Source organism: Asticcacaulis sp., from assembly GCF_051954415.1.
Classification (GTDB): Bacteria; Pseudomonadota; Alphaproteobacteria; order Caulobacterales; family Caulobacteraceae; genus Asticcacaulis.
In genome coordinates, this window is sequence record NZ_JBQCHT010000020.1 from 1 (window position 1) to 100,154 (window position 100,154).

The window sequence follows — 100,154 nt, forward strand, 5'->3', positions numbered from 1 at the left end:
TGGTCGAACGCTTCTTCAATAAACTCAAGCAATTCAGAGGTATTGCCACTCGCTACGACAAAAACCCTCTGAATTTTCTGGCAGCCGTAAAGATCGTCGCCACCAGAATCTGGATCAAAGCGTTATGAGTCTACGGCCTAAGGCAGTCCCTTCCAGAAAATCGAGCGGCGCGCATAGCTGCTTGCCAGTTTTTTCCGCCAGATGTCATGCGGCTCGTGGCGGCCGAAGTCGTCGATATGCCGCGCCAGGCTTTCGGCTTCCAGAAAAGGCAGGACGGCGGCTTCGTGCGCCGCTTCACTGAAGGACGCCAGCCGCGCCTCGACGATCTGGCGCTGGAGCAGCAGGGCCGCCAGCGGATAGCGCGACGACAGGCGGTCGGCGGCATAGGTCAGGCGTTCGGCCTCGTTGCCGTCCATCTCGCGCACCCGGTCGATGACCAGGTGCGCCGCCCTATCAAACGACGGCCAGCCGATGAGCAGCGCAAGCGCCACATTGGCGTCGGGCCACCCCATGACCCGATCCAGTTCCGCATCTTCGGCCTCGATATCGTCGAAATCGGGCAGGCGCTTGAGGTAAGCGCGCAGATAATCCGCCTGTAAAGTGCGGCGGAAGCGCTCAAGACGCACATCCTGCGCCTCATCCTTGCGGTCCAGAGCCTCCAGCGCCTCAATCCGGGCATTGATCCACTCGGCCGGCATTTCGAAACGCGGGTTTTGCCGGGCGGCGTCCAGTGCCTTCAGCGCATCGGCCGCGCGACCCGCCTTGAGCAGGCGATGTGCGATCTGCGCGGCAGTGGCCGGCAGGTAGGAGTCGGCCATCAGGGCGATGAAGGCGTCGACATCGCCAAGGGCATCGGCAATCGCCAGCAGGGCGGCCCGCGTACTTTCGGCCCGCGTGCGTTTGCGCAGGGCTTCGGAAGTGGCCAGCACCCGCTTGCGCCACCGCTTCACCGGCCGCGGTCGTGTGGCCGGTGAAACCACCGGCTCCCTGGCGGCGGCCAGTATCGCGGTCCGCAGTTTAATCAAGCCCTCTTCACCGAGAAAAGGCGCCAGCAACGGGATAAGCGCGTCGTTCTGGCCATAGTTGTTGGCTATCTGCGCGGCGGTGATCCGCGTCACCAGATCGTCCACGGCGGGTCTGGCCACGGCTGTAATCGCCGCCGCATCCTGGCAGGCGCTGGCCATGATCTCGCGCACGCCGCCCGAGGCATCGCTGGTGCGTTCGATAACCGCGTCTCCCAGGGCAATGAACTGCCAGATTAGCTCGTAGGCATCCTGCGGCGCGGCGGTCGTCACCTGTTCGGCAATCAGCCGGCGCTGGGTATTCAGGTCGGCGCGGAAGCCCTTCAGTGTCCGCCAGCCGACATTGGTCGTCGCCGAACCTATGGCGGTCAGGCGTTTGCGGATTTCGTTACCGAGCTTCGACGGGCTTTCGCTGCCGGCCAGTTCGAGGCGCAGCCGGCGTTTGGCGTTGGCATTGCCCTCGCTGATCTCGATCAGCAGCCGGGCCAGATGCGCGGCGCCCAGGCTTTCCAGGTTCTGGGCATTGAGGGTTGTCTTGGAGGCCATGCCGCCAAGTTAGGCGCAGAGGCGCAGCTATACAAGCCGCGGCGGACTTCCGGCACATATCGTTACAATTTCCTTACGATTTTCGCGGTCGTTATCACTCTATTAAGGACGTTCTGGCTTTTATAGGCGCTTACCAGCCGGGCGGGAGTGTTGACGAAGCGTGCGTGATCGAGCGCGCGGCGGACACGCTCTTTTTCCGGACAGACTGTGGCCAGAGAACCCTTGGCCATGATGAATTGGAGAGTGCCCATGCCCGCTGTCGTCCGAGGTGGCAGACGTCAAGCCAGCCCCGCCGACACGAAACCGGCGGCGAAGCCTGCGGGACGCGCCGGGGCGAAGCCGCGCGCGGCAGGCCGGTCTTCCGGGCGCAAGGGCGCGCCGGCGGGCAAGGCGAGCGTCATCGGCACCGTCCATATGCCCAACGAACTGACGGCTTGGCTGGCGGTTCTGGTGATCGCCGGCCTGCTTTCCGTCGTGCTTCTGACCGGCCATCGCGCCGAAGCCCTGGGCAGCGCCATCACCAATTTTGCCGATGCGCGACTGGCCTCCATCGGTCTGAAACTGCAAAAAATCCAGCTTGTCAATGTCAGCCCCGAAGCCTCGCCCGATGTGCGCCAGGCGCTCAAGTTCGAGAAGGACCAGCCCTTCGCCCTGATGAATCTCGCCGATGTCCAGAAGGCCGTCGAGAATGTCGGCTGGGTGAAATCCGCCACCGTGCGCCGCCAGTTTCCCGGCGTGCTGATCATAGAGGTGGTCGAGCGGCCGCGCCTGGCCGTCTGGCAGTATAATGGCAAGAATACCGTCATCGATGACGAGGGTAATATTATCCCCGAAGCCGTATCGACGCGCTTTGCCGACCTGCCGTTCGTGGTGGGGGAGGGCGCCAATGAAGCCGCGCCCGCCATTATCGAGCTGATGCGCCAGCGCCCGGCCCTGCTGGAACAGACCTACGCCCTGCAGCGCGTCAATACGCGCCGCTGGAATATCCTGCTGAAGAACGGCGCGGTCATCAAGCTGCCGGCGCTTAACCAGGAACAGGCCATGGCCCGTCTCGATGTCCTGATCGCGCAGCAGCGCGTGCTGGATCAGGGCTTTGCCTCCATCGACCTGCTCGATCCCGATTCCCTCGTCGTGGTGCCGCTTGAAGCGCACCCCGCCTCCCCCCCCGCCGCCGTTGTCCTCCCCTAAGTCTGACAAAGTAGAAACTCATGTCCAGATTTGAAGATCGCCAAAACGCTAAAGCCGCCGCCCTTAATCCCGAGGCGGCAAAAGCCCGTCTCGCGCCCGCCGCGGGCGGAGACACCGCCGGTCGCCCGCCCGCATCGCAGGGGCTGATTGCCTCGCTCGATCTCGGCGCCTCGAAGATCGGCTGCTTCATCATGCGGCCCGAAGGCGCGCGCCAGTCCGACCAGTCGATCCGCGTCGCAGGTGTTGGTTACGTCCAGTCAAAGGGCATCCGCGCCGGTTCGGTCATCGACATGGAGGCGGCCTCGCAGGCCATCGCCCAGGCCGTGGAACGCGCCGAGGCCATGGCCAATGTGTCGATCCAGGGCGTGCGCGTCACGATTCCTGGCGCGCAGACGGCCTCGCACAAGGTCTCTGCCCAGGTGTCGCTGGGCCTCAAGCCGATCTCCGACCAGGATCTCAACCGCGCCATCGCCTCGGCCCTGGCGCAGGTGCGCTTCCCCAACCGCCGCGCCATCCACCTGCTGCCGGTGTCGTGGAGCGTCGACGACCAGTATGGCGTGCGCGATCCGCGCGGCCTGAACGGGCGCAATCTCGGCCTCGAACTGCTGGTCGTGACCATCGACGAAAGCGTCTTCAACAATATCAATACCTGCGTCGGCCTGGCGCACCTGGAAGTCCAGGCCATTGTCTGCGCGCCGCTGGCCGCCGCCGTGGCCGCGCTTGAAGAAGACGAGAAGGAGCTGGGCTGCATCTGCATCGATATGGGCGCCAGCAGCACGACCGCGGCCATCTTCGCCAATGGCACCCTGGTGCATGTCGATTGCCTGAATGTTGGCGGCAGCCATGTCACGGCCGATATCGCCCGTGGGCTTTCCACCACCCTGGCCGGCGCGGAACGCATCAAGACCCTGCATGGCTCGGCCATCGCCTCGGCCCACGAAGACCGCGAAACGGTCGAGGCCCCGCCACGCGGCGATGACCGGGGCGGCGCACCGATCACCGTGCCGCGTTCGATCCTCAAGGGCATTATCGCCCCCCGCGTGGAGGAAACCTTCGAGCTGCTGCGCGAGAAGATCAAGGCGTCCGGCGTCCAGATCGAGCCCGGTGCCGGCATCGTCCTGACCGGCGGTGCTTCGCAACTGGCCGGCGTCCGCGAACTGGCCATCCGCGTCTTCGACCGGCCGTGCCGCCTGGGCCGCCCCATGCGCGTCCCGCACCTGGGTGACGCCGCCGCCGGTCCGTCCTTCGCCGCCACCGCCGGGGTGATCCTGCGCACGCTCTACGGGCCGCGCGACGTCGTGCCGGTCAAAAAGATCATGGCCGCCAAGATCGGTCCGAAGGATGCGCCCAGCGGCGGCAGCGGCAATATCATTGCCCGCGTCATCGACTGGCTGAAAAGCAATCTTTAGGCTTCGTCATTCGCGCAAATCAGTTCACTAGAATGAGCCCTCTGCCGGAAACGGGAGAGGGTTTGTCGTGTCCGTCCTTGCGCTTCCCGGGCGCTGGCAAATCACTAAGCGCTTACCGCCCCTCAAAGCGATGCGTTAACCCTCTGGAAAGGGACGCTCACGCTCCGCGCGAAAAACGCAACCCGCGTGACTCCTTTCTGACTCAATGCCTGTGTAAAAAGTCATACTTCGGTAACTTTGGTTAAAAAATCTTACCAAAACAGGTTCCTTTTTAGCCGACTCAAGTTATCGGGTAACTATTCGTTAAGCATAGTTGTAGTCTCATAAGACCCTGGCATCGGGGATCGGAAAACTCATTCGTTCATCCCGGACGGAGAACCGAATGGGAGAGATCATGAAAGGTTCACTGGATAACATGGCAATTCATCTTTCTGCGCCGCGCGCAACAGAATTGAAGCCGCGTATCGTCGTGTTTGGAGTGGGCGGAGCCGGGGGCAACGCCGTAAACAACATGATCGAAGCCGGCCTCGAGGGTGTGGAGTTCGTCGTCGCCAATACCGACGCGCAGCAGCTTCAGTTTTCGCGCACCGAAGCGCGCATCCAGCTCGGTGTCGGCATCACGCAAGGCTTGGGCGCGGGTGCGCATCCCGAAGTCGGCATGACCGCCGCTGAAGAATCGTCCGACATGATCACCGAGCACCTCGAAGGGGCGCACATGGTGTTCATCACCGCCGGAATGGGCGGCGGCACCGGCACCGGTGCGGCGCCGATCATCGCCAAGTGCGCCCGCGAGCGCGGCATCCTGACGGTCGGCGTGGTTACCAAGCCTTTCACCTTTGAAGGCCGTCACCGGATGCGCCTGGCTGATGCCGGCATCTCCGAGCTGCAACGCTATGTCGATACCCTGATCGTCATCCCGAACCAGAACCTTTTCCGCATCGCCAATGAGCGCACCACCTTTGCCGAAGCCTTCGGCATGGCCGACCAGGTGCTGCACGCCGGCGTCCGCTCTATCACCGATCTCATGGTCCTGCCGGGCCTGATCAACCTCGACTTCGCCGACGTGCGCTCGGTCATGTCCGATATGGGCAAGGCCATGATGGGCACCGGCGAAGCCTCCGGCGAAGACCGCGCGCTCTTGGCCGCTCAAAACGCCATCCAGAACCCGCTGCTCGACGAAACCTCGCTCAAGGGCGCCAAGGCCGTGCTGGTGAACGTCACCGGCGGTCTCGACATGACCCTGCATGAGGTTGATGAAGCGGCCAATGCCATTTCTTCGGAAGTCGATCCGGAAGCCAATATCATTTTCGGCGCCGCTTTCGATCCGAATCTGGAAGGTAAGCTGCGTGTATCCGTCGTTGCCACCGGCATGGACGGTGTGGCCCTGCAAACACCGCTGACCAACGCCCATTCGACGCCGAAAACCACCACGCCGGCCCCGACCTTCGGCCTCGGCTATGGTTCGCGCACCGAAACACCGGCTGCCGCTCCGGTTCCAGCACCCGTTCCGGCCCCTGTGGCGGAAGCCCGTCCCGCACCCGTTGCTTCGGCACCGGTAACGCCTGTCGCTGCCCAGCCCGCAGCCCGTTCCAGCCTGTTTGAAGAGCGCCCGGCCCAGCCGGCCATCACGCCGGCGGCTGCGCCTGTCCAAACCCCGGTTCAGCCCTCTGTCCAGGCGCAGGAACCGCGCGTCATCAGCCGGATCGTCGACCCGATGGTCGAAGACGAGGAAACGCCCGCCGCATCAGCACCGGCCCCCGCGCCGCGTCCTGCCGTTGCCCCGCAGATCCAGCGCCCCAATCCCTACGCCCATACCGCAGCGCCTCGCCCCAGCCAGCCGGCGCCCGCGCCGCGCCTGAATACCGAGGAAGAAGGTCGTGAATCCTTCTGGCGCGGCCTTTTCCCGCAGCGCCAGAGCGCCCCGGCCGCACCTGTGGCCCAATCCGCCCCGATCCAGGACGAGGCCGATCGCTATGTGCCCGGCCAGGCTTCGGCCGCTCAGCCTAAGTCCAGCCTGAACCCGGCCACGCGCTCGGAAGTCCAGCCGTCAATGGATACGGAGGACGATCTGGAAATCCCTTCTTTCTTAAGGCGCCTCGCTAATTAAAAGCTTGTTAAGCAAGGCGTTACAAACGGAAATAGAAGTTCGTTTGTGAACGGGCGCCAAAAATGAGATATCGAATGCGGGCCAGAAATGCGCCCGCATTTTTTTTGCGCCGGATTTATGTACGCGGGGGCGGCAAGAAGGTGAGCGTCATGTTACCTGATCAGAACGAACAGACCCTGGCCCATGCGGCCATCATCGCCGGTATCGGCGTGCATACGGGCGTGCCTGTGCGTATGGTCGTGCGTTCGGCGCCCGCTGGCGCCGGTGTCGTGTTCGTGCGCTCCGATATCACCGACCGCGATAACCGCGTGCCGGCCCTGGCCCATAATGTCACCAAGACGACCCTGGGCACCGTCATCACCAATGCCGCCGGTGTGTCCGTCTCGACCATCGAACACGTCATGGCCGCTTTCGCCGCCCTGAGCATCGATAACGTCATTGTCGAACTGGATGGCCCGGAAGTGCCGATCATGGATGGCTCGGCCCTGCCGTTCGTGCAACTGCTCGATCAGGCCGGTTTCCGCCGCCAGGCCGTGCCGCAGCAGGTCATTGAGATCCTTGCGCCGGTGGAAGTCATCGAAGGCGACAAGCGCGCCGCTTTGCTGCCGGCCGACCAGTTTGAAGTCCGTTTTGAAATTGACTTTCCGGGCACCCCGATCGGCCATCAGGTGGTCGATCTCGCCATTACCGAGCAGTCCTTCCGCGACGAACTGTCGGCGGCGCGCACCTTCGGCTTCCTGGAAGGCGTCGAAGCCCTGCGCAAGGCCGGCCTGGCCCGCGGCGGTTCGCTGGATAATGCCATCGTCATCGATGGCGATGTGATCCTCAATGAAGGCGGCCTGCGCTTCGCCGACGAATTCGTCCGCCACAAGGCGCTCGATGCCATCGGCGACCTGTATGTGCTGGGTATGCCCATTCTTGGCAGGTTTGAAGGAATCCGTGCCGGCCACGGCCTTAATAATGCCTTGGTCCGTGCCCTATTGTCGCGTCCGGATGCCTACCGCATCGTCACCCGCGGCGCGGCTCTGGCGGATGTCGGCTGACTGGTTAATTACGGTTGGCGCGCGCGCTGCGCTCGTGTAGATGTATCCTCGAACAAAGATTTTACGGCCGGTCTAACGGCTGTCATCAAGAGGATGAATAGGTTGAGCGTTGTGGGGCTTCTCAAGAAATCGGCCATAGTTATCCTGCTGGCCAGTGTCTCCGTAGCCGGTCTGACCGCCTGCGCCGGCAAGGGACCGAAAGAGCATCTGGTCTATGAGGAGCGTCCGGTGGAACTGCTCTACCAGACCGGTATGCAGAAGCTGGACGAAAAGAGCTGGTCCGACGCCGTCACCTATTTCGAGGAAGTCCAGCGCCAGCATCCCTATTCCGAATGGTCGCGCCGCGCCATCGTGATGACGATCTACGCCAACTACCAGGCCGATAAATATGTCGAGGCGACCGCCGCCGCCGACCAGTTCATCAAGCTCTATCCGGGCAGCGAACTGACCCCTTATGCCTATTACATGAAGGCGATCTGCGCCTTTGAACAGATCGTCGATGTCGGCCGCGACCAGGGCTATACCGACAGCGCCAAGGCCCTGCTGACCGATGTGGTGCGCCGTTATCCTGACAGCGAATACGCCAAGGACGCACGCATCAAGCTCGACATGGTGCAGGATCAGCTTGCCGGCAAGGAAATGGATGTCGGCCGCTGGTATCTCAACGACAACCAGCCGCTGGCCGCCATTGGCCGCTTCAAGACCGTGGCCAGCGATTACCAGACCACCAGCCACACGCCGGAAGCGCTTTACCGTCTGGTTGAAGCCAATGAAATGATGGGCCTGCACGACGAAGCGACGCGTGACGCCGCTGTGCTGGGCTATAACTATCCGGGCGACCGCTGGTATTCGGCCGCCTACAAGCTCCTGAAGGAAAAGGGCGCCACGCCGGCCGTTGCTCCCGATCCGAAGGGCAAGAAGGGACCGGAAGCGCCGGACCTGAAAAATAAGAAAAGCTGGTTGAGCTTCTGGAAGTTCAATTAATAGAATCTCCTCCCCATTTTGATGGGGAGGGGGACCGCGAAGCGGTGGAGGGGCGCCCCTCCGTCATTTGCTTCGCAAATGCCACCTCCCCACTTCGTAGGGAGGAGATTTCGAGTTCTTGAATTGTTCTCATTTGTGTGATTGTATGGGGCGGCTGCCGGTGAATCGGCAGTCGCCTTCTTGATTCGGTGCCCGATGCTGACACGTTTGACGATTGCCGATGTGGTCCTGGTTGACCGGCTGGAACTGGATATCCGCCAGGGTCTCAGCGTGCTGACCGGAGAGACCGGTGCGGGCAAGTCGATTCTGCTAGACAGCCTGGGCCTTGCCACGGGAGCGCGCGCCGATACCGGCCTGATTCGCGCTGGTGCGCCGCAGGCGTCGGTGACGGCCGAATTCGAGATCGTGGCGACGCATCCGCTGTATGAGTTTCTTGAAGACAAGGGCCTGGCACTCGAACCCGGCGAGGCCCTGCTGCTGCGTCGCGTGGTCGGCCGCGATGGCCGCTCCAAGGCATTCGTCAATGATCAGCCGGTCAGCGTAGCCGTGCTCAAGGCGTTGGGTGACAGCCTGCTGGAGGTCCACGGCCAGCACGAAACGGTGGGCCTGCTCGATGCCCGCTCGCATCTGGGGATGCTGGATAGTTATGGCGCCTGCGGCCCGGAACTGGCGAAGGTTTCCGAAAGCTGGAAGGCGCTGAAGGCGATCCGCGACGAACACCGCGACCTGATGAAGCGGGCCAGTGCCGACAAGGCCGAACTGGAAACCCTGACCCTGCGTTTGCAGGAACTGGACCGGCTTAATCCGCAGCCCGATGAAGAGGCGACACTGGCCTCGGAGCGCGCCCTGCTGGGGGCCGGTGAGCGTGCGCTGGAGGATATCAGCGAGGCGCGTTCAGCCGTCGGTGGCGAGCAGTTGTCGCAGCGCCTGGTCAAGGCGTTCCGCGCGCTCGATCATGCCCGCACACGCGCCATGCAGGCCGGGGCCACCTCGGAAGATCCGGTGCTGGCGCGGCTGACGGCGGCGGCCGATGCGCTCGATCGCACCCTGATCGCCGCCGATGAGGCCCTGGCCCTGATGGATCAGGCGGCCGATAGCCTTGATGTCGAGCCTGGGCAACTGGACCGCGTCGAGGAGCGCCTGTTCGCCCTGCGCGCCATGGCCCGTAAGCTCGGCGTACTGGTCGAAGACCTGCCGAAGGAGCGCACCCGTATCGCCGCCAGTCTGAATCAGATCGAAGACCTGGATGCGCACTTAAGCCGCCTGACCATCGCCATGCACGCGGCGCAGAAGGATTTCCACGCCGCCGTCGAGGCCCTGCGCGCCAGACGCGGGCGGGCCGGCGAAGCACTGGCCGCGGCGGTGATGAGCGAACTGGTGCCGCTCAAGCTCGACAAGGCGCGTTTCCGCGTCGCCCTGCGGCCGCTGGAGCCGGAACGCTATGGCCAGACCGGCGGGGATATCGTCGAATTTGAGGTCAAGACCAATCCGGGCGCAGAGTGGGGGGGCTTGGGCGCCATCGCTTCCGGCGGCGAACTGGCGCGTTTCGCTCTGGCCTTGAAGGCGGCGCTGGCGTCTCGTGGCGGTGAGAATACAACTGGCCCCGTTATGATTTTCGATGAGGTCGACCAGGGCGTCGGCGGCGCGGTGGCCGATGCCGTGGGCCTGCGGCTCAAGCGCCTGGCGCAGAACCAGCAGGTGATCGTGGTTACGCACTCGCCGCAGGTGGCGGCGCGCGGCGATCAGCACCTCAAGGTCTCCAAGGCCGAGCATAATGACAGCGTGCGCTCGACCGTGACCGTTCTGGAACCCGATGCCGCGCTGGAAGAACTGGCGCGGATGCTTTCCGGCGCCGAGATCACGCCGGAGGCCCGCGCGGCCGCCATTCGACTTAAGGCCCCGGAAGGCGTATAATAGCCGAGCTCTTTTGACAGAGCGCCAGGAGGCGGCCATGCTCAGGTTTATCCGCGAGATTATCCTGCTTGTCGTTCATTTTGCCTACAGCGCCTTGCTGACTGTGGGCATCTGCGTTGGCGTCACCCTGCATACCTATGGACTGCAATACCGCTACACGCCGGAATTTGCCGGCAAACTGCACAGCTATATCAATTTCGGCCTGGTGGTTGGGGCGCTCTATTGCCTGATCATCCTCTGCTATCTGCTGACGCGCCGCAGCTTGGAAACACGCGGGGATGAACCGTGGAACAATACTGACAATCTGGGGTGAGTGTGGCAGTAGAAAGGGCGAAACGACCAGAGGCCCTTCATGACTATCGATGACGCCCGCGCCCGCCATACCGAGCTTGCCACACAGATCCGCTATCACCGCGACCTGTATTATAACCAGGAAACGCCGGAGCTGACCGATGCGGACTATGACGCGCTGGAAGCCGAACTGCGGGCGCTGGAAGCCGAATTCCCAGACCTGAAAACGCCGGACAGCCCGACCCAGACCGTTGGGGGCGTGGCCTCGGCCAAGTTCTCGCCGGTTCAGCACGGCGTGCCTATGCTGTCGCTGGATAATGCCTTCGCCGCGGAAGATGTGACCGATTTCGAGGATCGTATTCGCCGCTTCCTGCGCCTGCCGGAAGAGGAGGTGGTTGCCTTCGCCGCCGAGCCAAAGATCGACGGCGTGTCGTGCAGCCTGCTCTATGTGAAGGGCGAACTGGTGCGCGCCGCCACGCGCGGCGATGGCCGCACCGGCGAGGACATCACCGAGAACGCCAAGACGATCAGGGACGTGCCGCACCGTCTGAATGGCGCCGACTTTCCGGACCGCATCGAAATCCGCGGCGAGGTCTATATGCCGCTCAAGGAATTCGCCGAGATGAATGCGAAGGCAGAGGCTGAGGGCACCAAGACCTTCGCCAATCCGCGCAATTCGGCCTCCGGCGCCCTGCGGCAGCTTGATGCCAGCATTACGGCCTCGCGGCCTCTGCGCTTTTTCGCCTATGCCTGGGGTGAGGTCAGTGACGAAAACTTTGTCACCACTCAGTCCGAGGCGCTGGAAAAATTCCGCCAGTGGGGCTTCCAGGTCAATCCGAACTCGCAACGCGTCGAGGGCGCGAAAGGGCTGCTGGAGGTTTATGATCATATAGGTTTGATGCGCTCCGGCCTCGGCTATGATATCGATGGGGTGGTCTATAAGGTCGATCGCCTCGACTGGCAGCGCCGGCTGGGCTTCGTGTCGCGTTCGCCGCGCTGGGCCATCGCCCACAAGTTTCCGGCGCAGCAGGCCCTGACCCGCCTTCAGGCCGTCGATATCCAGGTTGGCCGCATGGGCACGCTGACGCCGGTGGCGCGGCTGGAGCCGATCAATGTCGGCGGGGTGGTGGTCACCAATGTCACCCTGCATAATGCCGACGAGATCGAGCGCAAGGACATCCATATCGGCGACATGGTCCGCGTCCAGCGCGCCGGCGATGTCATTCCGCAGATCGTCGGTGTGGAACTCAGCGAACGGCCGACCGGTGCGCCGAAATATGAGTTTCCGACTGTATGCCCCTGTCCGCTCAAGACAGAGGTTGTGCGCGAAATCAATGCCAAGGGCGAGGAGGGCGTGGCGCGCAAGTGTTCAGGTGATCAGGCCTGCCCGCACCAGCGCATCGAATACCTGAAATATGTCGTCAGCCGCCGCGTGCTCGATATCGAGGGCCTCGGCGAAAGCAATATCGAGATATTCCACCGCGCCGGAATCCTCAGCGAACCCGCCGATATCTTCCGCCTGCATGAGCGCGCCGATCAGGTTCGCGCTGCCGTGCTGGAGGAACGCAAGCGGCAATCGGCCCTGCGCCAGGAGAAGAAGGGCGAGGCCGCCGCCAGGGCCCTGTCCGATTCCGAACGCGCCTTTGCCGGTATCGACAAGCTGTTCGACGCCATCGAGACGCGCCGCGAATTGCCGCTCGATCGCTTTATCGCCGCGCTCGGCATCAAGCATATCGGCGAAACCACCGCTCGCCTGCTGGCGCGCGCCTATGGCAGCGAACGCCATTTCCATGAAGTGATGGTGGCTGCGGCTGAGGGCGATGAAGCGGCGCGCGAGGGTATTTCGCACCAGGACCAGATCGGCCCTGTGGTGGCTGGTGCCCTGGTCAGCTATTTTGCGCATCCTTATCAGCGTGAAATTTACGAGCGCTTTCTGGAGCAGGTGCGGGTGCAGGATGCCGAGGCGGTGGCCGGCGATCACGCCGTCAGCGGCAAAACGGTGGTCTTTACCGGTTCGCTGGAACGCTTCACGCGCGACGAGGCCAAGGCGCAGGCCGAACGGCTGGGCGCCAAGGTGGCCGGTTCGGTTTCGGCCAAGACGGACTATCTGGTCGCCGGTCCTGGCGCCGGTTCCAAGCTGAAAAAGGCCGCCGAACTGGGGGTGACGGTGTTAACCGAAGACGAATGGCTGGCGATGATCTGGATCTGACATGCGCATTCTGGTGGTCGAGGACGATGATCTGCTGGGGACCGCGCTGAAGGCCGGTTTGGCTCAGGCCGGGCACATACCGGACTGGGTGCGAGATGGCGAAAGTGCCCTGGCGGCGGTTCGCACGGATGGCTTCGATGCCATCCTTCTCGATATAAACCTGCCGGGTCTGTCGGGGCTTGATGTCCTGCGCGCGGTCCGGGTGAAGGCAGACCTGCCCGTGATCATCATGACCGCGCGCGACGCCCTGGATGCGCGCATCGAAGGACTCGATCTGGGTGCCGATGATTATATCGTCAAGCCGTTTGCCCTGGCCGAACTCATGGCGCGGCTGCGCGCCGTCGGCCGCCGCAGTCACGGACGGGCAAGACCGACCCTGCGGCGTGGCGATATCGAGATCGACACCGCCGCGCGTTCGGTCCGAAAGTCAGACGATCTGGTCCGGTTGACGGCGCGAGAATACCAGGTGCTGGTCCTGCTGATGGAACGGGCGGGCCGCGTAGTGGGCCGCGCCGATATCGAAGCCGGCATCTATGGCTGGGAGGCCGGCGCCGAAAGCAACACCATCGAGGCCGCCATCTATACCCTGCGGCGCAAGCTGGGCGCCGGGCTTATCGAGACCGTTAGAGGCGTCGGCTATACGGTGCGGTCATGACCCGGCGGCCGCTGCACGTCGAACTGCTGATCGGTATTGGCGCGCCACTGGCCCTTGTGATCGCTTTGATCGGCGTCATCGCCTTTGTTTCGGCCAGGGATGAAATCAACGAGGTCTACGATTCACAACTGATTACCTCGGCCAGCGAACTGTGGCTGCTTAGCCAGTCAGCCGATAATAAAGTTACCGTGACGGGGCAGGGACTTGCTGCCGCCGATCGCGCCGCCTTTGACGATTACGCGCGTTGGCGCAGCTTCCGCGTCTGGCGTGACGGACGCCTGGCCTTGGCGTCCGATAATGCGGCCCTGAGCGTGCCCCTGTCGGAAGGGTTTCATACGGTCATGATGGAGGGCGGCGCCTGGCGCGTCTATACGCGCGTGCTGCCTGAAGGGCGCGGCGTGGTCGAGGTGCGCGAAAAGCTGCGTGCCCGCGATGAAGTGGTAAGGCGCGTCCTGTATGGCCTGCTGCTGCCCTTGTTCCTGGCCCTGCCGGTATCGGCGCTCGTCATCTGGCGCGGCAGCCGCTGGGGCTTGCGCGGCCTTGAGCATTTCGCCAGTGACGTGGCGCAGAGATCACCCGGTGACCTGTCGCCGGTTTCGGCCAGCGGCTTGCCGCACGACCTGATGCCGCTGGCGGACGCGCTCAATGCCCTGTTGGCGAAACTAAACCTCGCCGCGAAGCAGGAGCGCCTCTTTACCGACAATGCGGCTCACGAACTGCGTACCCCGCTGGCGGCGCTGAGCCTCCAGGCCGAGGTGATCGCCGGTGCGCGCACCGCCGCCGAGCGCAAGCAGGCCGTGGATGCTCTGGGGAAGGGCATAAACCGGGTATCGCGTCTGCTGGACCAGTTACTGACCCTGGCGCGAGTCCGGCAGGCGACTGATCAGGATGAAACCTGCGACGTGGACAGGGTTTTAACGGATGTCATCACCGATGTGGCATCCCTGGCCGCCGGGAAGGGCATGACGATTGAGGTGGAGGGCAGTGGTGCCGGCATGATTAAATGTCAGCCTGTGCTGCTATTCCTTATGCTGCGTAACCTGCTCGACAACGCCATCAAATACGCGCCGCCAGACAGTGAGATCCGTATAGAGACTGCTCCCGCCCTTATTACGCTTATCGATCAGGGGCCAGGCATTCCACCGCAGGGGCGTGCGGATGCGTTCCGGCCCTTCCATCGCCTGGATGCGGCCAAGCCGGGCAGCGGGCTTGGCCTGGCAATTGTGCGCACTATCGCGGACAGTCTGGCTGCCGAGGTCGAGCTGTTCACTCCGTCAGGCAGTATTGGCCTTGGCGTACATATTCGGCTGCCTTGATTTCGCCTTAATTCGCTCATCCTGGCTTCAGCTTGCCGCTTTAACGAGGTGTCATGAAATACCATTCCCTGCTCGTTGCGCTGTTGTTCATGCCGGCCACCGCTTTTGCCGGTCCGCCGTTTATTACCGACGATCCGGTGCCGGTCGACCTGCATCATTTCGAGACCTTCTATTTCACGGCGGGTTCGACGACGCGCGATGGCTTCGGCGGTGCATCGGGCATCGATTTCAACTATGGCCTGGCGCACGACCTGCATATCAATATCGCCGTGCCGTATGAATATGAGCATCAGAGCGGCGGCGGGTCTGTTGGTGGCATCGGCAATATCGAACTGGCGGCGAAGTACCGTTTCCTGCATCAGGAAAGCTTTGGCTGGGATGTGGCCGTCTATCCGCGGGTCATCCTGAAAAGCGCCAGCGACAGGGTCGGCGATGATCATTCCGCCTTCTTCCTGCCGGTGTGGATCGGCCGCAGCGGCGACGGCTGGTCGACCTTTGGTGGCGGCGGCTGCCTCTATAATCACGGCGGGGATGCCCGAAACTTCTGCCAGGCCGGCTGGGTGGTGACGCGAGATCTGACGCCCCGCCTGCATGTCGGCGCCGAGATCGTTCACGAAACGGCGGATGCGAAGGGCGGCCGGGCCTCCACCGCGTTAGGTGGCGGCCTGACCTATGACCTGAACGACCACTATCACCTGCTGGCCTATGCCGGCCCAAACCTTCAGAACACGGGCGAAACCGCGCGCTACAACTGGTACGCCGCCCTTCAGACCACCTTTTGATCAGGAGTGAACAGATGCGCCGCGATGAGGTTTTGAGCAAGGTGCCGGCGGTGACGCTTGGCTTCTGGATCATCAAGATACTGGCCACCACGCTGGGCGAAACCGGCGGCGATACCGTCACCATGACGATGAACCTCGGTTATCTCACCGGAACCTTCATCTTCCTGGGGCTGCTGGTCGTGCTGGTCATCGCGCAGATTGTGGCGAAAAAATTCCATCCCTGGCTTTACTGGGCGACGATCATCGCCTCGACAACGGCCGGCACCACCATGGCCGATTTCTTTGATCGGTCGCTGGGCATCGGCTATACCGGCGGCTCGGCCGTGCTTCTGGCCTGCGTGGTGGCCGTTCTGGCCATCTGGTATGCCGTGGAAAAATCGATCTCGGTCGATACGGTCAATACGCCGCGGGTCGAAGCCTTTTACTGGCTGGCCATCACCTTTTCGCAAACCCTGGGGACGGCCCTGGGCGACTGGATGGCCGATGACACCGGCCTTGGCTTCCTGGGCGGCGCGGCTGTTTTTGCCGCGGCCCTGGCCGTGGTGGCTATCCTCTATTTCCGCACGCAGGTGTCACAGGTGCTGCTGTTCTGGGCAGCCTTTATCCTGACGCGTCCGCTCGGCGCCACGGTCGGCGATTTTCTGGATAAGCCGCTGAATCACGGCGGGCTCAACCTCAGCCGGCCGATTGCCTCAGCGGTGTTGGGTCTTGCCATTATTGCGCTGATAGCCTTTTTGCCGCAACGCGCGGGTCGTCATCCCGGCAAGGAAAGCTCAACAGTCTGAAGGACAGCCGTTATGAGTAATGAGATATCTCAGATTTTTAGCACCGGAATAGCGCTCATAGGCGGTCTGGGTTTAGGCTCATTGCTGACAACCTATCTGAAGGATAGATTTGATCGTAAGCATTTCAAATATAGGGAAAAGTTGAGCGTCTATGCCGGATATCTGGAGGCGTTACAGAATAGCGTCATCAATACCAATGAGGAGGCCAAGCAGAAGGTTGTCTATTGGCAATTGAGAATGAGGCTGATTTCTCCAAGGAAAATTGATGAAATTGCCTACGAATTTTATAAAAAGGATCGTGTGCAGGATTTCACGTCATTGCGTGACGAGATAGTGCATGAAATGAAGCGTGATCTGGATCGTTCAATCTAAAATTTGCGCTACAGCCCCCTCTCCCTGCGAAAGCGGAGAGAGTACGGGAGCCGAGCGAAGCGAAGGCGATCGGGTGAGGGGCATAGGGCTGTCAGAAGCAGGCCCCTCACCCGACATTCTACGGCTAAGGCTTGCGCCTTCGCCTTGCCTGTTGTCCTCTCCCCGCTACGCAGGGAGAGGGGATAATATTACAGCGGGGCGCAGACCTGCATCAGCCAGCCACGCACTTCGTCGGAGATCAGCGGGCTGAGCAGCTCCACGCAGCGCGCATGGTAGCGGTCCATATAGGAGCGTTCAGCCGGGGTGAGGAGGGACACGTCGATCAGATTGCGGTCGATGGGCGCCCAGGTCAGGTTTTCGAAGCGGTGCATAAGGCGCTCGCCGCCGGCGGGGATTTCCGCTTCGGTGACATATTGCAGGTTCTCGATGCGGATGCCGTATTCACCGGCCTTATAAAATCCCGGCTCGTTGGAAACGATCATGCCGGTTTGCAGGGCGTAGCGGTTGAGGGCCTTGGCGATGCGTTGCGGGCCTTCGTGGACGCCGAGATAGACGCCGACGCCGTGACCGGTGCCGTGATCGTAGTCGAAGCCCTCGGCCCACAGGAACTGTCGTGCCAGGGCATCGAGATGCGTGCCGGTGGTGCCAGCGGGGAATTTCACGGTGGCCAGGGCAATATGGCCCTTGAGCACCAGGGTGAACATGCGCCTGTGTTCGGCCGTTGGCTCGCCCATGGCCACGGTGCGGGTGACATCGGTGGTGCCGTCAAGGAACTGGGCGCCGGAATCGACCAGCAGCAGATTGCCCTTCGCCGTCTTCAGATCGCTCGACACATTGACCTTGTAATGCGGCAGGGCGCCATGCGGGCCGAAGCCTGAAATGGTGTCGAATGACAGGTCGCGGATATCGCTTCCGGATTTACGGATGCTCTCCAGTTTCCTCGCCACCTCGATCTCGGTCGGCAGGGTTTCCTGCGCTTCCGTGGCCAGCCAGTGCAGGAAGGTGGTCAGGAGCGCGCCGTCGCGGATATGGGCGGCGGTGGTGCCGGCCAGTTCGACATCGTTCTTGCAGGCGCGCGGCAGAAGGCAGGGATCATCGGCGGTCAGTGGCGTGGCACCGGCGGCCTTTATAGCCTCCAGCCAGTAGGCCGAGGACAGATTGGCGTCGATCAGAACGCTTTGACCGGTGAAGGCTTTCAGCGCCGGGACAACAGCGCCGGGGCCGGCCACGGTGACCTCATTGCCCAGCCATTCCAGCAGGCCGTCGCTGATCTTGGCCGGTTCGATGAACAGGTCTGCCGAGCCGTCGCTTTTCAGGATCGCCTGGCCGAGCGGCAGGGGCGAACGGATCACGTCGCCGCCACGGATATTGAACAGCCAGGCCAGCGAAGACGGCGCGGTGATCAGGGCGGCGGCGATGTTGTTCGCCTTCAGCGTGGCGGCCAGGTGCGCGCGCTTGTCGGCCGAGGCGACGCCGGCATATTCCAGCGGTTGCGGCACGATCAGGGCCATAGGCTGGGCCGGACGTGCGTTACCCCAGGCGAGGTCGAGCGGATTGGGCGAGACGGATTTCAGCGTCACGCCCGCGCTATCAGCGGCGGTCAGCAAGGCATTCAGGCCGAACGGGCTGATCAGGGCGGCGTCATAGCCGATCACCGATCCGCGTGGCGCTTTCGCCACCGTATCGGCCAGCGAACTGGCGTTGAAATCCTCGACCGAAAAGACCGACGGATCGGTCTGTTCGCGCGATTGCAGGGTGTAGCGGCCATCGGCGAAAAGGATGGCGCGGTCCATGAAGATGATCGCCGCCCCGGCCGAACCGGTAAAACCGGACACCCAGGCCAGGCGCTCATTGGCATCCGGCAGGTATTCGTTCTGGTGCTCGTCTTCGTGCGGAACGATAAAGCCATCCAGCCCCAGTTTCTTCATTTCAGCGCGCAGGGCAGCCACATTGGTCACGCCCTGCGACGGCTGGGTGGTGACATCGAAATGCTGGAAGTGTGCGCTGTCGGCAGTCATGGGAAGCCTCTTGATTGATGTTCCTTTATAGACCGCCGACCGCTCGTTTCAAATCAAACTTGATATTTCGAAATTAGAGCTAGTACCCAATGGCGCTGTATTCGTAACGTTGATTCCATTGATATTGTCCTTCAGGTCCAATTCCATGGCGCAGTAAAAGTCTAGCTTCAGCGCCTGCTGGGTCTGTTGTTCTCATAACCCTATAATAGATGTTGTGCCTTGAAGAGAGGAGCTTCTCTATCAAGAAGCGGTTGTGGCATTTCTCTATACTAAGATAGCTACCAAGGCGTCGATGAAGACAATTTGTTTGTGTGACAGCCCTTCCTATATATTTAGGAACGAAATACCCTGATCTGTAGGTGCCTAACTCATAGACGCCTGTATAACCTTTCAAATAATCATAATCATAAGAAAGCTCAGTGAGCTTTAAAGGGGCAGACCATCTTGGCATATTAACCTCCCAGCAATAATTTCCATTTGGGAAGCTATTTCGGGATTTCAAGAACTGGCCTACTCGAGCTGAATCTTGGTGATGTAGTAGGGCTTGTAGGCATCGGCGCCGCCCTGGATGAAGATATCCTCGATCATCTTGTCGTCGGCGCCGATATCCTTCAACGGCACCTCGGCGACTTCCCAGGTCTTGACCTTGGGCGCGATGGCATAGTTGGACTCGATCGCCACACCGCCGGGGGCTTTCACCTTGACCATCAGTTGCTGGCCGCCGTCGGTGCCGCCGTTGATATAGAAGGTCAGCTTAGTATAGCCCTTGGTAGATATCGCCGAATGGTGCAGGTCAAGCGCCGACCACGGCGTCCCTTCGACCTTGATCGGCTTGACCTGACCGGCCGGCACGGACATTTGCAAGGTGACGCCCCAGCTCCAGTTCTGCCAGTCGTTTTTCAGTTCATCGTCATAGATGACCATGGGCGCCGGCTTTGCCTCCTGCGCCAGGGCGGGGACAACCGCCAGCAGGGCGGCGGACGCAAGTGTGGCGGTGATGATTTTTTGCATGAACATTGGCGCTCTCCCGGTGAAACCCATTTGGCGGGTTTCTTTTATTTGATTTATTTATTTTGCCGGAAAATCATACAATTTCAAGCGTGGTAGGAAACGGCGGTCTAAATTATCCGTGGGCTGTGGTTTTTTGGCAATTGATGCTCTCCTGTTAGCGGAGGAGAGGGGGCGCCTAAGGCTGTTACGGAGAAACTTGAGCGATCGGTTTGCCCCCTCCGTCAGCGACACCAGCCCTAAAGGGCTTCGCGCTGCCACCTCCCCCGCTGCGCAGGGGAGGAGAAGGGCTGTTCTCCAAAAGGCGGCCAGCCTTTTGGCAAGGGCGACCATCCGTCGCGCACGTTTGCGCGTCTCCGCTAAGAAAAATGGAAAAAGTCCTTTAGACCTTTTCCATCACCAGTGTGCACCAGGCATCACGGTGGATGCGGCGGACAGTGCGGAAGCCCTTGCTGTGATAGGCCGCCTTCACGAAGCGCTCCTGGGTGCGCAGCAGGCCGGAGAGGATCACCAGGCCCTTCGGTTTAAGCGCGCCGCGGATCGACATGGACAGGCCGACCAGCGGACGCGCCAGAATGTTGGCGAACACCAGGTCATAGGGGGCATCCTGACGCACCAGGCGGTGATCGAGGCCATTGGCATAGACAAAGCGCGCATGGCACTTATTGAGCTTGGCGTTCTCGTTGGAGATGCGCACGCTTACCGGATCGATATCGGTGCCGACGGCGACCCGTGTGCCGGTCTTGGCGGCGGCGATGGCCAGAACGCCGGTGCCGGCGCCGACATCGAGCACGCGATTAAAGCGCTTCGATTTCAGCAGGTCGTTATAGGCGATCAGGCAGCCAACCGTGGTGCCGTGGTGGCCGGTGCCGAAGGCCGCACCCGCCTCGATGCGCAGGTTGACGGTGTTATCCGGTGCGCGGCCGCGATCATGGATGCCGTAGACAAAGAAACGCCCGGCGCGTACCGGCGGCAGGCCCGAAAGCGCCATGGCCAGCCAGTCGGCATCGGCCAGTTGATCGGCGGTGACAGTCAGTTCTGGAAAACCGCCGAGGATTTCCTGAAGCCGCGTATCTTCTTCCTCGGTCGTCGGGAAGGCGTCTATGCGCCAGATATTCTTGTCTTCGTCCTCTTCCAGGATCGAATAGGTGGCGCCTTCCAGCAAAAAGTCGCCATCAATGGCTTCGGCGGCGCTTTCCGAGACTAGACGGGGGCCACGGGCGATGATTTGCTGCGGATTGTAGGTCATATTGCTCTGCGATAAGATTAAGAATAGGCTCTATTTGATTTGATCGGCCGATTCGGGTAACTTCACTTCAATGCGCGGTGGTTGCGCACTCCTGAACGGGGCATTTAAGGACAGACGATGGCGAGAGCTACCACAAAATCAACGACTGGTGAAAATAAAGACATCCCGGCCGATGCCGGTGTGAAAAAGACCCTGGCGCGCAAGGCGCCGGTCGAAAAGGCTGTAGCTGCTGCGAAGCCGGCCGCCAAGAAGGCCGTTAGCGCCGCGAAAGCCGCGCCGGCCAAGGCCGCGGCCGCCACCAAGAGCGCGGCGACCAAAACCGCCGCCGCCGTCAAGGCCGCGCCGAAGAAGGCCGCTGCCGCCAGCAAGTCGATGGTTGCCGATATCAAGAAGCCCGTCGTTGCCGAATCCAAGAAGGTCGAGAAGAAGGCTGAAGCCGCCGTCAAGGCCGTGAAGACCGCTGCCGCCGCCACCAAGGCCAAGGCCACCAAGGCGGTTGCCGCGCCTGCCGCCAAGGCCGCTGCGGCGAAGAAGCCGGCTGCCAAAAAGGCCGTGACCGAAGCCAAGGCCAAGGTGACCAAGGCTGTTGAAACCGTGAAGGCCGCTGCCGCCGAAGCCAAGGCCGATGTGGCTGAAAAGGTCGCCGATCTCAAGGCGGCCGCCGAACCGGCCGTCAAGGACGCGGCCGCCAAGGTCGAAGCTGCTGTCGATGCCGCCAAGGACAAGATCGATGATGCTGTTGAAGCCGCAAAGCCGGTGATCGACGATCTCGCCAAGAAGGCCGATGACGTCACCGCCAGCGTCACGCAAAAGGCCAGCGATTTTGCCAGCAGCACGGCGACCGCCGCCAAGAAGAAGCCCGGCTTCTGGGCCCGCCTCTTCGGCGCAAAGTAAGGTTCGCAGGGACAAGTCCCTGCACCCGCAAGTTTGAAGTTGCCCCGTCGGTGTATCATCGGCGGGGTTTCTTTTTGCCTGAGGTAAGCGCATATGCAGGGCATGTCCCTGATCAATGCCCTCTACAGCCGCTTCGAGCGGATGATCGATCCGTTCGGTCCGCATGAAGACGGCCCGCCGCCCGATAAGCTGCTGCCCTTCTTCTGGCAGTTTCTCAAACAGGCCTGGCCGCTCTTTCTGGCCATCCTGATCGCCGGGTTTCTCTATACCATCACCGAGGTGGCCGTGTTCCGCTTCATGGCGGATATTGTCGATTACCTGACCCACACGAAGCCCGCCGATCTCTGGCGCGCGCATGGCCATGATTTCATCCGCATGGCGGTGATCATCGGCATCGCCTGGCCGCTGATCGGCTTTATCCATTCTTTGTTCCTGCGCCAGGCCATCACCAGCAACTTCCCCAACCTGATCCGCTGGCAATCGCACCGCCATGTCGTGCGGCAATCGATCGGTTTCTTCACCAATGACTATGCCGGCCGCGTGGCCTCGAAGGTGGTCGAAACGGCCTCGGCCGTGCGCAACACCCTGACCACCCTGTGCGACACTCTGCTGTATGTCGTCATCTATTTCGGCAGCGCCATCGTGCTGTTCTTCCAGGCCGACTGGCGACTGGTGATCCCGCTGGTGGTCTGGAGTATCGTCTACGGCCTGGTCTGCGCGTTTTTCGTGCCGAAGCTGGGCGTCGCGGCCAGCGAAGGCGCGGAGGCGCGTTCGGCGCTGGTCGGGCGCATTGTCGATACCTACACCAATATCCAGACGGTCAAGCTCTTCGCCGGCACGCGTCATGAGGACGACTATGTGCGCGAAGGTCTGCTGATCAACAGCCGCAAGTGGCAGGTGCAGGAACGCCTGATCACCGGGCTGGACAACAGCACCGCGGTCATCAATGCCCTGCTGCTGATCATCATGGCGGCGCTGGCCATCTGGCTGTGGAGCCAGGGGCTGATCACGGTCGGCGCCATCGCCCTGATCGGCGCCCTGACGCAGCGGCTGATCAGCATGTCGAACTGGGTGATGTTCCAGGTGACCAGCCTGTTCGAGAATATCGGCTCGGTGCAGAACGGGATCGAGACCATTTCGCGTCCGCATACGGTGGTGGATGTGGCCGAGGCGCCGGCGCTGGAAGTGCGGCGTGGCGAAATCCGCTTCGATCATGTCGGCTTTTCTTACGGCGACCTGCCGGCGATTGCGGATTTTAGCCTGACCATTGCGCCGGGGGAAAAGATCGGTCTGGTCGGGCCTTCCGGCGCCGGCAAGTCGACGCTCGTCAACCTGTTCCTGCGGCTGTACGATCTGAAAAGCGGGCATATCCGCATCGATGGCCAGGATATCGCCCATGTTGGCCAGGAATCGCTGCGCGCCCATATCGGCATGGTGACGCAGGATACCTCGCTGCTGCATCGCTCGATCCGCGACAATATCGCCTATGGTTCGCCGGGCGCGTCTCAGGCCGAGATCGACCGGGCGGCGGCGCGCGCCCATGCGGCGGGCTTTATCCCGGACCTTAATGACGGCCAAGGGCGCACTGGCTATGACGCCCATGTCGGCGAACGTGGCGTCAAGCTTTCCGGCGGCCAGCGCCAGCGCATCGCTATCGCCCGCGTGCTGCTAAAGAACGCGCCGATACTGGTGCTGGATGAAGCCACCTCGGCGCTCGATTCCGAGGTCGAGGCGGCGATCCAGGAAAGCCTGCTGGAGCTGATGCAGGGCAAGACGGTCATCGCCATCGCGCACCGGCTCTCGACCATCGCCCGCATGGACCGGCTGGTGGTGATCGACGGCGGCCGCATTATCGAGACCGGCACGCATGAGGAACTGATCCGTTCCGGCGGGCTCTATGCGCGGCTATGGGCACGGCAGACGGGTGGCTTCCTGGCGGAGAGGGTGGGGTGACGTCAGGTTCGAGACCAGCTATCGTTTAGACTTTAAAAGGGGGAAAAGATGTTCATAGCTATTATGATGGCCGCAGCGCTTTCGGGAAATGAGATGGTACCTGAGCCGCTACCTGCGGATACTCCAGCGAATGCTGTCTTCTATAGCCAGGAAGAGGCGCGGAAAATGCGCATGAGGATAAATTACTACCCACCAAAAGATTCCAAGGCGCATGTCGATGGCTCGGCGGTAATAAATTGCCAGGTTCAGGCGGACGGTACGCTCAGCCGTTGTGCGGTTCTTGAAGAAACGCCGCCTGACATGGAGTTCGGCAAGGCCACAGCCATCTTATTTCTCAAGAACGCCAAGGTTAAGCCTGAAGAGCTGAATAGTCAGTTACCCGAAGGTAAATGGAAGAAGTTCAAGTATATTTGGGTATATAAGCCTTTGGTTGACCGGTAACATTCTCTTGTACCTCCCCGGCTGTGCCGGGGAGGGGGACCGCGCTTCTCTTGAGGCGTGGTGGTGGGGTATCTTGCCTTCTTGGTGGGTTTATCAGGAAGGCTATAGTTTAAGTAAGAAACCCCACCACCATTTCGCTTCGCTCATGGTCCCCCTCCCCACCAGAGGTGGGGAGGTATAAGTATAAATTCTCGTCGCGTCCGGCATAAATTCATTGCGCTTTGACCCTTGCGGACCTAACGGATAGGCGCACGTTTTTTGCCGGTTATGGAGGGCGTTATGGCGTTGTTAGACTGGTTGTCCGGTTCGAAGAAAAAGCGACGGATCACCGCCACCAGTTTCACACCGGAGTTGGAAACCACCTCCGCCATTCAAGCCGGCCCATCCGATCCGATACCTCCCACGGAGACTCCCAAGATGACTAAAAATACCCGCACCGAAACCGATACCTTTGGCCCGATCGAGGTCGATAACTCGAAGTATTGGGGCGCCCAGGCCCAGCGTTCGCTCGGCAATTTCAAGATCGGCTGGGAAAAGCAGCCCCTGCCGGTGGTCCGGGCGCTCGGCATCGTCAAGCGCGCCGCCGCCGAAACCAATATGGCACTCGGCAAGCTGGATCCGGCTATCGGCGCCGCCATCATCCAGGCCGCCAATGAGGTCATGGAAGGCAAGCTCGACGAACACTTCCCGCTGGTCGTCTGGCAAACCGGTTCCGGCACCCAGTCGAATATGAACGCCAACGAGGTCATTTCCAACCGCGCCATCGAGATCCTGGGCGGTGAGATGGGCACCAAGAAGCCGGTCCACCCCAATGACCACGTCAACATGTCGCAGTCGTCGAACGACACCTACCCGACCGCCATGCACGTGGCCTGCGCCGAGGAGATCGTCCACCGCCTGCTGCCGGCGCTGCAAACCCTGCGCAACGCCCTGAACGACAAGGCCGAGGCGTGGAAGGACATCATCAAGATCGGCCGCACCCATACGCAGGACGCGACTCCGCTGACGCTCGGCCAGGAATTCGGCGGCTATACCCAGCAACTGACCAACGGCATCGAGCGCATCCAGCAGACCCTCCCCAAACTGATGCAACTGGCGCAGGGCGGCACCGCGGTTGGCACCGGCCTCAATGCCCCCATTGGCTTTGCGGAAGGCGTGGCCGAGAAGATCGCCGCGATCACCGGCCTGGGCTTCACCACGGCGCCGAACAAGTTCGAGGCCCTGGCCGCCCATGATGCCATGGTGTTCAGCCACGGCGCCATCAATACGGTGGCCGCCTCGCTGTTCAAGATCGCCAACGATATCCGTTTCTTAGGCTCCGGCCCGCGGTCTGGCCTGGGTGAACTGGCCCTGCCGGAAAACGAGCCGGGCTCATCGATCATGCCGGGCAAGGTCAATCCGACCCAGTGTGAGGCGATGACGCAGGTCTGCGTGCAGATCTTCGGCAACAATGCCGCGCTTACTTTTGCCGGTTCACAAGGCCATTTCGAGCTGAACGTCTTCAATCCGGTCATGGCCTATAACTTCCTGCAGAGCGTGCGCCTGCTGGCCGATGCGGCGGTCTCGTTTACCGATAACTGCGTGGTCGGTATCGAGCCGCGCCTCGACAATATCAAGCGCGGCCTGGAAAACTCACTGATGCTGGTGACGGCGCTCAACGGCCGCCTGGGCTATGACGCCTGCGCCAAGATCGCCAAGACCGCCCACAAGAACGGCACGACCCTGCGTGAGGAGGCCGTTGGTGGCGGTTACCTGACCAATGAGGAGTTCGACCAGTTTGTCCGTCCGGAAAACATGGTCCATCCGGGCTGATTAAAGCTCTGATACAGATATGAAAAAGCCCCGTTCAATGCTGAACGGGGCTTTTTCATTAAGCCCGCAAGGCTTGTGTGCGAGGACTTGCTTCAAAGCCGGTCACCATCGGCAGGGCCTCGACCTGCGGTTTGGCGAAATGGTAGCCCTGGAACAGCGACACGCCGGCGGCGCGCAGGGTGGTTAGTTCGGCTTCGGATTCGATACCCTCGGCGATGACCTGGATATCCAGGGCGCGGGCGATCGACATAATCCCGGCCACAATCGCCTGACGCACGCGGTCCGTGTTGATATCGCGGATCAGGTCCATATCGATCTTGATCAGGTCGGTCTGGAGATTGGCGAGCAGATTCAGACCGGCATAGCCGGAGCCAAAATCATCGAGCGCCGTCATGAAGCCCTGGCGCTTGTATTCCGCGACGATCTTCGAGATGTGGGCCGTATCGGTGACATGCTCCTGCTCGGTAAATTCGAACATCAGGCGTTTGGGATTGAGGCCGACGCGGGCCGCGGCGCCCAGCGAAGCCCGGATGCAGGCGGAGGGCTCATAGACGGCATTGGGCATGAAATTGATCGACAGGCGCGTGTCATCCTGGGGGGACAGGCGGCCAAACAGCTCTATGGCGCGCACCCGGCAGGCCTGGTCGAATTTGTACATGATCTCTGGCGTGACCTGGCTCAGCACCGTGCCGGCGCCCTGGCCCTCCGGTCCGCGCACCAAGGCCTCATAGCCCCACACGCGCCCCTGCGATACATCGAGAATAGGCTGGAAGGCCATGGTGAAGGCAAAGGGGAGTTCGGCGCCATCACGGCAGCCTTGACAGGTTACTCTGGTATTCATCAGCACATGCTCCGGCGGGTTCGCTTCGGAGCCTAGCTTAAAAAGCTCAAGGCGGCGTTAAGCCAAAGAAATAGGCGCGGGAGCGTTCCAGGATTTCTGGGCTCTCCGCGCCTTATTTACGCTTACGCGAGGTTGGGGACTGATTGGCCTAGATGTGGCCGAGGCTCAAAAGGGCGGCCAGCATGAAAAGGGTAAAGGCGGCCAGGCCGGAGACGGCGGGGATGGAGAGGGACATGATCTGTTTCCTTTTCTGAGGGAGGGGACTTACAGGCCGACCGTGGCCAGGGCGATCACCATGAACAGGGTGAAGGCGGCGAGGGCGGAAACGGCGGCGACGGGCATGTAGGTGTTGGTCATGGGAGTGATCCTTTCGGGGGAGGGTTAGAACTGGCCGATGGTGAGCAGGGCGGCGATCATGAAGAGCGTGCCGGCGGCAAGGGCGGTGGCGGTGTAGAGTTGGGCAGTCATCGCTAAAATCTCCTGTGTGTTTGCTGCGATGACCCTCATATGCGCCTTCAACGTGCATAGTTCAAATTAATACCATGTCATGAATGAGATGTAATAATCGAACAAATTCAATAAGTTAAAATTACAAAACGTTAATATTTGAAATTCTTTGTGCGCCGCAACAAGAGTTATGCGTGTGGTTGCGCGGGTTGGGAAAATTTCCGAAAATCGAGCGGTAATTTCGGATGAAATGTGTGCGGCAGGCTGTCGCACCTGGTTGCATTTATGAGTGTGGTCGGGGCTGATTTTCTTTGGCCGGGGGCGCAACATATGACGGACGTATCCTTTGGAACGCATTTTCGCAGGCAGACGCTCATGCCCTCACCCGGTCGCCTTCACTTCGTTCGGCTCCCGTCTTCTCCCCATCGCCATGGGGAGGGGGAAAGGAACCGGTTTCGCCGCGGATAAGGGGGCATCCGTGCGGACGTGGCGCTCCTGCGCGGCCTGCAGCCGTCGCTGGTGGCGGTTTAGCGGTGGTGGGGTGGCTATGTCAGGCGTGGGGTTGTCATCCCGCACGGTTGGCGCCACGTCCACGGGGGCGGCCATTGGCGGTCGTCCGGATTTGGCGGTTGGCGTCGCCCATAGCTGGCTGAGCAGGCGGTCAATCACCATCAGGGTGCGGGCGGCGCGCATGATGTCAGACAGAGTCTGCGGCGCGGGCGTGGCGTCAAGCGCGGCGATCAGGCGTTCGGCGCGGCGGCGCAGGTCGGGGCGGTGAGGGTGCATCTGTGTCATGGGCATAGCCTATCCCGTGGTGGGGCTGTGGGGATAAGTTGCCTGAGTGTGGGGCTTGCGGCCTAAGGAAGAAGTGAGGCCACAGATTGCACAGATGAACACAGATGAAGACAGGAAGGCGATTGGTTTGTGCCAGGTTTTCCGGATGTGCCAGGGCCGGCCTGTTTTGAGCGCTTTGTGCTCTCTAAGCGGCTGAGCATAAGCACGGACTTCGGGGAAAATTCCGGCTTCCTTAATCTGTGTTCATCTATGCAATCTGTGGCTTCCCCGTCTTAAATAAACCTTGCCACAGACTGCCAATCGCCGGCCGGGGATAAATTCAATGCCCTATGTGCATTTCGCCGGAGCCGACCACCTTGGTGACGACCGCGCCGGTGGCCTTCATGATGCTGACATCGCCTGAGCCGTTGGTATCGACATTGACGGTGTTGGTGATGCCGCCATAGCTGACATCGCCGGAGCCCGAGCCGCGCAGCACAAAGGCCGGTATCTGTCCGCCAGCGATCGAGACATCGCCCGAGCCGGAAATATCGAGATTGACCGGGCCGCCGACGCGCTGGACGGCGATGTCGCTGGAGCCGTTATTGACGACGCTCAAGCCGCCCATGATGTCACCGAGGGTCAGATCGCCAGAGCCGTTGAGCTGGACCTTCAGAGCGCCGCTGCGCTTGATGCTGACATCGCCGGCGCCCTGGTTTTGCAGGGCGGTCGTGCTGCTCTGCTCGACATTGAAATTGCCGGACCCGGTCAGGACGGCCTGGAGATTGCGCACCGTGCCGAGATTGATGTCGCCGGAGCCCATATTGTCGACAATGCTGTCACCGGCGCTGGCGACCGAGATCCGGCCGGGGCCGCTGTTGATGATGTTGAGCGGGCCGGCCACGGGCTCGATGGCCCATTCGCCACCGCCGTTCATGATGAAGTCCAGGCTCTTGCTGGGCGAGACGCGGCCGAAGGTATAGGCGGAGTCCTTGACCACCGCATTGGCCGGCACGCGGACATAGACCAGCGGCAGGTCGGAGACATTGACCAGGCCGATGCCGGCGATATGGACCTTGCCGTTGCGGCTCGATACCTGATCATCGTCATTGACATTGATGCGGAAGCTGAAATTCGGCTGGCGACCTGAGCTTAAGTGGCCATTCAGCACGGTGGTGGAACCGCGCTGCGAAACCATCAGGGTCGGCACCTTCACGCTGCCGTAACGGACGCGGATATCGATATCGCTGCGGTCTTCCGGCGTGACGACGACGCGGGCGACCATGTCGCGCAGTTCGATCTGCGGGCCGTCGCTCAGCATACGCAACTGGGCAGCGGCGCCGGTGGCGACCAGCAGGGCCATGAGACTGGCCGCGCCAATGGCCGGATAAATGATTTGGGTACGCATACTATAACCTCCAAAGGCTGCGGCATTTGTCCTGCTCACTGTCGCGGTTACGGGAAACGCGCCGGAGCAGGGGAGTGTGTTGAGCCGAAGCCGGAAAACATCGATCTGTAGCGATCGAACTTGACGCTAAAGTGAAGGAAGCCCCCCCTGAAATCAAATTAAAAGGGGTTCATGAATGAGATGTAACCGTCGAAGCGACATTTTTGCGTGCGCTCAGGCGCCGCGCGGGCTTACGCGCAAACGTGCGCGGCGGGCAGTCGCCCTTGCCAAATTTCAGAAGAAATTTGGAACAAAAAATGCTGAAGCGCCGCGCGGGCTTGCCTCGCATCAGCTCGGGCGCGCAGTCCCGCTTGCCAAATTTCTTGAAGAAATTTGGAGGTTCCTGTCAGGAGAGCCTGTGTTAAATGCCCTGTATCCGCCGGTAAATCGTGCTGCGATGGATGCCGAGGTGGCGGGCGGCGGCGCTGACATTACCGCCGTGGGCTTCCAGCGCCTGACGGATGCTGGAAAGCTCGATATCTTCCAGGCTCTGCTGCGGGGCCGTGCTTAAGATGGGGCCGATGCTTTCGCCTTCGAACTGGGCGAAGAACTCGCGGCCATCCTGCCCTTTCAGCCGGCCGGAAGCCAGATGCGCGGCGCGGGTGTCGAAAATCTCCTCGACATGAAGCTGGTCCAGGCCCTCCCAGGTGCGGCCCACCAGAGACAGACCGCGCCGGTTGGCGGCCACCACTATGCCGTCCTTCAGCACCAGTATGCCCTCGCGGGCGGCGCCGAGCAGGTTGGGGTCGGTCTGGAAGCGCAGGGTGCGGCAGCCGTCGAAGCCGTTGCGGAAAAGCCGGTGCTCGATCTGCTCAACCGCCATGCGCACCATGCCGAGCACATGGCCGCTTGGCTGGCTGGCCGGCACCGAGATATCGAGCACGCCGATCGTGGCGCCGCGCGGATCGATGATCGGCGTGGCCGAACACGTCAGGACCTGGTGGCTCTGAAAATAGTGCTCGCCGCCATTGACCACGACCGAGCGGCGTTCGGCCAGGGCGGTGCCGATGGCATTGGTGCCGGTGCCGTCTTCGCTCCATAATATGCCCGGACGCAGGGCCACCTGGGCGGCCTTGTCGGCGAAGCCGGGATCGCCGACGGCATCCAGAATCTCTCCCTTGGCATTGGTCAGGATGACGATGCCGGAGATTTCGCGCGCCTCGGAATAGAGGGCGTCCAGTTCCGGGCGCGAAATGCGGCGCAGGGCCTCGTGCTTTTCATGCAGCAGGCGGATTTCGGAGGCGGTCGGCGCATCGATGGCAGGCATGGCGCGTTCGTCCAGTCCCATATCGGCGCAGCGTATCCACGAGCGCAGGATGGAGTGGCCGATCTGGTCGACAGGCAGGCCCTTACGCGCGAAGAAGACCTCGCGGGCTTTCTGGATTTGCGATGGATCGGCAGCGCTCAACTCTACTCCCTGTCTTTAGGGAAAGAGAAAACCCTTAACCGTTCCGATGCAAGTGTAAACGATGTTTTCACGCCCGTTTTGATCCGAAACGCGCCGGCGGTGTCGCAATCTGCGACAGACGGCAAAATCCTGTCGTGCGGCGCGACAGGCGGACGGAAAAGCGCCTCAAAACGCGGCCTATGCGGGTGCTGAGGGGGCGATGGCGCTTGTTGCTGCACCGCACAGACGCGCAGCCTTGTCTCAACCAATCCAACAGGCAAGGAGACGAACATGACCAAATTCGAACGCATTATCGAGGCCGGCGCGCCTTTCAAGACCCGCTACGGCAACTATATCGGCGGCCAGTGGATCGAGCCGGTCAAGGGCCGCTACATGGATAATACCTCGCCGGTCAATGGCCGCAAGATCTGCGAAGTGCCGCGCTCTTCGGCGGAGGACATCGAACTGGCGCTCGATGCCGCGCATCGCGCCCGCGAAGGCTGGGGCCGCACCTCGGTGACCGAACGCTCCAATATCCTGCTGCAGATCGCCCAGCGCATCGAGGACAACCTGGCCCTGATTGCCGAGGCCGAAACCTGGGACAATGGCAAGCCGCTGCGCGAAACCACGGCGGCCGATATCCCGCTGGCCATCGACCATTTCCGTTATTTTGCCGGCTGCATCCGGGCTCAGGAAGGCTCGATCGGCGAACTGGACAACGACACCGTCGCCTACCATTTCCATGAGCCGTTGGGCGTGGTCGGCCAGATCATCCCGTGGAACTTCCCGATCCTGATGGCCGCCTGGAAGCTGGCGCCCGCGCTTGCCGCCGGCAACTGCGTGGTGCTCAAGCCCGCCGAACAGACCCCGGCCTCGATCCTCGTCGTTGCCGAATTGATCCACGACCTGCTGCCGCCGGGCGTACTCAATATCGTCTCCGGCACCGGCATAGAGGCCGGGGCGCCGCTGGCGCGCAGCCCGCGCATCGCCAAGATCGCCTTTACCGGCTCGACCGCCGTTGGCAAGGAGATCATGCGTTATGCCGCCGATAACGTCACCAACATCACGCTGGAGCTGGGCGGCAAGTCACCGAACATCTTCTTCGCCGACGTCATGGCGGAGGATGACGCCTTCCTCGACAAGGCCATGGAGGGCTTCGCCTTCTTCGCGCTGAACCAGGGCGAGGTCTGTACCTGTCCGTCGCGGGCGCTGGTGCAGGAATCGATCTATGACCGCTTCATGGAGCGCGCCATCAAGCGGGTCGAGGCCATTGCCCAGGGTGACCCGCTCGATACCGGCACCATGATCGGCGCGCAGGCTTCGCAGGAACAATATGACAAGATACTGAAATATCTGGAGATCGGTCGCAACGAAGGCGCGAAGGTGCTGACCGGTGGCGAGGCCAGCCGTCTGGGTGGCGATCTCGATAACGGCTTCTATATCAAGCCGACCGTCTTCGAAGGCCACAACAAGATGCGCGTCTTCCAGGAGGAAATCTTCGGGCCGGTGGTTTCGGTCACCACCTTCAAGACGGTGGAAGAAGCCATCGAGATCGCCAATGACACGGTCTATGGCCTGGGCGCCGGTGTCTGGTCGCGTGACATGAACACGGCCTATCGCGCCGGCCGCGGCATTCAAGCCGGTCGAGTCTGGACCAACTGCTACCATGCCTATCCGGCGGGGGCGGCCTTTGGCGGCTACAAGCAATCCGGCATCGGCCGCGAAACCCACAAGATGATGCTGGACCACTATCAGCAGACCAAGAACCTGCTGGTCTCCTACGCACCGGGCAAGCTTGGTTTCTTCTGATCAGACGGTGAGCCAAACGAAAACGCCTGCCTCTGATACCGGAGGCAGGCGTTTTTTGCTGCAAACATTGCCGGTTACGGCAGTTTGGCACTGTCCATAATGGCGGTCACGCTGGCCAGGCTGGCGGCATAATAGTGCTCTTCCGGCGCCAGATAGACGATGTAGTAGCTCTTGCCGTCCTTCGCCGCCGCCTGGGCCAGTCCGTGCATGTGCAGGCCCTCGGGCGTGCTGGCGGTCAGTTCAAAGCGCACCCCCTTGACGCTGCCGACAGTCACCGGCTGAGGATTGCGGGTCTCGACCTTGTGGTAATCGAGCGCCGCCACGGATTGGGAAACAAATTCCATCTGTTCGGAGAGCGACATGTCGCTCTTGCCGCGCAGGGTAGGCGTCGTCTTGGTATCGGGGCGCGCCGGATTGGCGATCAGCGGATCGTCGGGCGTCAGGCCCTCGGATATGTATAGGCGGTTTAGTTGCAGGCCGTCGATGCTCAGCAGGCGGACCTTGGGGGCCGTGCTGCTCTTGAAGAGGGTCGCCTGCGAGAGGTCGGACCAGTTGCGGTCCAGCTTGACCGAATAGCTGGGCGCCACCGTATAGGCGCCGGTGGGCGCCAGGACCGGTGCGGTGGTGCAGGCGGTCAGGCTCAGGGTGGCGATGATGCCGGCCAGGGCCGGTCTGATCAGTGGGTTGATGGTCATGTGGTGGCTCCCCCGTTGGATGGTGCGGCTTCGGGCGCGGGTGTTGCGCCAGATGCCGATGCTGGCGTTTCGGCCGGCGTGGTCTTGGCTATGGTGTCGATTTCGTCCTGGATCATCCAGGCGTCGCTGGCCGTGGGCGCGGCGGCCAGATAGGCCCTGTAGGCATCCTGCGCCTCAGCCGTCTGGCCGGCATGGCGGTAAACATCGCCCAACTGGCGCCAGGTCTCGACCGGTGCGTCCGGGCTCTTGAGCGCCGCTTTGTAGGCAGCCAGCGCCTGGGGCAGGTCGTCGGTATGGCCGCGCAGGCGCAGGGCCTCGCCGCGATAGAAGTTCAGCAGGCCGGCATCTTCGCCATCAGCGCTCAGATGGTCGATCAGGTACAAGGTCTGGCCGTAATCCTGGCGGCGCAGGTCGTCCTTCAGCCAGCGGCCGAGATAGGGGCGGACATGGGCGCGGTAGGCGGCGCGCGCCGCTTTCGCTTCCGCCGCGTCGCGGGTGGCCAGGGCGCCGCCGTGAAGCTGCCGGTCGAGCGCGTTCAACAGGGTGATGCGATCGCTTTCCAGCGGATGGCTGCCGAAGACATTGGTGCGGGTGGGCAGCCGGCGCACCTTTTCATAGTCCGACGCCTGGGTTTCCTCGATCATCCGGGTCCACAGAGCGGCGCCGGAACCGGTGAAATAGCCGGCCTTATTTTCATAGATCAGGCCATAGGCATCGGCCTGGGCTTCGGTATCACGCGAATAGCCCATCAGCACGGCGATGGTGCCGAGATAGGTGAGGTCGATCAGGGTGCCTGAGTAGCCGCCTACCGGCCGATAGGTTGTGCCGGCAGGCGCGGAGGCCGCGGCAGAGGCGGCCGCCGCGACGCCGATCACCAGCATGGCCACCATGGCGGTGTTTGAGCCGGCCTTGACCTCCTGATAGCGTTTCAGGCCGTGCGAATGGCGAAAGTGCCCGGTTTCATGGCCGAGGACAAAGGCCAGTTCGTCCTCGGTTTCGCAGCGCAGCAGCAGGCCCGACCATACTTCGCCATAGCCATTGGGGCTGACGCTGGCATTGAAGAAAGGCCGGTCCATGACATACATGCGGATATCACCGGCGAAGGGGCCGGCGACCTTTGCTTCGACGCCGGAGACATAGGCTTCCAGCGCCGGATCGGTGTCGCGCTCACCGGAGGTTCTGGCCTGGCGCTCGGCCTTGGCGGCATCGGCCCAGATGCCGCCTTCAAGCGACTTCGGATCGGGTTGTGCGCCGGGAATGCGTTCGGGCATGTCCCGATCGAGATTGGCGGCCTGCGCCTCCTGCGCCCTAGCCGGCAGGCTGAGCGCCGGTATGGCGGCGGCGGCCAGCAGGCTGGCCTGCACCAGGGCGATGGCGGCCCGGTGCCCCCAGGGGCGCCGGCGGGATGGAGTCATGAGCATGGGCGCACGCTTACAGCGGCAGGGACTTGAACAGGGTATCGACCGCCGTGGCGGCGCCTTCCGGCGTGCGGATATCGGTGCCCATGCCGACCATGTTGAACTGATACCACACCACCTGGCCGGTTTTCAGGTCCACCAGGGTGGCGGTGATGAACTGGCCGCCCATGGGGATGGCCGCGCCGAACGCGGCGGCGGCGAGGAAGGCGGCGCCTCGGCCGCCGGAAGACCAGCTTCCCTTGCAGCGCACAAAGAGGGCATAGGCCGGCGGCGTGGTCGAATCCGCCGGCACCAGTCCGGTGGCGCCGTCGCCCAGGGTCCAGTCGAAGCTGGTCTTGGTCGGCAGGGCCATGAGGCCGATATTCTGTGCAATCGAGTCGGTCACGGCGTCGTTGAGCTTCAGCATCTGCTGATCCTGCGAGTCCTCGTAGGCCGCCAGGTCGGTCGAGGCCGTCGCGTATTTTTTGCCCTGCAACGCCTTGGCCAGGTTGTCATTCAGGTACTTGCGCGTATTTTGCGACCACTCTTCCTTCGGCTCGACCGTGCCGCCAGCCGTCAGCATTCCCAGCGAGACCTCAGGCATGACGATCAGGATCGGCGTCCCTTCGGCCGGCCTGGTGATTTCCACGCGGTTGGCATAAACGGCCGCCTGGGCCAGGTGCGGCGCAGCGCTCATGGCGAGGCCGAGCGACAGGAGTGCCGCGGTCATCAAACGACGCATATCAGGATTTCCCCCTCAAAGATCAGGCACCGCCCCCGGCGCCATATGAGGTCAGACTAGATCGGTTCCGAGCTCGCCGCAAGATAAATTTCAAGGATGAAACATTTGAAAGTCGTAACAAATCAAACGGTTTTTCAGATATGCTGACGTAACAAGGCCCGCCTTTCGAACGGGGGCGGGCCTGTTATCTCTGTTCCTTGTGAGCAACTATTCCTTGAAGGCGTCGATCTTGTCCTTGTGCGCCTGGAGAGTCGGCAGGGTGTTGGTGGCGAAGGTCTGCAGGGCGGCGTCCTTGCCGTTCTTCGCATAGTCATCGAACAGGTTGACCGCTTCAGAATGGGCGCTCTGCTGGATATCGACATAGGCCTTGTCGAAGTCGGTGCCGGTCTTGGTGGCCAGGTCGTCCAGCTTCTTCTGGTGATCATCATCGAGCGCGGCCGGCGGGGTCAGGCCGGAGGTGGCGGCGACGGCGGTCTTGAACTTGTCGCCGGCGGCGGTGTGGTCCTTGATCATCATTTTGGCAAAGGCCAGGACATCGGCGTTCTTGGAGGTCTTGACCGCCAGTTCGCTGGTCTTGATCTCGAACATATTGGCGATGGCCGCCTTGGTAACGAAATCCTGCGTCTTGTTGGCGTCCATATCGGCGCCGATGCTGCTGACAGCCGCCGAGGCATCGGACACAACACTGGTCGTGGTTTCCTCGACCTTGTCGGTGGTGGTCTTGCTGCAGGCGGCCAGACCGCTTATGGACAGGACGAAGATGGCGCCACAGGCGGCGGCGGCACGAAGATGGCTAGAACGGGACATGATGGAGTTCCTCAGCTTGGGTTTGGATGTCCGGAAGCTAGGGCAGGGCGCATAAATTTGCCCCGCGACTTCACGGGTCTGTGACAAAAATTCGATAAGGATGATTTTGTTCGCTTATCTCTTCCCCTGAGCGTCCGGTGCGCCTATATTGAAGCCGTCGGGTTTCGGCCCGACTATGGGGATAAACGCCCACGTAATAAGCGAACTGGACCCGGGTGCGATTCCCGGCGGCTCCACCATTGATCTCAGGCTTAGAGATTATGGGGCCGATCAGCATCGACAGGCGTGTAAAGGTGAAGCTTTCCCTCAGTGTGAGGCTCTGTGATCGCCTCATTTTATAACTGCGAACGATAACTTCGCTTCGGATCAAGCTCTTGCTGCGTAATGCGGCGGATCTAATCCACCTAAACTCCTAGGAACTAAGCCTCCTGGGCGGGGCCCGCTGGCCGCCTTGCAACAGAAGGCCAGCACTCTTCTTTGAAAAATAAAAAATACGCGCAAATGTGCGCGGCGCGCCGCCCCCGCGGAGGCGCCTCGCGCCGTGAGCGATATCAAGACGCCCGCAGGGTGATGAAGAACTGCTCGGCGTGGCGGGTCAGTTCGCCGGACTGCGCCGCCAGGGACTGAGCGGATTCATCCACTGATTCCGTTGCCATCTGAGTCTGTTTTACGGCGCTGTTCAGGCTAACAATGTGCTCTGACAGGCTGGACGAGGCGTCCGACACATGCTGGATGCTGGTGGCGATCTCGTTGGTGGCGGTGCTCTGTTCCTCGACGGCGGCGGCGATCGAGGTATTCGACGCTTCGACCTCGGTGATCGCATTGACAATATCGCCGATCGAAGCGACGGCGCGGTCCGTCGAGCCTCTGATCTCCTTGATATGCTGAGAGATTTCGGTGGTGGCGCGGGCGGTCTGGTCGGCCAGGGCCTTGACCTCGGTGGCGACCACGGCAAAGCCCTTGCCGGCATCACCGGCGCGGGCGGCCTCGATGGTGGCGTTAAGCGCCAGCAGATTGGTCTGGGCGGCAATGCCCTGGATCATGCCCAGGATATCGCCGATCTTGTCGACCGCGCCGGAAAGCTGGCTGACCTCGGCGCTGGAGGTTTCGGCCATTGAGACGACCGAGCGGATGCCGGTCGAGGCGCCGCTGATCTGGCTGCTGATTTCCTGGATCGACTTGGTCAGTTCCTCGGCAGCGGCGGCCACGGACTGGGAATCCATCGAGGCGCGGTTGGCGACATCGGCCACGGTCTCGGAGGTCGATTGAGCGCTGTCGGCCACCTGGCCCAGGTCGCGCGAAGTCGATTGCAGACTGGCTGACCGCTCGGAGACCTGACCGACAATGGTTTCGAATTCACCACGGAACTGATCGATCGCGGTTTCCGTTTTGCGCGCCTTTTCTATGATGGCGCCTTCGCTGGCCGCCTGGTAGGTGGAGATGGCAATATCGAGATCGAGAAACACCGCCTTGTTGACGGCGATGAGCGCTCTGGTCAGGGTTTTCGGCTTGAAACGGTAGGCGGCGGTCAGGGTCGCCGTCAGTTCATCGAGCACGAACTGGTAGCCGGCAATGTACCATTTGGGCTCCAGACCGATGCGGTGATGCGTCTGGCCGATGCGCAGGGCGTTGTCGAAATAATCCTGGCTGAAACCGCTGGTGAACAGCATGTTCCAGTGGCGGCTCTGCGCGCCCTGCAGGCGGCTTTCGTGGGCGCCGATCATGGCGGCCAGGTGCGGTTCGCGCGTAATGTGGGCATAGAAGGCGGTCAGGATACGGGGCAGGGCAGGCGCGATGCGGGGCCAGACCTGTCGCAGCAGGGCGGTGTCCTCAGGCGTGATCCGAGCGAAATCAAGACGGTGCTGATAGGTGTCGCTGTTGGTCATTTGAGGTACTCCTTACTCTTACGTTTTTTATAAAAACGCTGATATCTGAGTTGCATTTACTCAACCAATGGTTAACCAAAGGTTGTGAAGAGCCAAAATCCGTATCAAATATGTGGATATGGCTTTTTTGCTGCTTCACGGCAATTTGCGGTTTCGTTTTCAGACGGTCATGCTAAGTCTGAACGCACCGCACAAGACGAGTTTTGCAGAGGCCCCGAACGCATGTCCGAAGATCAGATGATCATCGACCAGATGGATTACGCTAACCTGACCCAGAACGCCCTGCGCGGCGTCATCAAGCAGGGGCTGCTGCGGGCCGCCTCGGTAGAAGGTCTGCCGGGCGAGCATCACTTCTACATCACCTTCCTGACCAAGGCGCCCGGCGTTTCGATCCCCGCCGATCTGCTGGCGCGCTATCCGTACGACATCACCATCGTATTGCAGCACCAGTTCCGCGACCTGCGCGTTACCGACGATTTCTTCCGCGTCACCCTGACCTTCGGTGGCGCGCCCAAAATCCTGACCGTGCCCTATAATGCCATCACCCGTTTCCATGATCCGCACGCCCAGTTCATGCTGGAATTCGAGGTCGATGATCCGGCGGCCCTGTCTCAGGATCTGGGGCAGGATCTCGACGCGGGCGAGGAAATCGGCGATATCGTCACCGAACTGGCGCCGCCGGCGGACCGGCCCAAAAAGGACGCCGCAGCCCCCGAACCCGATGGCGACGAGCCCAAGATCGTCTCGCTGGACCAGTTCCGCAAGAAATAAGCGCGACAACCGAAAAAGACGCTACGCCTGTCACCAGAATCGCCTAAATTCGCATAACAGACGAATGCGCGTTCCGGGATTGAATCGAAGATGGCTTTTCGGGGTTTCGTTCACAGATTTGGACCAAAGAGCAAAGCGGCGGCCCTGCTGCTGGCCCTGGGTTTGATCTCTGGCGTGGCCGGCCCGGCGGTCACCCAGTCCACGCCGCCCACCGCTGATGCGTCGTCTGCCGCCTCGCCGCCTGCCAGTGCTTCAGCCAGCCCGCCGGGGCTTGACCTCAAACCCTATATCCCTACCCCGGCTTCCGAGGCGGCTTCTTCCAGCGTCTCGACGCCGGTAAAACCGCGTCCGAAGCCAAAGCCTGTAACGCCTCCGGTTTTGCCCGCGCCCGCGCCGGTGGTTCCGGCGAGTGGCCCGATCGGTTACCAGACAAGTCTGCCCGGCGCCGTCATGAAACCGGCCGCGCCGATGGTGGTCGCTTCCACCCTGCCGCCGCGCACGGCCGCCACGCCGATCAGCGCAGAGGATATCGAAACCTTCACCGACTCGGTGGTGCGCACCCTGATGCAGCGCGATCATGTGCTGGGCGTCACGGTCGCCGTCGTGCAGGGCAATACGCCGTTGCTGCTTAAAGGCTATGGCTATGACCGACTGGCCCCCTTGCGCCGCGTCGATCCCAACAGTTCGCTGTTCCGCATCGGCTCTGTGACCAAGACCTTTACCTGGATCGTCGCCCGCCAGGAACTGGAAGCCGGTCGCATCCAGATGGATTCATCGATCGGCAATTACCTGCCGGCCGATCTCTACAGCGAGGACCGCCGGTTCAAGCCGATCACCCTGCGCGAACTGATGGATCACACCAGCGGCTATGAGGATACCAGCCTCGGCCACCTGTTCCAGCTCAATGGCTCGCGTCTGATCGGCGCTGACAGCTATTTCCGTGTTCACCGCCCGAAACGCGTGCGCCAGCCGGGTGAATTTTCCGCCTATTCCAATTTCGGCGCGGCCCTGGCGGCGCGCGCGCTGCAACAGACGGCACGGGCGAAGGATGTGCCGACCCTGATGGAAACCCGCATCTTCCAGCCGCTCGGCATGACCCATACGAGCTTGCGCGAACCCTACAGCCCGCAAGGGCTCGATCTGGAAGATTTGCCGGCGCCGCTCTCGACCGAACTGACGCAGGATTTGTCGGACGGTTTTGTCTGGGATGGCGCCACCTATGAGGCGCAACCCTTCGAGCACGCCATTCCGCTCTCCGGTGCGCTCGGCGCCTCCTCAACCGCCCAGGACATGGCGCGGCTGATGGCGATGATGCTCGGCAATGGCCAGATCGACGGCATACAGCTCTTCAATGCCGATTCCGCCAGTGCCTTCCGCCAGCCCCTGCTGAAGATGCCGGAAGGCTATAATGGCTGGGCGTCGGGCCTGATGATACGCCAGGCACCGGCGGATTTCACCACCTATGGCCATGGCGGCGCCACCCTTTGGTTCAACGCCAATATGGTCATCGTGCCGGAAATGAACCTCGGCATATTTATCGGTGCCAACACCCAGACCGGTGCCGCCCTGACCGCCAGCTATCCGAACCTGCTGCTCGATCATCTGAGCGGCGATACGGTCAAGCCGCCGCTGATGCCGTCACCGGCCAATGCCTATGCCCAGCATCGTGACTATTACCGGGCGATCGCCGGCCAGTATGTCTCGACCCGACGCGCCTATGGCGGGCTTGAAGGGGCGGTGACCCGTCTGCTCAATACGGTCGATATTACGGTCGATAGCGATGGCCGCCTGATCCTGAGTACGCCGAACGGCCTGTCGGCCTTCGTGCCGGCCTCGGCCACGGGATTTTTCACGCCGCAGGATACGGAGGATTCCGGTCCGGCTTCGGCGACCGGCGGACTGCATTTTCTCTTCAATGCCAATGGCACGCATGTCTCCGGCTTCGAGACCGCCAGCAATGTGGCGCGCTATGAACGGGTTGGCTGGTGGTATAATCCGTCCGTCGTGACCCTGCTGACAGCGCTCATGATCGCCACCTGCATCTTTGTCTGGATCATGCTGGCCAAGGGGCCGGGGCGCAATGAGCACCCGACCGAGGAACAGGGCCGCGCCACGGTTATTTCCGCCTGCCTGTCGCTGCTGTGGCTGGCGGCCATCTTCATCTTCCATACCTGGCATGAGGCCCTGGCCGATAACCCCGGCAGCCTGTTCACCCACTGGCCGGCGGGGCAGGTGCGCCTGGCCTCGGCGCTGGCCTTCGTGGCCATGCTCGGCACCTTTTATCAGGTAGCGACCTATTACCTCGTCTACAGCGGCCGCGGCCGTTATGGCGATGACTGGCCGACCTGGCAAAAGGTGGCGCATGGCCTGATGCTGCTCTACTGGCTGTTCTATATCTTCATCCTGACCATCTGGGGGGCGCTGGAGCCCTGGAGCTGGTAGTAGTCATAATTGAAATCTGATGGTGGTGGTCCGATGCTGACGGTATGGACGGAAGCCTGACAGACAAGCCGAAACGGTCGCCGGAAGAACGGCGGTCGAGAAAAGCCGAACGCCGGGCGAAGCAGCGCGCCGCCAACGCCATGCGCGCGGAAAAGATGCACAAGGCCCGACTGGAAGCCCGGATGGCGGATACGAAGACCAAGCCCATTTTGTCCAACCCGCCGGCTGTGAATATCGCCTGTTCCGGCTGGTTTTACTGGGACTGGCGCGGCAAGTTCTATCCGACCCAGATGCCGACGAAAGACTGGTTTCCCTGCTACATGGACCATTTCGACACGGTCGAGCTGAACGCGCCCTTTTATGCCTGGCCGACGGTCAATACGGTCAAAAACTGGCTCCGACAGGCCGAAGGACGGGACTTTGTGTACACCGTCAAGGTGTGCGACCTGATCACCCATATCCGCCGGTTCGAGGATGTGCAGGGCCTTATCGAGGACTTCGGCTACATCGCCGATGTCCTGGGCGAACGCATGGGCTGCTTCCTGTTCCAGTTTCCGGCCAGCTTCCACTATGCGCCGGACAGGCTGGAGCGGATTGTGTCTCAGCTCGATCACAGCCGGCGCAATGTCGTCGAGTTCCGCCATGAAAGCTGGTGGAACGAAGCGGTCTATGCCGCCTTTCGCGCCAATGGCATCATCTTCTGTTCGTGCAGCGGGCCGAAACTGCCGGACGACATGATCCGCACGGCCGATGACGTCTATATCCGGTTTCATGGCCCGGAAAAATGGTATCGCTATGACTATTCCGACGTCGAACTGGCCGATTGGGCCAGGCGCATCAAGGCCAGTGGCGCGAAGCGCATCTGGGTTTATTTCAACAACGACTATGGCGCCAATGCGATCCGCAATGCGCAGACCCTGACGCGGCTGCTTAAGGCGGAAGATATGTAATTGAAGTCATATCCAAAAATCCTCCCCACTGGAGGGGAGGGGGACCGCGAAGCGGTGGAGGGGTAGTAACCTGAGTTGGCCTTCGTGCCCTTACCCCTCCGCCGCGGACTTCGCCGCGTCACCTCCCCTCCAAGAGGGGAGGATTTTAGTAATGTCGTCAGGCCTGATGCTTAAGCGCGTACACCCGGATATGGATCTGCTCGCGGTCTCCGGGATGACGCTCGACCAGCAGGCGGGCCACCTGGCTGTCATCATGAAAGACAAAGCCCTTGATGGCATCGAGCAGGGCCTTGGCGAGGTTGTCGAGGTCCATCCACGGCGGATCGCCGATATGTTCCATACGGATTTCGACGGCGTAATCGCCCCAGGCGGCGCGTGAGCCGCGCCATTCCTTGCGGAAGAACTCATAGACCAGGGGCTTGTAATATTTGGCCTGGGTGGTCAGGCCGTCGATCATGATCTCGATGCCGTCGGGTGTTTCCCGCGCCCGGACCTTGCCCGCGGTAATCCACTCCGTCACGGGATCACCCGCACCGGTACAGTGAGGTCGCAGATGGAAAAATCGGCGCCTTTCGCCGCGCGCACCTGATCGGCCAGGGATTTGAAAGCTGCACTGTCGGTTTTCAGGATGTCGATGCGCGGGGCTTTGGGCATATCCGCCAGCACCCGGACATAGAGCATCGAATCCGGATGCGCGGGCGGCTCGCCGGCGGCCAGGGATTGCAGCACATCGCCACCAGCGATCACCTGACCGAAAAGGGTGTATTCGTGATCGAGCCGCTGGGTGGGCGCCAGCATGAAATAGATTTCTGAATTGGCCGAATCGACGGGCATGTCATCACGGCCCATGCCCATCGTGCCGGTGCAATGCGTCGCCCAGGCATGTACCGCCTGGTCAGGATTGGCGTCCATGCGCGTTTCATCGACCGAGACATAGGGCAGGGCGCCCATGAAGCCCTCATTGAGACCCGCCGGCCGCGCCACCACGGTATGCGGCATGGCGGCGTTCAGGCGGAAGCGGAATTCCGGCTTCAGGTTGGGCAGTTCCGTCTTGCCGCTGTCGTGATTGTTCGGATTGCCGGTCTGGGCCACGAAGCCGGGAATGACGCGATGGAACTTCAGTCCGTCATAGGTGCCGCGCCGCGCCAGCAGCTTGACCCGCTCGACCGCATTGGGCGCGATTTCCGGATGCAGTTCGACGTACAGCCGACCCTTTTCGGTATCGATGACCAGGACATTCTGCGGATCGGCCGCGCGCCAGTCGGATTCCGCCGCCTGAAGCGGGGACGCCAGCAGGGCGGTTGTCAGCAGAAGGGCCGCGCGGATCATGCCGTGAGGACGTCCAGCTTCGCCAGGCCGCGAACGCCGGGAACGACGCGCCAGTCGGGCGGGCTGTCATCGGCCTTGCGCATGTTGGGGAAGCGTTGCAGCAGCTTCAATATCGCCGTCTGGCCTTCGATGCGGGCCAGCGGCGCGCCGACGCAGATATGGGCGCCGGCGCCGAACGACAGGTGCGGATTGGGCCGGCGGGAGATGTCGAAACGGTGCGGATCGTCGATGCGGTCTTCGTCACGGTTGGCTGAGATCAGGCTGACCACCAGGGCGTCGCCCTTGTGATAGGGGCAGCCCCCGGCTTTGCCATCCGCCTTGGCGAAGCGCGCCGAGAACGAGATCGGCGGCTCGTAACGCAGGATTTCCTCGATCGCGCCATTGATCAGCTTCGGATCGGCGAGGATGGCCCTCCGGGCCTCATCGTGAGTCAGCAGCAGGTAGATGCCATTGCCGATCAGGTCGGCCGTGGTCAGGTGGCCGGCCACCAGCAGGGCGAAGAGGTTGAACAGGATCTCATTGTCATCGATCGGCGCGCCGGCGGCCTGCGCCGCCAGCAGGTCGCTGACCAGGTCGTCCTGGGGCTCGACGCGGCGCGCCTCCATCAGTTCCTTGAAATGGCTCAGGATTCCGCGGCGTCCATCAAGCGCCAGCTTTTCCTGTTCGGCCGACTTGGTAGGGTCGAAGGCCAGTTGGCCGGCCTCGGTCCAGACCTTCAGCGACTCGAACATTTCCGGCGGTGAGCCCAGGATCGTGCCCAGCACCTGGATGGGGATGCGGGCGGCATAATCATTGACGGCATCGAAGCTGTCACGACCGGCCAAGGTATCTATCTGCGCGTCGATGATGCGGGCCACCAGCCCTTGCGCCCCGGCGGCGCGCTTCAGGAAGGCTTCGGCGACAATGCCGCGCACCCGGCCGTGGTCCGGATCATCGAGGGTCAGCATGGAGTCGTGCTTGCCGAATTCGGCGGCCATGGCGGCATTCAGACGGCGGACATTGGCGATGACCGGATTTTCCGGCGCGGCGTCGTCGAAATTACGCGACAGCGAGCGGTCCATCAGGCTTTCGCGGCCCACGCCATAGGCGCTGATCAGCATGGCGGGAATCATGCCATCGTGCTCGACCGGCCGCTCGCGGCGCTGCGGGTCGAAAAGCGCGTGCGGATCGGCGCGCATGGCCGGGTTCAGTTCGGAATATTCAAACAGCAGGAAGCGGGGAGGGGCAGGTTGTCTCGCGCCAGGATCTTGTGAATCGGGCATCAGGTTCTCCGTTGCCTCCGCGAGCGACGTACCCCCCGGTACCGTCTTCGCAGGTGCAAACCTCTTCCTTATGCCCGCTCAACGAAGCTGTCTATGACCTTTTTATCACCCGAGGTCTCAAAATTAACGATAAGCTTGTTGCCTTCGATCTCGACAATCAGGCCATAGCCGAACTTCATATGGAAGACGCGCTCGCCCAGTTTGAAATTCTTGGCGGAGGGCTTGACCGGCGCTGGTTGGCGGTGCGGGGTCGGGCGCGCCTTCGTCTCCAGCCGGCTCATATCGACACCGCTGAGGTCACCGCCATAGGCGGGGGCTGCCGCTTTCTTGGTGTAGTTGGGCTCATAGCCCGCGCGGTCCCAGCGGCTTTGCTGCGATTGCCAGCCTTGCGAGGCATAGCCGGTCTGCGAGGTGGCCTCGACATGATCGATCGGCAGTTCATCGACGAAGCGCGACGGAATCTGGTTGGTCCAGCGGCCATAGACCTGGCGGTTGGCGACAAAGCTGATGCGGGCCTGTTCGCGGGCGCGGGTAATGCCGACATAGGCCAGGCGGCGTTCCTCCTCCAGCGACTTCAGCCCGCCTTCATCCATGGAACGCTGCGAAGGGAAGATGCCTTCCTCCCAGCCCGGCAGGTAGACAACGGGGAATTCCAGCCCCTTGGCGGCGTGGAGGGTCATCAGGCGGACGCTGTCGCCGCCATTGTCGCGCTCCAGGTCCATGACGAGCGAGACATGCTCCAGGAAGGCCGCCAGATCATCGAAGGCGGCCATCGAGTCGCCCAGTTCTTTGAGGTTATCGAGCCGGGTCTGGCCGGAGGTCTTGTCGGCACGCTGCATGTCGTAATATCCGCTGTCGGTCAGGATGGTGTCGAGCAGGACATTGGCCTGCATGTCTCGGCTTAAGTCCAGCCAGCGGGTGAAATCGCGCATGAAGCCGACCAGTGGCGTCTTGGCGCGGGCGGGCAGTTCGTCGGTCTGGATCAGGTCGCGCACGGCGGTCATGACGCTGACGCCGGCCAGGCGCGCCTGTTGCAGCAGTTTTTGCACGGTGGCGTCGCCGATGCCGCGCTTGGGCACATTGATGATGCGCTCGAAGGCCAGGTCGTCGTCGGGCGACTGGATCAGGCGGAGGTAGGCGATGGCGTCGCGGATTTCGGCACGTTCGAAGAAGCGCGGGCCGCCGACCACCGTGTAGGGGATTTGCAGCATGACGAAGCGCTCTTCAAAGGCGCGCATCTGGAAGGAGGCGCGCACCAGCACCGCCATGTCCGACCACTTGCGCGGATCGGAATCACGGGTGCCCTTGTGGAGGCGCTCCATGTCTTCGGCCACAAACTGCGCTTCGGCCGCGCCATCCCACAGGCCCTGGACCTGGACCTTGTCGCCGCCTTTTTGATCGGTAAAAAGCGTCTTGCCAAGACGGGCGGTATTGGCCTTGATCAGGCCCGCGGCCGCGGCCAGGATATGTTGCGTTGATCGGTAATTGCGCTCCAGCCGGATGACCTTGGCGCCGGGATAGTCGCGCTCGAACTTGAGAATATTATCGACCTCGGCGCCGCGCCAGCCATAGATCGACTGGTCGTCGTCACCGACGCAGCACAGGTTGCGGTCGGCATTGGTCAGCAGGCGCAGCCAGAGATACTGCGCAACATTGGTATCCTGGTACTCGTCCACGAGCACATATCTGAACTTGCGGTGATAGGTCTCCAGGATGTCCGGGTGTTTGGTCAGGATTTCGAGATTGTGCAGCAACAGGTCGCCGAAATCGCAGGCATTGAGGATGCGCAGGCGGTCCTGGTACATCTGGTAGAGCTTGACGCCGCGGTTGCCGGCGAACTCGCTGCCTTCCCCACCTTTCACCTTGTCCGGCGTCAGGCCCTTGTTCTTCCACTGGTCGATATGCCAGGCGAAAGACTTGGGCGTATAGCGCTTCTGATCGATGTTTTCCTGCTCGAAGATCGCCTTCAGCAGGCGCACCTGATCGTCGTCATCGAGGATATTGAAGCTCGATTTCAGCCCGACCAGTTCGGCATGGCGGCGCAGTATTTGCGCCGCGATCGAATGGAAGGTGCCGAGATTTTGCAGACCCTCGGCCGAGGCGCCGATCAGCTTCTGCGCCCGCTCGCGCATTTCGCGCGCCGCCTTATTGGTGAAGGTAACGCAGAGGATTTCCCACGGCCGGGCCAGCCCCTGCGCCAGAATATGGGCGATGCGGGTGGTGAGCACGCGCGTCTTGCCGGTGCCGGCGCCGGCCAGCACGAGCACCGGTCCCTGCACGGTACGGACAGCCGACTCCTGCTCCGGATTGAGGCCGGTGAAAAAGTCGGGACGGGCGGCAGCCATCTGGCTTATGGAGGGCGATGTGGTCATGCCCCTCAGTTAATCGCAGTTGCGGGCCGCGCCAAGTGCGAAATGGCCGTGATCACCGGAATTAGCACAAAAAGTGAACGCGCATTCAGCAATCCCATAGCCCGGCCCTGACATATCCGGGCTGCGGATGCCTCATTTAGCGTAACTGTGTTATTCACCGGAGTTTAAAAATACCGCCGTTCTCAACCTTTCCGCGATACGGAAGTGAGGTTCGGCGGTTTCTCAGCCTTCGGAAGATTTTTTGCGCCGGACCGCGCCGCCCTTGTTTTGCACATAGGCCAGGGCCGACAAACGGCAGAATGAGGCCAGCAGGCTCGCCCCGCGTTTTGAGTCAAGCTCGGCTATCAGGGCGGCCAGGCTGATTCGACGGTCCTTCGAGATCGTTTCCAGAACCGCCCAGAATTCGGGCTCCAGGGCGACCGATGTGGCGTGGCCGGCGAGGTTTACGGAACGTTTTTTTAGACCAGGCATTGTTTTCCTCCGATTTCATGAAGACATGCCTCCGCTTGGTGTGAAACGCCTGATGAGCCTCCGGCTTTCACTGGGGTCAGTTTATTCATGATGACCTCTGGTATTATTTAACCTCACGTCAGTGAGTGAAGTTAATCTGGGGTCTTTTATTGAATGTCGTCAACCTTTTTTATTGTCAGCCTCGGTTGTGAGGCGTTTCTGTCCAAGTTTTTGCGCATCTCTTTTTTGCCTTAGCTTTTCCTGTTTTCTAACAGTGGTTGAAATGCCGTAGACAATACGATTTTCCTCGGCTTTGCTTTTTTCATCTTGTTTTTTCTTGGCTTTTCTAACCTTGTTGAGGTTGATCAGGTCGGCCATAGGCAGGGGGCTCCGGTAAAGACATGTTAAAATCCGGCTCTCGGATATCTCCAATTACCGTACCGTACTGTTCGGTTACTTGAGACTTTAATTCGCAAACTCAAGTAAACGAGGTGGGCGGGCTATAGTCTTCGCGCGCAGTTTGAAGCGTTTTCAAGGTTTTCGCCCTGCGGGTGCGAAGGCTGGTAGTCTCCTTTAAGTATATGCCTCATCAGGTGCGGAGTCCATCGCACGGTTCTGTGATCACAGGTAACCGGGTCCGCGCGGATGGCGCGCCGTCGCAGTCTCATAAGTGACGGAAAATTAAGATGACGTTCGCGCGGGGACGGGCATACTGCACCCGTTACTTTTCCAGTCCGGAGGCGCTTTCGTGACGCTGCTGCTCAACATCCTGTGGTTCATTTTCGGCGGCTTTATTTCGGGCTGCCTGTGGCTTTTCGGCGGGCTGATCCTGGCCTGCACCATAGTGGGCCTGCCCTGGGCTTTCGCCGCCTGGCGGATCGCCGGGTTCGTTTTCTGGCCCTTCGGGCGTCAGATTGTCGACCGGGAAGCCCATACCGGCGAAAGCGATCTTGGCACGGGCTGCCTGGGCGTTTTCCTGAATGTTATCTGGTTCGTGTTCGCCGGCTGGTATATCGCCCTGTCGCATGTGCTGGTGGCCATTGCCGAGGCGGTGACCATCATCGGCATTCCGTTCGCCTTCAAGGACATCCAACTGGCGCAACTGGCCCTGGCGCCGATCGGCAAGATGGTGGTCGATAAGCCTTAGGCCAGGCTAATCCAGAAGGATTTCTCTAAGCTTGAGTTCTTTCTCATGCTCTTCCGCAGCCTTGGCGGCGGCCAGGCGCTCGGCCTCCTGGGCGCGTTCCTTGAGCACGGCCAGGGCGCGCCAGACGGATGAGACCTCGTCCTGGCCATCGGTTTCCTCGATGACCTGATCATATTCTCCCTTGGAGGTCCGGATGATGGCCGAAGCCAGGTTGCGCAACGGATCGGTGATGAAGTGCGACACGATCCACAGAGAGATCGCCATGATGATGGCAATGCCGATCAGGGCGGTGAGCAGGAAATCGCTGGCGCGGCGCTTGTTGAAATGGTCGGCTTCGGCCTTTGCGGCGGCCAGATCCTTGCGGGTCTTCTGCACCAGGTTCTCGACCTGGACCTGGAAGCCGATGCGGTCATCCCGATTGCTTGTGCTCAGGGCTTCGGCGCCGGCGATATCGCCGCTCCTGGCCAGTTCGATGACATGCCGGCGCAGGCTGATAAAGCCCGTTGCCTGGGCGGCCAGGGAATCGATCTGCGGTTTTTCGGCCGGCGCAGCGTCGACCTGCCACTTATGGATGAAGCTTTCCATCTCGTTAAGATCGGCGGCCATATTGCTGAGGAAGCCGTCGCGCTGCTTGTCATCGACCGCGATATAGATGCCGCGCGTTTCCATGACGACATTGCTGATCAGGTGGTTGAAGCGTTCGCCGCGCCAGGTGCTGTCATAGGCGTGGTCGTAGTCCTTCATCATGCGATTGTAATCGCTGATGGTCAGGAGGCCGAGGCCGGTAACGGTAAACGCCATCAGGGCGAAACAGCCGACCAGGATCAGAATCCGCGCGCGAATAGACACGACATACCCCTCCGTAATCTGCCGCTTTTCGCGGCCTTGTCAGGGGATGCCACAAGCGCCGCCGGCCTGAGACTCTCCCCTGAACCTAAAGGAATACACAGATTTTAAAGAAGCGCTACTGATTATAAAAGTGCTATTGGCCAATTGTTTGGTTGCGCTTTAGCTTGGGGCTCAGGAGGTGAACGACGCCAAAAGCCACCAGATAGGTGAAGGCGGCAATCATGAAGATGATGGAATAGTTGTGCGTCTTGTCGAGGATATAGCCGACGAATTTCGACATGAACATACCGCCGACGGCGCCGGCCATGCCGCCGATGCCGATGACGGAGGCAACGGCGGAGCGCGGCAGAAGGTCGGACGGCAGGGTGTAGAGATTGGCCGAAAACGCCTGGTGGGCGGCGGCCGCCACGCCGATGATAAGCACGGCGAGCCACAGATTGCTGGTGCCCTGGGCCAGCAACACCGGCAGGACGCACAAGGCACAGATCAGGAGCGTTACCTTGCGTGCCATATTGACCGATATGCCGCGCTTGATCAGGTTCGAGGACAGCCAGCCGCCAGCCACGCTGCCGACATCGGACAGCAGGTAAACGGCAATAACCGGCGGGCCGAAAGATTTCAGGTCGAGCCCGTAGTTTTTCTGGAAAAAATCCGGCAGCCAGAACAGCCACAGCCACCAGATTGGGTCGATGAAGAACTTGCCAAGCGCAAAGACCCAGGTTTCCTTTACGAACAGCAGTTTGAACCACGGCACCTTGTCGACATGGTCGGCGGGATCGCTCTGGATCAGGGCCAGTTCGGCGGCATTGACACGGGCGTGTTCGGTCGGGCGGCGGTACATGACCCACCAGACCACGGCCCAGATCAGGCTGAGGGCGCCGGTGACATAGAAGGCGCCGCGCCAGCCCCAGTCGAGGCCCGGCAGATTGATGGGACCGAAACCGAAATTGAGGCTGACGGCGCCGAGCGCAATCATCGGCACGATCAGCGGCGCGATGATAGCGCCGATATTGGAGCCGGCATTGAAGATGCCGGTGGCCAGGGCCCGTTCACGCTGCGGGAACCATTCGGTCACCGCCTTGAGACTGGACGGGAAACTGCCCGATTCCCCGATACCGAGCGCGACGCGCGCCAGGGTAAATTGCAGGCCGGAGGTCACCGCGCCGGTGAACATATGGGCCAAGGTCCAGACCGAGAAGGCGAGGGTATAGCCGATGCGCGCGCCGATCTTATCGAGGATGCGTCCCCAGGCCAGGAAGCCCAGGGCATAGGCGGCCTGGAACCAGAAAACAACGTCGGCATAACCTTCTTCGGTCCAGCCCATTTCGGCGGAAAGCGGTCCTTTCAGGACGCCGATCATCTGGCGGTGGACATAGTTGATGGCGATGGCCGCCAGCAGCAGGCCGCATATTGTCCAGCGGTAGTGGCTGGGTTTCTGAGTGCCGGATGAGGGCGGAGCGCTGGCAGGCGTCATGACGTATCCCTGTTTTCTGTTATCCCGCCAATAGGCTTGAATGTGACACCGGTGTCAATATGTGCGCCGAATAAAATAAGGCGCGCCGGTCGCTTAAGCCTTTTTCGTCACTGGCCCTGGCTTGCGAAAATGGCGGAAAGTTTATATGATTTGTACATAAACCATATATGGATCGTGTGATGGGCATTCTGAAGATCGATGATGATCTCCACGAGGAGGTGCGCAAGGCCGGCAGCGTCATGTGCCGGTCGATCAATGCGCAGGCGGAATTTTGGATGCGTATCGGCATGATTGCCGAGGCCAATCCGGGCCTGACCTTCAATGAGATTGTCCGCCAGCAGTTTCGCAGCGCCGGCGTTCGCATAGATGGGCTTCACGCCGCAGGATTGGCGCATGATCAAGACGCCTGATGATCTGCGCCTGATGGCGCAAAGCGGGAAGCTGCTGGCCGAGGTGTTTCATATGCTTGACCGGCAAACCCTGATCGGCCGTTCGACGCTCGATATCAACGACCAGGTCGAACGCTTCATTGTCGAGGACCTGAAGGCGCGGCCGGCCAGTAAGGGGCAGTACGGCTTTGCCTATGTGCTCAACAGTTCGATCAATCAGGTCATCTGCCATGGCGTGCCGTCGGCCAGGGACGTGCTGAAGGATGGTGATATCGTCAATCTCGATATCACCCTGGAAAAGGACGGCTTTATCGCCGATTCCAGCAAGACTTATCTGATCGGCAATGTCCCGGCGGCGGCGAAGCGGCTGGTCCGTGTAACGCAGGAAGCCATGTGGAAGGGCATCCGCGCTGTGCGCCCTGGGGCGACCCTGGGCGACATCGGCCATGCCATTGAAAAGCACGCCAAGGCGCATGGCTACAGCGTGGTGCGGGATTTCTGCGGTCATGGCATCGGCCGGGAGATGCACGAGGAACCGAGCATCCTGCATTTCGGCCGCGCCGGCACCGGCCAGACCCTGAAAGAGGGGATGACCTTCACCATCGAGCCTATGCTCAACCAGGGCAGCGCCAAAACCATGACGCTGGACGACGAATGGACGGTGGTGACGCGCGATGGCAAGCTGTCGGCGCAGTGGGAGCATACAGTGGCGGTGACCGCGACAGGTGTGCAGGTGCTGACCCTGCGGCAGGATGAGACGGCTTAAGACGCCATTGCTTTCCGGCGGCGGTGATCTTACCCCTCCGTCTCGACGCGCTTCGCCTGACGGCCTCGCTTGCTCGCCACCTCCCCTCCAAGAGGGGAGGAGCTTTTGCTTTAAGACGCCGGTTTCAGCACCAGCAGGGTGACCCCCTGGCGCGGCAGGTCAAAGGTCAGGTGGCCGTCCTTTACGACCACAGGCGCGTCTGGCTTGAGTTCGGCGGCGCTTTTCAGAGCAGCATATTGCGCGTTATCCGGCGCCAGCGGCGAGCCCATGGCCTGGTAGGCAGCAAAGCTGTTGGCGTGATCCTTGTCGACGCGATAGCGGGTCATGATCGCGCCGTTGCGGAAGACCGCCGGCAGATGATCGAGCGCCAGTGAGACCGCCGCGTCAGGGCCGGCGACGGCGTCATCATGATAATGCCAGACAAGCACGGTTATAGTGTCGCCATCACGCGCTGCCGTCACCCCCACATCGGCATCCCCGCGCACACCGCCGGAGAGAACGGCGTCGAGTGGGGTTTCGTGATCTGATGTGGCCGCCAGATGCTGGCCCTTCATCTGGGCAAACAGGCGGAAAACATTGAGCACCGGCATGTCGATGCCATTGCTGGCCAGTTGGCGGAAACCGGCGAAATAGCGCTGGTCCTCGAATTCGAAGGCCCAACTGAGCGCGCCTTTCAGCTTGACGCCGCGCCGCTGCGCCAGTTCAGCGACGCGCGGGAAGGTGGCCGCGGTATAGCTCGAATACATGGTGCCATTGCGATAGGCATTGGCCGGGCCCTGGCAGGCGGCGCAGCCTTCCGGATCGAACTCCCCGATGATGATCGGCTTGTCCCTGAAGTCCGGCCGCGCGGCGATGGTGGCGAAGGCGTTGTCGGCCCCTTTTAGCTGCTGGGCGATGCCCATGCGGACATGACCGCCATTTGGTCCGTCGACGAACTCCGGCGCGCCCTTGGCATGGAAGGACAGGAAGTCGGTCGGTGTCTGCGTCTGCGCCATATGGTCCATGAAGCCGGTGAGGAAACTCTTGTCGGAGCCGGCCATGTCTGGCCCGCCGACGCGGGCGTCGGGCAGGGCGCGGCGCACGGCCTTGACGGTGACTTCATGCAGCCTGAAGAATTCCTCGCGCGTGCCGCCCCAGTAGAAATCGAGATTGGCCTCGTTCCATGTTTCCCAGTACCAGCTTGCCACCTCGTCATGGCCATAGCGTTCGACGCAGTGCTTCACCCACTGATAGACCAGTTGCTCCCACTTGCCGTAATCCTTCGGCGGATAGGCCCAGCCAGTTTTGATGTCGCGGTAGTCGAGGCCGGGGCGCCATGAATGCTGATAGGGTTCGGGATTAGTGGAGAGCGCCTCCGGCATGAAACCGACCTCGACATAGGGCTTCACGCCGCGCGCCAGATAGGTGTCGAAGATATGGTCGATGATCGTCCAGTTATAGACCGGATGGCCCTGCGCATCTTCCGTATAGGCATTGGTGCTGCCCCACTTGAAGGCCGGGGTGCCGTCGCCGGTACTGAGCAGGTTATGGGCGCGAAAATAGACATGACCGGGAGCGAGCGCGCCCAGTTCGCCGATCAGTTGGCGACCGTCTTTCATGGTGGCGTAGTTGGGCTCGTCGGCGCCAAAGAAGCGCCAGATCGGCTCGACGGGGGCGGTGGTCTTCGCGGCATCCACCTCGATCTTCACCGGAAAACTGCCGGCGGATGCGGAAACGGCCGCGCTCATGAAAAGCGCGACCGTCAGCAAGGCGGTTTTGAAAAGCGGCATCGGCGTTTCTCCTTGCAGGGCGCCGCAGCGCATAACGCGTTCCGCTGTGGCGAAAAGTGTTGGCCGGTGAGAAACGTACCGCCGTAAGCGGGCCTCAGACGTACTCTTGTACGTGAGGAACGTATCGCAGCCGGATGAGACTTTGCAGACCAGCGGGGCGCGTTAGGCTAGTGGTTGTCGCGCGGCAGGCCCTTTGTCTGGGCAATGCGCTGGAAGGGGACAGCGTCTTCCAGGCAGGCGCCGGTGCCCATCTGGCCGACGATCGAGCGCTGGATGGCCTGCCACGGGGTCTGGCTGGCGGGGTATTTGTAACCGCCGGCGGCTTCGAGGGCGGAGCGGCGCTCGGCCAGTTCCTCGTCGCTGATCTGGACGTTGACAGTGCCTTTCAGCAGGTCGACACGGACCATGTCGCCGTTGCGCAGCAGGGCGAGATTGCCGCCCGCCGCCGCTTCCGGAGAGGCGTTTAGGATCGAAGGCGAACCGGAGGTGCCCGACTGGCGGCCATCGCCGATACAGGCCAGCGAGTGGATGCCGCGCTTGATCAGGTAATCCGGCGCCCGCATATTGACGACCTCGGCCGCGCCCGGAAAACCGATCGGGCCCGCGCCACGCATGAACAGGATGCAGTGTTCGTCGATGTTTTCCGATTCATCGTCGATGCGGTGGTGATAGTCTTCCGGACCGTCAAAGACGACGGCTCGGCCGACAAAGGCTTCCGGATCGGCGGGGTTCGACAGGTAACGTTCACGGAATTCCTGGCTGACGACCGATACCTTCATCACGGCGGAATCGAACAGGTTGCCGGACAGCACGCGGAAGCCGGCGCGTTCCTTCAGCGGCTGCTCGAAGGTCTTGATGACATTCGGATCTTCGATCACTGCGTTACGGCAGTTTTCGCCCATCGTCTTGCCATTGGCGGTCATGGCGTTTTCATGGATGAGGCCGTGCTTCATCAACTGGTTGACGACCGCCGGCACGCCGCCGGCATGGTGGTAGTCCTCGCCGAGATACTCGCCGGCGGGCTGGAGATTGACCAGCAGCGGCACTTCTTCACCATAGGTCTGCCATTCCTCGACCTTGAGATCGACGCCGATATGGCGCGCCAGGGCATTGAGGTGGATCGGCGCATTGGTGGAGCCGCCGATGGCCGAGTTGACGCGGATGGCGTTGATAAAGGCTTCCTTGGTCAGGATGTCCGAAGGCTTCAGATCTTCCTTGACCATGTCGACGATACGCAGGCCGGTACGCCAGGCACATTCCGAACGGTCGCGGTGCGGCGCGGGAATGGCAGCGGCGTAGGGCAGTTGCATACCAAGGGCTTCGGCCAGGGAGTTCATGGTCGTGGCCGTACCCATGGTGTTGCAGAAGCCGGGCGATGGGGTCGAGGAGGCCACCATCTTGATGAAGCCCTGGTAGTCGATCTCGCCGGCCGCCATCATTTCACGGGCCTTCCAGACGATCGTGCCCGAACCGGTACGCTCGCCCTTATACCAGCCATTGAGCATGGGGCCGACCGAGAGGGCGATGGCCGGAATGTTGACCGTGGCGGCGGCCATCAGGCAGGCCGGGGTGGTCTTGTCGCAGCCGATGGTGAGGACGACGCCGTCAAGCGGATAGCCGTACAGCGTTTCGACCAGGCTGAGATAGGCCAGGTTGCGGTCAAGGCCCGCCGTCGGGCGCTTGCCGGTTTCCTGGATCGGGTGGACCGGGAACTCGATGGCGATACCGCCGGCTTCCCGGATACCTTCACGGATGCGCTGGGCCAACTGAATATGCTGGCGATTACAGGGGCTGAGGTCCGACCCCGTCTGGGCAATGCCGATGATCGGCTTGCCGGACTGCAGTTCATCGAGCGACAGCCCGTAATTCATATACCAGCTGGCATAAAGCGCCGTCATGTCGGGCTTTTCCGGATTATCGAACCAGGCACGGGAACGCAGTTTGGGTTTTGAGGAGTCGGACATCAGGATTTTACTTTGTGGTTATTTCAGGGTGTAGAAGTGTTGAACGGTAGTCTGGGTATAGGTCTGGCCCGGATCGAGACGCGTCGTCGGGAAGGCCGGATGGTTGGGGCTGTCCGGGTAGCGCTGGGCTTCAAAGGCGATGGCCTGATATTTCACCAGCGACTGGCCGCCCTTGCCGACGATCTTGCCGTCGAGGAAGTTGCCCGTATACATCTGGATGCCTGGCTCGGTGGTTGAGATGGTCATGCCACGGCCGGAAGTCTTGTCTTCCAGGGTGACGGCCAGTTTCGGGGTCGGGGTCACGCCGCCACGAATGATGTAATTGTGGTCGATTCCGCCATTGGCCAGGGTGATCTGCGGATTGGACATCTTGACGCGATCGGTGACCAGGGCCGGCGCGGTGAAGTCGAACGGCGTGCCCTTGACCGGCAGTTCCTTGCCCGTCGGGATCAGCGCCTTGTCAACGGGCAGGATGGCGTCGGATTCGATCTTCAGTTCGGCATCAGTGGCCAGGCGGGTGGCGGGGATGCCGCCCAGATTATAGAGGCCGTGGTTGGTCAGGTTGATGACGGTCGGCTTGTCGGTCGTGGCCTTGTAGGAGATGGCGACGTCATTGTTTTCATTCAGGGTATAGGTGACTTCGGCGATCACGTTGCCGGGGAAGCCTTCGTCGCCGTCCGGCGAGGTCAGGGTGAAGGTGACCGAGGCGGAATCAGCGCCCTGCTGGACGTCCTTGATGGCCCAGACGTGCTTGTCCCAGCCCTTGGGGCCGCCGTGCAGGGTGTTGGTCTTGTCGTTGAGCGGCAGGGTGTAGGTCTTGCCGTCGAGGGTGAACTTGCCGCCGGCGATGCGGTTGGCGTAACGGCCGACCGTGACATTGGTGTAGTTCGGGGTCTTTTCGTAGCCTTCGATCGAATCATAGCCGATGATGATGTCAGCAGGCGTGCCGGCCTTGTCAGGCACCATCAGGCTTTGCATGGCGGCGCCGTAGGTGATCAGCTTGAGGGTGATGCCCTTGGTGTTCTTCAGGGTGACGCTTTCGATGGCCGTGCCGTCAGACAGCTTGCCAAAATCGCCGCGGACCGCGGTGACGCCGGTCGTGGCCGTGGTGGCGCCGCCCTTATCGGCAGGCTTGCTGCACGCGTTCAGGCTGAGCATGGCGCCCAGGCTAAGGGCGCTCAGGCTGGCGACCAGCACCATTTTTTTCGTAACTGACATTCGGGACATCCTCTCTGAAACCGTTTGTGACGCCCTTGGGCGCCGGTTGTTCATTCCTGCACGGCGGGCGTCCTTTACGGACGTGCGCTTATGATTGTCGTGACCTGTCATACCGCGCGGGCATTAGTCGGACAATAAAAAAAGCATATATCGTACAAAATTAAGCGCAAAAACCATCAAATCCACTGTGCAGACGGATGGATTGGGCGCACGATCACTCTATTTTTAAGGGTGAAACGTTTTTTGTGTGTCTTCGTGTGCCATGCGGATCAGTGATTCCATGCACCAGCGCGCACCGCCCGCATCACGGCGCTCGATCGCCTCGAAAACGCGTTCGTGATCGGGCACGGGGTCACGGGTCAGGGCGTTGTGGCGGGCCTTGTAACGCGTGGTCCAGGAAACGGCGGCTTCAATGGAACTGGACAGCGAGGCCAGAGCCTCATTGCCGGTGGCCTGGATCAGGGCGTGGTGGAATTCGAGATCGGCCCGGCGGCCGGTTTCGGTTTGCAGGGTGTCGCGCTTCATGATTTCCAGCGCCGACCGCATGGTCTCGACCTGTTCGTCGGTGCGGCGGATGGCGGCCAGTTCGGCGGCGGCCGGTTCGGTGATCAGGCGCAACTCGAAGAGGGATTTGATAAAGTCCTGGCTGGGTTCGGTCTCGAACATCCAGCCGAGCACTTCAGGGTCGAGCAGGTTCCAGCGCTCGCGTTCGGTGACGCGGGTGCCGGTCTTGGGACGGCTTTCCACCATGCCCTTGGCCGCCAGGATGCGAATCGCCTCGCGGTAGGCCGAACGCGAGATGTCGAGCTTGGAACTCGATTCGATTTCATTGGGCAGGATCTCGCCGGACTTGAACGTGCCGCGCAGGATATCGACGCCCAGCCGATGCGCCAGGGCGCCGTGCAGACGGCCCTGATACATGGTATGGCCGTGAGTGGCGGCGTTATGGGGTTCACCGCGCAGGGGGCGGGGGTTGCTGATCTTCAACCGGTTGCCTGTAGACCGCTCGTCCTGGGGCATATTCGATATAGGTTTCCTCATAGTCCACACATGACATTGAATTGTCTGTTTGACAAAGTGAATTTACAAGTTAAAGAGCGGCTGTTATAGCCATTTGTCTGAGTTAATGGTGGGCGAAAGAAGCCATGCCCGCAAAAAGAGGAAAACCGTCATGACCTTGCGCCTTATACAGATTGTTACCCAAGAAGGCGAACGCCGCGTTCTGGCGGGCCAGGACGATGGTTCCGCGCGCGCCATCAATGGCGTCAGTTCCACCTATGAACTGGCGCGCAAGGCCATCGCCGCCGGCAAGTCTCTTGACGCGCAGGTCGCGGTTCAGGGGCTTGGCGAGGACGTCGATGTCGCCCTGGCGCTTTCCGAAGGCCGCGTGCTGGCGCCGATCGATCATCCGGACGCAGCCCACCTGCACGTCACCGGCACCGGCCTGACCCACCTGGGTTCCGCCGAAGGCCGCGACAAGATGCACAAGGCTGCGGCCGCGGCTGAAACCCAGACCGATTCCATGCGCATGTTCCTGATGGGTGTGAAGGACGGCAAGCCGGAAGCCGGCAAGGTCGGCGCTCAACCGGAATGGTTCTACAAGGGCAACGGCACGCAACTGGTCGGCCCCGGTGCCGAACTGCAGTCGCCCTCCTTCGCCGAAGACGGCGGCGAGGAGCCGGAAATGGCCGGCATTTACGTTATCGGCGATGACGGCGCGCCGTACCGGATCGGCTATGCCCTGGCCAACGAGTTTTCCGACCATGTTACCGAAAAGCAGAACTATCTGTGGCTGGCCCATTCCAAGCTGCGCCCGGCCTCGCTCGGCGTCGAGATCCTGACCGGGGAACTGCCCAAGGACGTGCGCGGCACCTCGCGCATCTGGCGCGAGCATTCAGGTTCTTGGGAGGTCATCTGGGAAAAGCCGTTCATCTCGGGCGAGGATAATATGTCCCACACCTTCGCCAACCTGGAGCATCACCACTTCAAATATGACCTGTTCCGCCAGCCGGGCGATGTCCATGTCCACTGCTTCGGCACGGCCACGGCCTCCTTCGCCGATGGCGTCCAGACCAAGGACGGCGACGTATTCGAGATCACCGCCGCGCCCTATGCCTACGGCCTGCGCAATCCGCTGATCACGCGCGCCGAAGAAAAGGTCGCCGTGAACGTGCTGTAAAGGCGCTTCATCTCAATGAAAAAGCCGCCGGAACGATCCGGCGGCTTTTTTGTTATGTGGGTGGATTATATTTTTCGATGAAGGCAATAATCGTCTTGTACATATCAGTCCGCGCGGCTTCGTTGGTCTGCCAGTGGTCCTCATGCTCATAAGGCTGGAAGGTTACATCCTTGCCAGCGGCTTTCAGGGCTTTTGCCATATTGGCGCTTTGTGAAAACTCGACCACAGTGTCGTCCTTGCCGTGGACGATCAGCACCGGGATATTGCATTTATCGACATGCTTGATCGGCGAAATGTCATCGAGCGTTTTTTCGTCGCCGAGAAAACGTTGCAGGTAACGATAGGAGGCCGGTACATACATGGCGTCGGCAGGACGCTCGCGGTCGAGGAATTGGCGAATATCGGAGATGCCGGCGACATCGACGGCACAATTATAGATGCCGGTGTCAAGCGTGGCGCCTGCCAGGGCTGCATAGCCGCCATAAGAGGCACCGCTGATACAAACACGTTTTGGATCAACGATTCCCTGGCTGGCAAGATAACGAACGCCGTCTGATAGATCAGTCTGCATCTTGCGCCCCCACTGGCCGTAACCCGCTTCGGTAAACTTGACGCCGTAGCCTTCCGATCCTCTGAAATTGGGCTGCAAAACGGCATAGCCACATGAGGCATAGGCCTGAACTTCTGAGTCGAAACCTACTCCATCCCGTGCCTGTGGGCCGCCATGCGGATGAACGACCAGAGGCAGATTTTTAGCCTCCCGATTAGGAGGCAGGGTGAGATAGGCTTCTATCTGAGTGCCATCAGCGGCTTTATAAGTAATAACCGACTTGCTGGTTATCCACTCGACTGGAATGTCCGGATAGGCATAGCCGATCGTCACCACTTCGCCGGTGCGAAAATCAATGTAATAGTAGGTGCCGGCGTCGTCTGATCCTTCACTATACACAATCACCTGTAGGGGGTTGATCCCCCGTTCAATGATGGCGAACCGATAGCCCTCCATGGCCTTTTCGGTCTTTTTGACAATATCCTGATCAACGGCGGCGAAGTAGCTATAATGAGACCAGCCATCATATGTCCGGATGCCGTTCAGGCAGAAGGTTATGGGGTCAAAGGTAGGGGTTTCGTTAATAGCACTCTTCACCAATGGCGCCGAAAGTTTGCCATCGGGCGCCATTTCATAATACATGCCTTCGCCGTCCTCGGTTGGCATAAAGACGACCAGTGACTTGCCGTCCCGGCCCAGACCAGCAACATAGGGGCGGTCGATGTCGCACTTTAGGCTGTATATTTCTTTCCAGCCACCAGAATTGTATTCAATGCTGTAGGTTTTCGACTTGTCGGAATAAATCGTGCGGGCGACGAGATCGCCCTGCGGTGTCATAATCCAGCTTCGGGTGCCAATAGGCGCCCTATCCATTACAGAGGCGCCGCTGCCATCGAGACTAAAACGATAGAGAAAATGGGCCTCGTCTTCAAAGCCTGTTTTGTAACTCGACGCCGTAATTTGCGCCTTCCCCTTGTAGTTTATGACGTTAACATTGCCGGTTACAAAACTTTCGAATCCGGCCAAATCTGCGAAAAGGGTGTTAATCGCTGGGGAGGCGATATTATAAACGCTGACTATGGTGAAGGTCTGCCGTCCGCCGGCGAAGCGTTCGATCTTTCCAGTAGCGAAGGTTGATACAGCTAAATGGCTGTCGTCCACCCATGCAAGTGAAGAGACCTTGGCCACGCCGATGTTGAAGGTTTGTCCCTGCTTGGTATCCAGATCATGCGTGATGATAAATTTGACGCCTTCCTTTTCCTGCAAATAGGCAATCTTGCGGCCGCTGGGAGACAGGCAGACATTGCGAATGCTTTCCGCCTTGGCCCAGTCTTCCGGTTTGGGGGCAGGCGGAAGAGTGGGCGCCTGCGCAAGGGCTTTCGCTCCAACAATCGTCGTAAGAGCTGCGGCACCGGCGCCAGTCATCAGATGCCGGCGGTTGAATGAAATGGTCATGGCTGCCTCCAGTCAAGTTGCCGGGTTATATTTTTCGATAAAGGCCAGGGCGGCCTTCATCATTTCGATGCGTGACGAGCCGACGGTTTCCCAGTGGTCCTGGCCCTTGTAGGTGACGAATTCAACCGGCTTGCCGGCGTGTTTCAGAGCGCTTTCCATGCGCCGGCTCTGGTCGATCGGCACCACGGTGTCGTCCGTGCCGTGGATCAGCAGGACCGGGCAGGCGGCCCGGGCGGCCTGCTTGACCGGCGAGATGTCATCGTAAGTATTCGGATCGCCCATGAACTGCTTCCAGTAGAGGACGCTCGAACTGCTGCGGCTGTCGGTCTTTTCGGCCACAAAGCTGATAAAGCTTTTCGGGTCGCTGACGCCGGCGATCGATACGGCACAATTATAGATGCCGGGATCTAGCGTGGCACCGGCCAGGGCCGCATAGCCACCATATGAGGCGCCCATGATCGCCACACGCTTCGGATCGACCATGCCTTTCTTGACCAGGTAGCGCACGCCATCGCTGAGATCGGTCTGCATCTTGCGGCCGAATTCACCATGGCCGGCGATGGCGAAGCCGCTGCTGTAGCCGCCGGAGCCGCGGAAATTGGGCTGCAGCACCGCATAGCCGCGCGAAGCCAGGGCCTCCGTCTGCCAGTCGAAGCTGATCGTGTCGCGCACCTGTGGTCCGCCATGCGGCAGGACAATCAGCGGCAGGTTCTCCGCCGCCTTGCCATGCGGCAGGGTCAGGTAGCCGGGGATTTCCATCCCATCGGCCGCCTTGTAGGTGATGGCGGTCTTTTCAGTGATCCATTCGACGGGCAGATCTTCGTAGTTCTGGCTCAGCACCTGAAGCGCGCCGGTAGAGAGATCGGCGAAATAATAGGTGCCGGCATCCTCGGCGTTTTCGCCGTAGAGAATCATCTTGCGCGGGTCTTCGGCAAATTCGATGATGGCCGTGCGATAATCGGCGCCCATCAGTTCCGGCAGGGCGTCGGCTATCTTCTTCAGGAGCGGATCGGTGTAATCATAGCCTACCCAGTCGTCATGATGGGAGAAGCCGGCCAGGCGGCGGGTCACCGGATGGTAGAGGGGCGAGGTGCTGATATAGTCGCTGGTATCGAGCGAAGGCCCCAGCACCCCGTCGGCGGAAATCTCGTGATATTCGCCCTTGGCCTCGCCCTTGCTGAAATAGACGACCACAGAGGCGCCATCGCGGCCGAGGCCCTCCAGCGACGGATAGTCGAGCGCCTCCTTCATCCGGTGGATGACCTTGAAGTTCTCCATCTTACCGCGCGGCGCCATATTGTAATAGAGCCGCCATTCCTTGCGCATCTCGTCGAATTCGGAATAGGCAACCAGATAGCCATCGGGCGCCACGACGAAACCCTCGGTATCGCGTGACGATTCATAGGCCAGCTTGCCGCGCCCGCTATCCAGCGGGAACTGATAGAGGCAGTAATTATACTCGCCCTGCATCCGGTAGTTCGCTGCCATCAGTTGATAGGCGCCGTCTATCCTGACGCGATAGACCGGCCCCATGACGATGCCGTAAAAATCCTCCTCCTTGTCAAACAGGGTGCGCAGCTTGACCGTGCGCAGGTCGAGCACGCGCGCCAGGCTCAGTTCCTGTTTGCTGCCGGTGAACTGGGGCAGGGAGGTGGTCTGCGAATCGACGATGACGACGTGGTCGTTACTGCCCCAGAAGAGGTTGCGGATCTTCGCCGGGCCTAAGCGAATGCTTTTGGCGGTGGGTTCGGCGACATCGAAATAGATCAGCATCTTGTCATCGCCTTTCTGGCTGATGACGGCGACGCGCTTGCCATCGGGCGACAGGGCGATGTTATCGACCTGTGGCGTGGCGGCATAGATTTCGATCGGCGGCGGACCACTGGAAGCCGTCGCGGTCTTGTCGTCCGCCCGCGCGGCCTGAGGCAGAAAGCCGAGCGCGGATACGGCGCCGGAAAGCCGTAACAGGGAACGGCGGTCTAGTTTCAATGTCATGGAACCCCCCACAGGTTTGCTCCGGGAAAAGGTATCTCTTTCCCGTCAGGGGCGCAAGCGGGGCTGAAGACTTATCCCGGTTGTTTGAACTGGTTACGGAACCAGGTCGATTGTCGCTTGGCGTAGTTGCGTGTTTTTTGCCGGGCCAGGGTCAGGGCGTCCTCCAGCGTGGTTTCGCTTTTCAGATAAGCGACGAATTCGCCAAGGCCCAGAACGCGCATGATCGGCCAGTCGGGCTCAAGTCCCTTGTTCATCAGGGCGCGGACCTCATCGAGCGCGCCATGATCGAGCATGATCTGGAGGCGGCGGTCGCAGCGTTCGTAAAGCCAGGCGCGATCGGGATGGAGGATGTCGAGTGTGTAGGTTTCCGGCGCCAGTTCCGGAACGGTATGGGTTTGCCACCAGGTCAGGGCCCGGCCGGTTTGCAGCCAGACCTCGTAAGCGCGTGAGAGGCGCTGCTGGTCATTGGGCATGATGCGCGCCTCGGCTTCCGGATCGTGCTGCTTTAATTGCGCGCGCAGGGCCTCTTCGCCCATCTCGTCATAGGCCGCCCGCGCCTGAGCTCGTACGGTGTCTTCGATATCGGGGATTTCCGCCAGGCCGTGGACAAGGGCATTGAAATAAAGACCGGTGCCGCCGACGATGCACAGGGGCGGCCCGCCTTGCAGCGCCTCGGCAATAAAGGGGCGGGCGGCGCGCAGCCAGTCGCCGGTCGACCACAGTGTCCGGCCATCAAGATGTCCGTAAAGCCGGTGCGGCGCGCGGGCGGTCTCGGTCGCGTCGGGCCGGGCGGTGAGTGTCGGCACATCGGCATAGAGCTGCATGGAGTCGGCATTGAGGATCACGCCGCCGGTTTTTTCGGCCCATTCGAGCGCCCTTGCCGACTTGCCCGAAGCGGTCGGGCCGGCCAGCAGGTAAAGAGGCGCGTCATTTTGCATCATGCAGGCTTTTGGACTTTAACTGGCGGCGCTTAGAGCCTATGTGGAACGCGATTTCTACAACCAAGCCTTCCCGAAAGATAGTCCATGACTGATAAGGAAACCGTCCTGGCCGCGCTGAATACCGTCATCGATCCGGTGAGCGGGCAGGGCTTAAGCGATGCCGGCCTGGTACGCGCCCTGATCGTATCAAAGGAACGCGTCGGTTTCATGCTGGAAGTGCCGCAGGATCTGGTGACGCAATATGGGCCGGTGCGGCTGGCGGCTGAAAAATGCCTGGCTGGCCTTGAGGGCGTGACCAAGGCGCAGGTGGTGCTGACCGCCGAACTGGCGCCCAATCCGCAGCCGCAAAAGCAGCCTTCCGCCAAGCTCTCCGAACGCGCCGTGGAAGACAGCCGCCCCAAGGCGCCGGTGGCCAGTGTGCGGCCGCATCATGTGAAGAAGGTGATCGTGGTCGGTTCCGGAAAGGGTGGGGTTGGCAAGTCGACCGTATCGCTCGGCTTGGCGATCGGCTTGTCGCAGCTTGGCTTACGCGTCGGCTATCTCGACGCCGATATCTATGGCCCTTCGGCGCCGGTCATGCTGGGCCTGCGCACACCCCCAGAATTTGGGGCCGACAAGCTGATGGTGCCGCCGGAAGCCTTTGGCCTGAAGGTCAATTCGGTCGGTTTCCTGGTTGATCCTGATCAGGCGATGATCTGGCGCGGGCCGATGGCCTCGCAGGCCCTGACGCAATTGCTGACGCAGAGCCGCTGGGGCACGGCGGAATACCCGCTCGATGTGCTGGTGGTCGACCTGCCGCCGGGCACGGGCGATGTGCAACTGACCCTGACCCAGAAGACCCTGATCGATGGGGCGGTGGTGGTCTCCACACCGCAGGAAATGGCCCTGGCCGATGCCCGTCGCGCCGTCACCCTGTTCGGCAAGACGGCCATTCCGGTGCTCGGCGTGGTCGAGAACATGGCCTATATGATGGCGCCGGATGGCAGCGAGATGGAGATTTTCGGCCGCGGCGGCGCGGTGCGGATGGCCGAGGCGCTGAACGTGCCGTTTCTTGGCGAGGTGCCTCTTGATTCGGCGATGCGCAAGGGGTGCGATGAAGGCCGGCCGGTCACCGCGCTGGCGCCGGATGGGGAAATGGCGGCGCGTTTCAAGGTCATGGCCGAACGGATTATGACCCGGCTGGCGACGTGAGCGCGCGAACCGGAAACGGCCGCCGGATAATCCCTGAATTGCTTAAATTTCTTTGATAGCGAGTGCTTTTATGAGTGAAATACCGCCCTGCCCCAAATGCCAGTCCACCTATGTATACGAAGATGGGGCGCTTCTGATCTGCCCCGAATGCGCCCATGAATGGCCGCAGGGGGCTGCCGGTACCGCAGAAGCTGGAGACGATGCCGGTTTTGTCGTGCGCGATGCGAATGGTGCGGTGCTGCAGGATGGCGATACCGTCACCCTCATCAAGGATCTGAAACTGAAAGGCTCCTCGGATGTCGTCAAGGTCGGCACCAAGGTCAGGAATATCCGTCTGGTCGACAGCGACCATAATATTGATTGCAAGGTGCCCGGTATTGGCGCGATGGGATTGAAGTCGGAATTCGTAAAGAAGGTCTCGGATTAGGCGCAGGGCGCCGCGCATTCTTGAGCCCTGTGACCTTGCACTGCAGCATACCGTAACCATATCAGCAACTGATACGCTTACGGAGTCGCCACATGTCCCTCAATACCCTGTTTTCGCCCTTTGCCCTGAAGAACCTGACCCTGCAAAACCGCATCGTCATGGCGCCGATGACGCGGAACTTCTCTCCGGGGGGCATCCCCAACCAGGCGGTGGCCGACTATTATGAGCGCCGCGCGGAAAACAATGTCGGGCTGATCCTGACGGAGGGCACCGTGATCGAACGTCCGGCCTCCAAGAATGAAGCCAATATCCCCAATATCTACGGCGAGGCCCTGAACGGCTGGGCCAAGGTGGTCGAGACCGTTCATGCCAGGGGCGGCAAGATTGCGCCGCAGATCTGGCATACCGGCTCGGCCTTCGGCAACAACCCGGACTATCGCCCGACGCCGATGGATTCGCCTTCCGGCATCGGTGTAAATGGCGGGACGGTTGGCGCGCCGATGAGCGAAGCCGACATTGCCGATACGATTGCCGCCTTCGGGCGTGCGGCGGGCGATGCCAAGCGGATCGGCTTCGACGCCATCGAACTGCATGGCGCGCATGGCTACCTGATCGATGAATTTTTCTGGGACGGCACCAATAAGCGCAGCGATAAATGGGGCGGCGCCACGATCGGTGAACGCACGCGATTTGCCGTCGAGGTGGTCAAGGCGGCGCGGGCCGCGGTCGGTCCGGAGTTCCCGGTCATCATTCGTTTGTCGCAGTTCAAGTCGCCGGTCTATGACGCCAAGGTCGCCAAAACGCCTGACGAGATGGAACAATGGCTGACGCCGCTGCTCGATGCCGGCGTCGATATCCTGCACTGCTCGCAGCGCCGCTTCTGGGAGCCGGAATTCGAGGGCTCGGACCTGAATTTCGCCGGCTGGGCCAAGAAGATCACCGGCGCGCCGACGATTACGGTCGGTTCTGTAGGGCTGTCAGGCGAATTCATCGCCGCGTTCGGCGGCGAGGTGTCGCAACCGGCCTCGATCGACGGCCTGCTCAGGCGTCTCGATGCCGGCGAATTCGACCTTGTGGCGGTGGGCCGTGCCCTGCTGGCCGATCCGGAATGGGTGGAAAAAATCCGCGCCGGCCGGGGCACGGAAGCCAAGGGTTTTGAACGCGCACTTCTCGGATCGCTCGTCTAACGGCGTTCTTATACATTGCCAGCCGCGCCGATCCGGCGTATCCAGTCTGCGATAATTCTCTCAAATTGCGAACTGGAAATGCCGATCGGCGCGGAGGTGGCTATGCGTTCAGTAAAGCGTCTGTCAGTTTTATGCGTAATTGCCGGGGCAAGCGTGATGCTTAGCCCGGTTGAGGCGGCGGCACCCGTCAAGCAGGTGGTCACTGGTCCGGTGGCGCGCTACTGGGTGGATACCGCCACCACCAGCGGGATGAGCCTGGGCGGCGGCAAGCCTTCCATGAGTTCGATCATGGGCATGATGGGCGGCGGCGATAATGTTCACCACAGCCTGTATCTGCGCCTGGGTTCCAGTCAGGCGGCCAGCGGTGCTGCGGCAGCCGATCACCTGCCGCCGGCGGGGCTTGGCACCGGGAATTTGCCGCTGCAATATACGCCCGGCACGCCGGTCAAGCGCGACTATACGCCGGGCGAGACGACCGATCATGAAACACCGAAGGGCAAGATCCTGATCTTCTGGGGCTGTGGCGCTCATGCGCCGGCCGGCCAGCCACTGGTGATCGATCTGGCGAAGATTGCCGATCCGGCCCAGCGTCAGACCATGGCGCTGTCGATGTTCAAGCCGATCGCCCTCGATGCCGTGCATCCGCCGTCGCCAACGACTGCCAAGACCTATGGCGAATGGCCGAACAGCCAAAGCGCGAAGGATATCAAGGGTTCGCTCGCCGGCGCCCATACGGTGAAGGGCAATTACAGCCCGCAGATCGATTTCACCCTGTCACAGGCCCAGGATTTCATGGACCCGATCGACGTCACCGGCAATGCGACCGATGCCAGCGGGGCCACGCGCCTGACCTGGACCGCTATTCCCGGTGCGAAGGGGATCGTCGCCACGGCCATGGGCGGCGGTCAGCAGAACGGCGAGACGGTGATGGTGATGTGGACCTCGGCCCAGGTGCAGACCGGCTGGATGGGTATGGCGCCGGACTATCTGACGCCGAACGATATCGACCGCCTGCTGGGCAATAAGGCGCTGTTGCCCGGTGAGACGACCACCTGCACCGTGCCGGCCGAGGTGGGCCAGAACGTGCAGGGGGCGATCTACGGCATTACCGCCTATGGCGGCGAGGCTAATTTCAGCTATCCGCCGCGCCCGGCCGATCCGAAGACGCCGTGGAACATCGCCTGGGAAACCAAGGTGCGTTACAAGACCTCGACCGGCGGAATGCTGGGTCAGGACATGGCCGGTATGATGGGCGGGCGGCAAGGTGACAGCTCCCAACCGCAGGACGGCAAAAAGAAGAAAAAGGGCTTTGGCCTCGGTGATATGATCAAGTCAGGTGCCGGGCTTATACCTTAAGCAAGAACCCCCACCACCGCATCTAGCGCTGCGCGCGTCGTGCGGTCCCCCTCCCCGACAAGTCGGGGAGGTATAAGAAATTTCCACACTTGTACCTCCCCAGTTTACTGGGGAGGGGGACCGCGCCCGTCTTCGGGCGTGGTGGTGGGGGTTCTTACTTTTTTATTCGGTCATACACACGCAAAGTAAAATCGTGGTCGTCGTTTTCGGTTTTCGTGAACGACTCTTCCGAGGTCACCTGCCACACTGCCGGATCAATCGCCGGGAAATGTGCGTCGCCTTCGACATCGGCGTGAACGTGGCTGACATATAGGCGATCGGCTTTTGGCAGGGTCTGTTCATAGACATTGGCGCCGCCGATGACGCAGATTTCGTCGGCGCCATCATCCGCCGCGTGTTCGCGGGCGATATCGAGCGCTTCCATCAAGGTCGTGCAGATAATGCCGCCCTCGGCTTCCATGCGCGGATCGCGGCTGAGGACGATATTCAGCCGGCCGGGCAGGGGCTTCTTCGGCAGTGAGTCCCAGGTGGTCGAGCCCATGATGATCGGCTTGAACTGGGTGATTTCCTTGAAGCGCTTCAGGTCGGAACGCAGGTGCCACGGCAGGCCGCCGTCACGCCCGATCACGCCGTTGTCGCTCATGGCAACGACAAGCGACAGTCTGACTTTTTTGATCATACGGCTACCTTGGCCTTGAGCGCGCCGTGGGACTCGTAGTTCTCGATGGCGAAATCGGCATAGTCAAAGCCGAACAGGTCGGTTTTCGGGGCCCCATTCTTTTCAGGCAAAATGACCAGCTTCGGGAAGTCGAACGGCGTGCGCTCAAGCTGGGTCTTCGCCTGTTCCATATGGTTGGTATAGAGATGGACATCGCCGAAGCTATGGACGAAATCACCCGTCTCCAGGCCGACCGCCTGCGCCACCATATGGGTCAGCAGGGCATAGGAGGCGATATTGAACGGCACGCCCAGGAATATATCCGCCGAACGCTGGTAAAGCTGGCAGGACAGCTTGCCCTCAGCCACGAAGAACTGGAACAGGCAGTGACAGGGCGGCAGGGCCATGTCATCGACCTCGGCCGGATTCCAGGCGGAAATGACATGGCGGCGCGAATAGGGATTGGTTTTGAGGTTTTCGACGAGGTTCTTCATCTGGTCGATGACGCGGCCATCGGGCGCTGCCCAACTGCGCCACTGCTTGCCATAGACCGGGCCTAAGTCGCCGTTGTCGTCCGCCCATTCATCCCAGATGGTGACGCCGTGATCGTGCAGGTATTTGACATTGGTATCGCCGCGCAGGAACCACAGCAGTTCGACCGCGATCGATTTGAAATGCACCTTCTTGGTGGTCAGGAGTGGAAAGCCTTTGGAGAGATCGAAGCGGATTTGCCGACCGAACAGCCCCAGTGTCCCGGTGCCGGTGCGGTCCGCCCGCGCCACGCCGTTATCCATGATATCACGGACAAGATTGAGATACTGGTATTCGGGGTGATCAAACATGGTAGCATCCGACTGCGAAGCGCCCCTCCGTCACACCGCTTCGCGCTGTGCCACCTCCCCATCGCTTCGCGCTAGGGAGGAGGGTGACGATCCTGCCTCTCCTCCCTAAACCGCAGGTTTGGGGAGGGGACCACGAAGTGGTGGAGGGGCGTACCTTAATAGCCTAAAACAAGCATCCTTGTACGATTCTTTTGCGAGTTTCCCCATGCCGCTGCCCGTTTATCACGATCGTGACTGCGACCTCTCCGTCATTCGCGCGCGCAAGGTGCTGGTGATCGGTTATGGCAGCCAGGGTCGCACCCAGGCGCTGAATGCCCGCGATTCCGGTGTGACGCAGATCAAGGTGGCGCTGAAACCGAAATCGAAAACCCGCGCCAGGGCCGAGGCCGATGGCTTCGAGGTGGTGACGGTAGCGGAAGGCGTACAATGGGCAGATGTGCTGGTCATCCTGACTTCGGACGAGGCGCACCAGAAACTCTTTGCCGAGGAGATCAATCCACACCTCCGCGCCGGTCAGGCGCTGATATTCGCGCATGGGCTTTCCTGTAATTTCGGACTGGTGACGCCGCCGGCCGATGTCGATGTGCTGCTGGTCTCGCCCAAGGGCATAGGGCCGCGCATCCGTGATATCTATGTGGCCGGCGAGGGGGTGTTCTGCCTGTTCGCCGTGCAGCAGGATGCGACCGGCAACGCAAAGGCGCTGGGCCTGTCGTTCGCGGCGGCTCTAGGGTGCGGCCGCAAGGGTATTTTAGAGACCACCATGAAGGATGAGTGCGAAAGCGATCTCTTCGGTGAGCAGGTCGTGTTGTGCGGCGGCACGCGCAACCTGGTGACCGAAGGCTTTCAGACTTTGGTGGATGCCGGTTATCCGCCGGAGGTGGCGTGGTTCGAGACCTGCTATGAACTGAAGCTGGTGGTCGACCTTTTGTGGGAACTGGGCATGTCCGGCGGCTTCGAGAAGATCAGCAATACGGCGGAATACGGCGCCTATCTGACTGGTCCGCGGATCATCAACGCCGCCAGCCAACAGGCCATGCAGGCTGTGCTGAAGGACGTGCAGTCGGGCGATTTCGTGCGGCAACTGATGGTGGATTACAATGCCGGCAGCCCGGATTTGCTTGGCCGTCGTGCCGGCTTGAAAGACAACCGGCTGGATGCGACCAAGCGCTATCTCGATGGCGTGGCGAAGGCGGCGAATGACGCCTGACGCGCACATAAAACGCGCCGATATCCAGGGGTTGCGCGGCATTGCCGTGCTGGCCGTGGTGCTGTTTCATGTCAGCCATGCCGCCTTGCCGGGCGGGTTTGCCGGCGTCGATATCTTCTTCGTTATTTCGGGATATCTGATCACGCAGATTCTGTTGCGCGATATGGAGTCGGGCACCTTTCGCCTGCGCGATTTCTACCAAAGGCGCGTGCGGCGGCTGTTTCCGGCCCTGTTCACGGTGCTGGCGTTCACTCTGGTGGCCGGATTGGCGATTCTGCCGCCGAAGCTGCTGAGTGAACTGGTCTACAGCCAGTTTTTCACCACTCTGTTCCTGTCGAACTTCGCCTTTGCCCGGCTGGCGGATTATTTCGATACGACCTCGAACCTGAAACCGTTGCTGCATACCTGGTCGCTGGGCGTCGAAGAGCAGTTTTATCTCGTTTTTCCTTTGCTTTTATTGCTCTTGCGCCGATTCGCGGGTCGTTTTCTGTGGCCGATTCTGGCCGGGGTGGCGGTTGTGTCGCTCGTCGCCGCTCAAATCACCATTCGCCCGGAAGCCGCCTTTTACCTGCCAACGACCCGCGCCTTCGAACTGCTGATCGGGGCACTGACCGTTTGGGCGCAAGGCCGCATTACATTGAGCGACAAAGCCAGGCGCCTTTTGTCAGTGCTCGGTGTCGGTCTGCTTACTGCCAGCCTGATCATTATGAGTGATCGCGTGCCGTTTCCCGGTCTCTGGGCCTTGCCGCCTTGCCTTGGGGCAGCGTTGTTGCTGATCAGCAAAGATGGATGGGGCAATAAGCTGATCAGTGCGCCGCCGCTGGTCTGGACCGGCGATATCTCCTATTCGCTTTATCTTTGGCACTGGCCATTGCTGGTCCTTGCGCGGCTCGTCCTTGGTGAGGCGTGGTGGATCGCGCTTGTTGTCGTGATCGCGGCCTTCATTATAGCGGCCTTGTCTCGCCGCTATATCGAGCAACCGTTTCTGCAAAAGCGCCCGCGTTGGCTGTGGCTATGGACGGGCGGCGTCATGACGCTTTCCATCATCAGCGCCCTGCTGGTTTTTGGCGCCAAGGGTTTGCCGCAGCGCTTCAATGCCGCCGAACAGGCCGCTTTTGCCGCCACGGACGATTTCAGCCCGGATCGCAAGCGCTGCCACATCGCCCAGAATGCCCGCCGCGATTACCGCGACACCTGTGTCCTCAGCCCTTCGCCATCGGTGGCGATCTGGGGCGACAGCGAGGGCGTGGAGCTGGCAAAAGCGCTGGCGGATCAGGGCGAGGGGGTGCGCCAGATTACCGCCTCGGCCTGTCCGCCGAGTGTGGGCTTTACCATCGCTTATAACAATGCCTGCCGTGCGCATAATGCCGATATGCTGCTGCATCTGAAGACTGATCCGGAGATCAGGACGGTGATCCTGGCGGTGAATTACCGCCGATATGAAGATGAAAACAGTGCCGCCATGATGGGCGGGCTTGAACTGAGCGCGCTCGATCTTCAGGCGGCAGGTAAGCAGGTCGTGCTGCTCTATCCGGTGCCTGTCTATGACTTCGATCCGCCGTCACAGGTGGGCCTGGCCATGCGGTTGGCCAAGAGCTTGGGACGCGATCCTTTAAGCGTTGGCATGTCAAGGGCGCAGTTCGACAGCGAAAATGGCCAGACGATTGCCGCGTTGGATGATTTCGCCCGCAGCCACAAACTGGCGGTCCTGCGACCTTCGGATGTGCTGTGTGATACGCAGCGTTGCCGGGTGTACGATCCGGCATCAGGTGTGCTCTATTTCAATGGCCAGCATTTGAGCATGGCTGGGGCCAGACGGCTTACCAGTTTAATTCCGCTTCCCCGCGCAGAATAGATTCGACCTCCGTCGTGTGCTTACGCGCGCCATTGTCGTGCAGGATCAGCGGCGGCAGCAGGCGCAGAGGGGCCTTGCCCAGCCGTTGCGCGCGCACCAGAACGCGTTTGGCTTCCCTGTCGGCGAAGGGCTGGATCGGTCGGATAACGAACGATCCGCATTTTTTCGACAGACCGCTCAGGATATCCGCCAGACGGTCGGCGCGATGAATAAAGACGATATGGCCCTGATCGACGACGGCGCTTTGGGCAAAATCGAGCCAGGCGTCCAGGCCGTCATCGGCGATCCAGGCCGGACGCTTGGCCTCATGCGGGGCACGCAAGGTATCGGGATCGTCGAAATAGGGGGGATTGGAGAAGACGAGATCGAAGCGGTGGAGAGGTTTGGCCCCCTCCGGCGGGACTTCGCCCGCCACCTCCCTCGGAACGAAGGTTCCCGCTAACGCAGGGGAGGATAAGAGGGTTTTGTACCCCTGACCTATATCGCCTTCGATGATCGTTACGCCGGAGAGATTGTTCAGCCGGATGTTTTCGCGGGCCAGGGCGGCGTAGTCCGGCTCGCGTTCGATGCCGGTCAGGGCCAGCGCCGGGCGGCGCATTTTCAGCGACAAAAGCGCGCCGCCGACGCCGCAGCCCAGTTCCAGCGCGGTCTTGACCTTCGACAGGCTGGCGCAGGCCGCCGCCAGCAGGGCGCCATCCATGCCGATACGATAACCGGTCTTCGGCTGCATCAATTTGACGCGGCCATCGAGCAGGTGGGTCGCGGTCGTTTTTATGTCGGATTGCAGGCTTATCTCTGCTAAGTTCCCAGCTAAGTTCCTAGTCATATACCGGCCATATTCCAGATCGTTTTCGGGCCACAGTCGCGCAAACTGTCACACGGAAAGTGGCTAAATAGTATCACGGCCCATTGCCTGCGCGGTCAAGGCGGTTTATGGCCTAAAGGTTAAAGTTCAGGAGTATCAGCTTTGGATTCGGCCAATATCGACACTGTGCGCCCCGCACCGGAGGCGGTTCAGACCACGGCAAAACCGGACGTGAAAGCGCTGGTCAGCCTGTGCGATCCGGACATGGTCGATATCAATGCCCTGATTACCGAGCGGATGCAGTCCGAAGTGGCGGTGATCCCGGCCCTGGCCGCGCACCTGATCGCCGCCGGCGGCAAGCGCCTGCGTCCGCTTCTGTGCGTTGCGGCGGCGCGCCTGTGTGGCACCGGCAATACCCATCACCATAATCTGTCCGCGGCGGTCGAGTTCATCCATACCGCCACCCTCCTGCATGACGATGTGGTCGATTCCTCGCAACTGCGCCGCGGCAAGGTGGCTGCGCACCTGATCTGGGGGGCGCCGTCCTCGGTTCTGGTCGGTGATTTCCTCTTCGCCCGCGCTTTCGAGCTGATGGTCGAAACCGGTTCCCTGCGCGCGCTGGATATCCTGTCGAAAGCCTCGGCGGTCATCACCCAGGGCGAAGTGCTGCAACTGATGAAGGCGTTCGACCTCAATCTCAGCCAGGCCGACTATATCGAGATCATTTCGTCGAAGACGGCCGCGCTTTTCGCCGCCGCTTCGGAAAGCGGCGCGGTCGCTTCGGGCACTTCGGAAGAGAAGATCCAGGCGCTTTATGATTACGGCATGAACCTCGGCCTCGCCTTCCAGATCCAGGATGATATCCTCGATTACCAGGGCTCGGCCGCCGATCTCGGCAAGAATGCCGGTGATGATTTCGCCGAGGGCAAGGCCACCCTGCCGCTGATCCTGGCGATGCAGGCCACGCCCGATGAGACGGCCTTCTGGGATCGCGTCATCGGCAAGCGCGAGCAAAAAGACGGCGATTTCAGCCATGCGCAGGATTTGATGATCTCTTCCGGTGCGCTGGAAGCGGCCCGCTCGGTGGCGCGCACCTATGCCGAAAAGGCCCGCGCATCGCTTGAGATATTCGAGACGGGGCCGTGGCGGAGCGCTCTGGAAAACCTCGCTGTCTACAGCGTCGAACGCCAGACCTGAGTTTTGTCACAGCCGCCGCTCCATCCGCATAAAGCCCGCTTTTACGAGCTGGATATCCTGCGCGGTGTAGCGGCCTTGGTGGTGGTGTTTTTTCATTACAAGCATTTCCTGCTGATCAGTGATGCGGCGGGCTTCGACTATGCCCACATGCCGCTGAGCGGGCTCCTGATGCCGCTCTATCTCTATGGCCAGTTCTTTGTGGAGCTGTTCTTCGCCATATCGGGCTATGTTTTCTTCTGGCTCTATGCCGAGGCGATTGCCAGCCGCCATACCGGGCCGTGGGCCTTTTTCGTGGCGCGGTTCAGCCGGCTCTATCCGCTCTATATCGTGACCCTGCTGGTCGTGGTGGCGCTCCAGGCGCTCTATCCGGGGGATGACTTCATCTATCGCCAGGATACGCCGCTCAACTTTATCCTGAACCTCTTCATGGTGCAGCAATGGGTGCCCTATGCGGTGCAGTCCTTCAATGGCCCCGCCTGGTCGATCTCGGTCGAGGTCTTTCTCTATGCGCTGTTTTTCCTCATCTGCTTTTTCGGCTGGAACCGGCCTTGGGTGCTGGCGGCGCTGTTTGTGGCTGGGGCGACCTTGCGGCTGATGAGCGATCCGACGGTCGATTTCGTGCGCGGTGTGCCGAGCTTCTTTCAGGGCGGGCTGATCTACTATGCGGTTCAGGCGCTGCGCCGGCATGAGGTCTGGCGCCGGCGGGTGATGCTGTGGCTGTGCGTGATCCTGCCGCTGGCCTGGATCGTCAGCTATGCGCGCGGTTTCCGTTCGGTCAATGTGCTGATGGAACCGGGGCTGGCGGGCACCTGGCTGAGCGTGCCGGTATTTCTTTATGTCGTCCTGCCCTTCAGCCTGCTGGCCCTGGGGCTGATGCAGGGGCGCTGGCGGGTGAACTGGCTGAGCCGGGAGAGCCTGCACCGCGTCGCCTGGATCGGGGATATCAGCTATTCGGTCTATCTGATCCATTTTCCGCTGCAACTGGCGATCATGCTGGGGCTGTCGGGCCTGTCTCCGGCTTTGCGGCTGGCGCTCTTCGGTTCGCCCCTGAGCCTGCTGGCCTTCATGGCGCTGGCCAGCGGACTGGGCTGGCTCAGTTTTCACTATCTCGAAATGCCGGCGCGGCGATATCTGACAAAACGCCTGCGGCCCTTACTGGCGCCGGCGCCGGCAGTGCGCTAAAAACAGATCATCTTATACAGGAGCAAGATCATGGCGGATTCTACAGGCGCTTTTGTCGGGCAGGCCACCCAGCCGGAAATATTGCTCTATGGCCGCGCCAACCGGCATGGCATCGTGGCCGGCGCCACTGGCACGGGCAAGACGATCACGCTCCAGATCCTGGCCCAGGCTTTTTCCGATGCCGGGGTGCCGGTCTTCGCCGCCGATATCAAGGGCGATCTGTCGGGCATTTCGCAGCCGGGGCAGTTTAATGACAAGGTGCTGGATCGCGCCAAGTCTATGGGGCTGGATCTCCAGCCGGCCGCCGCGCCGGTCATCTTCTGGGATCTGTATGGCGAGAAGGGCCATCCGATCCGCGCCACCATTTCCGAGATGGGACCGCTTTTGCTGGCGCGTCTGCTGGAGCTGAACGATGTGCAGGAAGGCGTCCTCAATATCGCCTTCGCCGTGGCGGATAAGGAAGGGCTGCTCCTCCTCGATCTCAACGATCTGCGCGCCATGCTGAACCATATTTCGGATAATGCGAAGGACCTCAGCCAGACCTACGGCCAGATTTCGCCGACGACGGTGGCCACCATCCTGCGCAATCTGCTGACCCTGGAAAACCAGGGCGCGGCGCATTTCTTCGGCGAACCGGCTCTGCGGCTGGAAGACCTGATGCGCACCAATATTTCCGGCAAGGGCTATGTCAATATCCTGGCCTCTGACCGGTTGATGCAGAACCCGAAACTCTATTCAACCTTCCTGTTGTGGCTGATGTCGGAACTGTTCGAGGAACTGCCGGAAGTCGGCGATCCGGAAAAGCCGCGTCTCGTCTTCTTCTTCGATGAAGCGCATCTGCTGTTTAATGAGGCGTCGCCCGCCCTGCTGCAAAAGATCGAGCAGGTGGTGCGCCTGATCCGTTCCAAGGGCGTCGGCATCTATTTCATCACCCAGAATCCGGCCGATATCCCCGATACGGTGCTGGGCCAGCTCGGCAACCGCGTGCAGCACGCCCTGCGCGCCTATACGCCTTCGGAACAGAAAGGGCTGAAGGCGGCGGCGGATTCCTTCCGCGAAAATCCGGCCTTCAAGACGATCGAGGTTCTCCAGCAACTGGGCACGGGCGAGGCGCTGGTCTCGCTGCTCGACATCAAGGGCATTCCCAATATCTGCGACCGGGCGATGATCCGTCCGCCGGCCTCGCGCATGGGACCGGTGACCGATCAGGAACGCGCCGATATCATGGCGAAGTCGCCGGTGGCGGGCGTTTACGATACGCTGAAGGACCGTGAATCGGCCTATGAAATCCTGAGCGCCAAACTTGCCCAGGCGCAGGCCGATGCGCCGCCTCCGCCGCCTTCTGCTGCCGAAAAGGAAGCCGCCAAGGCCGCCGCTCAGCAGGCGAAACTGGAAGAGCGTGAGCGCCTGGCCGAACAGAAGGCCAAGGAAAAGGCGGCGGCCCAGATGACCAAGACGGTAACTTCGGTCGCGGTGCCAATTATCCGCTCGATCGGCATTGCCATCGCCGGATCGCTGATCCGCGGCATGATGGGCAATGCCAAGCGGCGGTAGGGGCGGTTTAGGTTATCTTTCCAATCCGAGCAACCCAAGCTAACATCACGGAAATTAAGAATGAAGCTTCCAATCCGCAATTACCTCTTGAAACCTCTTACGGTGTTCATTGAGCCTTATTGTGAAGAATATGAAGTTCCCATTGCTGGACAGGCAACCATCACGCTTCAGGACGGCAAACCTCATTCTATTGATATTCACCCGGATCAATTCATTTCGATTTGGGATGAGGGCAGTGAACAAGCGAGCGTCGAAGTATTTCCAACCCATCAGTATTAGATGTTTGCAAAGTATATAATGATCAAATGTTTTTGAGAGGCTGACCTTGCTAACTCAGTCTCTTAAACATCAAACATATCCAGCGTTTTCCAGTTCAGGTGCTGGCCGGAATCAACGCAGATCATCTGGCCGGTGACGCTGGGGGCGTTCAGCAGATAAATCACCGCCGTCGCCACCTCTTCGGGCGAGGTCGGTTTTTGCAGCAGGGTGGACCGGGCTTCGCGGGCGAAGTCGGCCTCGCTCTGGTGGATCGATTTGAGCGTCGGGCCCGGCCCCACCGCGTTGACGCGGATGTTAGGCGCCAGGGCCTGGGCGAGGGTGCGCGTGGCGTGCCACAGACCGGCCTTGGACATGCTGTAGCTGAAGAAGGGCGGGGACGGTTTCAAAACACGCTGGTCGATCATATTGATGATCGAGGCGCCTTTGCGGATATCGCTTTGCGCGGCAAACGCCTGGGAGAGCAGGACGGGCGCCAGAAGATTGGTGTCCATGTGCATCTGCCAGCTATCGATGGTCAGGTTGCGGGCACGGTCATCAGCGAAGACGGAGGCGTTATTGACGAGGACATCGATGGGACCGAGCGCTTCACGCGCCCTGGTGATCAGGCCGGCGACATTGGCCACATCACTGAGATCGCCCTGAATGGCATGGGCCTTTACGCCCAGTGTTTCCAGTTCACGGACAAGCGCCAACGCATCATCACGCGATTGGCCATAATGGACACCGATATTGTAACCGGCATTGGCCAGGGCGATGGCGATGGCGCGGCCGATCCGCTTGGCGGCGCCGGTGACTAAAGCAGTCTTAGTCAACGCGACCGAAGTCGATAATGTTCATGACGGCCATGAAAATGAGGAACAGACCGAGGATGGAAATGGCGAGCATGGACAGACTCCGCAAATGAATGGTTTTTGATAACCGGCTTGCGCGGAGGAGACAAGGGGGAAGAGGTCGCTGTTCACATTTATAGCGCATCCCAAAAAGTGTGATGCACTTTTTGGATTAAGATGCGCGGTAAAACAAAAACTTAGAGCGTGTTCCGACCTGGCGCAACCAGACCGGAACACGCTCTAATCACGGCGACATAAACGATATTTAATCGGACAGAGTGTCGTTCCGGCCTTGCATCGGTGCCCTGATGCCGCCATCGTATATTCATGGAAGACTGGAAACGCGTTGTAGAACCCTATTCACGCCCGCTATTCTTCGCCTATTCGCGGGCGACGCGGGGCAAGACGCTGGGTGTGCGCGGTCTGGTGGTCAGTCCGAAGGGCGAGGTGCTTTTGATCGAGCACACCTATCTCGAAGGCTGGTGGCTGCCGGGCGGCGGGGTCGATGCCGGCGAAACGGCGCATCAGGCTGTGGCGCGCGAACTGCGCGAGGAGGCCGGTGTTAATCCGCTGGAACAGCCTAAGCTGCTGTCGGTTCACAGCAATGAGCGGTTCTTTCCCGGCGATCATGTCCTGCTGTTTCGCGTCGATCAGTATGAGGCGGTGCCGATGACGTCGCACGGCGAGATCAAGAATGTCGGCTTCTTCGCGCTCGACGCCCTGCCGGTTAATATCAACGAGGGCTCGCTGCGCAGGATTCAGGAAGCGCTGATGGGCTTTCCACCCGATCCGATCTGGTGACTATTCCGCCGGCGTGGTGGGGCGCACCGTGACCGAGCGCACATAGTTTGCAAGCTTCACATAGTTGGCGCGGCTGAAGACCGGGGAGTGATTTTCCAGCGTCTTTATCAGGTTACGCGCCCAGGCGCGTGACGGCTTCTCATAATAGTAGTGTGCCAGCGCGGCGATGCCGAGCGATATGGCCACCGAGACGAACACCCAGGTCATTTTCGACAGGCCGAGATCGACGCCCCAGGCCGGGAAGGACTTGAGGATGATCTTCTGCACCAGGTCATGCACCAGATAGAGAGCAAAGGACACCAGGCCCAGCCAGTATACGACACGGTTTTGCAGCAGGCGGGCGATCACGCCTTCATCATGGCTCAGGCTCATGATCAGGCCGGCGAAAACGGCGACCAGCCAGACATCGTTCGACTTGTAGCATAGCAGGAACAGGGCCAGCGGCAGGAACAGACCGGCGGCGCGCGCCGGCACCAGATCCTTGAAGCGGAAGGCGACGAGGCCGATATAGAAACCGGCCAGACAGCGGAGGGTGGTGCCCGGCGCATAGGAGTGGACGACATCCAACTTGCCGATACCCTTGTACGGATGGTGCGTCAGCCACTGCGGGCCATAGGCCACGGCGATCAGGATGCCGAACGCGGCCACGACGCCCAGCAGGGCATAACGGCGCGGCAGCCACAAGGCCAGGAGGATACTGACGGGAAACAGCAGATAGGCCGCCCATTCGGTGCTGATCGACCAGGAGGGCGGCACGATCGAATAGGCCAGGCCCCAGACGTGGCTCATGGTGATATTGAAGGGCAGGGCGCGCAGGACATTATCGTCGAAGCGATAGGTATCGCTCAGCACGGTGGTGATCATAATGGCGGTGATGACCGTCATCAGGATATAGAGCGGATAGATGCGCGCTAGGCGCAGCAGCAGGAATTTTTTGAAATTCTTGAGGTCGAAGCCGTTCTCGAACAGGCCACCATAGGTCATGGCCATGACGAAGCCGCTGAGGATAAAGAACAGGTCGACCGCCATATAGCCGTGGCTGACAAAGGGGCGCACGGCCATCGGGAAGGCATGCAGGCCGTTGGCATGGAAGAAGACCACATACAGGGCCGCGATTCCGCGCAGGCCCGTGAGGGCGCGGATTTCGGCCGGCTTTTTCGGCGCAGGCGTCAGGGAAGCGGCGGGCGTCATTGAGTCTCGATGGCGGAGGTGATGCCTCCATATAGGGCAATGCGCGTCATACACCAAATCACAATCACGGACGCGTGATGAAGGATTGTAACAGTTGCGGCCTCTGCTGCCGGAAACCTGTGTGATTTTGCGTCAGGCTTCCCATATACAAGCCCCGATTCATGCTAATAAGCCCGTAATGACCCCAGACGCCGAAGACCCCGAAATCACCATTGAAGCCCCAGAGCCCCGGCTGATCGGCGCGGCCCTGATCCGGCGCGAGGCGGCGCTGGCGCCCGATAAGCCCGGCGTCTACCGGATGCTGGGGCATGATGGCGAAGTCCTCTATGTCGGCAAGGCGAAAAGCCTGAAAAAGCGCGTGCTGCAATATGCGCAGGGCCGTTTCCATACCCAGCGCATTGCCCGCATGGTGGCGCTCACCCATGAAATGGTCCTGCTGCGCACCGATACAGAAGGCGAGGCCCTGCTGCTTGAAGCAAGGCTTATCAAGGCCCTGAAGCCGCGCTATAATGTGTTGCTGCGCGACGACAAGATGTTCGCTGAAATACTGGTGCGCAAGGATCATGAGGCGGCGCAGATCACCAAGCACCGCGGCGCCCATACCATTCCTGGTGATTATTACGGCCCGTTTGCCTCAACCCAGGCGGTGAACCGCACGCTCGATACGCTGCAAAAAGCCTTCCTGCTGCGCACCTGCACCGACAGCGTCTACGCCTCGCGTACCCGGCCCTGCATGTTGCACCAGATCAAGCGGTGTTCGGCGCCCTGCACCGGCGTCATCAGTCTGGCCGATTACAGCGACCTGGCGAAACAGGCGCATGACTTCCTGAAAGGCAAGAGCCGGGCGGTGATCGACCGCCTGTCGAAGGAGATGATGCAAGCCTCGGACGAGATGGATTTCGAGCGCGCCGCCCATCTGCGCGACCGGGTGCGGGCGCTGAACCATGTTTCGCTGTCGGCCTCGGTCGATCTGCGCGAGGAAGAGGCCGATGTCTTCGCCGTGTTCAACGAAGGCGGCACGGCCTGCGTGCAGGTGGTCTTCTATCGCGCCGGCCAGAACTGGGGCGACCGCGCCTATTTCCCACGTGTCGATCAGGAAGACGATGCCGGCAGCATTCTCGATGCGTTTCTGGGGCAGTTCTATCAGGACCGGCAGGTGCCGCGCCTGATCCTGGTGTCGCACGATCTGCATGAGGCCGATCTGATGATGGAGGCCCTCAGCCTGAAGGCCGAGCGCAAGGTGCAGGTGCTGCGGCCCCAGCGCGGCGACAAGTGCGAGGTGGTGCAGCACGCGCTGAATAATGCCCGTGCAGCCCTTGGCCGCAAGCTGGCGGAAAGCAGTGCGCAGTCGAAACTGTTGCAGGGGGTGTGCGAAGCCTTCGGGCTGGATGCGCCGCCGACGCGGATCGAAGTCTATGACAATTCGCACCTCGGCGGCACCCATGCGGTCGGCGGCATGGTGGTGGCCGGGCCGGAAGGGTTTCTGAAGGGGCAGTACCGCAAGTTCACCATCCGCGATCTCGATACCAGGCCGGGCGATGACTACGCCATGATGGCGGAAGTCTTCCGCCGGCGTTTCATGCGGCTGATCAGGGAAAAGGACCTGCCTGAAGGTGAGAAGAATTTCGGACGTCCGGACCTGGTGCTGGTCGATGGCGGGCAGGGACAACTCGATGCGGTTCTGGCCGTGATGAGCGAACTCGGGCTGGAGGATATCCCGATCGTCGGCGTGGCCAAGGGGCCGGACCGCGACGCCGGCATGGAGCGCTTCTTCATGCCAGGCCGGCTGCCCTTCATGATGGAGCCGAAGTCGCCGGTGCTCTATTATCTGCAGAGACTGCGTGACGAGGCGCACCGCTATGCCATCGGCGCCAACCGCCAGAAGCGCGACGCCGCCATCACCAAAAATCCGCTCGACGAAATCGAGGGCATCGGCCCGCGCAAGAAGCGCGCCCTGCTGGCGGCCTTCGGCTCAGGCCGCGAGGTTGGCCGCGCCACGGTCGATGAACTGATGAAGATCGAAGGCATCAGCGCTGCCCTGGCGCAGAAGATATATGACTTCTTTCATGGCGGGTGAATTAGGCGCATGATCTGTCCCGCAGGCAGGAGACAGTATTCGGTAGTATGTGCCTGTTTTTGCGGCGTAACAAATTACCGACCACCCATAGTTCAGGCGAATCGCTCCGACAGACAAAAGTCAAAAAATCGCCCTTAATTGTAGTATCAATATATTCAATAATATTACAATTAATAGCTGTGGCTGTGTTTCGGGCGTCGGTATTGTTGCATAATTGCAAATCACACATAAAAATGTGCATTGGGCTTTTTCCATAATTGACGGTTTCGAGGCTGAGTGTTACCGCTAACGTACCAAAACCGGACCGGAGTGGGAAAACCATGCCCGGAAAGGGAATGAGGCGGACCGCGGCCATAAAAAACAGTCGCGGCGATAATGATAGGTTTGGAGAAGGAAGCGCCGGAATTTTCATTGCGGCATAAATGCGTCTATAGCGTTTGGCGATCGAATTTGATACTGACAACGTTGTCGGGAAGTTCGGACTGGTCTCACGGGGCTTAACATTGAGGCTCGTGTCCGGTCCCGATCAGTAAGCGTTAGTAGAATGGGTGGGCGTGTCCGTTGTGGGCATGGCTTTCCGCAAAAACTTCAACCGGATGCCGGATTGACCGGTGTTGCGGAACGGAGAACTGCGTCTGTTTGGCGGGTGCTCGTTTGCGAACGAAGTCCGACGGACTGGCGCGATGTCTGTCATAAAAACCAAAGTTGGGAGGACTACATGACAAGTAGAGTAAATGGGAAACGCGCCGGTGGTGTGTTGCGTACAGCGTTCCTGGGTGGCGTTTCGACGCTGGCCATTTGCGCCATCGCCGCACCTTCGTTCGCGCAGGACGCGGCTCAGGATACCGCTCCGGCGGCAGCGCCGGCGGACGACGGCACGGTGATTATCGTTACCGGTATCCGGGGTTCGTTGCAGCGTTCGATGAACATCAAGAAGAACGCCGACGGTGTGGTCGACGGTATCTCGGCCGAAGACGTCGGCAAGTATCCGGACACCAACCTGGCTGACTCGCTGCAACGCGTCACAGGTGTGTCGATCAACCGTGTCAACGGCGAAGGCCAGCAGATCACGGTTCGCGGTTTCGGTCCGGGCTACAACATGACGACCGTTGACGGCCGCATCATGCCGGCTTCGACCATCGGTGTCATCGGCGGCGGTCAGGGCGCTGACAGCAATCAGGGCAATACCCGTGCGTTCGATTTCAGCAATATCGCATCGGATGGTGTTTCGGCCGTTCAGGTCTACAAGACCGGCCGCGCCGACCTCAATTCCGGCGGCATCGGCGCCACCATTAATATCGCTACCCTGCAGCCGCTCGCCCATTCGGGCTCGAAGGGTAGCTTCACGGTCAAGGCCCTGACCACCGACAATCCGGGCCTCGGCACCGTTTTGAAGAAGAAGAGCGTCACGCCGGAAATCTCGGGCGCCTATCAGTGGACCAACGATTCCAGCAATTTCGGCGTCGCCCTGTTTGGTTCCTATCAGGAAAAGACCGGTTCGACCCGTTCGGACACCGTCAACTCCTGGAACGTCCAGACCTACGCCAAGTGGCTGACGACCGGCCAGGCGCCTGCGGCGGCGAACATCACCAACGCGCCGACCGACATGAATCAGTTGATCGCTGTGCCGACCGACAGCCGCCTTACATATGCGGAAAATTCGCTGAAGCGTTCCAACGCCGCCGTCACCTTGCGCTGGAATCCGACCGAGGATCTGACCGTCACGGCCAACAGCTTCTACACGCATGTGGAAGCAGAGGAAGCGCGCTCCGAACTGACCAACTGGTTTTCGCGCAGCCCTTACGCAGCCATCACGTTTGACGATAATCCGATTATCAAGTCGGCAATTTCCGCCACCGACACGATCCCGACCGGTAAGGACCAAGGTTACGAAAACGAACTGCGCGCCGTGGAATCCACGATCCAGTCGACGGGCCTGAATGTCAAATATCACCCGAATGACAACTGGACCCTGTCGGCCGATCTGTCGACCTCCAAGTCCAGCTCGGGCGGCAACAATCCGGATGGCTCTTCTTCGGACACGGTCAGCTCGGCCCAGACCTATGTGAAGTCGAACACCACCACCTTTGGTGAACTGGCTGCGCCGATTCAAAATGTTGTGCTCGATCCGACCAAGTCGGTGACAGGCAAGCAGGACATCGCTTCGCTCGCTTCGGGCTACAGCAATCAGTACTTCTCGCAGCAGACCGACGAGCTTCAGCAGGCCAAGTTTGACGCCACCTATCAGGTTGATGAAAACAGCAAGCTGAGCTTTGGTCTTGACGCCTACAAGAATGTCAACGAATCCGAATTCACCGGCTATCAGGCGCAGTTCGGTGACTGGGGCGGTCTCAACCCCGGCGATCTGCAAAAGTATGGCACCCAGGATATCAAGACCTTCTGCATGAGCTGCCAATTCACCTCGGTCGACATGCCGTCGGCTGACGGTACGGCTTACCGCTATAATGCGGTGGACGCTTACAACGGTCTGAAGGCCTATTACGGCAGCCCGACCTTTGCGAACGTTCTGCCTTCAGGCGGTGCCAAGGCCAACACACCTAAACTCAACGGCTTCGCCCATAACGAAGTTGACGAGCAGGTGACGGCCGCTTACGCCCAGTTCTCCATGAAGTCTGAGCTCGTTGGCCGTCCGGTCAAAATTCTGGCCGGTGTGCGCTATGAAAATACGGATGTCACGGTTACCGCCTATCAGAACATCCCGACCGGTCTGCGCTGGGATCAGAAGAACAACTTCTCGGTTGTTCAGGGCACGGACGTTCAGCCCTATGCTGTGAAGTCTCACTACAGCAACCTGCTGCCCAGCCTGGATATGGCTATGAACATCACGGACGATTTGATCGGCCGTATGTCATTCTCGGTGACGAATGCGCGTCCGCAATACAGCCAGATGTATGCCACTACCAGCGTCGGCGCACCGGGTGATGCCAGCTATAATGGCGGCATTTACCGGGCCTCATCGGGTAACCCGGCCCTGAAGCCGCTGGTTTCGGAAAACTTCGATCTGTCGGCTGAATGGTATTACGGCAAGAACAGCTATGTTTCGCTCGGCTATTATCGTAAGGCCGTGCAGAACTTCGTCGGCAACGGGACAACCAATACCACGTTGTTCGGCATAACCGATCCGGCCTCCGGCAAGGCAGGCACGCGTTCGGGGGCCGCGGTGGCCGCCCTTCAGAGCATCGGCGCCTCCACCAACACCAATAACCTGTCCGCTATGACGATCCTCATCGATCAGGCTGGCGGGGATGTGGCGACGGCGTTGAACGAATGGAACACCAATACCGCGCCGGACGGACACGTCTCTGCGGATACGGATGCCCTTTCGGTCTACCTGTGGGGCAACCCCAACTGGAAGGTCGTCAGCAACAGCGCTGATCCCCTGGCGACATTCGTCCTTTCGCAACCGGTCAATAACCATACGGCTAATATTGACGGGTTCGAATTCGCCATCCAGCACTTCTTCGGCGACACCGGCTTCGGCATCGCCGCCAGCGGCACCACGGTCAACGGTGACGTGGCTCTGGACGACGGCGCCGATCCGCTCGGCAGCAACCAGTTCGCCCTGGAAGGTCTCAGCAATACCTACAACATCACGGGTATCTACGAGAAGTATGGCTTTGAAGGCCGGATCGTCTACAACTGGCGCGACAAGTATCTGGCCCAGGCCAATGCCTCGCAAAACGGCGGTCGTTATGTCGCGGCCTTCGGCCAGTGGGATGCGACTCTGAACTACGAACTGCGTCCGAACCTCATGCTGACGTTCGAGGCCCTGAACATCAACCGCGAACATGTGGTGCAGTATATCCGCGTGCCGACCGATGTTGTCATGTATCAGGAACTCGATACACGTTACGATGTGGGTATTCGTTACAAGTTCTAAACCAGATAACGGTTTAACTTGACGGGAAGGCCGCATAACAATGCGGCCTTCCTTTTTTATAGACGGTCGAGTGAACAGGAACAGGCGGATGAATGCACAGGTCATAAAAAAGGTAGTGATCGCCGGCGGTGGGACCGCGGGCTGGTGCGCGGCCGCTGCTCTGTCGCGTCTGCTCGGAGCCGTGCTGGATATCACCCTGATTGAATCGGCCGATATCGGTATTGTGGGCGTCGGTGAATCGACGATCCCTACCGTGCGGGCGTTTCACCATCTGATCAGTGTCGACGAACAGGCGTTCATGCGTGAGACAGGGGCGACCTTTAAACTCGGCATCGATTTTGAAAACTGGGCGCGAGAGGGCGACCGATATTTTCACTCTTTCGGCACGCTTGGGAAATCGCCCTGGATGGGGCATTTTTACAATATCTGGCTGGAAGCCCGCTCAAAGGGACTTGGCGGCTCGCTGGATGACTACAGCCTGGAAACGAAAGCGGCGATGGCCGGAAAGTTTCAGCTCCATAAGAACCTGTCCATCAATTACGCCTATCATCTGGATGCGGTGCTCTACGGCCAATATCTGCGCAAGCTGAGCGAAGAGGCCGGTGTCAGGCGGCAGGAAGGCCAGATTGTCAGTGTTCAGCAGGACGCCGGAAATGGTTTTATCACATCTGTCACCCTGGCCTCCGGGGAAGTCATCGAGGGTGATCTGTTCATTGACTGCACCGGCTTCCGCGGCCTGCTGATTGAGGAGACGCTGAAAACCGGCTATGAGGACTGGAGCCACTGGATCCGCACGGACCGCGCTCTGGCGGTACAGACCGAGTCCGCCGGCCCACCTTTGCCCTATACCAAAGTCGTGGCCCACACCGCCGGCTGGCGCTGGCGTATTCCGCTGCAGAATCGCGTTGGCAACGGCCTGGTCTATTCCGGCGCTCATATGTCGGACGATGAGGCGCACATGCTGTTAACGAAGAGCGTGGATGCGCCGATGGTGAACACCCCTCGCGTGATCAAATATAAAACCGGCCGGCGCCGGAAAATCTGGAACAAGAACTGCGTGGCCATGGGGCTGTCCAGTGGCTTTATCGAGCCATTGGAATCGACCAGCATCCATCTGTTCCAGAAGTCCGTCCTGAACCTGATCCAGAATTTTCCGTTCTTCGGCATCAATGATGCGCTTGTGGCGCGCTATAATGAGATGTCCGATCGGGAAGCCGAATATGCCCGGGACTTTGTCATCCTGCATTACAAGCTGACCGAGCGTACCGACACATCATTCTGGTCGGACAACGCGGTGATGGACGTGCCGGACTCCCTGCAGGCCCGGATCGACCTGTTCCGGGAGTCGGGCATAGCCTATCAGGAACCAGGAGAGCTGTTCCGGACGGATTCGTGGGCGCAGGTCATGCTGGGGCAGCGGCTGGAGCCGCAAGGCTGGCATCGACTGGGCGCGCTCATGAACGAGACCGAGATGAAACAGGTGTTTGACGGCTTGAAGGCGACGGTTGATAACACCGTGGCCAATATGATGCCGCAAGACGCCTTCCTGAAACAGTATTGCCCGACCGCTATAGCTTAAACGGACCTGATGAATATGGAAAAAAGTAAACCCGTGCTTCTCGACAATATCGAGCATCACGACCTGCGTGTCATGACCGGTCATGACGCCGGCTTTGGTGACGCCATTAACCAGGTCCGCGTGTATCCGAACGAGTTTGCCGAGGTTCAACGTGAATATCCCATCTTCTTCCGCCGTGATGCGGAAGGGGCTTTTTACGCCATCGCCCTGCTGGGTTTTGACCGCAATGAAAACCTGTTTCTCGACGGCAATGGCTGGAATGCCCGTTATGTGCCGGCCGAGCAGGCGCGCGGACCTTTCCTGCTGGGGTTCCGCGACGGGAGCGATGGTGAAGGGCCGATGATGCTGATGGAGCCTGCGCATCCCCGTCTCAGCCGCAGCGAGGGGGAGCCCCTATTCAAACCGCACGGCGGCAATGCGCCGGTTCTGGAGCACTATCTTCAGGTTCTGCGCGCGATTCATGGCGGGCTGGGCCTCAACGACGACGTTTTTGCCGCCTGGCTTGAGGCCGGTCTTGTGGCGTCGGTCAAGGTCGATATCCGTATCAATGAAGAGCTGGGCTACGATATTCCCGACCTGTTCTCGATCAATGGTGAAGCGCTGGCGGGGCTGGATGGCGCCGTACTGGCCAGTCTCAATGCGCGTGGTTATCTGGCCATGGCTTTTTACGTGCTGACCTCGCTTGGCAATGTGCCGCACCTGATCGCGCTCAAGAGCCGCAAGTTACAGGGAGCCTGACGATATGTCGGGCGTTACGGCCACAACCCGTGTACTCACCGGCATCTCGCCGGACCGAATTCCTTATGATGACCTGATGGCGGTCCAGGCGCCGGTCATCATGAAGGGCGTGGCGCGGGACTGGCCGCTGGTGCAGGCCGGACTCACGTCTCCACAGGCCGCCATGGACTACCTCAAGGGTTTCTACCAGGGGCGGCCGGTGACGTTGTTTGTCGCCGAACCGGAACAGGCGGGGCGCTTTGCCTACAATGAGGATGTCACCGGCTTTAATTTCCAGGGCGGGCGAACGGATCTCAATGAGGCGCTTGATCGGATCGCCGAAAATATCAACGATCCGAACCCGCCGTCCTTTTATATCGGCTCGACTGATCTCGATCTGTTCCTGCCGGGTCTGCGGGCGCATGACGAACTGGTGCTCAACCACCCTATGTTCGCCGCCAATCCGCTGTTGGCCAGTATCTGGATCGGCAACCGCACCACAGCCACGGCGCATTACGACATGTCGCACAATCTGGCGGTCTGCGTTGCGGGTAAGCGGCGTTTCACGTTGTTTCCGCCGGACCAGGTGGCCAATCTCTATCCCGGTCCGCTGGAGCCGACGCCCGGCGGGCAGGTGATCAGCATGGTCGATTTCAATAATCCGGATTTCGAGCGCTATCCACGCTTTCGGGAGGCGGTCGCGGCCGGGCAGGTGGCGGAACTGGAACCCGGCGATGTGCTGTTCTATCCGGCCCTGTGGTGGCATCATGTCGAGGCGCTGGAACCATTCAATATCCTGATCAATTACTGGTGGAACACCTCGCCGGCTTTCATGGATACGCCGCAAAATACACTGCTGCACGCGCTGCTCTCTCTGCGCGACCGGCCGCAGGCGGAGAAGGACGCCTGGCGCGACCTGTTCGACTACTATGTGTTCGGCCCGGCCGAGCGCGCCGGCGCGCATCTGCCTGAACAGGCCCGCGGCAATCTGGGGCCGATGGACGAGATGAAGGCCCGCCGTCTGAGGGCCCTGCTGCTTAACAAACTGAACCGGTAAAGGGCTGGGCTAGCTGGTTGACAGTCTCGCCTGAAGGGATATGTTACCGCTATCATAAAAACAGACAGGGAAATATCATGCGTTATCTGAACAGGCTTATGCTGACGGTCGCCACCGGTGTCATGTTATCGGTGGCCGCACAGGCCGAACCCTTGCATCTGAACAACAAAGGCTATTTCGAGACGCGCGGCGTCAATGTGCTGGTCTTCGCCAATGGCGCCAACAGCCTGTTTAATGACGCCAAGATCGCCGGTGTCGAACTGATCCAGCAGGGGGTGCGCACGGCTACCAATGGCGATGTCCGCCTTATGCCGACGCCGGGCCAGTGGGACGAGATGGGGCTGGTGAAGGATCGCCAGGTGGATCAGGCGTCTGGAGTCGTCACCACAACGATCAGCTATCCGAAATATGATTTCACCTATCAGGTACGCGTGGCGCCGAAAGGCGAGGGGGTGGCCTTAAGCGTGATCCTCGACAAGCCGCTGCCGGAAGCACTGGCGGGCAAGGCCGGTCTGAATATGGAATTCCTGCCGGCGGCCTATTTCCACAAGAGCTATCTCGCCGATGGCGTGGCGGGGACATTCCCGCTCTATCCATCGGGGCCAATGAAAAGCCTCGGCGAAGGCGTGCCGATGTCGCGCGTGTTGCCGCAGACCGAGCCGCTGCCGTTGGCGCACGGCAAGACCTTCGTGCTGGCGCCGGAAGATCCGGCGCGCCGGGTGACGCTAGCGTCTGAAAGCGATATTGCCCTCTATGACGGCCGCAACCAGGCGCAGAACGGCTGGTATGTGGTGCGCTCGCTGCTGCCCGCGGCTAAGACCGGCGAGGTCGTTTCCTGGACCCTGACAGCCAATTCGGTGGCCGACTGGGTGCGGCCGCCGATGATCGCCCATTCGCAGCTTGGCTATGCGCCGCAGCAGGTCAAGAAGGCGGTGATCGAGCTCGATCCGAACGATAAGCCTGCCGCCGAGGCGCGTCTGCTGGAGGTGGGCGCCGATGGCAGCTTCACCCCGGTGCTGACTGGTGAAGCCAAGCCGTGGGGCCACTATCTGCGCTACGATTATCGGACTTTTGATTTCTCAGGCGTCACCAAACCGGGCCTCTATGTCATTGAATATGAAGGCCAGCGGACGAGTCCGTTCCGTATCGCGCCGGATATCTATGCCACGGCCTGGGAGCCGACGCTTGATGTCTATCTGCCGGTGGCGATGGACCATATGAAGGTCAATGAAGCCTATCGGGTCTGGCACGGTGACAGCCACCGTGACGACGCCATGCAGGCGCCGCCGGGCGATGACCATATCGATCTCTATGCCTCCAAGCCGGGAAGCACGGACACAAAATACAAGCCCTATGAGCATATTCCGGGGCTGAATGTCGGCGGCTGGTTCGATGCCGGCGATTTCGATATCCGCACCCAGACGCACTATGCCGTGGTGCGCTCGCTAGTGCAGAGCTGGGAAAAATTTGGCCTGACGCGCGACGACACCTTGATCGATCAGCAGCGCCGCTATGTCGATATCCATGTGCCGGATGGCAAGCCCGACCTGTTGCAGCAGATCCAGCACGGTACGCTTCAGCTTGTGGCGCAGTTCGATGCCGTGGGCCACGCCATCAATGGCATTGTCGAGCCGGACGTGGCGGAATATCCGCACCTCGGCGATGCCGTGACCAAGACCGACGGCCTGATCTATGATCCGTCACTGGGGCGCGATGAGGTGAAGGATGGCAAGAGCGGGATGCCCGATGATCGCTGGGCATTCACCAATACCACCTCGGCGCTGAACTATGGCTCGATCGCGGCGCTTGCCGCCGCCAGCCGCGCGCTGAAAGGCTTTGATGATCCACTGGCTGACAAGTCACTGGACATCGCAAAAAAGACCTGGGCCGAGGAACACAGTCACGCGCCCAATCTTTATCACCACGGTAATACCACTGGCGGCGACCTGGTGGAGGAAGAGCTTTCCGCCGCCGTCGAACTGCTGATCACCACCAAGGATCCGCAATATGCCAAACGGATAGACGCCCTGTGGCCGGAAGTCAGCAAGACCTTCGCCGCCAATGCCGCCACGCTGGCCCAGGCGCTGCCCCTGATGCCGAAAGACTTCAAGGCCAGGGTTCGCCCGGCCGTGGTGGCCTGGCAGGCCGGGGCGAATAAGCTGGCCACGGCCAATCCGTTCGGTGTGCCGATCACCGAAGGCGGCTGGGCCGGCGATGGCACGGTGGTCGAATACGGCCTGACCGCAGCAGCGCTGAACCAGGAATTTCCGGATATCGTCGGCACGGACGCCGTTTATCAGGCGCTGGACTATATCTACGGCACGCATCCGGGTTCGAATGTGTCGTTCGTGTCGGGTGTCGGCACGGTTTCCAAGGAAGTGGCCTATGGCAATAACCGCGCCGATTTCAGCTTCATCGCCGGCGGGGTGGTGCCGGGTGTGCTGGTGCTCAAGCCAGACTTCCCCGAAAACAAGGAGGACTGGCCGTTCTTCTGGGGCGAAAACGAATATGTCATCAATGTCGGCGCCGCCTATATCGAACTGGTCAATGAGGCCAATGCGCGGGTGAAGCGGTGACTTTCGCCGGTAAAATAGTACTTATTTCGGCGGGTGCGGCAATATTTCGGCGATGTGATTGAAAAGTCACATTTCGCGCTTCAATCCCGGATATTGAAATGAAAGGGCCGCTTTACAGCGATCACGGCCTTTTTGATCCCACTATTCGGGAGTGAGGAACGACGAAATCTCATTATCTGGGAAGCTTTGCCAGGCAAAGCGTTGCGTGTGATGGCGCGTCCAGGTCGGGCAGTTGATTTGCCGAAAACAGGCGCGTACCTTGTGATGGCAACAGGCGCTTCGACGTGTGTTGCGAGATGTTAGCGTTATCAAATAAATTGACACCGGTGTCACAATGAGGACGCCGGGCAAAAGCGGGTTTATCAAAACGAAAGAGCTGCGCCGGTTCATGCCGGTGATCGCAGCCCGATAAAACAGGGTCACACTCAGGATATGGGCGCAAACCGCCCTGCCTCAAACCCTTGAATCAACGTGTCGTGCCGGAGCCATGGTCCGTGCCGAGCCGGGTGGCCTGTGCCATCCGAAGAGGGATGGTCTGTGTCCGGAGCGACCGGCGCGGGCGGTAAAAAAGACAACTGGAAGGAAGTTAGAGATTATGAAAAAGTGCAACAGATCAGGGAAGTTACGGCCGGTGCTGGCGGCATCCATATCGATGCTGGCTCTGGGCGCGGGGCTGAATGCCCTGCCGGCCATGGCCCAGGATGCCGCCGCCGCCACGGATGCTGCGGCGCCCGCGCCGGATGAAACCGTGGTGGTCGTCACCGGTTCGCGCCTGTCCAACCGCGGTTTCAAGGCGCCGACGCCGGTCACCGTGCTCGACCAGCAGGAACTGAAGCTCTCTGGCACGCAGAACGTCGATGTCATGCTGTCCGACACGCCGCAATTTACCGGCTCGCAGCTCAACAGCCCCACGGCCAATACGGTCCAGGCCGGCCAGCCGGTCGGCACCGCCACGCTGAACCTGCGCAATTTCGGCCCGACGCGCAACCTGGTGCTGGTCAATGGCCGCCGCTTTGCCATCACCGGTCCGGATTTCACCACCGACATCAACACCATTCCCGCGGCCCTGATCAAACGCGTCGAAGTCGTCACCGGCGGCTCCTCGGCGGTCTACGGCTCGGACGCCATCACCGGCGTGGTCAACTTCGTCATGCGCGATGATTTCCAGGGTGTGGAAACGAGCGTGCAGAGAACGTGGGACGAGCATACCGGTACGCCGACCTACAGCGTTGATATCACCGCTGGCGGTAATTTCGCCGATGGCCGCGGCAATATCGTCGCTTCGGTCAACTATATGAACCGTGGCGGTTATACGCGCGGCGATCGTGGCGGCTGGGCCATGCCATCACTTTCGGATGGCTGCGTCACCGCTGATTCCTGGAGCAAGGATAGTGCGGGCACGCCCAATGGCGCAGGCAACGGCCAGGCCTGTCTGGATTCCGGCGGCCGCATGGGCCTGGTTTACAGCGGTTCCTCGAACGTCCCCAATGGCCGTTTCGGCATAGGCAACCTGCCGGTTTACGGGTCGTCCAGTTCCAATGCCGGTCTGGATGCGGCCCTGGCGGCGGCCGGCCTCCAGAACATGGACTCCGGCGGCGCCATCCTCAGCGACGATGGCAAGACGGTGCGTCCCTATGCCGGGGCGGCGGACAGCTACGACCTGGGCGGCATGTCGAACATCATCACCCCGCAGACGCGCTGGATGGGCAATATTTTCGCCCACTATGATTTCAACGACAAGGCGACGGGCTACATGGAAATGCACTACAGCGACAATGTCGCCGATGTGCAGATCGCCCCGACCAATTACGGCGGCAACCTGCTGCTCGATGTCAATAACCCCTATCTCGGCGCGCCGATGCAGGACGTCCTGCGCCAGCTCGACCTGAAGGAAACCGGCACGACCACGGTTACCAACGGTACACTGAGCCTGAGCAATGCGCCGGGCGACGGCCGCGCGGTGATCAACTTCAACCGCCGCCTGTCGGATATCGGACCGCGCTACACCACCTCGGACCACGCGGTCTTCCGCACGGCGCTGGGCGTGCGCGGCAATCTCGGCGATGTGTCGTCGAAGGCCCTGCGCGATCTGAAATACGATGTCTACTACACCTATGCCCGCACGACCGAATCCGACACCCAGACGGGTTCGATCTCGCTCAGCCACTTCCAGCAGGCCGTGCTGTCGCAGGGCGGAGCGGCACCGGTGCTCAATCCCTTCGGTCAGAACATGACCGATGCCGGCAAGGCGGCCATCATCATCAACGCCAATGCCGGCCTGCGCGCCGAGCAGCAGGTCTTCGCCGGCAACCTGACCGGTGAAGCCTTCGACCTGCCGGCCGGTCCGGTCGATTTCTCGACCGGTTTCGAATGGCGCTACAGCAAGGCGGAATATATTCCCGATACCTACCTGGCCTCGGGTGATGTCTCCGGCTGGAACGCCGCCAAGGCCACCAAGGGCTCGACCACGGTCAAGGAAATCTACGGCGAATTCCGCGCCCCGATCCTGGCTGACCTGCCGCTGGCCAAACGTCTCAGCCTGAACAGCGCCTTCCGCTATTCCGACTATGACCTGAAGGGCGTCGGCGGTGTCTGGACCTATTCGATCGGTTCGGAATGGGCGCTCAACAGCGACATTGCCTTCCGCGCCCAGTACCAGCACGCCATCCGCGCGCCGAACGTCGGCGAACTGTTCGGCGGCGCCGGCACCAATGGGCCGATGGCGAACGATCCGTGTTCCGACCGGACGCCTGTCGCCAACCAGACGGCCGAGCTCAAGGCCCTCTGCCTGGCCACCGGCGTGCCCACTGCGACGGTCTTCACCTCGGCGGTTCAGCCGACGGCCTTCGTCTATCAGACGACCGGCGGCAATCCGAACCTGAGCCCGGAAACCTCCAACACCACCACGGTTGGCCTGGTGTGGACGCCCAGCTATGTGCGCGGTTTGCAGGTCAGCGTCGATTACTACAAGATCACGCTGGATGACGCTATCTCCACCCTTGGCGGCGGCGGCGTGCAGTCGGTGCTTGACCTGTGCTACAAGACGATCATGGACGCCAGCAGCGTCTTCTGTCAGGCCATCCACCGCGATCCGTCCTCCGGTCAGGTCACCGCGCCGGATTACGTCTCGACCACCAACGCCAATGTCGGTCGCCTGGCGACCGCCGGCGTCGATGTCGAAGGCCATTACGGCTTCGGCACCGACTGGGGCCTGATGGGGGGCAGCCGCTGGGATGTCTCGGCCAATATCAACTATGTCAGCGAGTTTGTCGGTACGCCGATCCAGGACCAGCCGAACGTCAAGAACGACTGCCTGGGCGCCTTCGGCGGCACCTGCGGCCAGCCGATTCCGAAATGGAAGGGTTCCGGCCGCGTGACCTGGAAGACCGGCCCGCTGACCCTTTCGGCCCGCGCCCGCTATATCGGCAAGGTGACGGTTGACACCTACATGCTGCCGCTTTCCAAGGGGCTGACGCCGCCGGCGCTCAACACCCTGACCAATCCGGTCATCGACGCCCAGACCTATATCGACCTGACGGCGGCCTATGACCTGACGTCAAAGATCCAGGTGTCGGTCGGCGCCCGTAACCTTTTCGACAAGAACCCGCCGATCCTCGGCTCCTCGCAGTTGCCTTCGGATAACACCATCCCGGCGACCTACGATGTCCAGGGCCGCGTCTTCTTCGTCAGCGTCGACGCGAAGTTCTAGGCTTCTCCGATTGGCGGGCGCGGCGTTTCCTCCCCAGGCCTGCGCCCGCCATAACCACCAGAACCTGCTTTATTCCCCGGTTCTGCCACTCAAGCCCGGCCGGTCTCCCTGCCGGGCTTCTTTTTCTTCTGATACAGTGCTTTGATGCAAAACCGCCGGAAGAAGCGGAGACTTGTTTGACGCGTATCTTAACCCAAAAAGGGCGTTACACTTTTTGGGATGCGCTCCATGGAAAGGAAACCGATGCCCTATTCACTGTCACGCCGCCAGCTTGGCGCGGGCCTCGCCACATTGGGCTTCGCTGCCACTTTCGGTAATGCGAAGGCCGAAACCTGCGCCTTGCCCGACTGGGTCGCGCCGCTGCGCACCGACCTGGAGGCCATGGCGAAAAAACTGACCGCCACCCTGAAGCCGTGGAACGGCCCTAAGCGCATCCTTACGCCGGAGCAATTCGGCTATGCAGGCGGGGGACTTGCGACCGGCTTTATCCAGCAGGCCATAGATGCAGCGGCCAAGGGCGGCGGCACAGTACGGCTTTCCAGGGGCGATTATGTCAGCGGCACGCTTGATCTGCGCAGTCACGTCCGGCTGGAGGTGGCCAAGGGCGCGCGGCTGCTGGCCTCGCTCGACCTGAAAGATTTTCCGGAACGCGTGGCGAAGCGCCGCACGGTTCAGGACACCAATATGGGCATGAATCAGTCGCTGATCTTCGCCGAAGGACTTGAGGATATTTCGATCTGCGGCGAGGGCATCATCGATGGGCGCGGGGCGAATTTCCACGGCGAGGAAGGTATCCACGGCACGCCGGGGCGGCCGTTTGTCATCCGGGTGATCGACTGCCGGCGCATCCATATCCACGGCATCACGCTGAAGGATTCGCCGTGCTGGATGCAGAACTACCTCAATTGCGACGACCTGCTGGTCGAGCACATGACGGTCGAGAATCAGGCCAATTTCAACAACGATGGCATCGATATCGACGGCTGCCGCAATGTCATTGTGCGCAAATCTTACATCAGCTCTGGCGACGATTCCCTGTGTTTCAAGGGTGCGGCCCAGGCCCCGACTGAAAACGTGCTGGTCGAGGACTGCACCTTTTTCAGTTCGTGCAATGCGGTGAAGCTGGGCACCGACAGCCAGAGCGTTTTCCGCAATGTGCTGGTGCGGCGCTGCGAGATCGGCGGGGTGTCCGAAACCATGCAGCACGTCAAGCCGGTGGGCTCCGATTCTGGCATTTCGTGGGAAGTGGTCGATGGCGGCACGGCGGAGAATATCCTCGCCACCGATATCCATATCGTGCGGGCGCGCAGTCCGTTTTTCATGAGGCTGGAGGATCGCGGCCGCGTGCAGCCGGATCAGCCCAAGCCACCGGTGGGCAGCTTGCGGCGGGTGGTTTTCGAGCGCATTACCGGCACGGATAACGGGTCGCGCGGCTCTTACTTCATCGGTATTCCGGAAAAGCATATCGAGGACGTGGTGCTGCACGATATCAAAATCGGCGTGGCCGCCGCGAACCACTGGCTGAAAGAAGACCAGATTCCGGAGATGCGTGGCGTCTATCCCGATGCGCATATGCTGGATGAAGTGGCGCCGGGCAAACCGCACAATGGCCCGGCCTATGGCCTGTGGGCGCGGCATGTCACGCGCCTGACCGTCGTCAAGGTGCAATTCCTGCCGGCGGCGCCCGATCCGCGGCCGGAGTTCCTGATGAAGACCGATACGGAGGCATGTGAAGCATGATCGACCGGCGCATGTTCATGGCGGGCACGGCCGCGGCGATGGCCGTGCCGGCTTTCGCGGAAACGACAAGTCAGCCGCAGTTCACGACCGCCAATGCCAGGTGGCAGGCCGCCTATGACAAGGCCCTGGCGGTGCTGGCGGCCAATGTGCAGGTGGTGCCGCGCTATGCCGGGCCGGTGCTGATCGAGGGCGCCGATTATGCCGGCATCTGGATGGAATGCGGGCCGCACGAGGCGCTGATCTATCGCAAATTCCGGCCGGACGTGGCCCGCAATGCCCATATGACCTTCTTTGACCTGCAACGCATGGACGGGCAATTGCCATGCAATAACAAGGTGACCGAGACCGGCTTCGGCCAGATCCAGATGGTGGTGCCGATCGCCGCCACGGCCTGGGAAGTGGCGCGGGCGACCGGCGATGAAAGCCTGCTCGCCTCGGCCTATACCGCCTGTTCGGCCTGGGATGCGTGGCTGTTGAAATATCGCAATACCCGTGGCACCGGCCTGACCGAAGGCTTCTGCACCTACGATACCGGCCACGACAATTCGCCGCGCTGGGCAGGGATTCCGCCGCAGTGTCCGAACAAGGACGCCAAGTATTTTCCGGCCGGATTTGCCTTGCCGCGCCTGTGTCCCGATCTTTCGGCCACCACCTACGGCGCGCGCCTCGCCTTGAGCGAGATGGCGAAAGCGCTTGGCAAGACTACCGAGGCCGATCGTTGGTCGGAAAGCGCCGATCAGATGCGCCGGCTGATTCTGGAAAAGCTCTATGTGGCTGAGGATGCCGCTTTCTATGATCTGGACGCCAATAATGCGTTTGTGCGCGTGCGTTCGGATATCCTCAGCCGGGTTTGCGGTGAGCATGTCGTCGATCAGGCGCTGTTCGATGAACTGTGGACGCGGCAGATTCATAATCCGAAAGCCTTCTGGACCAACCACCCCATGCCATCCGTAGCGCTGGATGATCCGCAGTTCGTCAGGCCGTTGCCGAAGAATAGCTGGGGCGGGCCGTCACAGGCCCTGACTGCCCTGCGCGCGCCGCGCTGGATGGAACACTATGGTCGCGCTGCTGAGTTCAGCTTCATGATGACGCGATGGTGCGAAGGGCTGATGGCCGACATGACCTTCCGCCAGCAGATGGACCCGGAAACCGGTAAATTCACGCAGGAAGATTTGCCGAACTATTCGCCGGCGGCGCTGGTGATGATGGACTACACCTGGCGGCTGGCGGGCGTGGTGGAAGAGGCCGAGGCCCTGCACTGGAATGTCCGGCCCGGCCATGCGGCGGCGCAAAGCGCGCGGTTCAGTCTGCCGACCGATGGCGGTGCGGCGGCGATCATGACCTATGACGGTAAGGGGGCTGATCTGTCTCTGGCCGGCAAGCCGCTGGGACACATCGATGGGGTGGCACGGCTCGTCACCGGCAAGTCTGGGACGCCGCAAAGTCTGCTGGGTATTTCCGAAAAACCGGAGAAAATTACCCTGAGACTGTCGGGTCGGACCACACGCAAATTGACGATCAGGCCGAACGAAAGGATTGCGTTGTGAACATCTTTAAACAAATTCCGGCCACCTTCCCCTCTCCTTGCTTGCGGGGAGAGGGTGGCTCGAAGGGCCGGGTGAGGGGCTTATGGTCGGTGGAACTGGGGGGGGCCCCCCCCCCCCCCCCCCCCACCACGGCTGCGGGGGGGAGCAAGCACGAGGGGGGGGGTGTAGCGCGCGGGGTGGTGTAAGC

Annotated in this window: 79 protein-coding genes, 1 other RNA gene and 1 pseudogene; 47 read left to right on the plus strand and 34 right to left on the minus strand. The window is 60.9% G+C overall.

The genetic code is table 11. The annotated features are described in order from the left end of the window. Positions 1 to 128: pseudogene (locus ACTHND_RS06325) on the plus strand (IS5/IS1182 family transposase); the annotation flags it as partial. A 9-nt stretch (positions 129 to 137) separates the two neighbouring features. Here the strand turns inward: ACTHND_RS06325 and ACTHND_RS06330 are convergent. Then, on the minus strand, positions 138 to 1,568 hold the full coding sequence (locus ACTHND_RS06330) for a DUF6880 family protein (protein WP_440176876.1): 1,431 nt from the start codon (positions 1,566 to 1,568) through the stop codon (positions 138 to 140). 249 nt (positions 1,569 to 1,817) lie between these two features. Between ACTHND_RS06330 and ACTHND_RS06335 the strand changes: the two genes are divergently transcribed. The 13 genes from ACTHND_RS06335 to ACTHND_RS06395 all read left to right on the plus strand — a co-directional run bounded on the left by ACTHND_RS06335 (position 1,818) and on the right by ACTHND_RS06395 (position 16,623). Then, entirely contained in the window at positions 1,818 to 2,756 is a 939-nt protein-coding gene (locus tag ACTHND_RS06335; RefSeq protein ID WP_440176878.1) for a cell division protein FtsQ/DivIB, read from the plus strand. Between the two features lie 20 nt (positions 2,757 to 2,776). Continuing rightward, complete coding sequence (gene ftsA / locus ACTHND_RS06340) at positions 2,777 to 4,165, plus strand: cell division protein FtsA (protein WP_440176880.1); 1,389 nt, start codon at positions 2,777 to 2,779, stop codon at positions 4,163 to 4,165. Positions 4,166 to 4,580: 415 nt separating this feature from the next. Further along, positions 4,581 to 6,272 (plus strand): cell division protein FtsZ, encoded by a 1,692-nt coding sequence (gene ftsZ, locus ACTHND_RS06345; RefSeq protein WP_440177025.1) that lies wholly within the window; start codon positions 4,581 to 4,583, stop codon positions 6,270 to 6,272. Between the two features lie 149 nt (positions 6,273 to 6,421). Then, positions 6,422 to 7,315, plus strand: coding sequence for a UDP-3-O-acyl-N-acetylglucosamine deacetylase (gene lpxC, locus ACTHND_RS06350; protein ID WP_440176882.1), 894 nt, complete (start codon positions 6,422 to 6,424; stop codon positions 7,313 to 7,315). A 93-nt stretch (positions 7,316 to 7,408) separates the two neighbouring features. Beyond that, complete coding sequence (locus ACTHND_RS06355; RefSeq protein ID WP_440176884.1) at positions 7,409 to 8,299, plus strand: outer membrane protein assembly factor BamD; 891 nt, start codon at positions 7,409 to 7,411, stop codon at positions 8,297 to 8,299. A 195-nt stretch (positions 8,300 to 8,494) separates the two neighbouring features. After that, positions 8,495 to 10,213, plus strand: a complete 1,719-nt coding sequence (recN, locus tag ACTHND_RS06360) for a DNA repair protein RecN (protein WP_440176886.1) — start codon at positions 8,495 to 8,497, stop codon at positions 10,211 to 10,213. 37 nt (positions 10,214 to 10,250) lie between these two features. Beyond that, positions 10,251 to 10,526, plus strand: coding sequence for a hypothetical protein (locus ACTHND_RS06365; protein ID WP_440176888.1), 276 nt, complete (start codon positions 10,251 to 10,253; stop codon positions 10,524 to 10,526). A gap of 39 nt (positions 10,527 to 10,565) precedes the next feature. Further along, positions 10,566 to 12,713 carry an NAD-dependent DNA ligase LigA gene (ligA, locus tag ACTHND_RS06370; protein ID WP_440176890.1) on the plus strand — a complete coding sequence of 716 codons (2,148 nt, stop codon included), beginning with the start codon at positions 10,566 to 10,568 and terminating at the stop codon, positions 12,711 to 12,713. A 1-nt stretch (position 12,714) separates the two neighbouring features. After that, positions 12,715 to 13,368, plus strand: coding sequence for a response regulator transcription factor (locus ACTHND_RS06375; protein WP_440176892.1), 654 nt, complete (start codon positions 12,715 to 12,717; stop codon positions 13,366 to 13,368). After that, on the plus strand, positions 13,365 to 14,684 hold the full coding sequence (locus ACTHND_RS06380) for an ATP-binding protein (RefSeq protein WP_440176894.1): 1,320 nt from the start codon (positions 13,365 to 13,367) through the stop codon (positions 14,682 to 14,684). Before ACTHND_RS06375 ends, ACTHND_RS06380 begins: the two co-directional genes overlap by 4 nt. Before the next feature lie 53 nt (positions 14,685 to 14,737). Next, on the plus strand, positions 14,738 to 15,466 hold the full coding sequence (locus ACTHND_RS06385; RefSeq protein WP_440176896.1) for a transporter: 729 nt from the start codon (positions 14,738 to 14,740) through the stop codon (positions 15,464 to 15,466). Between the two features lie 14 nt (positions 15,467 to 15,480). Then, on the plus strand, positions 15,481 to 16,251 hold the full coding sequence (locus ACTHND_RS06390; protein ID WP_440176898.1) for a COG4705 family protein: 771 nt from the start codon (positions 15,481 to 15,483) through the stop codon (positions 16,249 to 16,251). A gap of 12 nt (positions 16,252 to 16,263) precedes the next feature. After that, positions 16,264 to 16,623: a hypothetical protein gene (locus ACTHND_RS06395; RefSeq protein ID WP_440176900.1), complete on the plus strand. Its 360-nt coding sequence runs from the start codon at positions 16,264 to 16,266 to the stop codon at positions 16,621 to 16,623. A 188-nt stretch (positions 16,624 to 16,811) separates the two neighbouring features. Here the strand turns inward: ACTHND_RS06395 and ACTHND_RS06400 are convergent, their stop codons facing one another. The 3 genes from ACTHND_RS06400 to ACTHND_RS06410 form a co-directional block, all read right to left on the minus strand. Further along, positions 16,812 to 18,641, minus strand: coding sequence for an aminopeptidase P family protein (locus tag ACTHND_RS06400; RefSeq protein ID WP_440176902.1), 1,830 nt, complete (start codon positions 18,639 to 18,641; stop codon positions 16,812 to 16,814). Between the two features lie 510 nt (positions 18,642 to 19,151). After that, positions 19,152 to 19,658: a hypothetical protein gene (locus ACTHND_RS06405; RefSeq protein ID WP_440176904.1), complete on the minus strand. Its 507-nt coding sequence runs from the start codon at positions 19,656 to 19,658 to the stop codon at positions 19,152 to 19,154. A 373-nt stretch (positions 19,659 to 20,031) separates the two neighbouring features. Beyond that, positions 20,032 to 20,898, minus strand: coding sequence for a 50S ribosomal protein L11 methyltransferase (locus tag ACTHND_RS06410; RefSeq protein ID WP_440176906.1), 867 nt, complete (start codon positions 20,896 to 20,898; stop codon positions 20,032 to 20,034). A gap of 117 nt (positions 20,899 to 21,015) precedes the next feature. On the opposite strand from ACTHND_RS06410, the gene ACTHND_RS06415 reads away from it, so the two are divergent. The 4 genes from ACTHND_RS06415 to fumC all read left to right on the plus strand — a co-directional run bounded on the left by ACTHND_RS06415 (position 21,016) and on the right by fumC (position 25,998). Continuing rightward, a complete protein-coding gene (locus ACTHND_RS06415; protein ID WP_440176908.1) occupies positions 21,016 to 21,792 on the plus strand; it encodes a hypothetical protein in 777 nt (258 codons plus the stop codon). Between the two features lie 93 nt (positions 21,793 to 21,885). Beyond that, the gene (locus tag ACTHND_RS06420; RefSeq protein ID WP_440176910.1) at positions 21,886 to 23,745 is read left to right on the plus strand and encodes an ABC transporter ATP-binding protein; all 1,860 of its coding nucleotides are present in this window, start codon (positions 21,886 to 21,888) and stop codon (positions 23,743 to 23,745) included. Between the two features lie 48 nt (positions 23,746 to 23,793). Continuing rightward, positions 23,794 to 24,186: a hypothetical protein gene (locus ACTHND_RS06425; RefSeq protein ID WP_440176912.1), complete on the plus strand. Its 393-nt coding sequence runs from the start codon at positions 23,794 to 23,796 to the stop codon at positions 24,184 to 24,186. A gap of 417 nt (positions 24,187 to 24,603) precedes the next feature. Further along, on the plus strand, positions 24,604 to 25,998 hold the full coding sequence (gene fumC / locus ACTHND_RS06430) for a class II fumarate hydratase (RefSeq protein WP_440176914.1): 1,395 nt from the start codon (positions 24,604 to 24,606) through the stop codon (positions 25,996 to 25,998). A 58-nt stretch (positions 25,999 to 26,056) separates the two neighbouring features. On the opposite strand, the gene ACTHND_RS06435 is transcribed toward fumC, so the two are convergent. The 5 genes from ACTHND_RS06435 to ACTHND_RS06455 all read right to left on the minus strand — a co-directional run bounded on the left by ACTHND_RS06435 (position 26,057) and on the right by ACTHND_RS06455 (position 30,915). Then, positions 26,057 to 26,839: an EAL domain-containing protein gene (locus ACTHND_RS06435; RefSeq protein ID WP_440176916.1), complete on the minus strand. Its 783-nt coding sequence runs from the start codon at positions 26,837 to 26,839 to the stop codon at positions 26,057 to 26,059. 381 nt (positions 26,840 to 27,220) lie between these two features. Continuing rightward, positions 27,221 to 27,346: a hypothetical protein gene (locus ACTHND_RS06440; RefSeq protein ID WP_281187211.1), complete on the minus strand. Its 126-nt coding sequence runs from the start codon at positions 27,344 to 27,346 to the stop codon at positions 27,221 to 27,223. Between the two features lie 321 nt (positions 27,347 to 27,667). Beyond that, positions 27,668 to 28,081: a hypothetical protein gene (locus tag ACTHND_RS06445; protein WP_440176919.1), complete on the minus strand. Its 414-nt coding sequence runs from the start codon at positions 28,079 to 28,081 to the stop codon at positions 27,668 to 27,670. Positions 28,082 to 28,400: 319 nt separating this feature from the next. After that, positions 28,401 to 29,468 carry a GIN domain-containing protein gene (locus tag ACTHND_RS06450; RefSeq protein ID WP_440176921.1) on the minus strand — a complete coding sequence of 356 codons (1,068 nt, stop codon included), beginning with the start codon at positions 29,466 to 29,468 and terminating at the stop codon, positions 28,401 to 28,403. A 400-nt stretch (positions 29,469 to 29,868) separates the two neighbouring features. Then, entirely contained in the window at positions 29,869 to 30,915 is a 1,047-nt protein-coding gene (locus ACTHND_RS06455; protein ID WP_440176923.1) for a helix-turn-helix domain-containing protein, read from the minus strand. Positions 30,916 to 31,185: 270 nt separating this feature from the next. Here ACTHND_RS06455 and adh point away from each other — a divergent pair, with 270 nt between their 5' ends. Then, positions 31,186 to 32,703 carry an aldehyde dehydrogenase gene (gene adh / locus ACTHND_RS06460; RefSeq protein ID WP_440176925.1) on the plus strand — a complete coding sequence of 506 codons (1,518 nt, stop codon included), beginning with the start codon at positions 31,186 to 31,188 and terminating at the stop codon, positions 32,701 to 32,703. A 74-nt stretch (positions 32,704 to 32,777) separates the two neighbouring features. Here the strand turns inward: adh and ACTHND_RS06465 are convergent, their stop codons facing one another. The 4 genes from ACTHND_RS06465 to ACTHND_RS06480 form a co-directional block, all read right to left on the minus strand. Continuing rightward, positions 32,778 to 33,398 carry a hypothetical protein gene (locus ACTHND_RS06465; protein ID WP_440176927.1) on the minus strand — a complete coding sequence of 207 codons (621 nt, stop codon included), beginning with the start codon at positions 33,396 to 33,398 and terminating at the stop codon, positions 32,778 to 32,780. Continuing rightward, a complete protein-coding gene (locus ACTHND_RS06470; protein WP_440176929.1) occupies positions 33,395 to 34,819 on the minus strand; it encodes a M48 family metalloprotease in 1,425 nt (474 codons plus the stop codon). Before ACTHND_RS06470 ends, ACTHND_RS06465 begins: the two co-directional genes overlap by 4 nt. Positions 34,820 to 34,829: 10 nt before the next feature. Further along, complete coding sequence (locus ACTHND_RS06475) at positions 34,830 to 35,537, minus strand: hypothetical protein (RefSeq protein WP_440176931.1); 708 nt, start codon at positions 35,535 to 35,537, stop codon at positions 34,830 to 34,832. A 207-nt stretch (positions 35,538 to 35,744) separates the two neighbouring features. After that, a complete protein-coding gene (locus tag ACTHND_RS06480; protein ID WP_440176933.1) occupies positions 35,745 to 36,344 on the minus strand; it encodes a DUF4142 domain-containing protein in 600 nt (199 codons plus the stop codon). 117 nt (positions 36,345 to 36,461) lie between these two features. Between ACTHND_RS06480 and ssrA the strand changes: the two genes are divergently transcribed. Next, positions 36,462 to 36,816: a transfer-messenger RNA gene (gene ssrA / locus ACTHND_RS06485) on the plus strand. A 79-nt stretch (positions 36,817 to 36,895) separates the two neighbouring features. On the opposite strand, the gene ACTHND_RS06490 is transcribed toward ssrA, so the two are convergent. Then, entirely contained in the window at positions 36,896 to 38,230 is a 1,335-nt protein-coding gene (locus ACTHND_RS06490; protein ID WP_440176935.1) for a protoglobin domain-containing protein, read from the minus strand. Positions 38,231 to 38,452: 222 nt separating this feature from the next. Between ACTHND_RS06490 and ACTHND_RS06495 the strand changes: the two genes are divergently transcribed. The 3 genes from ACTHND_RS06495 (at position 38,453) to ACTHND_RS06505 (ending at position 42,393) form a co-directional block, all read left to right on the plus strand. Continuing rightward, complete coding sequence (locus tag ACTHND_RS06495) at positions 38,453 to 39,001, plus strand: SspB family protein (RefSeq protein ID WP_440176937.1); 549 nt, start codon at positions 38,453 to 38,455, stop codon at positions 38,999 to 39,001. Between the two features lie 90 nt (positions 39,002 to 39,091). Beyond that, entirely contained in the window at positions 39,092 to 41,443 is a 2,352-nt protein-coding gene (locus ACTHND_RS06500; RefSeq protein ID WP_440176939.1) for a serine hydrolase domain-containing protein, read from the plus strand. A 44-nt stretch (positions 41,444 to 41,487) separates the two neighbouring features. Continuing rightward, entirely contained in the window at positions 41,488 to 42,393 is a 906-nt protein-coding gene (locus tag ACTHND_RS06505; RefSeq protein ID WP_440176941.1) for a DUF72 domain-containing protein, read from the plus strand. A 157-nt stretch (positions 42,394 to 42,550) separates the two neighbouring features. Here ACTHND_RS06505 and ACTHND_RS06510 read toward each other — a convergent pair whose 3' ends face one another. From ACTHND_RS06510 to ACTHND_RS06535, 6 genes are all read right to left on the minus strand, one after another. Then, a complete protein-coding gene (locus ACTHND_RS06510; RefSeq protein ID WP_440177027.1) occupies positions 42,551 to 42,850 on the minus strand; it encodes a RusA family crossover junction endodeoxyribonuclease in 300 nt (99 codons plus the stop codon). 59 nt (positions 42,851 to 42,909) lie between these two features. Beyond that, on the minus strand, positions 42,910 to 43,722 hold the full coding sequence (locus ACTHND_RS06515) for a peptidylprolyl isomerase (protein WP_440176943.1): 813 nt from the start codon (positions 43,720 to 43,722) through the stop codon (positions 42,910 to 42,912). Continuing rightward, positions 43,719 to 44,984, minus strand: coding sequence for a cytochrome P450 (locus ACTHND_RS06520; RefSeq protein WP_440176945.1), 1,266 nt, complete (start codon positions 44,982 to 44,984; stop codon positions 43,719 to 43,721). Before ACTHND_RS06520 ends, ACTHND_RS06515 begins: the two co-directional genes overlap by 4 nt. Before the next feature lie 68 nt (positions 44,985 to 45,052). Beyond that, a complete protein-coding gene (locus ACTHND_RS06525; protein ID WP_440176947.1) occupies positions 45,053 to 47,356 on the minus strand; it encodes an ATP-dependent helicase in 2,304 nt (767 codons plus the stop codon). A gap of 222 nt (positions 47,357 to 47,578) precedes the next feature. Beyond that, positions 47,579 to 47,827, minus strand: coding sequence for a ribbon-helix-helix domain-containing protein (locus ACTHND_RS06530; RefSeq protein WP_440176949.1), 249 nt, complete (start codon positions 47,825 to 47,827; stop codon positions 47,579 to 47,581). Positions 47,828 to 47,986: 159 nt separating this feature from the next. Continuing rightward, the gene (locus ACTHND_RS06535) at positions 47,987 to 48,184 is read right to left on the minus strand and encodes a DUF4169 family protein (protein WP_090646213.1); all 198 of its coding nucleotides are present in this window, start codon (positions 48,182 to 48,184) and stop codon (positions 47,987 to 47,989) included. 370 nt (positions 48,185 to 48,554) lie between these two features. Here ACTHND_RS06535 and ACTHND_RS06540 point away from each other — a divergent pair, with 370 nt between their 5' ends. Further along, positions 48,555 to 48,953, plus strand: coding sequence for a YccF domain-containing protein (locus ACTHND_RS06540; RefSeq protein WP_303831079.1), 399 nt, complete (start codon positions 48,555 to 48,557; stop codon positions 48,951 to 48,953). A 6-nt stretch (positions 48,954 to 48,959) separates the two neighbouring features. On the opposite strand, the gene ACTHND_RS06545 is transcribed toward ACTHND_RS06540, so the two are convergent. Both ACTHND_RS06545 and ACTHND_RS06550 read right to left on the minus strand, forming a co-directional pair. After that, positions 48,960 to 49,802, minus strand: coding sequence for a HAMP domain-containing protein (locus tag ACTHND_RS06545; protein WP_440176952.1), 843 nt, complete (start codon positions 49,800 to 49,802; stop codon positions 48,960 to 48,962). 133 nt (positions 49,803 to 49,935) lie between these two features. Next, positions 49,936 to 51,276, minus strand: coding sequence for an MFS transporter (locus ACTHND_RS06550; RefSeq protein WP_440176954.1), 1,341 nt, complete (start codon positions 51,274 to 51,276; stop codon positions 49,936 to 49,938). 167 nt (positions 51,277 to 51,443) lie between these two features. Between ACTHND_RS06550 and ACTHND_RS06555 the strand changes: the two genes are divergently transcribed. Both ACTHND_RS06555 and map read left to right on the plus strand, forming a co-directional pair. Next, on the plus strand, positions 51,444 to 51,686 hold the full coding sequence (locus ACTHND_RS06555) for a ParD-like family protein (RefSeq protein WP_440176956.1): 243 nt from the start codon (positions 51,444 to 51,446) through the stop codon (positions 51,684 to 51,686). Next, positions 51,670 to 52,431, plus strand: coding sequence for a type I methionyl aminopeptidase (gene map / locus ACTHND_RS06560; protein ID WP_440176957.1), 762 nt, complete (start codon positions 51,670 to 51,672; stop codon positions 52,429 to 52,431). The genes ACTHND_RS06555 and map overlap by 17 nt, the downstream gene beginning before the upstream one ends. A 110-nt stretch (positions 52,432 to 52,541) precedes the next feature. Here map and ACTHND_RS06565 read toward each other — a convergent pair whose 3' ends face one another. From ACTHND_RS06565 to ACTHND_RS06580, 4 genes are all read right to left on the minus strand, one after another. Beyond that, positions 52,542 to 54,200 (minus strand): GH39 family glycosyl hydrolase, encoded by a 1,659-nt coding sequence (locus ACTHND_RS06565; protein ID WP_440176959.1) that lies wholly within the window; start codon positions 54,198 to 54,200, stop codon positions 52,542 to 52,544. 167 nt (positions 54,201 to 54,367) lie between these two features. Then, on the minus strand, positions 54,368 to 56,164 hold the full coding sequence (locus ACTHND_RS06570) for an IlvD/Edd family dehydratase (protein ID WP_440176961.1): 1,797 nt from the start codon (positions 56,162 to 56,164) through the stop codon (positions 54,368 to 54,370). An 18-nt stretch (positions 56,165 to 56,182) separates the two neighbouring features. Next, positions 56,183 to 57,382: an aldose epimerase family protein gene (locus ACTHND_RS06575; protein ID WP_440176963.1), complete on the minus strand. Its 1,200-nt coding sequence runs from the start codon at positions 57,380 to 57,382 to the stop codon at positions 56,183 to 56,185. Between the two features lie 225 nt (positions 57,383 to 57,607). After that, entirely contained in the window at positions 57,608 to 58,402 is a 795-nt protein-coding gene (locus ACTHND_RS06580) for a FadR/GntR family transcriptional regulator (RefSeq protein ID WP_440176965.1), read from the minus strand. A 151-nt stretch (positions 58,403 to 58,553) separates the two neighbouring features. Here ACTHND_RS06580 and araD1 point away from each other — a divergent pair, with 151 nt between their 5' ends. After that, a complete protein-coding gene (gene araD1, locus ACTHND_RS06585; protein WP_440176967.1) occupies positions 58,554 to 59,561 on the plus strand; it encodes an AraD1 family protein in 1,008 nt (335 codons plus the stop codon). Positions 59,562 to 59,613: 52 nt separating this feature from the next. Here the strand turns inward: araD1 and ACTHND_RS06590 are convergent, their stop codons facing one another. The 3 genes from ACTHND_RS06590 to miaA form a co-directional block, all read right to left on the minus strand. Then, a complete protein-coding gene (locus tag ACTHND_RS06590) occupies positions 59,614 to 61,566 on the minus strand; it encodes an alpha/beta hydrolase family protein (RefSeq protein WP_440176969.1) in 1,953 nt (650 codons plus the stop codon). 12 nt (positions 61,567 to 61,578) lie between these two features. Then, a complete protein-coding gene (locus ACTHND_RS06595; protein WP_440176971.1) occupies positions 61,579 to 63,561 on the minus strand; it encodes an alpha/beta fold hydrolase in 1,983 nt (660 codons plus the stop codon). 71 nt (positions 63,562 to 63,632) lie between these two features. Further along, positions 63,633 to 64,502: a tRNA (adenosine(37)-N6)-dimethylallyltransferase MiaA gene (miaA, locus tag ACTHND_RS06600; RefSeq protein ID WP_440176973.1), complete on the minus strand. Its 870-nt coding sequence runs from the start codon at positions 64,500 to 64,502 to the stop codon at positions 63,633 to 63,635. Between the two features lie 84 nt (positions 64,503 to 64,586). Here miaA and ACTHND_RS06605 point away from each other — a divergent pair, with 84 nt between their 5' ends. The 4 genes from ACTHND_RS06605 (at position 64,587) to ACTHND_RS06620 (ending at position 68,663) form a co-directional block, all read left to right on the plus strand. After that, positions 64,587 to 65,693, plus strand: a complete 1,107-nt coding sequence (locus ACTHND_RS06605) for an Mrp/NBP35 family ATP-binding protein (protein ID WP_440176975.1) — start codon at positions 64,587 to 64,589, stop codon at positions 65,691 to 65,693. A 70-nt stretch (positions 65,694 to 65,763) separates the two neighbouring features. Then, positions 65,764 to 66,120 (plus strand): zinc ribbon domain-containing protein YjdM, encoded by a 357-nt coding sequence (locus tag ACTHND_RS06610; RefSeq protein WP_440176977.1) that lies wholly within the window; start codon positions 65,764 to 65,766, stop codon positions 66,118 to 66,120. Between the two features lie 92 nt (positions 66,121 to 66,212). Further along, positions 66,213 to 67,307, plus strand: a complete 1,095-nt coding sequence (locus ACTHND_RS06615; protein ID WP_440176979.1) for an NADH:flavin oxidoreductase — start codon at positions 66,213 to 66,215, stop codon at positions 67,305 to 67,307. Between the two features lie 156 nt (positions 67,308 to 67,463). Then, complete coding sequence (locus tag ACTHND_RS06620) at positions 67,464 to 68,663, plus strand: hypothetical protein (protein ID WP_440176981.1); 1,200 nt, start codon at positions 67,464 to 67,466, stop codon at positions 68,661 to 68,663. A gap of 154 nt (positions 68,664 to 68,817) precedes the next feature. Here the strand turns inward: ACTHND_RS06620 and ACTHND_RS06625 are convergent, their stop codons facing one another. Then, positions 68,818 to 69,342, minus strand: coding sequence for a dihydrofolate reductase (locus ACTHND_RS06625; protein WP_440176983.1), 525 nt, complete (start codon positions 69,340 to 69,342; stop codon positions 68,818 to 68,820). Beyond that, positions 69,339 to 70,163, minus strand: coding sequence for a thymidylate synthase (locus tag ACTHND_RS06630; protein WP_440176985.1), 825 nt, complete (start codon positions 70,161 to 70,163; stop codon positions 69,339 to 69,341). The genes ACTHND_RS06625 and ACTHND_RS06630 overlap by 4 nt, the downstream gene beginning before the upstream one ends. Positions 70,164 to 70,368: 205 nt before the next feature. On the opposite strand from ACTHND_RS06630, the gene ilvC reads away from it, so the two are divergent. Next, on the plus strand, positions 70,369 to 71,370 hold the full coding sequence (gene ilvC, locus ACTHND_RS06635) for a ketol-acid reductoisomerase (protein ID WP_440176987.1): 1,002 nt from the start codon (positions 70,369 to 70,371) through the stop codon (positions 71,368 to 71,370). Then, positions 71,360 to 73,225, plus strand: a complete 1,866-nt coding sequence (locus ACTHND_RS06640) for an acyltransferase family protein (protein WP_440176989.1) — start codon at positions 71,360 to 71,362, stop codon at positions 73,223 to 73,225. Before ilvC ends, ACTHND_RS06640 begins: the two co-directional genes overlap by 11 nt. On the opposite strand, the gene ACTHND_RS06645 is transcribed toward ACTHND_RS06640, so the two are convergent. Beyond that, the gene (locus ACTHND_RS06645) at positions 73,191 to 74,051 is read right to left on the minus strand and encodes a tRNA1(Val) (adenine(37)-N6)-methyltransferase (RefSeq protein WP_440176991.1); all 861 of its coding nucleotides are present in this window, start codon (positions 74,049 to 74,051) and stop codon (positions 73,191 to 73,193) included. The genes ACTHND_RS06640 and ACTHND_RS06645 overlap by 35 nt on opposite strands. A gap of 141 nt (positions 74,052 to 74,192) precedes the next feature. Here ACTHND_RS06645 and ACTHND_RS06650 point away from each other — a divergent pair, with 141 nt between their 5' ends. Genes ACTHND_RS06650 through ACTHND_RS06665 form a run of 4 tightly spaced genes read left to right on the plus strand, consistent with a single transcriptional unit; the run spans position 74,193 to position 78,242 of the window. Continuing rightward, complete coding sequence (locus ACTHND_RS06650; protein WP_440176993.1) at positions 74,193 to 75,227, plus strand: polyprenyl synthetase family protein; 1,035 nt, start codon at positions 74,193 to 74,195, stop codon at positions 75,225 to 75,227. A gap of 3 nt (positions 75,228 to 75,230) precedes the next feature. Then, positions 75,231 to 76,409, plus strand: a complete 1,179-nt coding sequence (locus ACTHND_RS06655; protein ID WP_440176995.1) for an acyltransferase family protein — start codon at positions 75,231 to 75,233, stop codon at positions 76,407 to 76,409. A gap of 30 nt (positions 76,410 to 76,439) precedes the next feature. Further along, on the plus strand, positions 76,440 to 77,963 hold the full coding sequence (locus ACTHND_RS06660; RefSeq protein WP_440176997.1) for a helicase HerA-like domain-containing protein: 1,524 nt from the start codon (positions 76,440 to 76,442) through the stop codon (positions 77,961 to 77,963). A gap of 60 nt (positions 77,964 to 78,023) precedes the next feature. Further along, positions 78,024 to 78,242: a hypothetical protein gene (locus ACTHND_RS06665; RefSeq protein ID WP_440176999.1), complete on the plus strand. Its 219-nt coding sequence runs from the start codon at positions 78,024 to 78,026 to the stop codon at positions 78,240 to 78,242. Positions 78,243 to 78,304: 62 nt separating this feature from the next. Here the strand turns inward: ACTHND_RS06665 and ACTHND_RS06670 are convergent, their stop codons facing one another. Then, on the minus strand, positions 78,305 to 79,054 hold the full coding sequence (locus ACTHND_RS06670; protein WP_440177001.1) for an SDR family oxidoreductase: 750 nt from the start codon (positions 79,052 to 79,054) through the stop codon (positions 78,305 to 78,307). Between the two features lie 345 nt (positions 79,055 to 79,399). On the opposite strand from ACTHND_RS06670, the gene ACTHND_RS06675 reads away from it, so the two are divergent. Then, on the plus strand, positions 79,400 to 79,873 hold the full coding sequence (locus ACTHND_RS06675) for an NUDIX domain-containing protein (RefSeq protein ID WP_440177003.1): 474 nt from the start codon (positions 79,400 to 79,402) through the stop codon (positions 79,871 to 79,873). Here ACTHND_RS06675 and ACTHND_RS06680 read toward each other — a convergent pair whose 3' ends face one another. Continuing rightward, positions 79,874 to 81,064 carry an acyltransferase family protein gene (locus tag ACTHND_RS06680; protein WP_440177005.1) on the minus strand — a complete coding sequence of 397 codons (1,191 nt, stop codon included), beginning with the start codon at positions 81,062 to 81,064 and terminating at the stop codon, positions 79,874 to 79,876. A gap of 178 nt (positions 81,065 to 81,242) precedes the next feature. On the opposite strand from ACTHND_RS06680, the gene uvrC reads away from it, so the two are divergent. The 9 genes from uvrC to ACTHND_RS06725 all read left to right on the plus strand — a co-directional run bounded on the left by uvrC (position 81,243) and on the right by ACTHND_RS06725 (position 99,967). Further along, positions 81,243 to 83,141, plus strand: coding sequence for an excinuclease ABC subunit UvrC (gene uvrC, locus ACTHND_RS06685; RefSeq protein WP_440177007.1), 1,899 nt, complete (start codon positions 81,243 to 81,245; stop codon positions 83,139 to 83,141). A 718-nt stretch (positions 83,142 to 83,859) separates the two neighbouring features. Beyond that, the gene (locus ACTHND_RS06690; protein ID WP_440177009.1) at positions 83,860 to 87,042 is read left to right on the plus strand and encodes a TonB-dependent receptor; all 3,183 of its coding nucleotides are present in this window, start codon (positions 83,860 to 83,862) and stop codon (positions 87,040 to 87,042) included. An 88-nt stretch (positions 87,043 to 87,130) separates the two neighbouring features. Further along, on the plus strand, positions 87,131 to 88,621 hold the full coding sequence (locus ACTHND_RS06695) for a tryptophan halogenase family protein (RefSeq protein ID WP_440177011.1): 1,491 nt from the start codon (positions 87,131 to 87,133) through the stop codon (positions 88,619 to 88,621). 15 nt (positions 88,622 to 88,636) lie between these two features. Further along, a complete protein-coding gene (locus tag ACTHND_RS06700; RefSeq protein ID WP_440177013.1) occupies positions 88,637 to 89,359 on the plus strand; it encodes a SapC family protein in 723 nt (240 codons plus the stop codon). A 4-nt stretch (positions 89,360 to 89,363) separates the two neighbouring features. After that, positions 89,364 to 90,395: a cupin-like domain-containing protein gene (locus ACTHND_RS06705; protein WP_440177015.1), complete on the plus strand. Its 1,032-nt coding sequence runs from the start codon at positions 89,364 to 89,366 to the stop codon at positions 90,393 to 90,395. A 77-nt stretch (positions 90,396 to 90,472) separates the two neighbouring features. Then, positions 90,473 to 92,971, plus strand: a complete 2,499-nt coding sequence (locus tag ACTHND_RS06710) for a glycoside hydrolase family 9 protein (RefSeq protein ID WP_440177017.1) — start codon at positions 90,473 to 90,475, stop codon at positions 92,969 to 92,971. A 595-nt stretch (positions 92,972 to 93,566) separates the two neighbouring features. Next, positions 93,567 to 96,680, plus strand: coding sequence for a TonB-dependent receptor domain-containing protein (locus ACTHND_RS06715; RefSeq protein WP_440177019.1), 3,114 nt, complete (start codon positions 93,567 to 93,569; stop codon positions 96,678 to 96,680). Positions 96,681 to 96,908: 228 nt separating this feature from the next. Further along, positions 96,909 to 98,420, plus strand: a complete 1,512-nt coding sequence (locus ACTHND_RS06720) for a glycoside hydrolase family 28 protein (RefSeq protein WP_440177021.1) — start codon at positions 96,909 to 96,911, stop codon at positions 98,418 to 98,420. After that, complete coding sequence (locus tag ACTHND_RS06725) at positions 98,417 to 99,967, plus strand: MGH1-like glycoside hydrolase domain-containing protein (protein ID WP_440177023.1); 1,551 nt, start codon at positions 98,417 to 98,419, stop codon at positions 99,965 to 99,967. The genes ACTHND_RS06720 and ACTHND_RS06725 overlap by 4 nt, the downstream gene beginning before the upstream one ends. The last annotated feature ends 187 nt before the right edge of the window (positions 99,968 to 100,154 follow it).

Excerpts from the sequence above, each read along its gene's own strand:
- uvrC (WP_440177007.1), top strand. The coding sequence starts at position 81,243 with ATGACCCCAGACGCCGAAGACCCCGAAATCACCATTGAAGCCCCAGAG.
- ACTHND_RS06680 (WP_440177005.1), bottom strand. The coding sequence starts at position 81,064 with ATGACGCCCGCCGCTTCCCTGACGCCTGCGCCGAAAAAGCCGGCCGAA.
- ftsA (WP_440176880.1), top strand. The coding sequence starts at position 2,777 with ATGTCCAGATTTGAAGATCGCCAAAACGCTAAAGCCGCCGCCCTTAAT.
- map (WP_440176957.1), top strand. The coding sequence starts at position 51,670 with ATGATCAAGACGCCTGATGATCTGCGCCTGATGGCGCAAAGCGGGAAG.
- lpxC (WP_440176882.1), top strand. The coding sequence starts at position 6,422 with ATGTTACCTGATCAGAACGAACAGACCCTGGCCCATGCGGCCATCATC.
- ACTHND_RS06390 (WP_440176898.1), top strand. The coding sequence starts at position 15,481 with ATGCGCCGCGATGAGGTTTTGAGCAAGGTGCCGGCGGTGACGCTTGGC.
- ACTHND_RS06395 (WP_440176900.1), top strand. The coding sequence starts at position 16,264 with ATGAGTAATGAGATATCTCAGATTTTTAGCACCGGAATAGCGCTCATA.
- ACTHND_RS06500 (WP_440176939.1), top strand. The coding sequence starts at position 39,092 with ATGGCTTTTCGGGGTTTCGTTCACAGATTTGGACCAAAGAGCAAAGCG.
- ACTHND_RS06700 (WP_440177013.1), top strand. The coding sequence starts at position 88,637 with ATGGAAAAAAGTAAACCCGTGCTTCTCGACAATATCGAGCATCACGAC.
- ACTHND_RS06690 (WP_440177009.1), top strand. The coding sequence starts at position 83,860 with ATGACAAGTAGAGTAAATGGGAAACGCGCCGGTGGTGTGTTGCGTACA.
- ACTHND_RS06495 (WP_440176937.1), top strand. The coding sequence starts at position 38,453 with ATGTCCGAAGATCAGATGATCATCGACCAGATGGATTACGCTAACCTG.
- fumC (WP_440176914.1), top strand. The coding sequence starts at position 24,604 with ATGACTAAAAATACCCGCACCGAAACCGATACCTTTGGCCCGATCGAG.
- ACTHND_RS06715 (WP_440177019.1), top strand. The coding sequence starts at position 93,567 with ATGAAAAAGTGCAACAGATCAGGGAAGTTACGGCCGGTGCTGGCGGCA.
- ftsZ (WP_440177025.1), top strand. The coding sequence starts at position 4,581 with ATGGCAATTCATCTTTCTGCGCCGCGCGCAACAGAATTGAAGCCGCGT.
- ACTHND_RS06505 (WP_440176941.1), top strand. The coding sequence starts at position 41,488 with ATGGACGGAAGCCTGACAGACAAGCCGAAACGGTCGCCGGAAGAACGG.
- ACTHND_RS06520 (WP_440176945.1), bottom strand. The coding sequence starts at position 44,984 with ATGCCCGATTCACAAGATCCTGGCGCGAGACAACCTGCCCCTCCCCGC.
- ACTHND_RS06385 (WP_440176896.1), top strand. The coding sequence starts at position 14,738 with ATGAAATACCATTCCCTGCTCGTTGCGCTGTTGTTCATGCCGGCCACC.
- ACTHND_RS06625 (WP_440176983.1), bottom strand. The coding sequence starts at position 69,342 with ATGATCAAAAAAGTCAGACTGTCGCTTGTCGTTGCCATGAGCGACAAC.
- ACTHND_RS06695 (WP_440177011.1), top strand. The coding sequence starts at position 87,131 with ATGAATGCACAGGTCATAAAAAAGGTAGTGATCGCCGGCGGTGGGACC.
- ACTHND_RS06470 (WP_440176929.1), bottom strand. The coding sequence starts at position 34,819 with ATGCTCATGACTCCATCCCGCCGGCGCCCCTGGGGGCACCGGGCCGCC.
- ACTHND_RS06535 (WP_090646213.1), bottom strand. The coding sequence starts at position 48,184 with ATGGCCGACCTGATCAACCTCAACAAGGTTAGAAAAGCCAAGAAAAAA.
- ACTHND_RS06400 (WP_440176902.1), bottom strand. The coding sequence starts at position 18,641 with ATGACTGCCGACAGCGCACACTTCCAGCATTTCGATGTCACCACCCAG.
- ACTHND_RS06665 (WP_440176999.1), top strand. The coding sequence starts at position 78,024 with ATGAAGCTTCCAATCCGCAATTACCTCTTGAAACCTCTTACGGTGTTC.
- ACTHND_RS06525 (WP_440176947.1), bottom strand. The coding sequence starts at position 47,356 with ATGACCACATCGCCCTCCATAAGCCAGATGGCTGCCGCCCGTCCCGAC.
- ACTHND_RS06380 (WP_440176894.1), top strand. The coding sequence starts at position 13,365 with ATGACCCGGCGGCCGCTGCACGTCGAACTGCTGATCGGTATTGGCGCG.
- adh (WP_440176925.1), top strand. The coding sequence starts at position 31,186 with ATGACCAAATTCGAACGCATTATCGAGGCCGGCGCGCCTTTCAAGACC.
- ACTHND_RS06530 (WP_440176949.1), bottom strand. The coding sequence starts at position 47,827 with ATGCCTGGTCTAAAAAAACGTTCCGTAAACCTCGCCGGCCACGCCACA.
- ACTHND_RS06555 (WP_440176956.1), top strand. The coding sequence starts at position 51,444 with ATGGATCGTGTGATGGGCATTCTGAAGATCGATGATGATCTCCACGAG.
- ACTHND_RS06595 (WP_440176971.1), bottom strand. The coding sequence starts at position 63,561 with ATGACATTGAAACTAGACCGCCGTTCCCTGTTACGGCTTTCCGGCGCC.
- ACTHND_RS06580 (WP_440176965.1), bottom strand. The coding sequence starts at position 58,402 with ATGCCCCAGGACGAGCGGTCTACAGGCAACCGGTTGAAGATCAGCAAC.
- ACTHND_RS06435 (WP_440176916.1), bottom strand. The coding sequence starts at position 26,839 with ATGAATACCAGAGTAACCTGTCAAGGCTGCCGTGATGGCGCCGAACTC.
- ACTHND_RS06450 (WP_440176921.1), bottom strand. The coding sequence starts at position 29,468 with ATGCGTACCCAAATCATTTATCCGGCCATTGGCGCGGCCAGTCTCATG.
- ACTHND_RS06415 (WP_440176908.1), top strand. The coding sequence starts at position 21,016 with ATGGCGAGAGCTACCACAAAATCAACGACTGGTGAAAATAAAGACATC.
- recN (WP_440176886.1), top strand. The coding sequence starts at position 8,495 with ATGCTGACACGTTTGACGATTGCCGATGTGGTCCTGGTTGACCGGCTG.
- ACTHND_RS06645 (WP_440176991.1), bottom strand. The coding sequence starts at position 74,051 with ATGACTAGGAACTTAGCTGGGAACTTAGCAGAGATAAGCCTGCAATCC.
- ACTHND_RS06605 (WP_440176975.1), top strand. The coding sequence starts at position 64,587 with ATGACTGATAAGGAAACCGTCCTGGCCGCGCTGAATACCGTCATCGAT.
- ACTHND_RS06575 (WP_440176963.1), bottom strand. The coding sequence starts at position 57,382 with ATGTCAGTTACGAAAAAAATGGTGCTGGTCGCCAGCCTGAGCGCCCTT.
- ACTHND_RS06410 (WP_440176906.1), bottom strand. The coding sequence starts at position 20,898 with ATGACCTACAATCCGCAGCAAATCATCGCCCGTGGCCCCCGTCTAGTC.
- ACTHND_RS06705 (WP_440177015.1), top strand. The coding sequence starts at position 89,364 with ATGTCGGGCGTTACGGCCACAACCCGTGTACTCACCGGCATCTCGCCG.
- ACTHND_RS06590 (WP_440176969.1), bottom strand. The coding sequence starts at position 61,566 with ATGACCATTTCATTCAACCGCCGGCATCTGATGACTGGCGCCGGTGCC.
- ACTHND_RS06720 (WP_440177021.1), top strand. The coding sequence starts at position 96,909 with ATGGAAAGGAAACCGATGCCCTATTCACTGTCACGCCGCCAGCTTGGC.
- ACTHND_RS06375 (WP_440176892.1), top strand. The coding sequence starts at position 12,715 with ATGCGCATTCTGGTGGTCGAGGACGATGATCTGCTGGGGACCGCGCTG.
- ACTHND_RS06490 (WP_440176935.1), bottom strand. The coding sequence starts at position 38,230 with ATGACCAACAGCGACACCTATCAGCACCGTCTTGATTTCGCTCGGATC.
- miaA (WP_440176973.1), bottom strand. The coding sequence starts at position 64,502 with ATGATGCAAAATGACGCGCCTCTTTACCTGCTGGCCGGCCCGACCGCT.
- ACTHND_RS06515 (WP_440176943.1), bottom strand. The coding sequence starts at position 43,722 with ATGATCCGCGCGGCCCTTCTGCTGACAACCGCCCTGCTGGCGTCCCCG.
- ACTHND_RS06425 (WP_440176912.1), top strand. The coding sequence starts at position 23,794 with ATGTTCATAGCTATTATGATGGCCGCAGCGCTTTCGGGAAATGAGATG.
- ACTHND_RS06510 (WP_440177027.1), bottom strand. The coding sequence starts at position 42,850 with ATGATCGACGGCCTGACCACCCAGGCCAAATATTACAAGCCCCTGGTC.
- ligA (WP_440176890.1), top strand. The coding sequence starts at position 10,566 with ATGACTATCGATGACGCCCGCGCCCGCCATACCGAGCTTGCCACACAG.
- ACTHND_RS06405 (WP_440176904.1), bottom strand. The coding sequence starts at position 19,658 with ATGTTCATGCAAAAAATCATCACCGCCACACTTGCGTCCGCCGCCCTG.
- ACTHND_RS06335 (WP_440176878.1), top strand. The coding sequence starts at position 1,818 with ATGCCCGCTGTCGTCCGAGGTGGCAGACGTCAAGCCAGCCCCGCCGAC.
- ACTHND_RS06570 (WP_440176961.1), bottom strand. The coding sequence starts at position 56,164 with ATGTCCGACTCCTCAAAACCCAAACTGCGTTCCCGTGCCTGGTTCGAT.
- ACTHND_RS06640 (WP_440176989.1), top strand. The coding sequence starts at position 71,360 with ATGACGCCTGACGCGCACATAAAACGCGCCGATATCCAGGGGTTGCGC.
- ACTHND_RS06565 (WP_440176959.1), bottom strand. The coding sequence starts at position 54,200 with ATGCCGCTTTTCAAAACCGCCTTGCTGACGGTCGCGCTTTTCATGAGC.
- araD1 (WP_440176967.1), top strand. The coding sequence starts at position 58,554 with ATGACCTTGCGCCTTATACAGATTGTTACCCAAGAAGGCGAACGCCGC.
- ACTHND_RS06675 (WP_440177003.1), top strand. The coding sequence starts at position 79,400 with ATGGAAGACTGGAAACGCGTTGTAGAACCCTATTCACGCCCGCTATTC.
- ACTHND_RS06420 (WP_440176910.1), top strand. The coding sequence starts at position 21,886 with ATGCAGGGCATGTCCCTGATCAATGCCCTCTACAGCCGCTTCGAGCGG.
- ACTHND_RS06480 (WP_440176933.1), bottom strand. The coding sequence starts at position 36,344 with ATGTCCCGTTCTAGCCATCTTCGTGCCGCCGCCGCCTGTGGCGCCATC.
- ACTHND_RS06710 (WP_440177017.1), top strand. The coding sequence starts at position 90,473 with ATGCGTTATCTGAACAGGCTTATGCTGACGGTCGCCACCGGTGTCATG.
- ACTHND_RS06620 (WP_440176981.1), top strand. The coding sequence starts at position 67,464 with ATGCTTAGCCCGGTTGAGGCGGCGGCACCCGTCAAGCAGGTGGTCACT.
- ACTHND_RS06440 (WP_281187211.1), bottom strand. The coding sequence starts at position 27,346 with ATGAGGGTCATCGCAGCAAACACACAGGAGATTTTAGCGATGACTGCC.
- ACTHND_RS06610 (WP_440176977.1), top strand. The coding sequence starts at position 65,764 with ATGAGTGAAATACCGCCCTGCCCCAAATGCCAGTCCACCTATGTATAC.
- ACTHND_RS06615 (WP_440176979.1), top strand. The coding sequence starts at position 66,213 with ATGTCCCTCAATACCCTGTTTTCGCCCTTTGCCCTGAAGAACCTGACC.
- ilvC (WP_440176987.1), top strand. The coding sequence starts at position 70,369 with ATGCCGCTGCCCGTTTATCACGATCGTGACTGCGACCTCTCCGTCATT.
- ACTHND_RS06630 (WP_440176985.1), bottom strand. The coding sequence starts at position 70,163 with ATGTTTGATCACCCCGAATACCAGTATCTCAATCTTGTCCGTGATATC.
- ACTHND_RS06550 (WP_440176954.1), bottom strand. The coding sequence starts at position 51,276 with ATGACGCCTGCCAGCGCTCCGCCCTCATCCGGCACTCAGAAACCCAGC.
- ACTHND_RS06445 (WP_440176919.1), bottom strand. The coding sequence starts at position 28,081 with ATGACACAGATGCACCCTCACCGCCCCGACCTGCGCCGCCGCGCCGAA.
- ACTHND_RS06365 (WP_440176888.1), top strand. The coding sequence starts at position 10,251 with ATGCTCAGGTTTATCCGCGAGATTATCCTGCTTGTCGTTCATTTTGCC.
- ACTHND_RS06465 (WP_440176927.1), bottom strand. The coding sequence starts at position 33,398 with ATGACCATCAACCCACTGATCAGACCGGCCCTGGCCGGCATCATCGCC.
- ACTHND_RS06475 (WP_440176931.1), bottom strand. The coding sequence starts at position 35,537 with ATGCGTCGTTTGATGACCGCGGCACTCCTGTCGCTCGGCCTCGCCATG.
- ACTHND_RS06725 (WP_440177023.1), top strand. The coding sequence starts at position 98,417 with ATGATCGACCGGCGCATGTTCATGGCGGGCACGGCCGCGGCGATGGCC.
- ACTHND_RS06660 (WP_440176997.1), top strand. The coding sequence starts at position 76,440 with ATGGCGGATTCTACAGGCGCTTTTGTCGGGCAGGCCACCCAGCCGGAA.
- ACTHND_RS06355 (WP_440176884.1), top strand. The coding sequence starts at position 7,409 with ATGAATAGGTTGAGCGTTGTGGGGCTTCTCAAGAAATCGGCCATAGTT.
- ACTHND_RS06330 (WP_440176876.1), bottom strand. The coding sequence starts at position 1,568 with ATGGCCTCCAAGACAACCCTCAATGCCCAGAACCTGGAAAGCCTGGGC.